A 113,389-nucleotide genomic window follows, 5' to 3' on the forward strand; every position below is an offset into this window, starting at 1 on the left:
ACGGTCCAGCGTCAGGTCATCGGCGAAATGCCGGTCACCGGTCGCGTCGGGCACGTACTTCACACAGACAACGATCCTCAAGCTCACGCCGGCTCTCCTGCCTACCTGGGTGTGGTCCCCTGCCGATCGGGCCCGGTCCCACCTGGGTGTGGTTTCTAAGGGTGACCTTATGGTACTCAGTACCCTCTGTAAAGGTACCCAGTGCCAAAATTCTCCTTCCGGTGCTACGTTTCGCCGCATGAGCGAGGCACGCGGACCCGAGAAGAAGACACCCATGCGGGAGGTGCTCGCCCAGGCTGCCTTCCAGCTCTTCCTGGAGCGGGGCTTCGAGCGGACGACGGTCGACGACATCGTGGCGCGGGCCGGGGTGGGGCGGCGCTCCTTCTTCCGGTACTTCCCCTCCAAGGAGGACGTGGTCTTCCCGGATCATGAGCGCTGTCTCGCCGAGATGACGGAGTTCCTCGCCGCCGTGGACGACGGCGATCCGGTGGGCGCGGTGTGCGACGCGGCGCGGATCGTTCTCCGGATGTACGCGGCCGACCCCGAATTCTCCGTACAGCGCTACCGGCTCACCCGGGAGGTGCCCGGACTGCGGACGTACGAACTCTCCGTGGTGCGCCGGTACGAACAGACGCTCGCCGGTCACCTCCGGGGCCGCTTCGGGGCGGACGGCGACGGGGAGCTGCGGGCCGAGGTGATCGCCGCCTCCGTGGTCGCCGCGCACAACAACGGGCTGCGGCTGTGGCTGCGTTCGGGCGGTGCGGGGGATCCCGAGGCGGCCGTGGATCATGCCCTCGACCTGGTACGGGATGTGTGGGAGCGGCCCGCCGAGCCCTCGCCCGCGCTGGAGAAACAGCTTGATGGGCAGCTGGAGAAACCGGTGCCGGCCGGCGGCATCACCGCCGGATCCGGCGACAACGAGGTCATCGTCATGGTGGCCGCCAAAGGCACCCCCATGTGGCGCGTCGTGCAGCAGATCGAGGCGGCCGTCGGCGAGAGCTGAGCGGCGCCGAAGGTGAGGGCTGAGCGGTCCCGCGGCGGCACCGGGCGACGCCCGCGGCAAGAACTCGGTAATAATCGGCACTCAGTGCCTTTACTCTCCGGCACTCAGTGCCATATGGTGCGGACGCGCCGTCAGCCAGGTGCGGCGCGTCCGAGTCGAGCGCAGGGGGTCGATCCGTGTCTCAGGCAGGAATGGGCACCGTCCAGAAGGCGCACGAGGAGTGCGGCCTCTCCTACAACCGCTGCCGCTGGTGCGGCACCGCCTCCTTCCGGCGGTTGCTCTGCCCGGTGTGCGCGTCCAGTGAACTGGAGCCGGAACGCACCACCGGCCACGGGGTGGTCGTACGGACCGCCGTGGTCCACCGCTACACCGAGGCGGCGCGCAACGAATCCCTGGTCCGCTTCCCCGAGGGTTTCGTCTTCCGCTGCCAGGTCGTCGGCGCCGCACCGCAGATGGTGACGGTCGGCGCCCGCGTGAAGCCCCTCGCGGGGGAGGACCCGGACTCGGGCGCCGTGGTCCTGGAGCTCTGCGAGCCGCCGGGGCAGCGGGACTGGTGACGCCCGCGCACACGTGGGCCGTACGAGCCTGACCGGCCGTACTGCGGGCCGGGGCGCGGGCGTCACGGAGGCGTCCCGGTCAGCCGATCCGCTTGAGCAGTTCCTCGGCCAGTGGTGTGGAGGAGGCCGGGTTCTGACCGGTCACCAGGTTCCGGTCGGTGATCACGAACGGCGCCCAGGGCTCGCCCTCCTGGAAGTCCGCGCCCAGCGCCACCAGCCGGTCCTGGAGCAGCCACTTCGCCTTGTCCGCGAAGCCCGCCTGGGTCTCCTCGGCGTTGGTGAAGCCGGTCAGCCGGTAGCCGGTGAACGCGTTGGTGCCGTCCGGGCCCGTGGCGGCCAGCAGCGCCGCCGGGGCGTGGCAGACGACGCCGAGCGGCTTGCCCGAGGCCAGGGTCTCGGTGAGCAGCCGACCGGAGGCCGGGTCCACCGCGAGGTCCTCCATCGGGCCGTGGCCGCCCGGGTAGAAGACGGCGTCGTACGCGTCCAGGTCCACGTTCTCCAGCGCGACCGGCCGCCGCAGCTCCTCGAACGCCTCAAGCCCCGCCGCCACCTTGTCGGCGCCCTCCTGGCCGCCGTTGACGTCGGGGGCCAGGCTGCCGCGGTCCACGGTCGGGACGACGCCGCCCGGGGTGGCGACGACCACCTCATGGCCGGCGCCGGTGAACACCTGGTACGGGGCCACGGCCTCCTCGGCCCAGAAGCCCGTCGGATGGGCCGTACCGTCCGCCAGGGTCCAGTGGTCCGCGCCGGTCACCACGAAAAGGATCTTTGCCATGTCGTACATCTCCGTTGGTCGGGGTGGCTGACCAGGCCGACGGTAGGCCCGGCCCGGCCAGGATCCGCGCCCCGCCGACGTGTGCCGGAAAGAGGCTTCCGACGGGTCGGCGGCGATCGGCCGTCCGGCGGATCGCCTGCCCCCGGCTGCCCGTCCGAATCATCCGGGGACGGCCGGCGCGCCCCGGCGCGCCCCTTCGCCAGGTCAGGACGTGGTGCGCCGGGCCTCCCAGTCGGCCACCAGCGCCTCGGTCTGCTCCACGAACCCGCTGAACAGGTCGGCGAGCGAGGCCAGCCGGTCCCGGGCCTCGCCGTGCGCCACCGGGATGCCCGAGCTCAGCGTCTCGGTGAACTTGCGCATATGGGCGTTGTTCACCAGCAGCAGGTGCTGGAGGTCGCCCACCGCCTCGTAATCGATCCGCCTGCTGCCGGGCCTGGTGGAGCGCCGCACCAGGGTCCAGGCCTCCAACTGGCGGGCGGCCACGCTGAGTCCGCTCTTGGCCTGGCCGAGCTCGCGGGTCATGGTGTCGAGGTCCACCGGCTTGTTGCGCAGCAGGAGGTAGCCGAAGAGGCGGCCGGTGGCCTGGGGGAGGCCCCAGCGCTCCATCAGCGAGCCCATCTCGCTGATGAAGGAGGCTTCCCCCGCGCTGAACCCCTCGGGTCCGGGGGCCGGGGACGATCCGGCGTCGGGCGTGCTGTCGTGGTCAGTCATGGTCTCGCTGGGTTTCTCAGGCCTTGAGGAAGGCGACGGTCAGCCGGTGGCCCGCCGAGCGGATGTTACGGGAAGGGCCGGGGATCCGGGAAAGGGCCGGGATCCGGGAAAGGGCCGGCCCGGCGCCTCCGGGGGAGACGCCGGGCCGCTCCGGGCGGGCGCGGACCTGCGGGTCAGGCGTTCTTGATGTCGCGCCGGTCCACCGCGTACGTCCCGGCGGCGACGACCACGGCCGAGACGGCCACCAGCAGCGCGACCCCGCCCCACGGGACGCCGTTGACCAGCGGATCGCTGCCCAGCGCCCACTCCCAGGGGGAGAGGTTCGCGAGCGGCTCCAGGGCGTCGGACATCGGCGCGATGCCGTGCAGCAGGTACCCCACGACGAGCACCCCCGCCGCCACGCCCAGCGCGGGACCACGCCCGAGGCCGAACCCGACGATGGCGTACGCGATCCCCGCGTGCAGCACGGCCAGCAGGGCGACGGTCAGCGTCACCGCGGCCACCCCGCCGGCGGAGACGTCCATGTCGTACGAGACCACCGAGCCGTACACCGACAGCCAGACCAGCACACTGGTGAGGACCAGGCCGAAGGCCACGCAGAGGAAGCGCACCAGGAAGACCTGGCGGCGGGCCACCGGCAGCGCGAGCAGCAGTTCGAGCCGCCCGGCCTCCTCGTCGCCGCCGGTCAGGGCGGCGGTGGCGGTGACGGCCATCAGGCCGAGGAGCAGCGGCAGCAGGACCGCGTACAGATTGCCCTTGAGATAGCCGCTGGCGCTGGCGATCTGGTCGACCCCGAGCGCGGCGGCCAGCTCCGGCGACAGACCGGTGGAGAAGTCCTCCAGGGCGCCGGAGCTCTCCATCGAGGGCCAGGCGCCGACGACGGAGAGTGCGAGCAGGACCAGCGCGGCCGACCAGGCGATCAGGGTGCGCTTCTGGATCTGTACTCCGCGCCGGAAGATCTCCGAGCTGGGCGATGACATGTGTTTCCCTTCCGGCCGGCCCGGGGGAGCGGCCTTGGTGACTGATGACCCGTGGCGGTGGCGGCCGGCGTCGCTACCGCACCGGATCGGCGGCCGGGGAGGGCTCCTCGGCGGTGGAGCTCCGGCTGCTGGGGACGTCCTGCTGGTAGTACTCCAGGAACGCCTCCTCCAGGTCCGGTTCGGGCGCGGTGAGCGTCGTGATCCGGTGGTCCGCCAGGAAGGTCAGCAGCGCGTCGGGCGAGCCCGCCCAGGCCAGCGAGACCTCCTGGCCCTCCGGCCGGCGCCGCTCCACACCCGATGCCCCGTCCAGGGCGGCCAGCGCGTCGAGCGGCACGTCCTGGCCCTCCGCGAAGGTGATGTGGAAGCGCTGCGCGGCCTGGCGGCGCAGCTCGCGCGTCGGCCCGGAGGCGGCGAGCTTGCCGCCCTGGAGTACGGCGACCAGGTCCGCGACCCGCTCGACCTCGGAGAGGATGTGCGAGGAGAGCAGCACGCTCTGCCCGTGCTCCCGGGCCTCCTCGACGGTGGTCAGGAAAACCTGCTGCATCAACGGGTCGAGCCCGTTGGTCGGTTCGTCGAGGATCAGCAGCTCCGGCCTGGCCATGAAGGCGCCGACGAGGCCGACCTTGCGGCGGTTGCCGGTGGAGAGCCCGCGCACCTGCCGGGACGGGTCGACGCCGAACCGCTGGACCAGCTCGTCGCGGTAGGAGGTGTCCGTCAGTCCTCGCAGCCGCCCCCAGGAGGTCAGCGTCTGCCCGATGGTCAGCCGCTCGTCCAGCCGCAGTTCGCCGGGGAGGTAGCCGATGCGCCGCCGGACCTCGGGGTCGGTCGGGTCCTGGCCGAACACTCTGACCTGGCCCGACGTGGGCCGGGAGAGGCCCATGAGCATACGGATGGTGGTGCTCTTGCCCGCTCCGTTGGGGCCCAGGTAGCCGTAGATCACGCCCAGGGGGACCGTCAGGTTCAGCCGGTTCAGCGCGGTGAAGTCACCGAACTTCTTGGTGACATCAGTACATTCGATGAGAGGGGTCACGTCTCTTCTGCTCTCTCCTCTTGCGTCTTGTCTTGCGTCTTGCGTCCACACGTACGGCTCGTTCACTGGTTACTGAATCTGATCAACAAGACTATCGGCGCAGCTCACCAGCTGCAACGGAATGCTCACCTCCCGTGGCCCGAAATGCTCCGGTCCGAAGGGCCCCGGCGGACCGTGCTTAGCTGGAGCCATGATCGATGACTTCCTGTACGGAACCGCCGGGCCCACCGGACCGCTCGCCGAGGTCGAGGCGGCCGTGCGCGCCGCGGCCGCGGCCGAGATCATGCCGCGCCACCGGAAGCTCGCCGCCCACGAGATCATCGAGAAGAGCGGCCCGCACGACCTGGTCACCGCCGCCGACCGGCTGGCCGAGGAGCACCTCACCGCCGCCCTCACCAAGCTGCTGCCCGGCTCGGTCGTCGTCGGCGAGGAGGCCGTCCACGCCGACCCGGCGGTCTACGACGCCCTCGGCGGCGACGCCCCGGTCTGGATCGTCGACCCGGTCGACGGCACCCGCCAGTTCGTCCGGGGCGAGGCCGGTTTCTGCACCCTGGTCGCCCTCGCCCTGCACGGCGAGGTCCACGCCTCGTGGACGTACGCGCCGGTTCTCGGCGAGATGGCTGTCGCCGTACGCGGCCGGGGCGCCACCCTGAACGGCACCCCAGTGCGCTCCGGCGCGCCCGCCCCCGGCGCCGTGCTGAACGTGGCGATGTCGCACCCCGACTACACCACCGAGGCGCAGAAGCGGGCCCTGCTCGGCCTGCGCACCGAAGGCATCGCCCCCCGCCCCTGCGGCTCGGCCGGGCTCGAATACCTGGCGGTCGCACGCGGTGCCCAGGATGCCGTCGCCTTCAACTGGGAGCTCGCCTGGGACCATGCGGCGGGCCTGCTCCTGGTCACCGAGGCGGGCGGTGCCCAGGCGACCCTGTCGGGTGCCCCGTACCGGATCGCGGGCGGCAACGACCTGCCGTTCACGGCGGCCCGCGACGAGGCCACCGCCCAGCGCGTCCTGGCCGCCCTGAGGGCGGGCGGCTGATCCACCCCGGGCGGCTGACCCATCCCGGGCGGCTGATCCACCCCGGGCGGCTGAACCATCCCGGGCGGTCCGGCCGACGGCTCCCCGGGCCGGGCCCCGGGGTCCCCGCGTCCGCGCTGTCGGTGCGCCCGAATACCCTGGGGTTCCGCCTGCCGGCCGACGAAGGAGTCCCAAGGTGCCGTCGATGCTCGATGCGGTCGTCGTGGGGGCCGGGCCCAACGGGCTGACCGCCGCCGCCGAACTGGCCCGCAGGGGCTTCGCCGTGGAGGTCCACGAGGCGCACGACACCGTCGGCGGAGGCGCCCGCACCGAGGAGCTGACGCTGCCGGGGTTCCGGCACGACCCCTGCTCCGCCGTGCACCCGCTCGGCATCGGCTCGCCCGCGTTCAGGGCGATGCCCCTGGGCCGGCACGGCCTTGAGTGGCTGCACCCCGAGGTCGACCTCGCCCACCCCTTCCCCGACGGCACCGCCGCCGCGCTCACCCGCTCCGTCGGCGAGAGCGCGATGACGCTCGGCCCCGCCGACGCGGGCGCCTACCGCCGCCTCGTCGCCCCCTTCACCGGCCGCTGGGACACCCTCGCCGCCGACTTCCTGCGCACCCCCTGGGACGGCCTGCCCCGCGATCCGTACCGGCTGGCCCGCTTCGGCCTGCTCGGCCTCCAGCCCGCCTCCTGGGTCTCCCGGCGCTTCCAGGGCGAGAAGGCCCGCGGCCTCTTCGCCGGGCTCGCCGCCCACGCCATAGCTCCCACCAGCGGCTTCGCCACCTCGGCCATCGCCCTCGTCTTCGCGCTCGCCGCCCACGAGAACGGCTGGCCGGTGCCGCGCGGCGGATCGCAGGCCATCTCGGAGGCCCTCGCCTCCTATCTCCGCGAACAGGGCGGGACCATCCGCACCGGCAGCGAGGTCAAGCGGCTCGACGAACTCCCGCCCGCCCGCGCCTACATCTTCGACACGTCACCCTCCGCGCTCGCCCGCATCGCCGGCCTCGGCTCCGCCTACAGCCACTACCGCTACGGCGCCTCCGCCTTCAAGATCGACTACGCGCTCTCCGGCCCCGTCCCCTGGACCGCCGAGGCCGCCCGCCGCGCCGGCACCGTCCACATCGGCCCCGACGCCCGCACCATCGACACCGCGCTCAGGGCCGCAGTCGACGGCCGCGACCCCTCCGTCCCCTTCCTCATCACCGCCCAGCCCAGCCTCACCGACCCCTCCCGCGCCCCCGAAGGACGCCACGTCTTCTGGGTGTACGGGCATGTCCCGGCCGACTGGGAGGGCGACGCCACCGACGTCATCGAACGCCAACTGGAGCGCTTCGCCCCCGGGTTCCGCGACCTGGTCCTCGCCCGGGCCGTCTCCGGACCGCCCCAACTCGCCGCCCGCAACGCCAACTACGTCGGCGGCGACATCGCCTGCGGAGCCTTCTCCGGCCTCCAGACCCTGCTCCGCCCCAAGCTCGCCCGCGTCCCGTACGCCACCGCGCACCCGGCGGTCTTCCTCTGCTCCTCGGCCACCCCGCCCGGACCCGGTGTGCACGGCATGTCCGGCCACCACGCTGCCAAGGCCGTATGGCGCCGGCTGCGCGCCGCCTGAAATCCGCCGCCGGGAGCAGGGCGGTGCCGTCCCGCGGGCCCGGTCCGTGGGAGCGGGCGGCACGGGCGCGTCGAGCGCGGCATGATGTCCGCATGAGCACCTCCGTCACCCCCGCGGTCCGCCTGGTCCGCGGTGACATCACCGACCAGTCCGTCGACGTCATCGTCAACGCCGCGAACTCCTCGCTCCTCGGCGGCGGCGGGGTCGACGGGGCCATCCACCGGCGCGGCGGCCCCGAGATCCTCGCCGCCTGCCGGGAGCTGCGCGCCTCGCAGTACGGCAAGGGCCTGGCCACCGGCCGGGCCGTCGCCACCACGGCCGGACGCCTGGCCGCGCGCTGGGTGGTCCACACGGTCGGCCCGGTCTTCTCCGGCGCCCAGGACCGCTCCGCACTGCTCGCCTCCTGTTACCGCGAATCCCTGCACCTGGCCGCCGAACTGGGCGCCAGGACCGTCGCGTTCCCGGCGATCTCGACGGGCATCTACGGCTGGCCGATGGACGACGGGGCGCGGATCGCCGTGCGCACGGTGCTCGCGGAGACAGTCGCCCCGGTCGAGGAGGTGCGGTTCGTGCTCTTCGACGCGCACGCGTACGTGGAGTTCGAGGAAGTCCTCGCGATGCGCGGCTGACACCCGGGGGAACGGCGGCGGCTCCACGGGCCACAGTCTGCGGGCCCCGAGGCCCATGTCGGATTTCCGCCAGCCAGGCCCCTGACCGGTGACCCATCCTGGAACCATGCACACCGACACCGAGCGCTGCGTGCGGGCCGTCCAGTCCAAGGACGCCCGCTTCGACGGCTGGTTCTTCACCGCGGTCCTCACCACCCGGATCTACTGCCGCCCCAGCTGCCCCGTCGTGCCGCCCAAGGTCCGGAACATGACCTTCTACCCGAGCGCCGCCGCCTGCCAGCAGGCCGGATTCCGGGCCTGCAAGCGGTGCCGCCCCGACACCAGCCCCGGTTCCCCCGAGTGGAACGCGCGCGCCGACTCGGTGGCCCGCGCCATGCGCCTCATCCGGGACGGGGTCGTCGACCGCGAGGGCGTGCCGGGCCTGGCCGCCCGGCTCGGCTACTCCGCCCGCCAGATCGAACGCCAGCTCCTCGCCGAGCTGGGCGCCGGACCGCTGGCCCTGGCCCGCGCGCAGCGGGCCCAGACCGCCCGTGTCCTCATCGAGACCACCACCCTGCCCCTGGCGGAGGTGGCGTTCGCCGCCGGGTTCTCCTCGATCCGCACCTTCAACGAGACCGTCCGCGAGGTCTTCGCCCTGGCCCCCGGCGAACTGCGCACCCGCGCCGCCCGCGGCCCCCTCGCCCCCGCCACCCCCGGCGTGATCGCGCTCCGCCTCCCGTACCGGGCCCCGCTCAACCCCAGCAACCTCTTCGGCCACCTCGCCGCGACCGCCGTCCCCGGCGTCGAGGAGTGGCGGGACGGCGCCTACCGCCGCACGCTGACCCTCCCGTACGGCCACGGCACCGTCGCCCTCACCCCGCAGCCCGGCCACATCGCCGCCCGGCTCTCCCTCACCGACCCCCGCGACCTCACCCAGGCGATCAGCCGGTGCCGCTGGCTCCTGGACCTGGACGCGGACCCGGTCGCCGTCGACGACCGGCTGCGCACCGACCCGCTGCTCGCCCCGCTGGTGGAGGCGGGACCCGGCCGCCGGGTGCCGCGTACGGTGGACGGTGCCGAGTTCGCCGTACGCGCGGTCCTCGGCCAGCAGGTCTCCACCGCCGCCGCCCGCACCCATGCGGCCCGCCTGGTCACCGCGCACGGGGTGCCCGTCGACGACCCCGAGGGCGGGCTCACCCACCTCTTCCCGACCCCGGAGGCGCTGGCCGGACTCGACCCGGAGACCCTGGCGCTGCCCCGCACCCGCCGCACCACGCTCACCACCCTGGTCGCCGCACTCGCCGACGGAACGCTCCGCCTGGGCACCGACACCGACTGGGAACGAGCGCGCACCGAACTCTCCGCGCTTCCCGGATTCGGCCCCTGGACGGTCGAGGCGATCGCCATGCGGGCGCTCGGCGACCCCGACGCCTTCCTCCCCACCGACCTCGGCATCCGCCGCGCGGCCGAACGCCTCGGCCTCCCGGCCACCCCCGCCGCCCTCACCGCACGGGCCGCCGACTGGCGCCCCTGGCGCGCGTACGCCGTCCAGTACCTCTGGACCGTGGACGACCACCCCATCAACCACCTGCCCGCCTGACGCCTGACGGAGGAAGCCCCGCCATGACCACCCTCGTGTCCCCGCCCACTGTGTCCCCGCCCACCAAGCAGCACACGGTCGTCGACAGCCCCTACGGCCCGCTGACGCTCGTCGCCACCGACGGCGTCCTCTCCGCCCTCTACATGACCGACCAGCGCCACCGCCCGCCCGAGGAGACCTTCGGCGTCCCGGACCCGGAACCCTTCCCCGAGGTGATCCGCCAGCTCACGGCGTACTTCGCCGGCGAGCTCACCACCTTCGACCTCCCGCTCGACCTGCACGGCACCCCGTTCCAGCGGAGCGTCTGGGCGGAGCTGAGCAAGATCCCGTACGGGGAGACGCGTACGTACGGCGAACTGGCCGAGGAGCTCGGCAAGCCGGGCGCGTCGAGAGCGGTCGGCCTGGCCAACGGCAAGAACCCGGTCGGCATCATCGTGCCGTGCCACCGGGTCATCGGAGCCTCGGGCGGCCTCACTGGCTACGGCGGCGGCCTGGACCGCAAGCAGCGGCTGCTCGCTTTCGAGAGCGGCGGCCGGCGGAGCGACGGGGTGCAGGCGCTGTTCTGAGGTGGAAAGGGCGGAAAAGGCGGAAAGGCTGGGGGCGCACCGGCATCGGTACGCCCCCGAAAGGCTTCACCGCCGTCAGCCGGTGAAGATCTCCACAGCCGTCCAGATCGCCAGGCCCAGCATGCAGATCCCGCCGATGCGCTGCACGGTCTTCAGCGGTACGCGCTTGGCGATGAACTTGCCCGCGAGCAGCGCCAGGGCCGAGACGGACATCAGGGCGGCGGCCGACCCGATCGCGGTGGACCAGGTGCCGTTGCTCGCGGCCAGGTTGGCGGTGGTGATCTGGGTCAGGTCGCCCCACTCGCTGATGAAGACCGCCATGAACGCGGTCGAGTAGACCGGCCAGAAGCCGGTCACGGTCTTCACCTCGGCGTCGTCATCGTCGTCCCCGCCGCTGCCGCGCAGCAGGATGAACGCGCCGAACGCGAAGAGCGAGGCCGAGACGAGCTTGACGGTCCAGTCGGGCAGCAGCCCGATCAGGCTGCCCGCGCCCACGGCGATGGCGACATGCACGATGAACGCGGAAGACGTGCCGAACCACACGTAGAGCGGGCGCATCCGCGTGCCCATGGCCAGCGACGCGAACATCGTCTTGTCGGGGAGCTCCGCGAGGAAGATCAGCCCGAAGGCGGTGATGATCGCCAGGGGGTCGAGGTGCATTCCGGGTGGCTTTCTGTGCGAGCCGGGCCCCGGATCTTCGCGAAGCGCGCTCGGGCTGTTCGGAGGACCACTCGGCCCGGCATGACGGCAGCGCCCACAGGGCGTGGACGTGTCATACAGGACCGAAGGTCTCGCCCGCCCGTGTCAGATGATCCCCTCAAGGATCCACGAGCCCGGCCACCGGGAACCCGGAGGTTCCAGTGTGTCGACGACCGGTTTGCGGGGCTACTCCCCTTCGCAGCCATCCACACTACCCCACCTGGCCCGGTGGGAGGGCAGGTGTTCGAAGCGGGGCGGCCTCGGTAGAGTCGCCGTGATCACCCGCACCGGTGGTGGTCGCCGTCCCGCTCCCCCTCACCGACCGGAAGTGCCCGCATGAGCCGCCGCCCCCGCAAGGACGTGCCCGCCCAGAGCGTTCCCCGGCCCACCGTGAGCGTCTGCCGGGGCTGCTGCTGCGGCACGGAGAAGATCCCGGGCGTCGACCACGCCGCCCAGCTGGCCCGGCTCCGCTCCGGCCTGGAGGGCGCCGCCACCGTGCGGGCCGTCGAGTGCCTGGACGCCTGCGAGCAGGGCAACGTGATCGTCGTCCAGCCCTCCGCCGAGGGACGCCGAGCGGGGGGCCGCCCGGTCTGGCTGGGCCTGGTCAACGACGAGCACGCGGAGCAGGACGTCATCACCTGGGCGACGGCCGGCGGCCCCGGCCTCGTGGACGCCCCCGACATCCTCGACCTGTACGTCTTCCAGCCCTCGCGCCGGGTCCGGGCGGGGCTGGACGGCTGAGCCGCTCGGGCCCCGATGGCCGGGGATGCCGGAGTCCGTGGAGACACCGGGAACGCACCCGCGAGCGCGTTCCTCAGGGGTACAGTCCGGCCATGGCCAAGGTGAGCGTCAGTCTGGACGCCGAACTCGTCGTCGAAGTCATGGTCCTCGCGGGCGTGGGCAGCCCGCAGGACGCGGTGGAACTCGTGGTGCGCGACTACATCGCCCGCGGCCACCGCACCGAGGCCCTGGTCGCCGAGCGCGAGGAGTCGGTGCGGGACGTGGAGCCCAAGCCGCAGGCTCAGCAGGGCTGACGCCGCCCGCCCGAGCCACGCGCCCACCAGGGCCGGCGCCTCCGTCGCCCTCCCCACCCCTAAGCCACCGGCTTCCCGTCCTCCAGCTCCACCGTGCCCGCACCGGACTCCAGCACTTCCAGGGCCGCCCGCACCCGCCCCTCCAGTCGGCCGAGCAGGTGGACGGGCAGGTCGTCCCGGGCGACCAGCTTCCAGGAGAGCAGCTCCTCCTCCTGGAGACGGATCGCCGCGAGCTGCTCCGGGGTGAGCACCCCGCCGTCGTACAGGTACGCCACGATCGGCGGCCGGTCAGGGCCCCGCACCCAGTCGACGGCGAGCAGCCGGCCCGGTGCGATGTCGAGCCCGATCTCCTCCACCGTCTCGCGCCGGGCGCCCTGCCGGGGGCCTTCGCCCGCCTCCGACTCGACCGTCCCGCCGGGCAGCGCCCAGCCCTCGCGGTAGTTCGGCTCGACGAGCAGGACCCGTCCCTCCGCGTCGCGGAAGAGGCACGCGGCTCCGGCCAGGACCTTGGGCAGCCCGGCGATGTACGTGGCGTAGTGCGGATCGGTAGTCGTCACGGGCGACAGCGTAGTGGGGGAGCGTGGAGGGGCGGTTGCGGACGGCCATGGGCAGATCAGGGGGCGTGCGGATAGGGTCGGGGCGGCGCGACTCTGTTCGAAGGCAAGGGATGCAAGGTGACGGACGGAGCAGATGTGGAGACCGCCCGCGTGCTCGTCGCGGCGGACAAGTTCAAGGGCTCGCTCACGGCCGTACAGGTCGCGGAGCGGGTGACGGCCGGGCTGCGGCGCGTCGCTCCCGGCGTACGGGTGGAGACCCTGCCCGTCGCGGACGGCGGCGACGGCACGGTCGCGGCGGCGGTGGCCGCCGGGTTCGAGCGCCGCGAGGCGCGGGTGACCGGACCCCTCGGGGACCCGGTGACGGCGGCGTACGCGCTGCGCGGGTCCACCGCCGTGGTGGAGATGGCCGAGGCCTCGGGCCTCCAGCACCTGCCCGACGGGGTGTTCGCCCCGCTCACGGCCACCACGTACGGCTCCGGCGAACTGCTGAGGGCCGCCCTGGAGGCCGGGGCGACGACCATCGTGTTCGGGGTCGGCGGCAGCGCCACCACGGACGGCGGCGCGGGCATGCTCGCCGCGCTCGGGGCCCGCTTCCTGGACGCGGACGGCAAGCCCGTCGGCCCCGGCGGCGGGGGGCTCGCCGAGCTCGCGGAGGCCGACCTCTCCGGGCTCGACCCGCGCCTGAAGGACATCGACCTGATCCTGGCCAGCGATGTGGACAACCCGCTGACCGGGCCCAAGGGCGCCCCCGAGGTGTACGGGCGGCAGAAGGGCGCGAGCGAGGAGGACATCGCGGTCCTCGACGCGGCCCTGGATCACTACGCCTCCGTCCTGGGACCGGAGACTGCCGCCCTGCCCGGTGCAGGCGCGGCCGGAGGTATCGGCTACGGGGCGCTCGTCGCCCTCGGCGCCCGCTTCCGGCCCGGCATCGAGGTCATGCTCGACGTCCTCGGCTTCGCCCCGGCGCTCGCCCGCGCCACCCTCGTCATCACCGGCGAGGGCTCGCTGGACGAGCAGACCCTGCACGGCAAGGCCCCGGCCGGGGTCGCCGCGGCCGCCCGGGAGGCCGGGATCGAGGTCGTCGCGGTCTGCGGCCGGCTCGCCCTGTCGCAGGAGGCCCTGAGCGGGGCGGGCATCGCGCGCGCCTACGCCCTGGCCGAGCTGGAACCGGACCCGGCCGTCTCGATGGCCCAGGCCGGGCCCCTGCTGGAGCGGGCGGCCGAGTCGATCGCGCGGGACTTCCTGAGCTGACGACGGAACGGGCCGGTCGTACGGGAACGTACGGCCGGTCCTTTTCCGTGTCCTCCCGCCCGCTGCCGGTACGGAGGCGGGCGGGAGGACCCCCGACGCAAGGCCTCGACGGCTCACCCCCGCCCGGCCGCCCACCGCAGCGCCTCCAGCGCCAGCACCGTCTCGACCAGCTCGCACGGGTGCGACAGCGACCGTGAGGTCAGCCGCTCCAGGCGGCGCAGCCGGTTGAACACCGTGTTCCGGTGGCACCGGAGCCGCACCGCCGCCCGCCCCACCGAGCCCCCGCACTCCAGCCACGCCTCCAACGTCCCCACCAACAGAGCCCGTTCCGCCGGGGACAGGGCCAACAGTGGGCCGAACACCTCCGCGATCAGCCGCGCGGACAGTTGCGGCGCACCCGCCACCAGGACCGCCGGCCACCGCTCGTCCGGCGCCAAGGCCTCCCGCGCACCCAGGACCTCAGCTCCCGGGCTCCCGGCGTGTGAGCCCCCGGCGTTCCCGGCGTGCGGGCCCCCGGCCCCCGTCTCCCCTCGCATCTCCGCCTCCGTCCGCCGGACCGACGACCGGCGCCCCTCGCCCGCCGCCGGGGCAGCCGGCGGGACACCGCCGCGGAGCGGCCACCAGGGCCGGTCTCCCCGGTGACCGACGAGGATGCCACCGGCCGCGCGGGCGGGAGCCCGCCCGTCACCGCCTCTGTGCGCGTGCACAACGAGGCCCTTCGCTCGCTGGTCACCCGCATCGAGTCCGCCCCGCCCCGTGGACGCGCGCTCCGGCCGGTGCTGGTCTGTGGCACCACACGAAGCCACATCCACACAGATGAGCACGGTCCACGAGCACCCACGAGCACCACCCATGAGCACGACACGAGAAGGCGGAAGGAGGAGGACGCATGGCAACGCTGGAGATCCGCGCACTGTCCGTCGGCTACGGCCCGGTCCGCGCCCTGCGCGACATCTCGGTCGATGTCCCGGACGGCGCGATCACCGCCGTACTCGGCGGCAACGGCGCGGGCAAGACCACGCTGCTGCGGGCCGTATCGCGGACCCTCGGCTTCCACCGCGGTACGGGCACCGGCACCATCCGCTTCGACGGCCGTCCCCTGGAGGGGCTGCGGCCCGCCCAGGTGGTGGCCGCCGGAGTGGTCCAGGTACCGGAGGGCCGACAGGTCTTCGCCCGGATGACGGTGGCCGACAACCTGCGCGCGGGCGCCCTCGGGGCGCGCGGCGGGCGCAAGCGGACGAGCGCCGCCCTGGCCCGCGTCCACGAACTGTTCCCGGTCCTCTCCGACCGCGCGCACCAGCGGGCCGGGCTCCTCTCCGGCGGCGAGCAGCAGATGCTGGCGATGGGCCGCGCCCTGATGGCGGGGCCCCGGCTGCTCCTGCTGGACGAGCCATCCCTCGGCCTCGCCCCGCTGATGGCGGCCCGGATCGCGGAGACCGTGCAGGAGATCAACGCGAGCGGCACCTCCGTCATGCTCGTCGAGCAGAACGCGGCCATCGCGCTGCGCCTCGCCTCGACGGCGTACGTCCTGGACGTCGGCGAGGTCGCCCTGCACGGGCCCGCCGATGAGCTCGCCGCCTCCGACGAGGTGCGCCGCCGCTATCTCGGCGTGGTCGACGAGGAGGCCGCCGCCGACGCCGACGTGGCGTCCCGCGACCGGCGCACCCTGAGCAGGTGGTCCGCGTGAGCACCGCACCGGCACCCGAGACCGGCACCACCACGGCCGCTCTCACCGTCTCCGACGTGACCGTACGGTTCGCCGGGCTCACCGCCCTCGACAGCGTCTCCTTCACCGTGGAACCCGGCAGCGTGCACGCCGTGATCGGCCCCAACGGCGCCGGCAAGTCCACCTGCTTCAACGTCCTCTCCGGCGTCTACCGCGCCTCCGCGGGCACCGTCCACCTCGGCACCACCGAGCTCACCGGACTCCCGCCGCACGCCATCGCCGCCCTCGGCGTCGCCCGCACCTTCCAGAACATCGCGCTCCCGCCGCACGCCACCGTCGCCGACAGCCTGCTGCTCGGCCGCCACCGGCTCACCCGCTCCGGCTTCCTCGCCACGGGCCTGCGGCTGCCGTCCGCCGCCCGCGAGGAGCGGCGCCACCTGGACCGGGTCCGCGAGATCGCCGCGTTCATCGGCCTGGAGGCCGCGTTGGAACGCCCGGCGGGCTCACTGCCGTACGGGCAGCAGAAGCTCGTCGAGCTCGGCCGCGCCCTGTGCATGGAGCCCCGGGTCCTGCTGCTGGACGAGCCGATCGCGGGGATGACCGCCGACGAACGCCGCCGTACCGCGGCCGTCGTCGCCGACGTCCGCGACAGCCTCGGCATCTCCATCGTGCTGGTCGAGCACGACATGGGCGTGGTGATGCGGCTGGCGGACGAGGTGACCGTACTCGACTTCGGACGCAGGATCGCGGGCGGCACCCCCGCCGAGGTCCAGAACGACCCGGCCGTCGTCCAGGCCTACTTGGGAGCACCGGAATGACCACGTTCATCGAACTCCTCCTCGGCGGCCTGTCGATCGGTTCGGTCTACGCACTGATCGCCCTCGGCTTCGTCGTCATCTTCAAGGCCACCGAAGTCGTCAACTTCGCCCACGCCTCACTGCTGTTGGCGGGCGGCTACGTCACCGCCGTCCTCCACGACGACATCGGGTTCTGGCCCGCGCTGCTCGTCGGGATCGCCGGGGCCGCGACCGTCGGGGCGGCCATCGAGTTCTTCGTGATGCGCCGCTACCGGGGCAGCGACCACAGCGTCCTGGCCATCGTCACCATCGGCGTCGACATCCTCCTCATCACCGAACTCACCCGCCGTATGGGCACGGACGTCCTCGCGCTCGGCGACCCGTGGGGCAACGAGGTGGTGAACATCGGCGGGATCACCCTCGCCCAGACCAGGATCGCCGCGTTCCTCGCCGCCGGGCTCCTCATCACCGTGTTCCTGCTGGCCTTCCGCTACACCTCGTGGGGCGTCTCGATGCGGGCCGCCGCCGAGAACCCGCAGACCGCCGCCCTGATGGGCATCAAGCTGGGCAGGGTCTCGCTCGCCGCCTGGGCCGTCGCCGGAGCCCTCGCCGCCGTCGCCGCCCTCTTCCTCACCGTCTTCCCGACCCCTGGTCTGGAGCGCGCCACCTCGCTCGCCGCGCTCAAGGCGTTCCCCGCCGCGATCCTCGGCGGACTCGACTCCACGACCGGGGCGCTGGCAGGCGGGCTCATCGTCGGTGTCACCGAGTCGCTCGCCACCGGCTACCAGAGCGACCTCTCCTTCCTCGGCCGGGGCATCGGCGATCTGGCGCCCTATCTGGTGATGGTCGCGGTCCTGCTCATCCGGCCGGCCGGACTCTTCGGCACGAAGGAGCTGGCCCGTGTCTGACACCACCGCCGCAGCGGCCCCCCTGGTGACCACCGCCCCCGCACCCGGTGGCGCGGCGGCCTTCACCGACCGGCTGCGCCGACCCCGTACGTACGCCGTCCTCGTCGCCTCCGTCCTGCTCCTGGCCCTCCCGTTCTACCTGGACCGCTTCTGGCTCCAGGCCGGGCTGTTCGCGATGGCGGCGGCGATCGGTGCCATCGGGCTCAACATGCTCACCGGCGCCACCGGCCAACTCTCCATGGGCCACGCCTTCTTCCTCGCCGTCGGCGCGTACAGCTACTGCATCCTGGCGGGGGAGTCCAGCACCGAGAACGGCCACACCCTGACCGGCCTCGGGCTGCCCACCTGGCTGGCCGCGATCCTCGCCGTCCTGCTCGCGGGAGCCGCCGGTGGGGTGTTCAGCCCGATCGCCGGACGGCTGCGCGGCGCCTACCTCGGTATCGCGACTCTCGCGCTGATCTTCATCGGACAGCACGTCCTGTTCAACGCGGGCTCCCTGACCGGTGGTTACAACGGGCGGGCCGTACCGCCGCTCTCCCTCTTCGGGTTCACCTTCGACGACACCGAAGTCGTCGTCGCTGCCGTCCCGTTCGGCTCCTCGGAGAAGCTCTGGTACGTGGGCCTGGCCGCCCTGCTCCTCAGCGCCCTGTTCGCCCGCGGCATCCTGCGGGGCAGGCCGGGACGGGCGATGAACGCCATCCGTGACCACCGGATCGCGGCGGGGGTCATGGGCGTACCGGTGGCGCGCTACCGGGCCGGGGTCTTCGTCCTGTCCTCCATGTACGCGGGCCTCGCGGGCGTCCTGCTCGCGCTGGTCTTCCAGCGGACCGTGCCCGAGTACTTCGGCATGATCCTCTCCCTCGAATACCTCGCCATGATCGTCATCGGCGGGCTCGGCAGCGTCGCGGGGGCCGTCGTCGGCGCCTTCTTCGTCTCCCTGCTCCCGCAGGTGCTCACGCACTACAGCGACTCCCTCCCGCTGGTCTCCGCCCCCGGTACGGGCGGACTGGCACCCGGTGAGGCGTCCCGCTATCTGTACGGCGCCGCGGTGGTCGCGGTGGTCCTGTTCCTGCCCGGCGGCCTCGCCCGCCTCGGCATCGCACTCCCGCGCGTCAACCGTCCGAAGAAGTCAGGGGAGAAGAAATGAAACTCAGAGCGCTCACGGCCGTGGTCGCGGCCCTCACCGTCACCCTCGTCGGGTGCAGCGGCAAGGCGACCGAGGGGAAGGGCGACGAGCAGGACAAGGCCGGGATCAAGACGGGCCCCGGCGTCACCTCCTCGACGATCTCGCTCGGCGTCCTCACCGACATGACCGGCGTCTACGCCTCGCTCGGCAAGAGCGTCACTCAGGCCCAGCAGCTGTGGGCGAAGCAGATCAACGCCAAGGGCGGCATCTGCGACCGGAAGATCGAGCTGACCGTACGGGACCACGGCTACGACCCGCAGAAGGCCATCGCCGGCTACACCGAGCTGGAGCCGAAGGTGCTCGGCTTCGCCCAGTTCATCGGCTCCCCGTTCGTCGCCGCCGTCGAACAGCGCATCGAGGGCAAGGACAAGGGGCTGGTGCTGCCGCAGGCCTGGTCGGCGAACCTGCTCGGCTCCCCGTACATCCGCGTCGTCGGCGCCACGTACGACGTCGAGACCATCAACCTGATCGACCACCTGCTCAAGGAGAAGCGGATCGCCAAGGGCGACAAGATCGGCCACGTGTACTTCGAGGGCGACTACGGCGAGAATGCGCTCACCGGCTCCAAGCACGCGGCCAAGGAGGCCGGGCTCACGGTCGTCGAGCAGAAGATCAAGCCGACCGACAACGACATGACGGCCCAGGTCGCCGCCCTCAAGCAGGCCGGCGTGAAGGCCGTCGTCGTCAGCGCGGGCCCGCGTCAGGCGGCCTCGCTGGTCGGCGTCGCGGCGGCCACCGGCTTCAACGTCCCCGTCGTCGGCAACAACTCGGCCTACGCGCCCCAGCTGTTGAAGACCCAGGCGGGCCCGGCCCTGCTGAAGGACTACTACATCGCCTCCTCCACCCTGCCGATCGGCGACCCCGGCGACGGCCCGTCGCTGCTGGCGAAGGAGTACGCGTCGCAGTACCCGAACGACGTCCTCGACAACGGCGTCGTGGCGGGCTGGACGGCGGCCTCCATCTTCGGCGAGGCGCTGGACAAGGCGTGCGACAACAAGGACCTCACCCGCGAGGGCGTCGACAAGGCGCTGCTGACGATCAAGGGGTACGGAACCGAGTTCGGGGTCACTCACGACTTCTCCGACCCGGCGGCGCCGTCCACCCGGGAGAGCGTCATCATGAAGCCGGACGCCACGGCCCCCGGCGGGCTGAAGGTCATCAGCCCGGCGTCGGTCTCCGATGCGGCGAAGTCGTTCACGGTGAAGTGACGGGCTGAGCAACGAGGTCGGGCCCGGCCGCGCGTAACTGCGACCGGGCCCGACCTCGTACGGCTGATCAGCTCGTGTACGCCTCCACCTCCGAGAGCTGCGCGGCCGGCCAGCCGGTGTTGCCGGTGAACGTCAGCCGCAGATAGCGGGCCGAGGTCCCGGGCAGGGTGACCGTCGCCGTGTTGCCGCTCGACGGGTTGAAGGTGTGAGCCGCCGACGCCTTCAGGGTGTTGTACGTGGAGTTGTCGGTGGATCCCAGCACGCTCAGGGTCTGGGTGCGCGTGGCCCAGGCCACCTGCGGGGGCAGCTTCAGCACCACCCGCTTGACCGCCTTCGCCGAGCCCAGGTCCACGGTGAGGGACTGCGGGAAGGCGTTGTTACGGCTCTCCCAGTACGTGTTCGGGTTCCCGTCCACCGCGTTGCCCGCGCCGTACACGTCGACGTGGCTGCTCGCCGTCACCGCACGCCCCTGCGCGAGGTTGCCGGTCTCCTCCGGCGGGTCCGTGGGCCCGGGCGGGTCCGTCGGTCCCGGCGGGTCGGTCGGGCCGCCGGGACCGCCTCCCGGAACGCCGCCGTTGGTCCACACCGGGTCCGGCCAGACGCCGGTGCAGGCGGGCGGATCGGCGTACCAGCCGGAGTTGCCGGAGCCCCGGGTGATCTGGAAGCCCGCACCGACGCAGTTGTGGATCGGGTTGGACTGGGCGATGTTCGTGGCGACGACATCGGTGAACCTGGCCTGGCCCGGCGACTGGATCTGGAGCGCGTAGGTCCCCGCCCCGTCGATCTTCACCCGGCTGAAGTTGAGCCCGTTGCTCGCCCCCTCGATGAGGTGGATCGCGGCGTACGAGCTGTCCAGGATCTCGGTGTCGGTGACGTTGATCGTCGCGCCCTGGATCGGTTCGTTGAGACCGCTGAACCAGACCGCGCCGACCCCGAACTTCCAGTTGTAGTCGTTGTTCCCGGTCCGGATGAGGGTGTTGCGGGCGGCGGTGTGCGTTCCCGAAACAGCCGTTCCACGGCCGGAGTTGACCCCGGGGTAGCGGTTGGCGATGTGCAGGCCGCCGCCGTTGGTGATGCTGTCCGCCATGACGTTGTCGGAGATCGTGATGTCCTTGCCGCCGTACGTCACGATGTTGTTCGCCAGGATCGGCAGGATGACGGTGTTGAACGTGAACTTGTTGTTGACGTTCGGGATGTTCTCCGCCCACATGGCGAGGCCGTCGTCACCGCTGTTGCGGACGAAGGTGTTGGTGACGGTGGAGTTGGTGACGCCGTAGTGGAAGTTCACCCCGTCGGCCGTCTGGTCCAGGATCCGGGTGTTCTTCATGGTGAAGTTGTTCATCGGGCCGGTCAGCCAGGCACCGCACTTGGTGTGCTGGAGCCAGAGGTTGTCGACGACCGAGTCGGAGAGTGAACCGCCGATGGCGTTCACCTGGTCGTCGTCGATCCGCTCGCGGATGTCGCCGATGATCGCGAAGTCCCGCAGCGTCACGTTCGAACTGCCGCCCTGGGAGGCGTACTTGCCATAGACGCCGACGGCCTTGTTGCGCTCCGTGGGGTGCCGGCCGGTCAGCACGCTGTACCAGGGGCCCGCCCCGCGCAGCGTCACCTTGTCGACGATGATGTGGTCCTGGACCTTGAACGTGCCCTGCGGGATGTACACCTCCCGGCCCTGGGTGCGGCCGGCATCCACCGCCGCCTGGATCTTCGCCGTGGAGTCCGCCGCGCCCGTCGGGTCGGCGCCGAAGTCGCTCACCACGTCCAGCGCCCCGGAGGGCTTGCCGATGGGCGCGGCGACCTGCTCGAAGTCGGCCAGGTCGATGGTGAAGGTGGGGGACTGGGCGGTGGAGGAGACCTGGAGGCGGACCTTGGTGCCGGTCGGCAGGGTGGAGCCGAACATGGTCCGGGTCTCGTCGTAGAAGTGGTGCGGGTTGGTGTCGCCGGGGTTGTTGTTGAACGGATAACCCCCGTAGTACCAGCCGTACTTCGAGGTCACGGGCACGCTCTTGAGCTGCGCCCCGTTGACCCGCACGTCGATCGAGGCGTCCCGGCCCGTCCCGGTGGCGTTGTCCGGCAGCGAGTAGCGGAAGGTCATCGCGTTGGCCGGTGCGGTGAGCGTGAACTCCACGTACTCGCCGACCGCGTCGAGCGTGACGGCCTGGCGGCCCGAGGCCTCCGAGGGCAGCGAGCCGTAGAGCCGGTTCGGGCCGATGAGCGTGCCGTTGGTCGCGGCGTACTCGGCCTCCTGCTCCTTGAACGGGACGGTCGCCCCGCGTCCGGGGACGTTCAGCGGGGAGGGTGCGGGGACGGCGGCGGCAGCGGCGGGCGGTGCGCCGGCCACGACCAGTGAGGTGGCGGCGGCGAGCGCGGTGAGGGCCAGCGCCAGGGAGGCGGACAGGGAGCGCCGCAGGATGCGGCCGGGGCGTGGGGGTGGTGGGGGAGGGGTCACGGGAGGTCCGTCCTTGCGGCTCGGGGGCTCTGCGGACGCCCTGAGGCTAGGAGAGACCCCGCAAGGAAGTCTATGCCGATGCGCAAAATATTGCCCTGGGCGCTCAAATTAGCGACTCCGGGTGGGATGTGACGGCCTTTCACGCCGGACGGGCCCTCAACAGGCCTCCGGGGCGGCCGACTTGATCAGACCTCCCGGCCGTCCATCCCGATGTACCGGAAACGCCCCCGCTCCACGCGGTAGATGAAGACCCCGGTGCCCGTGTACATCCCGTTGGCGGGCTCGAACGCATAGCTCTTGGACACGCCCTTGTACCGCGTCGACCGCAGCACGGGCAGCATGTCCTGCCGCGTCACGCTCTCCCGGCCCAGCCCCTCCGCGCAGGCCGCGATCAGCCCGACCGCGTCGTACGCCTCGGCGGCCAGCAGCGGAGGCGCGCTGTCGAAGCGCTTGCGGTACGCGGCGGCGAAGGGGTGCACGGAGGGTACGGAGGCGGGGTCGGCGGCCGTCGACACGACCAGCCACCCCGCCGCGTCCTCGCCCGCCTCCGCCAGGAACCGGGGATCGTGCACGGCCTGGGTGCCGATCTTCGGCCCGAGGAACCCCGCCTTCGTCAGCGCCCGCGCGAACCGCCCCGCGTCCCGCCACCCGCCGCCGTACACCACCGCCCCCGGCTTCCTCGCGACGATCCGCTCCGCCTCCGCGTCCAGGTCACGGGTGCCCTCCCGCACCGTCTCCGCGAGGACCGTCCGGCCGTTGCCCCGCAGCCCCGCGTCCAGGAACCGCGTGGTCTGGCGGCCGTACTCGGTCCCGTCGTCCACCAGCGCCACGGTGTCGATCTCGTACGCGCCCAAGAACTGCGCCACCGGCAGCATCTGCATGTCGTTGCGCGGCCGGGCGCAGAGGAAGATCCGGTTCAGGTTCCTGGTGTCCCCGTCCACCACGCTGAGCAGCGGCAGCGCCGCCTCGTCGTACGCCACCAGCGCCTCGCGCGCCGCGTCCGCGCCGGTCGCCCCGATCGCCGCCACCAGCAGCGGGTCCTCGGCGAACCGCCGCACCGCCGCCGTCGCCCGCGCCTCCACTCCGCCGTCGTCGGCCGGGACCAGGCGCAGCGTGAACGGCGCGTCCTTGCTGGCGTTGTGCTCCTCGACCGCCAGGAGCGCCGCCCGCTCCTGGCCCTTGCCGATCGCCGCCGACGGGCCGCTGAGGTCGGCCTGCAACCCGATGTGCAGCTCCGGCCGGGCGGCCGCCGCCTTGTCGCCGTCCCCCTTGCCGTTCCCGTCCGGGTCCTTCTCGTCCCCGAACGCCGTGGCCAGCCAGGCGGTGGTCCCGCCCGCCGCCGCGAGGACCGCGCCGCCCGTGACGTACGCGAGGAAGCGCCGGCGGCCGGGGGAGGCCGGGACGGCGGTGGTATCCCGGCTCCCGGCGCCGGTCGCGCCGGTCGCGCCCGTCTCCACCGTGGAACCGGCGTCCAGGCTCGTCGCCTCGATGTCGGGCAGGGCGAGCATCCGCGCCGAGCGCTCGGCGATCAGGTGGGTCACCGGACCGGGCAGCCAGCTGCCGCCCGAGGTGTCCTCGGCGAACGCCCGCCGGATGTCCCCGGCGGTCGGCCGCCCCTCCGGCTCCTTCGACAGGCACCCCTCCACCACGGGCCGCAGCCCCGGCGGCAGCGCACCCAGGTCCGCCGGGTCGTGCACCGTACGGAAGAGCATCGCCTCGACCGGGCCGCTGCCGAACGGCCGCCCGCCGGTCGCCGCGTACACCAGGACACAGCCCAGCGAGAAGATGTCGCTCGGCGGGCCGATCCGCCGCCCCTGCGCCTGCTCCGGCGAGAGGAAGCCGGGCGATCCGACGATCGCGTCCGTCGCCGTCAGGACCGTGTCGTCCAGCGCCCGCGCGATCCCGAAGTCGATCAGCCGGGGCCCGTCCAGACCCAGCAGCACGTTCCCGGGCTTCACGTCCCGGTGGACGAGCCCCGCCCCGTGGACGGCCTCCAGCGCCTCCGCCAGCATGGAACCGAGCGCCCGCACACTGCGCTCGGGCAGCGGCGCCCCGCCCCCCACCGCCTCGCTCAGCGGCGGCCCCGGCACGAACTCGGTGGCCAGCCACGGCGCCGCCGCCTCGGTGTCGGCGTCGACCACCGGCACCGCCCACCGGTTGCGCACCTGCCGGGCGATCGCCACCTCACGCCGGAACCGGGTGCGGAACCCGGTGTCGTCCGCGTACTCGGCCCGGATCAGCTTGATGGCCACCAGCGCGCCGCCGGGCGACCGGCCCAGCAGCACCACGCCCATGCCCCCGGCGCCGAGCCGGCCGAGGATGCGGTACCCGGCGATCCGTGCCGGGTCCGTGGAACGGAGCGGTTCCATCAGCGCTCAGGGCCTTTCGTTCAGGACCGGTCTCGCGGTCACTTCAGTTCCAGCTCGACGCGGTAGAGCACCTTGGCGCCGCCCTCGGCGGCGATCCGCAGCAGGTCGGAGTTCTGGTAGCCCTTCGCGCCCTTGACCGAGACGGCCGTCGTGACCGGACCGATCCGGGACTTGGACCAGACGTAGTCCTGGGTCCCGCCCGAACCGGGCCCGGTGTACTTGCCCGCCTCGAACAGCGAGGCGTCCGCGTTGCGCACGTCCTTCTGGTCGAACTGCAACGACATCAGCCCGCTCAGCCGCTGTCCGCCGCCCAACTCCTGCGCCGGGCACCGGAAGCTCTCCTGGACCGTGTCCTTGATCTCCCGGTCGGCACCTTCGACGGTCTTGTGCACCGTCACGGTCACCGACCCCTTCACCCGCCCCTTGCCGTCCTGGGCCGGGACGTCGAGCCGCCGGGTGAACGAGTCGAGCACTCCGTCGGGCAGCGCGCTCCGGCTCCAGACACAGGAATCGGCCAGCACGGTCCACGTCCCGGCGGTCTCGTACGGCGTCCCGCGCACCATCCCCGCCGTCCAGTCGTTCTCCCCGAGCGCTGCGTTACGGGTCAGCCTGCGGGCCTCCGCCGCCGTCCTCGGCACCCGTGCCGGGTCCGGAGTGAACTCGTACGCGCTCGGCAGCGCACCCGGCTCCTTGGTCTCCCCGGGCTTCTTCGGATCGGGCGTTCCTGACGGATCCACCGACTCCCCGGCCTGCCGCACGGAGTTCGACGGCTTCGGATCCTCCCCGGTCTTCGCCCCCGAACTCCCGCAGCCCGCCAGCAGGACCCCCGCCGCCGCGACCGCCACCACACGTGCCGCGTTGCGTCTGTGCTTCGTCATCATCGGACCCCCGTCGTCCCCCCTGCCCCGCGCCCCGCCCGAGACGTCGGGGCGTCGGGTGCGAGGCGATTCTAGAAGCCCGGCGCGCCGGGTTGACGGGAACCCGGTACTCATCCCCCTGCCGGAACTTCTCAGCCACCGGGAGGGGTTGGCCTCTGGTGCGGGGGAGTAGGGCGTGGTATGCGCCGCCGCCCCCACACCCCGGTGGCTGAAATCAGGCCATGGCGGGCGGGCGGAACTCCCGTACGGCAGGGGCGGCAGCGGGCGCTCGGGCGCCGCGTAACCACCCTGTACGGGTTCCGTGTTCGGCGGAAAATTGGTCTGGACCACCTGAGGGGTCGGTGGTTAGCTCGACTCCGGACCCGGGGCCGCCGGGCTGCGGGCCGTTCCGTTCCGGTCCGTGTTTCCGTCGCTTGCCCGCGTCCTGCTGAGGGGATCCATCCCGTGATCGACATCGTGGCCGTGCTCAGGGCCGAGGACGCCGTACTGGACTTCCTCTCCGTGCTCACCGCCCCCGAGCCCCGCCACCGCCAGGACGGGGGCCATGAGGTCCATGAGGTCCATGTCCTGCTCGGCGACACCGCGGAGCACCTGGTCCTCCCGGCGGGCCTGCCTCCCACCGAACGCCTCGCCGCCGTCGCCCGGCACATCCGGCCCGTCGACGAGAGCGCCGCCTCGCCGGGAACGGAGGCGCTGGCCGGCCTGATCGAGGCCGCGGCCCGGGGCGCGGAGGCCCGGCTCTGGACCCACTCGCCCGCCGACACCCGCCGCAGCAGAGGCCGCCTCGGCCGGGACGCCGCCGCTGCCGTCGCCCCGGGCGGGCCGCCCGTCCTGCACGCCGTCGGCCACTCCCCGTATCTCCAGTTCATCAGCGACCTCGACCGGTCGCTGGACCGCGCCGGGGTCGAGGCCAAGCTCGCCTTCGTCAACCGGCACTGCGGCCACCTGCTGCGCACCGACTCCGCCGAGTACGTGATCCAGACCGGCCGGGTCCATGCCACCGAGCGGTTCTTCGAGGCCGGTCCCGCGGAGGAGCGCGAGCGGCTGTTCGCCCTCCTGGCCAGCCTCGACGAGGACGCGGCCACCGTGCCCGACCCGTGGGAGTTCGCCACCTCCGCGTACGAGGCGGAGCGGCTGGACCGCACCGTCGCCTGGATCGCCGAGCACTGTCCGCCCGGCAGCGGTCCCCTCATCGAGGTCGGCGCCTGCGAAGGGGCGCTCACCACCCGGCTCGCGGAGAAGGGCTTCACCGTCCACGCGACCGAACCCAACCCCGCCTTCCGCCGGCGGCTGACCGACGCCGTCGGTGACACCGCCCGGGTCCACCCCGCCTCCCTGGAGGAGCTGGCCGCCCGGCCGGAGCTCCCCGGGGCGGCCTACCTCCTGATCGAGATGCTCTACTACGGCCAGGATCTCGCCCTGCTCGACCGGCTCCCGGCCGACCTGGTCTTCGTCGCCCTGGAACCCGAGACGCTCGCCACCCGGCTGACCCCCTGGCTGGAGAGCGCCCCGCACTGGGAGAAGGCCGGCGAGACCCCGCTGGTAGCCCCGGCGCTGGAGACGGTCTGCGGCGGCCGCGCCTACCTCAGCAAACGCGGCAGCATCGGCGTCCTGCTGCGCCGCACCGGCCCCTGACGGAGTCGGCCATGTACGACGTCTGCGTCGGGCTCGGCTACCACTGCGAGTCCACCTACCAGCTCCGCCGCATCACCGGCCAGGACCGGGCCCACTTCTTCGACTGGCTCGACCTCGACCTCGTCGCCGTACGGGAGATCATCGCGGCCGACTTCGCCAACGTGCTGCGCCCCGGACTGAGCGAACCCTTCAGCAACGGCCTGTGCGTACGGGACCGGGGCTCGAACATTCGCTTCTTCCACGACTTCAACGCTCCGAAGGGCACTCCGCTGACCCCTGACATCGTTGCCGAGCAGTATCCGGGGGTCCGGGAGAAGTTCGCGTACCTCGCCGACCGCTGGCGGGCCCTGACGGCCTCCCGCTCCCGCGTCCTGTACGTCCACCACGACGCGTTCGACGAGAGCGGCCCCGGCGACCTGGCGGCCCTGCACGGCCTCCTGCGCTCCCGCTACCCGGACCACGCCTTTGATCTCCTCTGGCTGCGCCGAACGCCCCCGGAGGACGCCGCCGCCCTCCCGCCCGGGGTCACCTGGTCCACCGTCGCCGCCCAGCCCGGCCGCTGGGAGGGCAGCGACGCGGCCTGGGACGCCGCCCTGGCCGCCCTGGACATCCCCAGGGCCCCCGCAGCATCCTGACCCGCTTCTTTCCGGAGGAACCGTGCCCGTACCGCCCCCCTGGCGCACCCTCGTCGTCTCCCCGCACTTCGACGACGCCGCGCTCTCCCTCGCCGGGCTCCTGCCCACCCTGCCCGGCCCCCTCGCCGTCGTCACCGTCCACGGCGGGCCCCCGCCGCCCGGGTCCCCCGTCTCCTGGTGGGACAGCGTCTGCGGCTTCACCACCGCCGCCGAGGCCCACCGGGTCCGCAGCGCCGAGGACGCCCGCGCCTGCGAGCTGCTCGGCGCCGAGCAGGTCCTCATCGACCACCCCGACGGCCCGTACGTCACCGAGGGCGAGGGCCCGGACGCTCTGGACGCCCTCCTGAGCGGCCTCGCGCCCACCACCCAGGTCCTCGTCCCGCTCGGCACCAACCAGCCCGACCACGAGGCCGTACGGATCCGCGCCGAACGCGCCCTCGCCGCGGCCTGCGCCCCCGCCCCCTGGGTCTACGCCGACCTGCCCTACACCGGGCACCTGCCCGAGTGGGGCACGCCCGAGGCGTCCGGGGCGCTGGCCGCCAGCCAGAAGTGGGGGACCGCCTACCAGGAGCTCACCCGCCGCCACCGGGTCACCGTCGAGCGCGAGCTGGTGCTCTCCGACGAGCAGTGGGCGGCCAAGCGCGCGGCGGTCCTCAGCCACGCCTCCCAGCTCGCCGCCCTCGCCCCCGACCACGGCACCTTCCTCGCCCGCACCGGCCCCCTGCGCGCCGAGCTGATCTGGAGCCTGGAGCCGAAGGGCTGAGCGTCCGGGAACGCACGAAGGCCCGGATGCCGGGGAGCATCCGGGCCTTCGCCCTGTACTGCATGCGTACCGCAGTGCCCGTACCGCTACGGCAGCTGCGCCGCCCGTGCCTCGCGCCGGTTGTCACGGAACGTGTTGACCCGTCGCGCCGTGGCGAAGAGCGGGATCACCGCACCGAGGACGACCTGGAGCGCACAGCCGGTCTGGAGCAGCAGCTGACCGCCCGGCGCGTCGAACGCCCACGCGGCGAGCAGCCCCATCGCGCCGACGATCCAGCTGAGCATCGCCACCGCGAGGATGCCCCGCGGCTTGGGGTACTCGACCCGGCTCACCATCAGCCACGCCACCCCGATGATCGCGAGCAGCGTCGGGACGAAGGGCAGCTCCAGGAGCACGATCGAGACGACCGTCAGCGCTCCGAAGGGGCTCGGCATGCCCTGGAACATGCCGTCCTTCAAGGTCACACAGGAGAATCTGGCCAGCCTGAGCACCACCGCCAGCAGCACGACGATCGCCGCCAGCGCCGACACCCGCTGATGGGCGTCGTCCGCGACCATCCCGTACACGAGCACGAAGTAGGCCGGGGCGAGCCCGAAGCTGATGAGGTCGGAGAGGTTGTCCAGCTCGGCCCCCATCGGCGAGGAGCGCAGCTTGCGTGCCACGAGCCCGTCGAAGAGGTCGAAGATCGCCGCCATCAGCATGAGGATCACGGCGGTGGCCGCCGAGTGGCGGGCCATGCCCGTCTCCTCGCTGCCCGTGAGGTGCGGGATGAGGATCCCGGTGGTGGTGAAGTACACCGCCATGAATCCGCACGTGGCGTTACCGAGAGTGAGCGTGTCCGCTATCGACAGCCGCATCGAGAGCGGCATGTCCTCCGCGTCCGTGTCGCTCGCCTCACCGGCCTCCGGAACCCAGTCGGCCTGGGTATCGGGATCAACTACGGTCAATTCGAGTCACCCCCGCGGTAGTGGCCTGGCCGACCTCGACCGCGACATCGATACCTTCCGGAAGGTAGATGTCGACGCGCGAACCGAAGCGGATCAGGCCGATGCGCTCGCCCTGCTCCACCTTCGTGCCCTGCGGGAGGTACGGCACGATCCGACGGGCGACCGCTCCCGCGATCTGCACCATCTCGATGTCGCCGAGCTCGGTGTCGAAGTGCCAGACAACGCGCTCGTTGTTCTCGCTCTCCTTGTTGAACGCCGGAACGAACCCGCCCGGGATGTGCTCGACCGACGTCACGGTGCCCGCCAGCGGCGCGCGGTTGACGTGGACGTTGAGCGGGCTCATGAAGATCGCGACCCGGGTGCGCCCGTCCTTCCACGGCATGATGCTCTGCACCACACCGTCGGCCGGCGAGATGATCCGGCCTTCGGCGATCTCGCGCTCGGGGTCACGGAAGAACCACAGCATGCCCGCCGCGAGCGCGGTGGTGGGCACGGCCGCTGCTGCCCAGCGCCCGGACTTGCGGGCGCGGACCAGGCTGAGGGCCGCGGTGGCGACGGTCGGGAGGAGCCACGGCGATGCTCCGCGGGCGATGCGGACCCCGCCGCGGTTTGCGGAGGTAGGGCTGTCGGGCATGAATGACCTTCGTAGCGGATGATGCCGCGCTGGCAACGGGGGACGGCGGCTTTCCGAAGATGCTATCGGTTGCCGGGCGCAACTGGGCAAGCCAGCAGCCGAGTCGGACTGTCGAACGCCGCCCGCCGAGGGTGACCCGGTGTGATGTTCTTCGCCACCAAATCACCCTGAATCGGACAATCAGCCCTGGAATCGGTACTCCTCCAGGAGTCGCCGGCCAATGATCATTTTCTGGATCTCGGCGGTACCTTCACCGATCAGCAGCATCGGCGCCTCGCGGTAGAGGCGCTCGATCTCGTACTCCTTGGAGAAGCCGTAACCGCCGTGGATACGGAAGGCGTCCTCGACGACTTCCTTGCAGTACTCGGAGGCGAGGTACTTCGCCATCCCTGCCTCCAGGTCGTTACGCTCCCCGGAGTCCTTTTTGCGTGCTGCATTCACCATCATCGCATGGGCGGCTTCGACCTTGGTGGCCATTTCGGCCAATTTGAACTGGATCGCCTGGTGCTGAGCGATCGGCTTGCCGAAGGTGTGGCGCTGCTGGGCGTACGAAACACCCAGCTCGAATGCACGCTGAGCGACGCCGCAACCACGCGCGGCGACATTCACCCGGCCGACCTCGACACCGTCCATCATTTGGTAAAACCCTCGACCGGTCGTGCCCCCGAGCACGCGATTGGCCGGAATGCGCAGGTCGTCCATGATGAGCTCGGTCGTGTCGACGCCCTTGTAGCCCATCTTGTCGATCTTCCCGGGGATGGTCAGACCGGGCCGGACCTCTCCGAAGCCGGGCTCCTTCTCGATGAGGAAGGTCGTCATCGACTTGTGGGGCGCGGTGCCCTCGGGGTGGCCTTCGTCACTTCGGCAGAGAACGGCCACCAGCGTGGAGGTTCCGCCGTTCGTCAGCCACATCTTCTGGCCGTTGAGGACGTACTCGTCGCCTTCCCTGACGCCCTTCGACGTGATCGCCGAGACGTCCGAGCCGAGCGCCGGCTCCGACATCGAGAAGGCGCCCCGCACCTCGCCCAGCGCCATCCTCGGCAGGAACGTGTCCTTCTGTTCCTGGGTGCCGTGCTGCTTGAGCATGTAGGCCACGATGAAATGCGTGTTGATGATGCCGGACACGCTCATCCAGCCGCGGGCGATCTCCTCCACGCACAGCGCGTAGGTGAGCAGCGACTCTCCCAGACCCCCGTACTCCTCGGGGATCATCAGCCCGAACAGGCCGAGTTCCTTGAGCCCCTCCACGATTTCCGTGGGGTACTCGTCGCGGTGCTCCAGCTGGGTCGCGACCGGAATGATCTCCTTGTCGACGAAATCCCGGACCGTGGAAAGGATTTCCCGCTGGATGTCGTTCAGACCGGCGGTCTGGGCGAGTCGCGTCATGGCTGCTTCTCCTGTGGCTTCACGCGGATGGCCTTAAGGCTTCACACAGTTACTTGGCGGGCGTCGGGCGGCCGGGCTGCTCTCCGCCGCGCTCCTTGATGTACGTCTCGGTGGGGACCATCACCTTGCGCCGGAACACGCAGACCACGGTGCCGTCCTGCTTGTAGCCCTTGGTCTCCACGTACACGATCCCGCGGTCGTTCTTGGACTTCGACGGGGTCTTGTCCAGCACGGTCGTCTCGCCGTAGATCGTGTCGCCGTGGAAGGTCGGCGCGATGTGCTTGAGCGATTCGACCTCCAGGTTGGCGATGGCCTTTCCGGAGACGTCCGGCACCGACATGCCGAGCAGAAGCGAGTAGATGTAGTTCCCGACGACGACGTTCTTCCCGAAGTCGGTCGTCTTCTCCGCGTAGTTGCTGTCCATGTGGAGCGGGTGGTGATTCATGGTCAGCAGGCAGAAGAGGTGGTCGTCGTATTCCGTGACCGTCTTTCCGGGCCAGTGCTTGTAGACGGCACCGACCTCGAACTCCTCAAAAGTGCGTCCGAACTGCATGATCAGGCCTCCGGGGCTTCGAACTTGGAGGTGCGCTGCATTCCGGCGGCCCGGCCCTTGCCCGCGACGACCAGGGCCATCTTGCGGCTGGCCTCGTCGATCATCTCGTCGCCGAGCATCGCCGAGCCCTTCTTGCCGCCCTCCTCGGAGGTGCACCAGTCGTAGGCGTCGAGGATCAGCTCGGCGTGGTCGTAGTCCTCCTGCGAGGGCGAGAACACCTCGTTGGCCGCGTCGACCTGGCCCGGGTGCAGCACCCACTTGCCGTCGAACCCGAGGGCGGCGGCACGGCCGGCCACCTCGCGGTAGGCGTCCACGTCACGGATCTGGAGGAACGGGCCGTCGATCGCCTGGAGATCGTGCGTACGGGCCGCCATCAGGATGCGCATCAGGATGTAGTGGTACGCGTCCGCCGGGTAGCCGGGCGGCTGCTGGCCGACGACCAGGGTCTTCATGTTGATCGACGCCATGAAGTCGGCCGGGCCGAAGATCAGCGTCTCCAGACGGGGCGAGGCGGCGGCGATCTCGTCGATGTTCACCAGGCCCTTGGCGTTCTCGATCTGCGCCTCGATGCCGATCTTCCCGACCTCGAAGCCCATCGTCTTCTCGATCTGGGTCAGCAGCAGGTCCAGCGCCACGACCTGCTGGGCGTCCTGGACCTTCGGCAGCATGATGCAGTCGAGGTTGGGGCCGGCGCCCTCGACGACCGTGATGACGTCCCGGTACGTCCAGTGCGTCGTCCAGTCGTTGACCCGCACGACCCGGGTCTTGCCGCTCCAGTCACCGTTGTTCAGCGCGTCCACGATGTGGTGGCGGGCGCCCTCCTTGGCGAGCGGCGCGCAGGCGTCCTCCAGGTCCAGGAAGACCTGGTCCGCCGGGAGGCCCTGGGCCTTCTCCAGGAAGCGCGGGTTGGAACCCGGCACGGCCAGACACGAACGCCGGGGGCGCAGCCGGTTCACGGGGGTGGTGGGCGTGGTCATGCGGAGACCTCCAGAGGGTCGAGCTTGTTCGCTTTCCGGATCTCGTCGACGATACGGCCGATGATCTCCGTGATGCCGAAGTCCTTCGGGGTGAAGACGGCGGCCACACCGGCTTCGATGAGCGCCGCGGCGTCGGCCGGCGGGATGATGCCGCCCGCGATCACCGGGATGTCCGGCGCCCCGGCCTCGCGCAGCCGGTGCAGGACGTCGGGGACCAGCTCCGCGTGCGAGCCGGAGAGGATGGAGAGCCCCACGCAGTGCACGTCCTCGGCGAGCGCCGCGTCGGTGATCTGCTCGGGGGTCAGCCGGATCCCCTGGTAGACCACCTCGAACCCGGCGTCCCGGGCCCGTACGGCGATCTGCTCGGCCCCGTTGGAGTGCCCGTCCAGACCCGGCTTGCCGACCAGCAGGCGCAGCCGTCCCACGCCCAGGTCGGCGGCGGTACGGGTGACCTTCTCGCGGACCAGCGCGAGCGTGCTGCCCGGCTCGGCGGTGACCGCGACCGGGGCCGAGGAGACCCCGGTGGGCGCGCGGAACTCGCCGAAGACGTCCCGCAGCGCCCAGGACCACTCGCCGGTGGTGACGCCCGCGCGGGCGCACTCGACGGTGGCTTCCATCATGTTCTCGGTGCCCGCCGCGGCCTTCTTCAGCGCGGCCAGGGCCTCCGTCGCCCGGGCCTCGTCGCGGTTGTCCCGCCACTCGTGCAGGGCGGCGACGACCCGGGCCTCGTTCTCGGGGTCGACGGTCATGATCGCGCCGTCGAGGTCGGAGGTGAGCGGGTTGGGTTCGGTCGTCTCGTAGATGTTGACGCCGACGATCTTCTCCTCGCCGCCCTCGATCCGGGCCCGCCGCGCCGCGTGCGAGGAGACCAGCTCCGACTTGAGGTAACCGGACTCGACGGCCGCCATCGCGCCGCCCATCTGCTGGATCCGGTCGATCTCCGCCAGCGACTCCTCGACCAGGGACTCCACCTTGGCCTCGATGACGTGCGAACCGGCGAAGATGTCCTCGTACTCCAGCAGATCGCTCTCGTGCGCCAGCACCTGCTGGATACGGAGTGACCACTGCTGGTCCCAGGGCCGAGGCAGCCCCAGCGCCTCGTTCCAGGCCGGGAGCTGCACCGCGCGGGCGCGGGCGTCCTTGGAGAGGGTGACGGCCAGCATCTCCAGGACGATGCGCTGGACGTTGTTCTCCGGCTGGGCCTCGGTCAGGCCGAGGGAGTTGACCTGGACGCCGTAGCGGAAGCGGCGCTGCTTGGGGTCGGTGATGCCGTACCGCTCACGGGTGACGCGGTCCCAGATGCGGCCGAAGGCGCGCATCTTGCACATCTCCTCGATGAAGCGGACGCCCGCGTTCACGAAGAACGAGATCCGGGCGACCACATCACCGAACTTCTCCTCGGGCACCTGGCCCGAGTCGCGGACCGCGTCGAGCACCGCGATGGCGGTCGACATGGCGTACGCGATCTCCTGGACCGGGGTGGCCCCCGCCTCCTGGAGGTGGTAGCTGCAGATGTTGATCGGGTTCCACTTGGGGATGCGGTTGACCGTGTACGTGATCATGTCCGTGGTCAGCCGCAGCGAGGGCACCGGCGGGAAGACGTGCGTCCCGCGCGAGAGGTACTCCTTCACGATGTCGTTCTGCGTGGTCCCCTGGAGCTTGGTGGGGTCGGCCCCCTGCTCCTCCGCGACCACCTGGTAGAGCGCCAGCAGCCACATGGCGGTCGCGTTGATCGTCATCGAGGTGTTCATCTGCTCCAGGGGGATGTCCTGGAACAGCCGGCGCATGTCTCCGAGGTGCGAGACGGGAACACCGACGCGGCCCACCTCGCCGCGGGCGAGAATGTGGTCCGGGTCGTATCCGGTCTGCGTCGGCAGATCGAAGGCGACCGAGAGACCCGTCTGGCCCTTGGCGAGGTTGCGGCGGTACAGCTCGTTGGACGCCTCGGCGGTCGAGTGACCGGCGTACGTCCGCATGAGCCAGGGCCGGTCCTTCTGACGTTCGGTCATGGGAGAACCTCAGACGTTGCGGAAGCGGTTGATGGCGTCGATGTGCTGCTCGCGCATTTCCTGGTCGCGCACGCCCAGACCCTCGCGGGGTGCCAGGGCCAGGACGCCGACCTTGCCCTGGTGGGCGTTGCGGTGGACGTCGTGGGCGGCCTGGCCCGTCTCTTCCAGGGTGTACGTCTTGGAGAGCGTCGGGTGGATCTTGCCCTTGGCGATGAGGCGGTTGGCCTCCCAGGCCTCGCGGTAGTTGGCGAAGTGGGAGCCGATGATCCGCTTGAGGGACATCCACAGGTAGCGGTTGTCGTACTCGTGCATGTAGCCCGAGGTGGAGGCGCAGGTGGTGATGGTGCCGCCCTTGCGGGTGACGTAGACCGAGGCGCCGAAAGTCTCGCGGCCGGGGTGCTCGAAGACGATGTCGATGTCCTCGCCGCCGGTGTACTCGCGGATGCGCTTGCCGAAGCGCTTCCACTCCTTGGGGTCCTGGGTGCGCTCGTCCTTCCAGAACTTGTAGCCCTCGGCGTTGCGGTCGATGACCGCCTCGGCGCCCATCGACCGGCAGATGTCGGCCTTCTCGGGGCTGGAGACCACACAGATCGGGTTGGCGCCGCCGGCCAGCGCGAACTGGGTGGCGTAGGAGCCGAGGCCGCCGCTGGCGCCCCAGATCAGCACGTTGTCGCCCTGCTTCATGCCCGCGCCGTTGCGCGAGACGAGCTGGCGGTACGCGGTGGAGTTGACCAGGCCCGGAGCCGCCGCCTCCTCCCAGCTGAGGTGCTGGGGCTTGGGCATCAGCTGGTTGGACTTGACGAGCGCGATCTCCGCCAGGCCGCCGAAGTTGGTCTCGAAGCCCCAGATGCGCTGCTCGGGGTCGAGCATCGTGTCGTTGTGCCCGTCGGAGGACTCCAGCTCGACGGAGAGGCAGTGCGCGACGACCTCGTCACCCGGGTTCCAGGCGTTCACGCCGGGACCGGTGCGCAGGACGACGCCCGCCAGGTCCGAGCCGATGACGTGGTACGGCAGGTCGTGGCGCTTGGTGAGCTCGCTGAGCTTCCCGTACCGCTCCAGGAAGCTGAACGTCGACACCGGCTCGAAGATCGAGGTCCACACGGAGTTGTAGTTCACCGAACTGGCCATCACGGCGACGAGGGCCTCGCCGGGGCCGAGTTCGGGGACCGGGACCTCGTCCAGGTGGAGCGACTTGCGGGGGTCCTTGTCGCGGGATTCGAGCCCCGCGAACATCTCCGCCTCGTCCTTGTGCACGGTGATCGCGCGGTAGGACTCGGGGAGGGACAGGGCCGCGAAGTCCGCGGCCGTGCTGTCCTGCGACTGAATCGCGTCCAGGATTTCCTTCACGGTGTTGCCTCCGGTGATGCGGCGTCGAGGGAACGCTTGAGGGGCCCTGCTGGCAGGGGTGCGGTGCGGTGTGGAGGTGTTTGCCGTCGGTTCGGCGGGTGGAGCTTCGGCTTTGCTCGGGTGGAGCAGAAGGGTGCCTGTGACGCAGGCGTCCGGGCGCGCAGCACGGTGGTTGCGGGGACAGCCGGCGTACGTGAGATCCCAGCACGCCGGCCGCCCGGACACCTTCAACGTATGGCACTCCGTGACACCTGACAAGGCACCCAGTGCCAACAATTTCTCTCACTTGTCATCTCGTAGGCACGCATGAGCAACACGATGGGCGTTACGAGACGTTCTGTCCTGCTGGCGTGCGGTCAGCGAGCGGGTCGGTACACATACGGCGTCGTCGTCCCCAGCTCCGTGAAGCCGAGCCGGCGCAGGATCGGGGCGGACATGTCGGTCGCGTCGACCTGGAGGTGGCGGTAGCCGCGCTCGGCGGCGATCCGGGCCCGGTGGGCGACCAGGGCCCGGTAGATGCCCTTCCCGCGCCAGGCGGCCACCGTCCCGCCGCCCCAGAGCCCGGCGAAGCCCGTGCCCGGGTACAGCTCCATCCGCCCCGAGCAGACCGGCTCCCCCTCGGCGTCCACGGCCATCACCGCCACGAACTCCTCGGGGGCCTCCTCCAGCCGCTTCACCACCTGGTGGAGGAGACGGGCCCCGTCGGTCCCGAACGCCCGCTCATGGGCCCGGGCCATCAGCTCCGCCCCCGCCTCGTCGGTCACCGGCCGAAGGGCCACCCCCTCGGGCAACTCCACCGGCCCGGCCAGCAGTCCGGCCGGCGCCACCAGCAGCGTTTCCGGCTCCTCCGGCTCGAACCCGGCGGCCCGCAGCCGGTCGCCCAGGTCGGCGGGGCGGTCGTGCGCGTACAGCTTCCACTCGAAATCCGGCAGGCCGAGCGCCGTACAGTGCTCGATCTGCGCGGCGATGGCGGCATCGGCCCCGGCCGCGTCCAGCCCTGGGTCCGACCACACCACCCCGTTCCAGTCGTCAGGCCCGCCCACCTGGCGTACGACGGGGCCGGCGCGCTCGACGCGTACGCCGGGTCCGTCCGGGCGGGCGTGCTGCCGCATCTCACGGTCGAACAGGGCACGGGTCTCGATGACGTTCTCAGGTGATCGCATCCGCGCACCTCAGCACAGCGGTGATCGGCGGACCAGCGGTTTTCGGCCCTCACGCGCGTCGAAAGAGCGGCGCGGGGCAGATGTGCGGAACCAAGTGATCTTGAAGTGGTCCGGAAGGCAGGGGTGGGACAGCGATGGCGATACCGATCCGCAGAGGGAGCATCCACCGGCGCCGGGGCCCCTTCGACCTCCGCCGCACCACCTTCGGCTTCGCTCTCATCGCGCTGATCCTCGCGGGCGGCGGGATGGCCCTGCGGGCCGCCTGGCGGAGCGCCGGACGCCATCCGGTCGCCGCCGTGCTCGTGATCGCCCTGCTCCTCGTCGCGGCCCTTCTGGTGTTGCGCCGCCGCCGACGGGCCCGGCGGATCGCGGAGACCGTCACGGAGGCCGCCTACGGGATCGTCGACGCGGGCCTCGCGGAGCTGGACGCCGCCGAGGCCGCGCGCGCGGAGCAGCGCCCCGAGCCCCCGGAGGTGGTCGCCCATCCGGTCGACTACGCCCAGCTGGACCCGTACGCCTTCGAGGAGGCCGTGGCCGAACTCTGCCGGCGCGACGGCTGCGCGGACGCCGAGGTGGTGGGCGGCGCCGGAGACCTGGGCGCCGACGTCGTGGCCACCACCCCGGACGGCCGCCGCCTGGTCGTCCAGTGCAAGCGGTACGGGCCGGAGAACCGGGCCGGATCGCAGGACCTCCAGCGCTTCGGCGGCACCTGCTACGCCGTCCACGAGGCGGACATCGCGCTCGTGGTCTCCACCGGCGGCTTCACCGAACCCGCCTTGGACTACGCCGAGCAGTGCGCCATCCTCTGCTACGGCCCGGAGGAGCTGGCCGCCTGGAGCGAGGGCGGCGCGCCGCCGCCGTGGGTCGCGGCCGAGGAGTCGGCCGCCGGGGTCAGCGCTCCTTGAGCGCCTGCTGGATCGTCCGCATGACCTCGTCCAGCGGGGCGTCCGTACGCGCCACCGCGACGAGCACCTCGCCCTCCGTGGCCACCGTCGCCGCCGGGGTCTTGGCGGGCTCGGACTGCGCGGTCCGGCCCGCCCCGATGCCGGTGCCGAAGGTGTCGCGCACGATGGCGAAGGCCCGGTCGAGCTGGGCCTCCACATCGCCCTGGCCGTCCGCCCGGAGCCAGCGGCGCAGCACATGGTTGTGCGCGGTGACCACGGCGGACGCGGCCACCTCCGCCAGCAGCGGGTCGTCGTTGCCCACGTGGTGGTCGCGTTCGTCGAAGTGGCCCAGCAGATAACGGGTGAACAGCCGCTCGTAGCGGGCCACCGACGCGATCTCGGCCTCGCGGAGGGTCGGCACCTCGCGGGTGAGCTTGTAACGGGCCACGGAGACGGCGGGCTTGGCCGCGTACATCTTCATGACTTCCTTGATGCCGCGGCAGACCGTGTCGAGGGGGTGCTCGTGCGCGGGCGCGGCGTTCAGGACGGCCTCGGCCCTGACGAGGGTGTCGTCATGGTCGGGGAAGATGGCCTCTTCCTTGGAGCGGAAGTGCCGGAAGAAGGTCCGCCGGGCGACACCCGCGGCGCCCGCGATCTCGTCGACGGTCGTCGCCTCGTACCCCTTCGTGGCGAAGAGCTCCATCGCGGCTGCGGCCAGTTCGCGGCGCATCTTGAGCCGTTGGGCCGCGGCGCGCGTTCCCGCGGGGGTCTCCGGGGCGTCGGACGCGGCGGTGGCACGGGGTGACTTGGCGGGCTGGGACATGGCATGAACGTAACGCATCCGTGCAGGAGAGCGCGCCTTCGGGGGCGGGGAGCCGGAGGGTCCCAGCAGCCCGCCCCACCCGGCCCCCGGATCAGCGACGGGCATATTCGCGGAAGCCCCGGCCCGTCTTGCGGCCGAGGCAGCCCGCGGCCACCAGGTGCTCCAGCAGCGGCGCCGGAGCGAGCCCCGGGTCGCGGAACTCCTTGTGCAGCACCTTCTCGATGGCGAGCGAGACGTCCAGCCCGACCACGTCCAGCAGTTCGAACGGGCCCATCGGGTAGCCGCCGCCCAGCTTCATCGCCGCGTCGATGTCGTCGAGGGAGGCGTAGTGCTCCTCGACCATCTTGATCGCGTTGTTGAGGTAAGGGAAGAGCAGCGCGTTCACGATGAACCCGGCCCGGTCCCCGCAGTCCACCGGGTGCTTGCGGATCTTCGTGCAGACCGCGCGGACCGTGGCGTGCACATCGTCGGCGGTCAGGACCGTACGGACGACCTCGACCAGCTTCATCGCGGGCGCCGGGTTGAAGAAGTGCATCCCGATGACGTCCTCGGGCCGACCGGTGGCCCGCGCGATGGCGATGACCGGCAGCGAGGAGGTGGTGGTGGCGAGGACCGCGCCGGGGCGGCACACCTTGTCCAGGGTGGCGAAGAGCTGCTGCTTGATCTCCAGGTCCTCGGCGACCGCCTCCACGGCGAGGTCGACCTCCGCGAAGGCGTCCAGCGACCCGGCGGCCGTGATCCGCGCCAGCGTCTCGTCCCGCGCCTCGGCGGTGAGCCGCCCCTTGCTGACCGACCGCTCCAGCGACTTGGCGATCCGGGCCTTGGCGAGGTCGGCCTTCTCCTGGCCGCGTGCCGCCAGGACCACGGTGTACCCGGCCTTGGCGAAGACCTCGGCGATGCCGGAGGCCATGGTTCCGGAGCCCGCGACCCCGACGGAGGCGATGGAGCGCCCGTCACCGGCCGCCGCCTCCGGGGACGGGGTCAGGGCGTCGGGCACGACCTCCTGGCCGCCCGGTCCGTCGTACGTGTAGAAGCCGCGTCCGGCCTTGCGCCCGGTCAGGCCCGCGCTGCTGAGCTGCCCGAGGACGGGGGCCGGGGCGTGCAGCCGGTCGCGGGACTCGGCGTACATGGCCTCCAGGACCGTGCGGGCGGTGTCGATGCCGATCAGGTCCAGCAGGGCGAGAGGACCCATGGGCAGCCCGCAGCCCAGCTTCATCGCGGCGTCGATGTCCTCGCGGGACGCGTAGTTCGCCTCGTACATCGCGGCGGCCTGGTTGAGATAGCCGAAGAGCAGCCCGTCCGCGACGAACCCGGGCCGGTCGCCGACCGCGACGGGCTCCTTGCCCAGCTCCCGGGCCAGCTTGGTGACGGCCTCGACGGCCGGCGGCGCGGTCAGCACCGAGGAGACGACCTCGACCAGCTTCATCGCGGGCGCCGGGTTGAAGAAGTGCAGGCCGAGCACGCGCTCGGGGTGGAGCGACTCGGCGGCGAGACGGGTCACCGACAGGGCGTTCGTGCCGGTGGCGAGGATCGCGGTGGGGGAGACGACGCCGTCCAGCTCCCGGAACACCTGCTGCTTGATCTCGTATGTCTCCGGCACGACCTCGATGACCAGCTCCGCCTCGGTGGCGGCCTGGAGGGTGTCGTACGTACGGAACCGGGCGAGCGCGTCGGTCCGCTCCTGCTCGGTGATCCGCCCGCGCCCGACGGCCCGTGCGGTGGAGGCTTCGAGGGAGGTGACGGCCTGCCGGGCGGCCGCCTCGCTGATGTCGATACCGATGACCTCGCGGCCCGCGAGAGCCAGGACCTCGGCGATGCCGGTGCCCATGGTGCCGAGGCCGACGACGGCAATGGTGGAGAGCGGGGTGTCCATCACGGGACTCCAGGGTGAGTGACGACTGTGGGAGCAGGCGCGCGCGGCGATGAGGGAGCGGCGCGAGGGCATGCGCGGATGCGTGTCGTGAAGCGCGGTGGCGGGGCGCGGGAAGCGCGCCCGGCCAGGAAGGGTGACGGACTCTGTCCCGGAGTCGCGTCGCACTGGAACTGCCGAACCGACAAGCACTCCGGGTGGCTGCGTCACCAGGCCACCGGAGTCGCGGGGAGTGTGTTCCCGCTCAGATGAGATTAACCGGCCAGTAACGAGCGCGCCACCCCTGAGTCTTTGTGCGCTGGACCACATCGCCTTTCCCGGCCCGCCCCCCACGCAGCGTGTTCATCGATACGCTGAGCGTCATGGATGAGGAACTCCGTTCGCTCCTGGACCGGTTACGGGACGAGGCGGCCGGGTCCGCCGCGTACGACCTGCTGGCGGCGACCGACGACAACGAGATGCTCGCCCGCGTCCTGGTGGAGCCCGGGCGCCCCCTGTGGGCCCGGGAGATCGCCGCGTTCCGGCTCGGCTGCGCGGGCGACCGGCGGGCATTCGAGGCGCTGGTGCTCCTGCTCAACCACCGCGACCCCGAGCGCTGCGTCTCCGCCGCCCACGCCCTGGCCGAGCTGAACGACCCCCGCACGCCCCGGGCCGCCGCCGCGCTCGCCACCAACACCCTGCGCACCGCGTACGCCCTGCACCCGGTCCGCCTGCTCACCACCCTGCGGGCCCCGGAGGCCGTCCCCGCCCTGGTCGGCACCCTCCGCCGGCTGCTGGCCCCGGGGGAGCCGCACTGGCGGGTGGCGCTGGCCTGCGTCGAGGGGCTCGGCCGGCTCGGCGACGGCCGCGCTCGCCCGGTCCTCACGGCGGCGCTCCCGCATCCACGGCTGGGGGCGGCGGCGGAGGAGGCGCTCAGCCGGCTGCCGGGGGCCTGAGCGGGCGTACGTAGCGCACCTCGGTCACCAGGACCCCGCCCGCCCGGAACCGGTCCTCGGCCCCGTCCGGCCCGAACCCGGCCCGCTCGTAGAACCGGCGCGCCGCCGCGTTCTCCCGCAGCACCCACAGCGCCATCTGCGGGTGGCCCGCGGCGACGGCCCGGGCCGTCAGTTCGGCCAGCAGCGCGCGGCCGGTCCCGGTCCCGATGTGCTCGGGCAGCACGTAGATCGCGTACAGCTCGCGTCCGGGGAGCGGGCGGCCCTCGGCGCGGTGCGGGCCGGTGCAGGCCCAGCCGGTCACCGTGCCGTCCGGCCGCTGGGCCACCACGTTGACGGTCTCGCCGCGCTCCTCGAAGTACCTGCGCCGCAGCCCGGTCTCCTCGGCGATGTCCATCCCGTCCAGATACGGCTGCGGCAGCAGGCCGCGGTAGGCGTGCTGCCAGCCGCGCACCCGGATCGTGGCGACCGCCGCGCAGTCCTCGATCCGCATGTCACGGATCGTGGTGCCGGGCGGGGGCGGGGGGAGCGGGGGAGTGGTGGAGTGCCTCATGCCGGGCCATCCTCGCCCACCCCCTCGCCCGCCGCCCGTGGATTTCTTCTGTGGCGGCCCGCTCCTAGTGGCGCGGCCCCAGCAGCCCGTGCAGGCGGCTGCCCGCGCTGTTGTCCACCGACTGGGCCGCCGCCTTCGCCGCCGGCAGCGGCTTCGGGTCCGGGAGGGCCGCGCAGACCGCGTCCGCCTCGCCCTCGCCCCGGCCGCGCGGGACGGTCCCGTCGGTCAGATAGGCCGTCAGGTGCTTGTCCAGGCAGGCGTTGCCGCTGAGCGTGATGCCGTGGTTGCCGCCGCCCTCCTCCACCACGAAGCTGGACCCCTTCAGCTTGCGGTGCATGGAGACCGCGCCCGCGTACGGGGTCGCCGCGTCGCCCGTCGCCTGGAGGATCAAGGTCGCCGGGAGGCGGTCGTTGGTCACCTGGACCGGGGAGAGCGGCGCCACCGGCCAGTCGGCGCACGGGGCGTTGTACCAGGTGTTGTTCCAGGCCATGAAGGGCGCCTTGTCGTGGATCCGGCGCGTGTCGTTGCGCCAGGTGCTCCAGTGCCGGGGCCAGCCGGCGTCGCGGCACTGGACGGCGGTGTAGACGGAGTAGCTGTTGTCGCCGCCGGTGCCGGTCGCGCCGAAGTTCTCGTACGCCTCGACCAGCGCCTCGGTGTCCTGGTCGTTCACATACGCGGCGAACGCCTCGGCGAGGTAGGGCCAGTAGCCGTTGTAGTACCCGCCGGGCAGGAAGGTGTCCTCCAGTTCGCTCGCCCCGACCTTGCCGCCGACCGGATCCGCCGCGACGGCCGCGCGCATCCGGTACCAGGCGGCCTCGACCCCGGCCGGGTCGGTGCCGAGCCCGTACGTGGCATCGTGCTTCGCCACCCAGGCCGCGAACGCCTTGTGGCGGTCGTCGAAGGCGTAGTCCTGGTTGAGGTTGCCTTGGTACCAGACGTCGTCGGGCCCGACCACCGAGTCCAGGACCAGGCGCCGCACCCGCTCCGGGTGCAGCTTCGCGTAGACCGCGCCGAGGTAGGTGCCGTACGAGTAGCCGAAGTAGTTGATCTGCTGCGCACCCAGCGCCCGGCGGATCACATCGAGATCCTTCGCGGCGCTGACGGTGTCCATGTACGGCAGCACATCGCCGTGCTTCTCGCCGCAGGCGCGGGCGAAGGCGGCGGCCCGGTCGCGGTTGACCCGCTCGTCCCGCAAGGAGGCGGGCACCGAGTCCGGGCGCACCGGGTCGGAGTGGCCGGGCAGGCAGTTCAGCTTCGGGGTGCTCTTCCCGACGCCGCGCGGGTCGAAGCCGATCACGTCGTACTGGGACGCCACCTTCTTCGGCAGCGCCGAGGCCACGAACCCGGCCATCGACAGGCCGCTGCCGCCCGGCCCGCCCGGGTTGACCAGCAGCGGGCCCTGGAAGGTCTTCGCGGTGTGCGGGATGCGGGACAGGGCGAGGGTGACCCGGCGGCCCGAGGGGTCGGCGTGGTCCAGCGGGGCGTCGACCTTGGCGCACTGGAGCGTCGGATGGTTCTCCGTCGGACAGTCGGTCCACGCGAGCTTCGGAGCGGGCGGCGCGCTCGCTCCCGAGGCGGCGGCCGGGGCCGGAGCGGCGGCCAGCAGACCGGCGACCGTCGCACCGGCGGCGACCAGAATTCCTGCACGTTTCGTCATGGGGCCTCCCGAGGTGGAGGGGACGCGGCGGCGGTCGGCCGGTCCCCGCCGCATGGTCCCCGAGATCCACGGGCCGGGGGCCGATTCCGCGCGGAGTTGACCCGTACGGTCACGCGATCGGGTCTGCGGGAGGGGCGGGGGGCGTCTTCTACGGCGTCAGAGCAGGGTGAGGGGCGTGTTCCACGGCGTCAGAGCAGGGTGAGCTGCGTCGGTCCCGGTTCCGGCTCCTCCGGCGTCCGTACCGGGGTGATCCGGCGGGCTTCGCCCCGGTGGGCCGGGCCGATCCCGAACTCGTCCGCCAGCTCGTGCACCTGACGGGTGATCCGGCGCTGATACCAGGTGGGGGCGTACGCCCCGTCCGCGTACATCCGCTCGTACCTCGGCACCAGATGCGGATGGTGGAGCCCGAGCCACCGCAGGTACCACTCGCGCGCGCCGGGGCGCAGATGCAGGACCAGCGGGGTCACCGAGGTCGCCCCGGCCGCCGCGATGGCGGAGACGGTGGCGCGCAGCTGCTCCGGGCTGTCACCGAGGAACGGGATGACCGGGGCCATCAGGACCGAGCAGCCGATCCCGCTCTCGGTGAGGGCGTGGACGACGTCGAGGCGGCGGCCGGGGGAGGGGGTGCCGGGTTCGACCGTGCGCCAGAGCTCGCGGTCGGTGAAGCCGACCGAGACCGAGACGCCGACCTCGGTCACCTCGGCGGCCTGCCGCAGCAGCTCCAGGTCCCGCAGGACCAGCGTGCCCTTCGTCAGGATCGAGAAGGGGTTCGCGCGGTCGCGCAGGGCGGCGATGATGCCCGGCATGAGCCGGTACCGGCCCTCCGCCCGCTGGTAGCAGTCGACATTGGTGCCCATCGCGATGTGCTCGCCCTGCCAGTGCCGGGAGGCCAGTTCCCGCTGGAGCAGCTCGGCGGCGTTGATCTTGACGACGATCTGGGAGTCGAACCCGATGCCGGTGTCCAGGTCCAGATAGCTGTGCGTCTTGCGGGCGAAGCAGTACACGCAGGCGTGCGAGCAGCCCCGGTAGGGGTTCACCGTCCATTCGAACGGCATCCGTGAGGCCCCGGGCACCCGGTTCAGGATCGAACGGGCCCGGATCTCGTGGAACGTGATGCCCCGGAATTCGGGGGTGTCGAAGGTGCGCGTGGTCACCGCGTCCGCGGCGAAGAGCGCGCTGTTGCCGGTCATGGGGCTGTTTTCGACCAGATTGTCCCAGCGCATGGACGCCTCCTCGGTAGCACTGGCCACAGAATAGAACACTTGTTCCCTTGATCGTGCGGACCGGTCCGCCGGCCTCGATTTTGAACGGCGCACCCGAGGTGGTTGGCTCAGCTCACCCCCCGGAATTACGGACTGCTGGAGGAACAGCCATGGCGCAGGTCGAGGCCACCACGGAGCGGATCATCGCGGCGGACGCAGAGGCGGTGTTCGACGCGCTGGCCGACTACAAGGACGTCCGCGGCAAGGTGCTGACCGCGCACTTCAGTGAGTACGAGGTCCGGGAGGGCGGCGACGGCGAGGGCACCCTCGTCCACTGGAAGCTCCAGGCGACCAGCAAGCGCGTCCGCGACTGCCTGCTGGAGGTCACCGAGCCGACCGACGGCCAGCTCGTCGAGAAGGACCGCAACTCCTCCATGGTCACCACCTGGGTCGTCACTCCCGCCGGTGAGGGCAAGTCCAAGGCCGTCGTCACCACGGTCTGGGACGGCGCGGGCGGCATCGGCGGCTTTTTCGAGCGCACCTTCGCCCCCAAGGGCCTCGGCCGGATCTACGACGAGCTGCTCCAGAACCTCGCCACCGAGGTCGAGAAGTAGGTCCCGCGCGGACGCCGGGCCCTCGAACGGCCCGGCTCCCGCCGGTCGGCCGGCCTCACCGGAACGGGTGGTTTTCCGGGGCGGCCGGTTGTGCGCCGTAGCGGCTCCGACCGGGGCATAAGCCCTTCGTACGCGCCCTGCGCCCCCCTCATCCCGTTTGCCCCGCCTTGCCACGCGATGCGAGAAAGGGCGGCGCAGGTGCGACGAAGGGGAGCGTTACGTGGTGGGCGGTATCACGCTGGTGAAGGACGAGCCGGACGGTGCGGCAGCTCCCGTGGGGGAGCCGCCGCCACCACCGGCCGACGCCGTCCCGCACCCGGCGGCCGAGGAGATCAGCCCCCGCCAGGTGCGCATGGTCTTCCTCGGGCTCATGCTCACCCTGCTGCTCGCGGCGCTCGACCAGATGATCGTCGCCACAGCCCTGCCCAGAATCGTCGGTGAGCTGCACGGCCTGGAGAAGATGTCCTGGGCGGTCACCGCCTACCTCCTCGCCTCCACGATCGTCCTGCCGCTCTACGGAAAGCTCGGCGACCTCTTCGGCCGCAAGGGCGTCTTCCAGTTCGCGATCGTCGTCTTCGTCATCGGCTCCGCGCTGGCCGGCTGGTCGCGGACCATGGACGAGCTGATCGCCTTCCGCGCGCTCCAGGGCATCGGCGGCGGCGGTCTCATGATCGGCGTCCAGGCGATCATCGCGGACATCGTCCCGCCCCGGGAGCGCGGCCGCTACATGGGCCTCATCGGCGCGGTCTTCGGCCTCGCCTCGGTGGCCGGTCCGCTGCTCGGCGGCTTCTTCACCGACCACGCCTCCTGGCGCTGGTGCTTCTACATCAACGTGCCGTTCGGACTGGTCACGTTCGCCGTGATCGCGGTCGTGCTGAAGCTCCCCAAGCCCGCCGTACGCCCCCGACTCGACGTCCTGGGAGCCGTGTTGCTGGCCGCCGCCTCCACCTGCCTGGTCCTGGTGACCAGTTGGGGCGGAACGGAGTACGCCTGGGGCTCGCGCACCATCCTGGCCCTGTCGGCGGGGGCCGTCGTCACGACGCTGCTCTTCGTCGCCGTCGAGCACCGCGCGGCCGAACCCATCATCCCCTTGCGGCTGTTCCGCGACTCGATCTTCAACATCACGGGTCTCGTCGGCGCGGTCATCGGCATCGCACTCTTCGGCGCGGCCAGCTATCTGCCCACCTATCTCCAGATGGTGGACGGGGCCAGCGCCACCGAGTCCGGACTACTGATGCTCCCGATGATGCTCGGCATCGTCGGCGGCTCCATCGTCTCCGGCCAGCTCATCACCCGTACCGGCCGCTACCGCGTCTACCCCATCGTCGGCAGCGCCGTCTCCGTCGTCGGCATGTGGCTGCTCTCGGGTCTTGAGCGGGGCACCTCCCGGCTGGAGTACAGCCTCTGGCAGGCCGTCCTCGGCACCGGCATCGGCCTGGTCATGTCGGTCCTCGTGCTCGCCGTGCAGAACTCCGTACGCCCCGCCGACCTCGGCACCGCCACCAGCGCCAACAACTACTTCCGGCAGATCGGCGGCAGCGTCGGCGCCGCCATCTTCGGCACGCTGTTCGCCGGGCGGCTCTCCGACGCCCTCGACCTCCGGCTGCCCACGGGCGCCACGCTGCCCGCGCCCGAGTCGATCACCCCGCAGATCGTCCACGCGATGGAGCCCGCGCTGCGCGACGCCTACATCCAGGCGTACGTCGACGCGATGCCGCGCATCTTCCTCTACCTCGTGCCGGTGCTCGTCCTCGGCCTGATCCTCGCCTTCTTCCTCAAGGAGAAACCGCTGGTGTCCCACCACAGCCCCGAAGCGGCCACCGAGCCCTCACCGATCCCCGCCGCTCGCACCCAACCTTCCAGGCTCACCGGCGTGCCCGTGCGCGGCAGCGTCCAGCACCCGGACGGTACGAAGGTGGCGCGGGCCGCCCTCACGCTCATCGACGTCCAGGGGCGGCAGGTCGGGCGCGGGGCCAGCGGAGAGGACGGGGGTTACGCGCTGAGCGTCCCGGGCGCGGGAGGGTACGTCCTCATCGCCGCGGCGGGCGGCCACCAACCGCAGGCCGTCAGCGTCACCGTGGGCGACCGCCCCGTAGAGCTGGACGTGGTCCTCGGCGGCGCCGGACGGCTCGCCGGGTCCGTCCTGACCGCCGACGGGGTGCCCGTGCGGGACGCGGCCGTCACCCTCACCGACGTACGCGGCGAGGTCGTCGCCTCCACCCGCACCGGGCGCGAGGGCGGCTACGTCATCACCGAGCTGGTCGCCGGTGAGTACACCCTCGCCGCCAGCGCCCCCGCCTACCGCCCCGCCGCCCTCCCGGTCAGCGTCCAGGCGGCCCGCGAGACCCGGCAGGACATCGAGCTGGCGGGCGGGGCCGTGCTGCGCGGCGTCGTCCGGGCCACCGGCGGCCGGCCGGTCGAGGACGCCCGGGTCACCCTGCTGGACGCGGCGGGCAACGTGGTGGACACCCTCACCACCGGGCCCGACGGGTCGTTCCGGTTCGTGGACCTGTCGTCCGGGGAGTACACGGTGATCGCCGCCGGGTACCCGCCGGTCGCGACGGTGCTCCAGGTGGCGGGCGGCGGCCGCACGGAACGGGACCTCCAACTGGGCCACGAGGACTGAGGCGTACGGGGATGGGCTGAGCCCACGAGTTCTGTACGGGCTCCTGACCGGCTCAGCCCACCCCCGCCTCCCGTACCGCGTCCTCCCGCACCAGCCGCATCAGCGCCCGCGCCCCCGGGCTCAGGCTCCGCGCCGCCGGAAGCACCACCACGCTCTCGTACACCGCCTGCCGCCCACCCGCCGGCGCCACCTCCACCGCGGTCAGCCGGGCCGCCTCCGGCTTACGGGAGAAGTGGTGCGGCACCACCGCGATCCCCAGCCCCTCCTGCACCAGCTCCAGCAGGCTGTGCACGTCGTTCACCTCCAGGCCCACCGTCCGCCGGACCCCCGCCGCCGCGAACGCCTCGTCCGCCGCACGCCGCGGCCCCCAGTCCGGGTGGAAGTCGATGAACGACTCACCCGGCAGCTCCTCCCACTCCACCCGGGCCCGGCCCGCGAACCGGTGGCCCGCCGCGCACAGCACCACCATCTCCTCCCGGGCCAGCGGCATCAGCTCCCCGCGCCACTCCGCCGGGCTGACCGTGGCGGCGAACGCCAGGTCCAGGCGCCCCCCGGCCACCCCGTCCAGCAGACTGCTCGTCCCCTCCTGGCGCAGCCGCAGCTCCATCTGCGGGTGCTCCCGGTGGAACGCGGCCAGCAGCCGGGCCGGGCTCACCCCCGCCACGCACTGTTCGACGCCCAGGGTCAGAGTCCCGCGCAGCAAGCCCCGTACGGCATCGACCGCGTCCCGCGCCGCCCGCGCCCCCGCCAGCGTGCGCTCCGCCTCCACCAGCAGCGCCCGCCCCGCCTCGGTGAGCCGGACCGTCCGCGTGGTGCGGGAGAACAGCGGGGTGCGCAGCTCCTGCTCCAGGGCCCGTACGGAGGCGGAGAGCCCGGACTGGGAGACGGCGAGGCGCTCGGCGGCGCGGGTGAAGTGCTGCTCCTCGGCGACGGCTACGAAGTGCTCCAGCTGACGCAGTTCCATGATTGAGGACTCTAGGTGATAAATCCGAGCGGAATCTCCTGTTGGACTGCTGGATCGATCTGCGGAACCCTGAGGTCCGTCCCCCGGCCCTCTCCCCGCGGAGCCCTCGTATGTACCTGCCGTCCGCCGACCGCTACTCCGCCATGCCCTACCGGCGCACCGGCCGCAGCGGCCTGCTGCTGCCCGCGCTCTCCCTCGGGCTCTGGCACAACTTCGGCGGGGACCGTACCCCCGACGAGCAGGGCCGCATCCTGCGCCGCGCCTTCGACCTCGGCATCACCCACTTCGACCTGGCCAACAACTACGGCCCGCCGCCCGGCTCCGCCGAACTCACCCTGGGCCGCGCGCTCGCCGGTGACTTCGCGAAGCTGCGCGACGAGCTCGTCATCTCCACCAAGGCCGGCTACCACATGTGGGACGGCCCGTACGGGGAGTGGGGCTCGCGGAAGTACCTGCGCTCCTCGCTGGACCAGAGCCTCAAGCGCCTGGGCGTCGAGTACGTCGACATCTTCTACTCCCACCGCCCCGACCCCGACACCCCGCTGGAAGAGACGATGGGTGCGCTCGACACCGCCGTACGCCAGGGCAAGGCCCTCTACGTCGGCCTCTCCAACTACTCCGCCGAGGAGACCCGCCGGGCGGCCGCGATCCTCAAGGACCTCGGCACGCCCCTGCTCATCCACCAGCCCCGCTACTCGATGCTGGACCGCCGCCCCGAGGACGGGCTGCTCACCGCGCTGGACGAGCTGGGCGTAGGCTCCATCGCCTACTCCCCGCTGGAGCAGGGCATCCTCACCGACCGCTACCTGAACGGCATCCCGGCCGGTTCCCGGGCGGCGGGCGACAGCCCGTTCCTGACGTCCGACGCCCTGACGCCCCAGCTGGTGGAGCGGCTGCGGGCCCTGGACGCCGTGGCGAAGGAGCGCGGGCAGTCCCTCGCCCAGCTGGCCCTGGCATGGGTGCTGCGCGGCGGCCGCCTCACCTCGGCCGTGGTCGGCGCGAGCAGCGTCACCCAGCTGGAGAACAGCGTGGAGGCCGTGCGGAACCTGGAGTTCACCGAGGAGGAGCTGGCCCGGATCGAGGAGCTGCTGGCCGAGGCCGGGACGGGCTGACGTCCTCGGGCCGAGGCCACGGCACGCGCGCATCACGCGCGTCGCGTGCATGGCGACAGCCGCTTGCCCGCCGGGATCGCCGGCGGGCAAGCGGCTGCTCGGGTGGTGCCGTCGTGTGTCTAGCGCGTGGCGCTGGGCTCGGTGGTCACGGTGGTCCGGAAGACGACCTGGTCGGCCTGGAAAGCGCTGACCAGGACGCGGGAACGGCCCTGGGCGTCGGGCTCGACGGGCTCGGCCGTGAGGACGCAGGGCCGGTCGAACTCGACGTAGCGGTGGAAGGTGGTGTCGAAGGCCACCGGGATCGCGGCCTGCGGCTGGGCCTCGGCGCGTGCGATCTGGTCGGCCGCCTCCAGCAGCACCATGCCGGGGACGTGGTCGTGCGGGTGGTCGAACAGCACGGTGTGCGTGGTGTCGACCCGCAGCTGCCATTGATGGGCGGTGCTCGTCGGGGACAGCACCACATCCCGCACACTGCTGCGCCCCACATGGGCGGGCGGCACCGGCGGTGTGAGGGGGAGCGCCTGGGCGAAGGCCTGTCGGGCGTCCGCGTAGCGCCCTCGCAGACGGTTGTAGATGGCGGGCGGATGCGTGGTGTAGTGCAGCTCGGCCTCTCCCAGGGCGACGCCGTCGCGGGTGGCCTCGACCTGGGAGGCCAGATGGACGGAGCCGCCGGGGCGCCGCTTCACCTTCGTGTGGGTGATGGTGAGTTCCACGGACGGGGACGTCGGACCGGCCCAGAGGGCCTCGGGGTCGACGGTGGAGCGTATGTGCTCCCAGCCCAGCCGGTGGCTGAGCGGGATGTCGTGCACCGTGTGGGTCAGCACGGCCAGCGCCTGGCGCAGGCTCTCGATGACCAACAGGGGGCTGTAGCGCGTAGATACTGTGTAGAAACTGTGCTGCTGGGGCCACTGTACGGTGACCGTCTGAGTAGTGTCGGAGCTTCTCCGCCACGAGGTGACGAGAGCCTCCGTGGAGACCGTCTTGCGCGCCAACCCCTGGTCGAACCCCCCGGTCGGTGCGCCGGTCGTGCTGTGTCTCTCGGTGACTGTGCAGAGTGCCATGACGAGTTCTCTCCCCCGGAACTTCGTGGTGACTGCAGGAGGTGCGGCCGCATCACCTGAGAGCTATAAAGTAGAGAATACTTTTTTTCTTGTCGAGGCCGACTTTGAGGGAGCGGGCATAAGTGACGCGGACCGTGAAGCAGGACAGAGCGGTGCGTACCCGTGCAGCCCTCATTCGCGCGGGTGCGGAGGTTTTCGGAGAGTGCGGGTTCGCCGGAGCCAGCGTCACGAAGATCGCCGACCGGGCCGGACTGACCCTGGGCGCCGTGTACTTCCACTTCAAGTCCAAGGAGGAGCTGGCCCGGCTGATCGTCGCCGAGCAGCCGAAGCTCGTCGTTCCGCCGCAGCCCTCGCAGGGTTTGCAGCACGCCGTCGATGTGACCCTGACCTGGGCCTACCAGCTGCTGGACGACCCGGTGCTGATCGCCGGAGCGCGGCTGGTGATGGACCAGGACCAGTTCGTCCCGCCGGAGGAGAACTCCCACCAGCAGTGGACGCAGATACTGCTCAGGGACTTCCAGGTCGCCGAGCGCAGGCGTGAACTGCGGGCCGGAGCCGACATCCAGGCGATCGCCCGTCTCATCGTCAGTACCTGTACGGGCGCGCAGATGCACGCCCACATGGAGTCGGGACGCGCGGACCTTCCGCACCGCGTCGAGGAGATGTGGCAGGTTCTGCTCCCCGGCATCGCCGTGCCGAGCGCCGCGAAGAAGCTGGAGTTCGGCGAGGACCGGGGGAGAGGCCGCTGACGCCGTACGCCGGTACGGTCCGCAGCCGGTGGTGACCGGCCGGCCCGTCATACGGCACGGCTACGGTGTCCCACGTATGTCCTGATCAACTACGTGATCGGGGGGTTGATGGAGAACGAGGGGGCGTCAATGGGGGATACGCGGGACCTGCTCCACGGCAGGACTGTCATGGTCACGGGGGCTTCGAGCGGCATAGGTGCGGCAGCCGCCCGGCTTTTCGCCGCCGAGGGTGCGGCGGTGGTGCTGATGGCGCGCCGCAAGGACAAGCTGCTGGCACTCGCCGAGGAGATCGAGGCCGGTGGCGGCCGGGCGCTGGTGGCGGCCGGTGACGTCACGGCGGGCGGTGACGTCGAGCGGGCCGTCGCCGACGCGGTGGACGCCTTCGGCCGGCTCGACGGGGCCTTCAACAACGCCGGATGGGGCTCGATCGGCACCTCGCTGCACGAGACGGATGACGCGGTCTTCGACCGCGTCATGGAGACGAACGTCCGCGGTGTGTGGAACTGCCTCAAGCACCAGATACCGGTGATGCTGGGGCAGGAGGACGGCGGTGCGATCGTGAACACGTCGAGCATCGCTGGCCTGTTCGCCACCGGTGCGATCGCTCCCTACGTCGCGGCCAAGCACGCCGTCCTGGGCCTGACCCGGGCCGCGGCGGCGGAGTACGGGGAGCGCGGCATCAGGGTGAACGCCCTCATGGTGGGGAGCACGCGCACCGAGCTGATGGAGACGGCGATGCGGGAGGTGCCCCAGCTGGAGCAGGCGGCCGCGGCGCGCGCCATCCAGCACCGGCTGGCCGACCCCGCCGAAGTCGCCCAGGCGGCCGCCTTCCTCCTCAGTGCCCGCGCCTCCTTCATCACCGGCAGCGCCATGGCCGTCGACGGAGGCTGCAGCGCCATCTGAGCCTCACGGAAGACGTGTTGTGCCGCCGTCACGCGACGGCGGCACAACACGTGCCGGCGGCTTGCCGCGCTCAGCCGTGCCCGCCCGCGGACCGGCACGGCACACCGTCACCGGTCCCCGCGCCGTCCGGCGCGGCCGCGCCGGACAGGGACAACTCCCATACCCGCGAGAGCTGTCGGACCGGGCTGTGTCCGGCCTCGGGAGCGGCCGCGTGCCGCCGCATGTCCGCCTCCGTGCCCAGCACCAGCAGGGTGGCGAGGGTCGAGAACGCCGCGGGGTCGGAGCCCTCCGCGCCCGGCCCGTGCAGCCAGTCGCTGATCGTCGGAGCCCACGCGCTGTCCCAGTCCGCGGCGGCCCCCGGCCGCTCCTGCGTCAGACGTGCGGCAGCCCGTACCACCGCCTCGTCCTGCAACAGCCTGGCCAGCGCCAGAGTCAGCTGCACCACGGCTTGCGCGGGGGCGGCCTCGGTGGCGGACACCTCGTGCACCACCGCGGTGGTGGCGTAGTGCCCCCGGCTCCTGACGGTCGCCGCCAGCTCCTCCTTCGACGAGAAGTGGAACGTCAGCGCGCCCATGGAGATGCCGGCCGCCTTGCTGATCTGGGCGAGCGAGGACCCCGCGTACCCGTGACGGTCGAACTCCCCGGCCGCCGCCTCGATCAGAGCCTGGCGCGTCCGCGCGCTCCTTGCCTGTTTCACAGTTCCCCTTTGCGGCAGTTGAGCCTCACCAAAAAACAAAAAAACCACTATTATTAACTGTAGTGGGGGGCCAGGGGAGTGCACCAGCGCCGTGGGGAACGGCGTGCACTGCCGTACGCCCTGACAGTCATTCACAGGGGGCGTAATGGACATCAAGGTGCTGGGGATCCTGTCCGTGGAAGAGGGAGGCATACCGATCACACCGATGGAGGCGCAGGTCCGGCAGGTCCTCGCGCTGCTGGCGGCCCAGGTCGACCACACGGTCCCGACGGTCGTCCTCGTCGAGGAGCTCTGGCCCGTCGACCCGCCCCAGCACGCCACCGACATCGTGGAACGCCACATCCGCCGGCTGCGGGACCTCATCTCCGCCGCCCTCTCCCGCGCCGCGCTGGAGGCGCCCCACGGCTCCACCCACCGCGAACCGCGCAGCGCCGACACCGTGCTGGCCTCCCGGTCGGGCGGCTACCGCCTCGACAGCGGCGGCGGTACGAGCGACGCCTGGACGTTCGCCCGGGCGGCGGGCGCCGGCTACCGGGCCATGGAGACCGAGGACTTCGAGACCGCGGCCGGCCGGCTGCGCGACGCGCTGGGCCTGTGGACCGCCGAGCCGTACGCCGGTGTCCTGCACGGACCGCACCTGCGCGCCCACGCCGAGCAGCTCGAACAGTCCTGGCAGCGCGCCCTCGACCAGTGGATCGCCACCGAGATGCAGCTCGGCCGGCACCTCACCCTGCACGCCGACCTGTCACTGCTCCTGTCCCGGTTCCGCGCCCGTCAGCCGCTGTACGAAGGGCTCATGGCGGAACTGCGCCGCACGGGCGACCCCTTCCGCGTGCTCCAGGCCTACAAGCGGCTGCGCCGGGGCACGCCGCAGCCGCGTGTGCCCCGCCCGGCGGCGGCACCCGTCCGTATGCCGCAGTCGTTCGGGCTGAGCGCCAGCCCCGTCTGACGACTTCGGCCCGGCACATGTCAGGACGTCCGGACGCCTCGGCGTCCGGACGTCCTGTCGCTGGGGCATGCCCCTCACCCCCACCACACACCCACCGCGGCCGGGTACCGCCTCCAGCCACCTTTCGGCCTCCCGCCGTGGTGGCCCGGCCACCACCCGACGCCATCACCGCCGGTAACCGATTGACTGGCAGTTCATCGGCGAACTAGTTTCGGCCAGGTAAGGGGACTGGGGCCACCGGGGGGATCGGCACGTGACGACGAATACGCGGACCGGCGGAGCGGATCTGCTCACCGTCCTGGAACTCCTCGCCCAGGAGGCTCCCCCCAGCCGGTTCGAGGAGCTTCTGCAGAGCGCGCGCCGGGCCGGCCAAGCGCCGGACGACATCGCCCGCCTCGAACGCGCCGTCTCGCTGGCCCGCGGCGTCCACGCCTTACAGGGCCGGCGCCGCCAGCGCGAGGACGGCCTCGCCGACCTGGTCGACACCGCCCGGGATCTGACCTTCCCCTACGAACTCGACTCGCTGCTGCGGGTCATCACCCGGAGGGTCAAGCGGCTCCTCAACTTCGACATGACCTGCGTCGCGCTGACGGACGCGGACGGCACGCTGTACGCCCGTACGTCGGAAGGGTCGACCACCGCCCTCGCGAACGAGTTCCGCATCGGCCCCGGTCGCGGTCTCGGCCACCGGGCCCTGACCACCGGCGCCCCCGTGTGGACGGCCGACTATCCCGGCGGCGAAGGCATCGAGGCCTGCGAGGAGACCGATGTCGTGCGCGCCGAGGGGCTGCACGCCCTCATGGCCGTCCCGCTGCTGAACGGGAACAGCCCCGTCGGTGTGCTGTACGGCGCCACCCGCGCGGTACGCCACTTCAGCCCCGACGAGATCGGGCTGGTCTGCTCGCTGGCCATGCTCGCCGCCGTGGCCATCGAACGGGCCGAGCGGCTCGAACAGGCCCGGGGCGAGGTCGACGAACTCGAACTGGACGGTCTGCGCACCCGCACCAGCCTGGTCAGACTCCAGCAGCTCAACGAGGCCCACAGCCGCACCATGAGCCTGCTGCTCGCCGGAGCCGACCTCACCACCGTGGCCAAGGCGGCCGGGGACGCGCTGGACGGCACCCTCCAGCTGCGCGATCCCGCCGGCCGCCTCCTGGCCGGCGGCGGGGAGATACCGGACCTCGACGAGGAAGCCGTGGCCAGGACCGCTCTGGACGCCCATACCCGGCGCACCGCGGTGGCCGCCTCCGGCAACATCTGGGTCGCCCCGGTCATCGCCGGCGCGGAGGACCTGGGCTTCCTCATCCTGCGCCCCGCCACGGCACTGGTCGGGGAGGACGAACGCCTGCTGCACCTCACGGCGCAGGCCTTCGCGATCCAGCTCCTCCTCCAGCACAGCACGGCACTGGCCGAAGGGCCCGTACGCGACGAACTCTTCGACGACCTGCTCGCCACGTCCAGCCGCTCCGCGCACCGTCTGCGGCACCTGGCGAAGCGCGCCCACCGGATCGGCCTCGACCTCGACGCGCCCCATGTCCTGGTGGTCGGGCGCCCGGAGGGCGGGGAGCACGGCCGCGCCCTGGTCTGGGCTTCCTCCTACGTCCACCGGATGTCCGGTCTCAAGACCGCGCACGACGGCTGCATCCTGCTGCTCCTGCCCGGCGACGACGCCTCCGCCGCGGCCCGGGCGGTCGCCGACGAACTCTCCCCGCTGCTCGGCCACCCCGTGTCGGTCGGCGCCGCGGGCCCCGGCCGAGGTCCGGCGGAGATCCGCCGGATGCACCAGGAGGCCGTGCGCTGCCTGGACGTGCTGACCGCTCTGAACGGCGCGGGCAGTGTGGCCTCCGTGCGGGACCTGGGCTTCCTCGGCCTGCTCCTCTCCGACGACCACGACGTGGACAGCTTCATCGAGTCGGCCATCGGCCCGGTCCTCGGCCATGACCAGGACCGCCAGACGGACCTCATCGCCACCCTGGAGGCGTTCTTCGCGGCGGGCAGCAGCCCGACCAACGCGGCCGAGGCCCTGCATGTGCACCCCAACACCGTCTCGCGCCGGCTGGAGCGGATCTCCGAACTCCTCGGCCCCGAGTGGGCGCAGCCGGACCGCACCCTCGAAGTCCAGCTCGCCCTGCGGGTGCTGCGGGCCCGGAACGTACTCCAGCAGCAGCCGAACACCGAGGCCGGTCAGGCGGACGCGGGGCCGGCCGCGCGGTCCACCGGGTAGTCCCCGGCCGTCAGCGCCACCGCCGCATGGGCCGCGGAGGCGAGGGTGATGTGGCGGTGCCACCCCCGGAAGGACCTGCCGACGAAATCGCGCAGCCCCGCCGGAACACCGATCCGGGCGAAATCCTGATCGACCCGGCGGGTCAGCTTGGTGGTGCGCAGCAGTTGGGCGGTGGACAGGTGCGTCATGTCGGTGAGCCACAACTGGGCGGGCGGACGGGCCGGGTCCTGCCACTCCCCGACCAGCAGCATGGGCCGTGGACGGACACCCGCGCGGACGGGGAACGAGACCGGGACTGCCGTGGCGAGCGAGGTCCGCCCGGCCCACTGCCCGGCGGTGTCCAGCCAGCGGACCGGCCGGCGCATCCCCGTGACCATCTCGACGATCCGCTGGGCCGGCAGGGGACCGGCCCCGTAGCCGGGCAGCGCCCGGTTGGCCACGCTCACCCGGGCGGAGGCGCTCACGCGCGCCAGGACGGGCGCCCCCGCCGCGAAGAGACGGCCCATCGCCTCCTGCGGATTGCCGCGCCGCAGGTCGAGCAGGACGGGCCGGCGCGGGCCGGCCCCGTACCGCGCGCTGTCCAGCGCGACGGCGACGGCGCACTCCTCCGCACTCTCGGCCGGTGCGGCCTCCGGCACTTCCGCGCGGTCACGACGCGCGGGGTCGCTGGCCCACTGGTGCGGCAGCAGCAGCCGCCAGTCGACCGGGGCGCTGACCTCCTCGGAGGCGAACCACACGCCGAACGCCTGCTGTCCACGGAACATATGGCCCAGCTCCGGGGCGAACAGCCGGTCCACCCCCACCGAGTGCTCGCCCGCCTTCGGTATGTCCATCGAGCGCACCACCAGGGCCTGGGGGGAGGCGGTCCGCTCGAGGTAGGAGGCGAGTGCCCGCCGCATCGGCCGCCAGTCCCAGGTGGAACTGGAGATGAAGTGGTGCAGGCTCTGCTCCGCGGCCTGGCCACCCACCTGCGCGGCGATGTTGCGGATCGACTTACGGCCCTGCGCGGTGAGCAGCCCCCGTAGGTACTGCTCGGCTCTGAGCCGTTGGTCCTTGCGGTGGAAGGCCGAGAACAGCGACTCACACAGTTCCCGTACGACATCGTCGGACAGCGCGGCACCGGACGGCAGGTGGGCCCGCTCACCGAACGGGGCCGTGACAAAGGTGTCTCGTTCCTTGATGACAGACGTGTTCACAACGCTCCAGCCATGGTCGGGCAGCTATCTGGCTACCCGCACACCATCGCTGTCCGACCGGGCTCCGCAGGAGGTGCACAGGCCACCCGTCGGGACGTGTGGATGCGCCTGCGAGCACCGTCCCGGCCGCGTCGCGGTGCCGTCCGGCCGGCCGTCCGGGCGGCCCGTCCCACAGGTGGCCGGAGCACCTGGCGGCCGGGCCCGGACGGTGACGTGACCCCGGGTCCGGCCGGCCTCAGCGTGACCGGACGAATTCCTGCTCCCCGTGCAGCCAGGACACCTTGTCGTACAGCTCGTCCTGGGAGAGCGAGGAGAGCATGGTGTTGCGCGCGGCGGCGGCGTCGCCCGCCGGGTGGTAGAGCTGCGTGCCCATCTCCCGGGCGACCAGCTGGGCCCGGCCGGTCCGCTCGCGGCGTTCGGCGTTGAACTTCTCCAGGCGTTGCACGATGTCGTCACCGTCTCCGTCGCCGAGCAGATCGCCCAGCACCACGGCGTCCTCAAGGGCCTGGCACGCCCCCTGGGCCGCGTACTGGAGCATCGGGTGGGCGGCATCGCCCGTCAGCGCGACCCGGCCGTCGGTCCAGTCGTCGACCGGATCGCGGTCGCACAGCACCCACTCGCGCCAGCCCTCGCCGAGCTCCAGAAGGCGGCGGGCCGTGCTGCCGAGGCCGGGGAACCGGCCCAGCACATGGTCGCGTTCGGCGGGGCGGCCCGCCACGGCCTCGCGGGCACCGTCGTCCCGGGTGACGGCGAGGTTGAGGTACTTGCCGTCACCGATGATGTAGTGCACGAAGTGCCACTTGGGGCCGGCCCACAGGGTCACGGTGTTCCAGCGGAGCTCCTCGGGCACCCGCTCGATCGGGATGACCGAGCGGTAGATGGTGTGGCCCGAGACGCGCGGTTCGCCGTCGCCGAGCATCTGCGCGCGCACCGTGGAGCGGATGCCGTCGGCGCCGATCAGTGCCGCACCCGTGAAGGTCCGTCCGTCGGTGGTGTGCACGGTGACGGCCGAGGCGTCCTGCTCGTACCGGGCGACCGAGGCGCCGGCGACCAGCTCGACGTTCTCCAGCGCCTGGCAGCCGGCCAGCAGCGGCTGGTACAGATCGCCCCGGTGCACCACCGCGTACGGGTTGCCGAACCGCTCGCGGTAGGCGTCGGTGAGCGACATGGCGGCGATCTTCCGGTCCGTCGTGCCGTCCATGAACCGCAGCTCGTCGATGAAGACCGCACGGTCGCGTACGCCGTCGGCCACGCCCAGCCGGCCCAGGGCGTGGAAGGCGTTCGGGCCGAGCTGGATGCCCGCGCCGATCTCGGCGAAGGTGTCACTGCGCTCCAGCACCGTCACCCGGTGTCCTCGCCCGGCCAGTGACAGAGCCGTGGCGAGCCCTCCGATGCCGCCACCGGCGACCACTATCTGAGCCATGTCGCTCATCTGTCCTCTCTCTTCTCGTACGGGTGGTGACGCCCGCTCATCCGGCGGCCGGGCCCGCGGTCGCTGCCGGGCCGTGCTGCGGGAAGAGCCGGTGCAATTCCTGGTGGAAGCCGGGGAAGGTCTTGGCGACGCAGCCGGGGTCGTCGAGGGTGATGCCCTCGCTCCGCAGGCCCAGGACGGAGAACGCCATGGCGATGCGGTGGTCCCGGTGGCAGGCGATACGGGCGGGCGCCGGGGCTCCGGGGTGGACGGTGATCCAGTCGCGGCCCACCTCGGTGCGGATGCCGAGCGCCCGCAGGTTTCCCGCGACCGCGGCGATCCGGTCCGACTCCTTCAGCCGGGCGTGCCCGATGCCCCGGATACTGATGGGGCCGTCGGCGAGCGGTGCGATCGCCGCCAGGGTCATGAAGGTGTCCGAGATCTCGCCCATGTCCACGCCGAAGCCGCCGGACAGGCTGCCGGTGCCCGTGACCGTGGTCGCGTCCTCGGTGGTCTCCACCCGGGCCCCGAGCCGCCCCAGCACCCGTGCGAAGCGCAGATCGCCCTGGAGGCTGCCGCTGCCGAGGCCGGGAACGGTCACGCTCCGGCCGGTGACCGCCGCGGCCGCGAAGAAGTACGAGGCGGTGGAGGCGTCTGGCTCGATGCGCAGGTCCGCTCCCCGGTAGCCGCCCGGACGCACGGTGAAGACACCCGTGGCGTCCTCGGTGACGCGCGCCCCGAAATGCCGCATCAGAGCCAGCGTCATATCGATGTAGGGGCGGCTGACCAGATCCCGGACGGTGACCACCAAGGGCCCGCGCATCAGTGGCCCCGCCATCAGCAGGCCGGTGAGGAACTGGCTGCTCAGGGTCCCGTCGACATCGAGCACACCGCCGTCCAGGCCGCGCGAGCGGACCCGCAGGGGCAGTCGCCCGCCCGCTCCGGTCTCCACCTCCGCTCCCAGCCGGCGCAGGGCGTCGGCAAGGGGAGCGACGGGCCGTGCGGTGAGCTGGTCGCTCCCCTCGAAGAGGAACTCACCGTGCCCCGTCGCGGCGTACGGCGGCAGGAAACGTGCCGCCGTACCCGCGTCGGCACACCAGACCCGCTCCGAGCCGGCCGGGCCGCGCTCCGGACCCGTCACGGTCCAGGCCGCGTCGTCCGCCGACACGTCGACACGTACGCCGAGTCCGGCCAGCGCGAGGCGGAAGGCGACGGTGTCGTCGCTCACCAGCGGGGCGGTGAGCGTACTGGGCGTACCGGCCGCTGCCGCCAGCAGCAGAGCCCGGTTGGTGAGCGATTTGGAGCCCGGCACGCGGGCCTCGACCGGTTCGGTACGCGGTCGGCTGATGGCAGTGGTCATCTCTGTCCTCCGTCGGATACGACCGGTCCGGCCTCTCGGCGGGTCAGCCCGGGGCCTGGTCGAGGGCCAGGCCCCGTCCGGCCAGGGCGGCGAGCGTGAAGGCGCCCTCCGCGGTGGCCTCCACGTCGAAGGCGTGGCGCTCGGTGGGCGGATAGCCGATGAGCTCGGCGGCCCGGGACGGCAGCGGCCGGGACGCGGCCTCGGCCGACTCCCACAGCAGCACCGCACCCCAGCGCCCGGTGTCCGCGTCCGAGATCCAGAACTTCAGCCGCAGGCCGGGGATCTTCGAGAACCTCTCCACCGCCTCGTCCCGGAGGAAGTGGCGCAGCGACTCGATGGTCTGCCCGGACGCCGCCAGGTCCCACCACACGATCACCGCACGCATGACGCCGCCAGGGATTCGAGCAGGGTGCCGAAGATCCGCAGACCGTTCTGGGTCAGCACGGATTCGGCGTGGAACTGCATGGACGCGAAGCGTTCGGCGCGCAGGGCGTGCACCTCACCGGTCGCGCTGCTGCGGCTGACCTCGATGCGCCCGTGCACCGGATGCTCGAAGCTGTCCTGTTCGGCGCGGGCGGCGTAGGCGTTGTAGAAGCCCACCCGCTCACGCCGGCCGAACAGGTCGATCTCGTGCTGGGCCCCCTGGTTCGGGACCAGCCGCCGCACCAGCGGCAGACCGAGCAGGGTGCTCAGCACCTGGTGGCTCAGGCACACGGCGAGGAACGGCCGCCCCTCGTCCAGCACCTGGGCGACCGCCGCCCGCAGATGCGCGATCTTCGGATGGCTGGTCTCCCGCGGATCTCCCGGCCCCGGCCCCATGATGAGGAGGTCGTAGCCGTCGACGTCGTACGGCTCGTCGAAGCGGCGTACCGTCACCTCGCAGCCCAGCGAGCGGACCTGGTGGGCGATCATCGAGGTGAAGGTGTCCTCGGCGTCGATCACCAGCACGCTGCGCCCGGCCAGGGCGCTCGTCACCCGGTCCCGGTCCACGGCGTCCTTGAGCCAGAAGTCGGCGATGGTGCCGTTGCGCTCGCCGAGGGCTTCGAGCACGGCCGGGTGCGCCCCGAACCGGCTGGACTCCTGCTCACCCAGGGCGGCCAGCAGCCCGGCCGCCTTGGCGCGGGTCTCGTGCACTTCGGAGACCGGGTCGGAGTGGCGTACCAGCGTCGCGCCGACGCCGATCTTCATCTGCCCGGCACCGTCGATCTCGGCGGTCCGGATCAGGATCGAGGAGTCCAGGGTGCGCCCGCCCGAGGCATCGCGCCCGATCAGCGCCACGACCCCGCTGTAGTAGCCCCGGCCGGTGGGCTCGTAACGGCTGATCACCTTGGCCGCGCTCTCCAGCGGCGAGCCGGTCACGGTCGGCGCGAAGAGCGTTTCGCGCAGGATCTCGCGCACGTCCCTCTCCGTACGGCCCTCGATGAAGTACTCCGTGTGGGCCAGGTGTGCCATTTCCTTGAGGTACGGGCCCGCCACCCGGCCCCCCGCGGGGCAGAGCCGGCCCATCATCTTCAGTTCCTCGTCGACGACCATGTACAGCTCGTCGGCTTCCTTCTGGTCGTCCAGGAACTTCAGTACGCCGTCGAGCGTCGGCCCGTTCGCGGGATAGCGGTAGGTCCCGCTGATCGGATTCATCACCGCCGTACCGTCGTGGAGGCTGATGTGCCGCTCCGGGGTGGCGCCGATGAACGTCCGGTCGCCGGTATGGACGAGGAAGGTCCAGTACGCCCCGGCCTCCCGCTCCAGAAGCCGGCGGAAGAACGACAGCGCCGCGCGCGGACCGAAACCGGGCAGCTGCGCGGTGAAGGAGCGCTTGATGACGAAGTTGGCGCCCTCACCGGTGCCGATCTCGTCCGCGATCACCCGTCGCACGATGTCGGCATAGGCGTCGTCACCCACGTCGAAATGGCCGTCGGCAAGCTTGACCGGATCATTGGGCAGCAACGGCAGGGTCTCGCCGAGCGGCAGGACGGTCTGCTCACGCACCCTCATCGCCAGCAGGGGCGCGTCGTCGGTGTGCGCGGCGTAACCCCGCTCGGTGATCTGCTGGTACGGGATGAGGGCGAGCAACTCCTGACCAGGTGCCGAGTCCTCGTCCAGAGGCAGGTCGGCGAGGCGTGCGGCCCGTTCCACATCCCCCCGGAGCAGCTCCAGGACGTCGGGTCCGGCCGACTCGGGCCGGTGCAGAAGGGCGAACGCGCCCGCGGAGCCGTCGAGGATCCGCGACAGGACATCGGACACGGTGTCCGGACTGGCCATGGGGGTTCCTTTCACCGAGGCCGTACTCAACGTGCTGACTCGTTCGTATCGAGTTCGACCAGGACGGACTTGGTGGTGACGACCCGGGCGGCGCGCTGCGCCGCGTAGTCGAGGGCGAGGCGGTGGTAGTCCGCCGAGAAGTCGGCGACCGCGTCGGCCACCAGGAACGGCTGGATGTCGTTCGTGAACGCGTCGACCGCGGTCATCAGCACACCGACGTGGGCGTAGACGCCGGAGATGATGAGCTGGTCACGGCCGTGGGACCGCATGCGCTCCAGCAGATCGGACTTGAAGAAGGCGCTGTAGCGCCACTTGGTGAAGACCCAGTCGCCCTCGGCGGGCTCCAGGGGGGCCACGACCCGCTTGTGCTCGGGGGTGGGACGCATCCCGGGCCCCCAGAAGTCCTTCAGCAGGCCGCGCTCCTGCGGGGTCATCCCGCCGGGCTGCGCGGTGTAGGCGACCGGGACGCCCAGCGCGGCACACCGCTCGCGCAGCAGCACGGCGTTGTCCACCAGCGTGGCCCCCGGCGCGGCGGTGCGCGGGAACGGCCGGAGGAAGAACTCCTGCATGTCGTGCAGCAGCAGCACCGCCCGCCCGGGGTCCACCTGCCAGTCCACCGTGTTGACCGGCAGATCCGCGGCTTCGGGCATGGGGTAGGGGTCGACAGGGGGTATGCCGGGCATGGGGCTGGGGGTCCTTTCGTGGTCAGACACCGAGGGTGGCTCCGCCGTCCACGGTCATGTCGTGCATGGTGATGTGGCCCGCCTGGTCGGACAGGAGGAACAGCACGGCCTGCGCCACGTCCTCGGGACGGGCGACCTTGCCCAGCGGAATGCCGACCCGGTAGGCGTCGGGATTGCCCGCGACGGAGGCCTTGGCCGCGGTCTGCGCGGTGTGCATCCCGCGCAGCATGGGTGTGTCGGTCGATCCGGGAGCGACCAGGTTGCAGCGGATGTTGTACTGGGCGACCTCGAGACCGAGGCACTTGGTGAAGGCGGTCGCCGCCGCCTTGGACGCCGCGTAGGCGGCCATCTCCGTACGCGCGGTGCCCGCCGCGTTCGAGGCGACGGTCACGATGGCGCCGCGCCGGCGGGGAATCATGCGGTTGACGAGGGCGCGGGAGGTGAAGAAGACGCCGTTGGTGTTCACCGCCAGGGTGGCCGTCCAGTCCTGGTCGGTGAGGTCCCGTGCCGCGCCCAGGCGGAGCACGCCCGCGGCGTTGACGAGATAGTCCACCGGGCCCAGGTCGCGTTCGACCCGCTCCACCAGGGCCTCCACCTCGGCGCTGGAGGTGACATCGGCCGGGAAGCCCGTCACGTCCAGCCCGTCGGCCCGCAGCTTGTCCACGGACTCCGCCAGCCGTTCGGGGACCAGGTCCACGGCGGCGACCTTCACCCCGCGGTCCGCCAGCAGCCGGACGACCGCCTCGCCGATGCCGCCGGCCGCCCCGGTGACCAGGGCAACTCTGCCTTCCACGTGCGTACCTCCTACAAGTGATGGATGCGTGTCGCCGGACAGGTCCGGACTCAGCCCCGCCACGCCGAGACGACCTCGATGGCCTGCTGGGGATTGAGACGGGGATCGCAGAAGCTGAGGTACTTGTCGCCGACCCGGCGGAGCTCGGAGGCGTCCAGGACGCACTCGGTGACCTTCTCCGGGGTGGTCTCCAGGTGGAGACCGGCGGCGACACCGCCGTTCGCGCACACGGCGTTCTGGAAGTTCTCGACCTCCCGCACCACCGTCGACACCATGCGGGTCTTGAGACCGTCGGGGCTGGTGACGGTGTTGCCGTGCATCGGGTCCGACAGCCAGAGCACCGGGTGGCCGGCCTCGTGGACCGCACGGACCAGGGCGGGCAGCCTCTCGGCCACGTTGTCGGCGCCCATCCGCGCGATGAGCGTGAGCCGGCCGGGGTGCCGCCGGGCGTCGAGACGGTCGCACAGGGCGAGCAGCGTCTCCGGCGTCATGGACGGCCCGACCTTGACCGCGACGGGGTTGGAGACGGCGGCGAGCAGCGCGATGTGGGCGCCGTCCAGCTGCCGGGTGCGCTCGCCGACCCACGGCCAGTGGGTCGAGGTCAGCAGCAGGGAGCCGTCGGGTTCGCGGCGCAGCAGCGGCAGTTCGTAGTCGAGCAGCAGTGCCTCATGGCTGGTCCAGACGGGGACGTCGAGCACCGAGCGGCTCGCGGTGCCGCGCCAGCCGAGGTAGTGCATGATGTCGCTGGCGGCCCGGTAGCCGGTCAGCAGATGCCGAGGATCGGGGCGGCGCAGCTCCGCGTCGGGCTCCGGACGGTTGACCATGTGGCCGCGGTAGACCGGCAGTTCGACGCCGTCCACCAGCTCGGTCGGGGACGATCGGGGCTTGCCGAACTGGCCGGCCAGCCGCCCCACCCGTACGACCGAGTTCCCCGAGGCGAGCTTCATCGCCCCGGCCAGGAGGTCCAGCAGCGCGCTCTTGCGCGTGACGTCCTCGGGGGTGGCCTCGGCCGGGTCCTCGGCGCAGTCACCGGTCTGGATCACCTGGAGATGACCCGCGGCGGCCTCCGCGAGCAGGGAGCGCAGACGGCGTACCGCCTCGGCATCCACCAGGGCCGGCATCCGTTCGAGGTCTGCCTGTACGTCCCCGAGACGTGGATGGGCGCTCCAGTCGGGCTGCTGCAGCGCGGGTATGGATCGGATGGAGGACTGAATGTCAATCATCGGTTCCCTCAGCAGGGCGTGCCGGAACGGGGTCCGGCGGCGGGCGGGCGCGGTGAGGCGTGATGCGAGGCGATGAGCACGGTCGGTGCGTCTGGTGTGCAGGGCACGGAAAGGGGCGTACAGCAGGAGCCCGCGGGCCCTCCCGGTCGCCGCCGGCGGCGGGGACGATCAGGAAGGCCCGCCGGACGGGGCGGCCGGCCGGAGCGTTACAGCTCGACCGTCACGTCGTAGTCGCTGACCCAGGTGTTGAACTCGACCAGGCGCTCCAGGACGGCGCGGGCGCTCCAGGGGCCCCCGACGGCGTAGGCCCCCTCGGGGCGGTCGAGCAGCCTGCGGATGTCCGCCTCGCCGACCAGGCCGAGGACGGGGGCGCCCTCGGTGATGATGGCCTCGACGCGCTTGCGCAGCTCCAGCTCGTAGGTGAGGTCCTGGGTGGAGGGGTACGGGTTCTTCTTGCGGTCCAGGACCGAGTCGGGCAGGACGCCCCGCATGGCGGCCCGCAGCAGGCTCTTCTCGCGGCCGTCGAAGTTCTTCATCGCCCACGGGGTGTTGTAGACGTACTCCACCAGCCGGTGGTCGGTGAAGGGGACGCGCACCTCCAGGCTCGCGGCCATGCTGATGCGGTCCTTGCGGTCCAGCAGGAAGTTCTCCCAGCGGGTGAGGTTCAGGAAGGTCAGCTCACGCATCCGGGCCTCGTGCCCCGTCTCCCCGGCCAGCCGGGGAACCTGCTGGAGGGCCTCGGTGTAGCGCTGCTTGATGTACTCGGTCAGCCCGAGCCGGTCCCACAGGCCGATGTCGTGCAGCGCGCCGATGCCGCCGGCCTTCTCGAACGGGTGGTGCCAGGGGAAGCTGTCGAGCGAGACGGCCTCCTCGTCGTGGAACCAGGTGTACCCGCCGAAGAGTTCGTCGGCGGCCTCGCCGGACAGGGCGACCGTCATACGCTCCTTCAGCGCGCGGCACAGCAGCAGCAGCGAATACTCCATGTCACCGGTGGACACCGGGAGGTCCTGGGCGCGCAGCACCTGCTGACGTACCTCGTCGTTGAGGACGTCGTTGCTGTCGAGCTCGACGATGATGTGTTCGGCCCCGACGTGCTCGGCGACCTCGATGGCGTACGGGGTGTCCGGGTCGGCCCACTGGACGTTCGCCTCGAACCGCTCCTCGTGGCCGGTGAAGTTGACGGAGAAGGCCCGGATCGGCTCGGTGACGCCCTTCTCCGCCAGCGCCTTGGCGGCGATCGCCGTGATGGCGCTGGAGTCGAGGCCGCCGGAGAGCAGGGTGCCGACCGTGACGTCCGCGATCAGCTGGCGGTCCACGATGTCTTCGAGCAGCTCGCGGACCGTGTCGATGGTCGTGTCGAGGTCGTCGGTGTGCTCCCGGGCCGTCAGTTCCCAGTAACGGTGGGAGGAGGAGCCGTCCTTGGTGAACCGCATGACGGTGGCGGGCAGGACCTCGTACATGCCCTTGAGCACCCCGTGTCCGGGCGTCTTGACGATCGAGAAGATCTCCCGGAGGCCCTCGCCGTCGATGACCGCCTCGACGTCCTCGTGGGCGAGGATCGCCTTGAGCTCGGAGCCGAAGATCACCCCGTCCTCGGTGGGGTGGTAGTAGAGCGGCTTGACGCCCATCCGGTCGCGGACCAGCAGCAGTTCCTCGGAGCGCGGGTCCCAGATGGCGAAGGCGTAGATGCCGTTGAGCCGTTCGGCGAAGCCGGCACCCCACTGGAGGTAGGCGCGCAGGACGACCTCGGTATCGCTCGACGTGCGGAACTCGTGTCCCAGCCCGCGCAGTTCCTCCCGGAGTTCCTGGAAGTTGTACACCTCGCCGGTGTACGTGATGACGGGCAGGTCGTCGGAGCCCTCGGCGACGGCCATCGGCTGCCGGCCGCCCTCCAGATCGATGATCGAGAGGCGGCGGTGGCCGAGAACGGCGTGCTGCGAGCTCCACAGGCCGCCGGCGTCCGGGCCACGGCACACCATGGTTTCCGTCATGGTCGACGCGGTCCGGGTGTATTCCCGGAGGTCACGCCCGTAACTCACCCATCCGGCCAGGCCGCACATAAAGGGGTTTCCTCTCGCTGAGAACGCGTAATGTCGAGACGTCTGTGACTATCCGTCCCGGGGGACGGATGCGGCAATGCCGCTCAGGGGAATACGTCAGGTTCCGTTTATCGCGCCGTGGACGATGGGCAGCAGCGAGCTGGAGAACGTCTTCGAGATGTGCGGCAGGAACTCCGGATCCTTCTGCCCCTTGAGCTGGCCGTCGCCGGTCAAGGTCAACCGCAGCGTGAACGTCGGCCGGCCGTCGCCGTCCGTGCCGATCTCATTGACGATTTCCGCGACATCGGGATCGTTGTGCGTCTGGAACGTCATCCGTGTGGGCGGCTCGTAGACGACGCGCTCGCTGACCTTCCTGCCATCCGCGTAGGTGATTTCCCGGAGCAGGCCGTCCGCGTACTCCTCAAGGACTTCGCAGCCTGTGATGTACGGCACGTACTTCGCGGGGTCCTGCGCTTTATGGACCATGGCGTGCCACAGTTCCTCGTTGTTCACCTGTATTCCCGACGGGGTTTCCGGCAGGTACATCGGAACGGTCCAGCTGAGTGTGGTCATGGTGATTTCCTCAAGGTCGGAGAAAGGGGGAAGGCCCGGTGCTCGCGCGCAGCGCCGGCACCGGGCCTTCCCGGGATGCGAGGGTCGAGCGGCCGGCGCCGTCAGACGGGCAGTTCGATCGACTGCGAGTGCCGGAAGATGTTCTTCGGGTCGTACTTGGCCTTGATCTGCCGCAGACGCGGGTAGTTGGCCTTGTAGTAGAGCGTCGACCAGGCCACCCCGGACTGGTTCACCTGCGGGTTGCGGATGTCGGCGTCCGGGTAGTTGATGTAGCAGCCGTCGGTCTGCGCCCCCGGCACCGGGTAGCCGCCGGTCGAGGAGAAGACGGTGGTGTAGATGTCACGGCACCAGCCGATGTGCTTGGCGTCCTCCGCGGCGTCCGACCAGAACGTCTCGAAGAGCACCTTGAAGGCGGAGTCGCGCTGCGCCGAGGCGGTGGCGTCCGGCGCGACGGCGTTGATCTGCCCGCCGTAGGACAGCAGCACCATGAGCGCCTGGTCGTTGACGTAGTCCGTGCGCGTCAGGTGCGTCCACATGGAGCCGACCTGTGCGTCCGTGAAGTTCTTCTTCATGTACGCCGACTTGTACTCGCCGCGCAGGGTCGGGTTGGTCAGAGTCGGGTTGCTCGTGCCCAGCAGCCGGACCGCGGTGAACCACGGCAGCCGTACGGGGTGGAAGAGGTCCGGCATGGCGCTGTGCTCGCCGATGGGCTCGGTCACCGGCCGGGCCGTGGCACCGACGCCTGCGGTGATGGCCGCCAGATAGTCCTGGAGCATCTTCTCGGCGTTCGGCTCCGTGCCGTCGACGACGGTGAGCAGACCGATGTTCCCGTTGACCTTGTGGTTGGCCAGCAGGAAGCTGCACAGGCCCTTGTTGGGCGAGGTGGGCGACATGTTCGCCTCGTGCCAGGCGCCGTAGTTCTTGATCAGCCGGGTGAAGCCGGCCTTGTCGAGCTGGCTCCAGGGGATCGACACCGCGTTGACCAGGACCGTCTTCGGCGGCTTGGGCAGCACCGCCAGGCGGCTGTTGGTCGGCTTCGGGTCGCGGAACCAGTAGCGGGTGACGACGCCGAAGTTGCCGCCTCCGCCGCCGGTGTGGGCCCACCACAGGTCGCGGTTGGGGTCGCTGTCGGCGCGCGTCGCGATCACGGCCTGGGCCTTGCCGGCGGCGTTCACGGTGACGACCTCGACCGCGTGCAGGTAGTCGATGATCGTACCGAGCTTGCGGGACAGCAGGCCGTAGCCGCCGCCGCTCACATGGCCGCCCACGCCGACGGAGAAGCACATGCCACCGGGAACGGTGACCCCGTAGACCTTGAACAGCGTCTCGTAGAGCTCGGTGAGCGTGGCGCCGGCCTCCACGGCGTACGCGTTGCGCGCCGTGTCGAAATAGACCTCGCTCATCTCCGTCATGTTGATGACGACCTTGACTTCGGGATTGTGCACGAAGTCCGTGTAGCAGTGGCCGCCGCCCTGGATCGATATCCGCTTCCCCGCGTCCACCGCCTCCTGAACCGCGGCGACCACCTGCTCGGTGGTGGAAACGACCCGAATGTAGTCGGGGGCGCTGACCCAGCGCTGGTTCATTCCGCTGGTAAGTTCCGGATACTGGATGTCGGCCGGCTTGATGGTCACCGCGTTGAAGGTGGCGGCGGCGGACGCCGCGGCGGCGTTCGGTGCCCGGGTGATACCGGTCGCCGCCGCAATTCCCGCTCCGGCCGCGACGGTTGCGGCACTGGAAAGAACGACACGTCGCTTGACAGACTTCATGCTGATCCTTTGAGAAAGAGCGGTTTCGTGCACGAGCGCAGTCTGTTAAGTGGGGGGGCGACGGGCCGTGAACTCTCCGTTCTCCGGGTGAGAACGCACGCTCATATTGCAGCCGCCCCCGAAGGGGCGGCCAACCTCGACCGGATACTTAGTCAAGTCGTCGAAATCGACGGGGTGCCGCTCTCCTAAACCGTTCCGAACCAGCGCAGCAGCGCGGTTTCGAGGTCCCGCGCATCAGCAGTCCCGCCCTGAGCGCTCCACGCCGCGTAACCGTCCGGCCGCAGCAGCACCGCCTCCGCGGGAAGCTCCTCGCCCTCGGCGGCGGCGGAGACCACATCCACCCGCTCCGCCCACGGACGCGCCACCTCACGCAGATCCGGACGCCCCGCCGTGTCGAGCAGGAGGCCGCGCCCCGTGTGCAGCAGCGAGGCCAGGGGGACCGGGCCCCGCTCGGTCTTGAGGCGCAGGTCATGGACGAACCGGCCGGCCATCGGGTCGTCGGGCCGCCCCACGCCGTAGACGGTCCGGGTACCGCTCACCATCCCGGCGAGGTACGCGTTGACCTCCTTCATCCCCATGAGCTCGCCGAAGAGCTGCCTCAGCGCGTCGGCCGAGGGGTCCGGGTTCATCAGCGCCACCTGGGCCCGCACGTTGTACAGCACCTCGGCAGCGACCGGGTGCCGCTCGCTGTGATACGTGTCCAGCAGCCCTGCGGGCGCCCAGCCGTTCACCTCGGCGGCCAGCTTCCAGCCGAGGTTGACCGCGTCCTGCAGACCCGTGTTCAGCCCCTGGCCCCCGGCGGGGAAATGCACATGCGCGGCGTCCCCGGCCACCAGGATCCGGCCCCGGCGGTACTCCTCCGCCTGGAGCGCCGCATCGCTGAACCGCGTCAGCCACTTCGGGTCGGACATCGCCACGCGCTCGCCGGTGATCCGCTCCGCCTCCCCCCGCAACTCCTCCAGCGTGACCGGGGAGTGCCGGTCGGGGTGCGGGCCGCGGAAGTCGTACGTCCCGATCCGGCTGCGCCCGTACGGGTTGACCCAGAAGATGGTCCAGCCGCGTTCCGTACGCTGCCAGCCGGCCGGTACCCGGTGCGGCTCCGCCAGCTCCACCTCGCCCATCAGGCAGGAGATCGTCGGCAGCGTCCCGGAGAACGGGATGCCCGCCTGTTTCCGTACGGTGCTGCGCACCCCGTCGCAGCCCACCACCCAGCCCGCGCGCAGCACCGACTCGCCGTCAACGCCGCGCACCGTCAGCCTGACCTCGTCGCCCGTGTCCTCGACGGCCGTGACGTCCTGGCCCCGCCGGATCTCCGCGCCGAGCTGCTGCGCGCGCCGGGCGAAGACGTTCTCCGCGTACGCCTGCGGGCTGCCCAGCATGGCGGGGAACTCCTCCACCACCGGGGCGAGGTCCAGGCCGAAGATGCCTCCGAAGTGGAAGGGCACCTGCCGGTGGGGGTGGGCCGACGCCCGGTGCGGGCCGGGCTGGACGGCCTCCAGCAGGCCGCGCCGGTTCAGCGTCTGCGCGGTACGGGCGTGCAGGGTTCCGGCCTTCGACTCACCGGTCGGTGCGGGCAGCCGCTCCAGCACCGTGGTGCGTACCCCGTGCAGGGCCAGCTCCGCCGCGAGCAGCATGCCCACGGGGCCTCCGCCCACCACCGCGACATCGGTGTCCCGGACCATCTTCGTTCCCCTTTCGACGGGCGTCGCTGACGCCGGACGCGCGTGGTGTGACGGACCGCCGGTCATCGGGACCGCGGGAGGTGCCGGCTGCTTCTTCCCCGGCGCCGGCTCACGCACGGTCGGCGGGAAGGTCGTGCCTGCTCTGCCCGCGCAGGAGCAGCACGGCCGCCAGTGCGGAGACCGCGAAGACGACGCCCGCGGTGGTGAAGGCGAAGGCGTAGCCCGATGCCTCCGCCGCGGTACGGGCGGTGGCCCCGCCGGTGAGGCCGGCGGTGTGCGAGGCGGCCAGTGAGGCCAGTACGGCGAGGCCGATCGTCGGTCCGGTCTCCAGCGCGGTGTTGACGACACCCCCGGCCAGACCCGACTGCTCCGGCGGTACGTCGTTGAGCATGGTGATGGTGGCGGCGGAGAAGACCAGGGCGATGCCGGCCGGCAGCAGCAGCAGTCCGGCGAGCACCGGGCCCGCGTACGGGCTGTGGTCGGTGAGGCGGCCGAGCAGCAGGAGACCGGCGGCGGCCAGCAGCAGCCCGGCGGCGATGACCGTCCGGGAGCCGAACCGGGCGACCAGGCGGCCGCCGAGCGGTCCGACGGCCAGCAGGACCACGGTGAACGGCAGGAACGCCGCCGATGTGCGCAGCGGGGAGAGGTCCGCCACCTGCTGGAAGTAGAGGGAGAGCAGGAAGAACATGGTCGCCGTGCCGGCCGAGGCGATGAGCACCGCCCACAGCGCGGTCGCCCGGCGCCGCGACACGAGGAAGCCCGGGGGGAGCAGCGGGTCGGCGGCCCGCCGTTCGACGAGCGCGAAGGCGGCGAGCAGGACGACGCCGAGCACGCTCGGGACCGTCACGGCGGCCGAGGTCCAGGCGGTCTCGGCCGCGTGGACCAGGCCGTAACTGAGCAGGGAGAGCCCGGCCGTGGCCAGGACGGCGCCGAGGACGTCGACCTTGCCGCCGACCGGTGCGCCGGCGTCGCGGGGCAGCACCCGGGGCGCCAGCAGTACGGCGACCACCGCGACCAGGGTGGGGACGAGGAAGGTCCAGCGCCAGGAGAACCACACGATCGCGGCCCCGGAGACGAGCGTGCCGACCGCGGCGCCCAGGGGCGCGAGCGCACCCCAGATGCCCATGGCCCGGGCGCGGGCCCGCGGTGCCTGGTGGAGCGAGACGGCGAGTGCCATCGCGGCGGGGGCGGCGAAGGCGGCGCCGGCGCCCTGGACGAGGCGGGCCGTCAGCAGGGTCGTCACGTCCGGGGCGAAACCGCCGACGGCGGAGGCCAGGCCGAACAGCGCGGTGCCGGCGACGAAGACGCGGCGGCGTCCGTACAGGTCGGCGATGCGGCCGCCGAGGAGCAGCAGACCGCCGAAGGACAGCCCGTAGGCCGCGCTGATCAGCGTCAGCTGGGCGACGGAGAGGCCCAGTTCGGTCCTGATCGTGGGCAGGGCCACCGACAGCATGGTGATCGCCAGCACCAGGACCACCTGGACGGCGGCCAGCAGCACGAACGCCTCTTGCGAACGGCCCGGTGAGGGAGGCGGGGCAACCGTGCTGGTGGCGGAGAGGGAATCGTCTGCGACAGGCATCGAACGCCTTGCTCTGAGGGGGCGGTGTGGTTACCGGCCCGTCGGTCGGGTGGACACGGCCGTCCCGGCCCGCCAGGAACGGCGGGCCGGGACGGTGTACGGCGTCGAGGCGGCCACGGGACGGAGCCGGCCTCAGCTGCGGAGCAGGGGCGGGCGGAGCCGTACGGCTCAGGCGCTGGCCCCGCCGTCGGTCACCAGGTCGTGGCCGACGACGAAGCTGGACTCGTCCGAGGCCAGCCAGAGCACGGAGGCGACGATCTCGTCGGTCTCGGCGATGCGGCCGAGCGGGATGGTGCCGTTCAGCCGGGCCGCGCGGTCGGCCTCGCTCTCGCCGGGCATGAAGGTCATCGGGGTGTTGGAGGCGCCGGGGCTGACCGCGTTGATGCGGATGCCGTCCTTGATGTGGTCGAGCGCGGCGGCCCGGGTGAGGGTCGACACGGCGGCCTTGGAGGCCGCGTACGCGCCGGTGCCGGGGTAGCGCAGGTGGTAGCCGATGTTGGAGGCGGCGTTCACGATGACGCCGCCGCCGTGCTCGCGCATGTGCTGGATCTCGTACTTCATGGACAGCATGACGCCGGTGAGGTTGACGGCGAGCTGGGTGTGCCACTGCTTCTCGTCGATGTCGCCGGCGGGGCCGAGCGCGGCGAAGATGCCGGCGTTGTTGTGGGCGATGTGCAGGCCGCCGTGGCGGGCGACCGTGGCGTCGACCGCCGCGCGCACGGAGTCGGCGTCGGTCACGTCGACCGTGACGGCGCTCGCGGTGCCACCCTCCTGCTCGATCAGCTTGACGGTGTGCGCGGCGTTCTCGGCGTTGAGGTCGGCGACGACGACCGTGGCGCCGCGCTCGGCGAAGGCACGGGCGCTGCGGCGGCCGATGCCGGAGCCGGCTCCGGTGACGAGCGCGACCTTGCCGTGGAACGTTGCGGACATGCGAAGTCTCCTGACGCAAAAGGGGAGGGCGGAGCACCGATGTTTCTGTGCCGCCTGACACATAAATAATGCACGGGCCTCTTCGGCAGGTCAAGGGATATATTTGATGCACGACACAGAAAGGTGGCCGGGCATGGCAGGCAGAGGCAGACCACGCGCCTTCGACCGCGACGAAGCACTGCGCAAGGCGCTCGGGGTGTTCTGGGAACGCGGCTACCAGGCCACCTCGATGAGCGATCTGACCGCCGCCATGGGCATCAACTCGCCCAGCATCTACGCGGCCTACGGATCCAAGGAGAAGCTGTTCAAGGAGGCCGTCACCCTCTACACGGCGACCGAGGGCCGGTACACCCGCCGCGCCCTCGACGAGCAGTCCACCGCCCGCGAGGCCGTGACCGTGATGCTCCAGGAGAACGCCGCCGCCTACGCCGACCCGGCCACCCCGGCGGGCTGCCTCACGGTGCTCGCCGCCCCCATACCCGTACGGGAGAACTCCTCGGTCGCCGTGCACCTCGCCCGGATGCGCGCGGAGGTCCGGGACCTGATCCGTCAGCGGGTGGACCGGGGCATCAAGGACGGTGACGTACGGCCCGACGCGGACGCACCGGCCATCGCGCTGTTCTACAGCGCCGTGCTCAACGGTCTGTCCATCCAGTCCCGCGACGGCGTCGCCCTGCCCGGACTCCAGCAGACGGTGGCCGGCGCGATGGCCGCCTGGGACGCCCTGGCCGCTCCCTCCGCCTCCGTCGCAGAGCCCACCGGAGGGACCTTCGGCGAACCGGAGGGGTGACAAGGGCACCCGCTCTCGCCCGGCGCGCCGCCGGGGCGTACGGTGTGGCGGCATGAAGATCCTCATCAGCGCCGACATGGAGGGCGCCACCGGAGTGACCTGGCCGGCCGACGTGCTGCCGGGCACCCCGCAGTGGGAGCGCTGCCGGCCGATGTTCACCTCCGACGTGAACGCGGCCGCCCTCGGCTTCCACGACGGCGGCGCCGACGAGGTCCTCATCAACGAGGCCCACTGGTCGATGCGGAACCTGCTCCTGGAGCAGCTGGACGACCGCGTCCAGATGCTCACCGGCCGGCACAAGTCGCTCTCCATGGTGGAGGGCATCCAGCACGGGGACGTGGACGCGGTCGCCTTCGTCGGCTACCACACGGGAGCCGGTACGGAAGGGGTCCTCGCCCACACCTACCTCGCCAACTCCATCACCGGCGTCTGGCTCAACGGGGCCCGCGCGAGCGAGGGACTGCTCAACGCGCACGTCGCCGCCGAGTACGGCGTCCCCGTCGTCCTGGTCACCGGCGACGACCTCACCTGCGTGGACGCCGAGGGCTACGCCCCCGAGGCCCGCAAGGTCGCCGTCAAGGACTACGTATCGCGGTACGCGGCGGTGTGCCGCACCCCCGCCCGTACGGCGGCGGACATCCGCACCGCCGCGCGGGAGGCCACCGCGCTCGCCGGCCGTCAGGCCCCCGTCACCGGCGGGACGTACACCGTGGAGCTGGAGTTCGACGCCGAGCATCTGGCGGCCGCGGCGACCGTGGTGCCCGGCGTGGCGCCGAGCGGTGAGAGGCGCGTCGCCTACACCAGCGCGACGATGTACGAAGGTATTCGCACGTTCAAGGCGGTGACGACGATCGTGTCGGCCGCTGTGGAGGAACAATATGGCTGACGCCCCCGGCCCGCTCGGCCCCGTGGACGAGCAGGCCCTCGACGAAGTGGTCACGTTCACGTCCGAACTGATCCGGATCGACACCACCAACCGGGGCGGCGGCGACTGCCGGGAGCGCCCGGCCGCCGAGTACACCGCCGAGCGGCTGGCCGCGGCCGGTCTCGAACCGGTGATGCTGGAGCGCACCCCCGGCCGGACCAACGTGGTCGCCCGGATCCCCGGCACCGACCCGTCCGCCGACGCGCTGCTCGTCCACGGTCACCTGGACGTGGTGCCCGCCGAGCCCGCCGACTGGACCGTGCACCCCTTCTCGGGCGAGGTCCGGGACGGGGTGGTGTGGGGGCGCGGGGCCGTCGACATGAAGAACATGGACGCGATGATCCTCGCCGTCGTACGGGGCTGGGCCCGCGAAGGGTTCCGGCCCCCGCGCGACATCGTCATCGCCTACACCGCCGACGAGGAGGACAGCGCCGTCGACGGCTCCGGCTTCCTCGCCGACCGGCACCCGGAGCTCTTCGAGGGGTGTACGGAAGGGATCAGCGAGTCCGGGGCGTTCACCTTCCACGCCGGGCAGGGCCTGTCGCTCTACCCGATCGCGGCGGGCGAGCGCGGCACCGGCTGGCTGAAGCTGACCGCCGAGGGCCGGGCCGGACACGGCTCCAAGGTCAACCGGGAGAACGCGGTGACCGCCGTCGCCGCCGCCGTCGCCCGGATCGGCGAGCACGAGTGGCCCGTCCGCCTCACCCCGACCGTCCACGCCGCCATCACCGAGATCGCAGCTCTGCACGGCATCTCCGTCGACCTGGACGACCCCGGCTTCGACGTCCCGCAGCTCCTCGCCAAGCTCGGCCCGGCCGCCACGCTCGTCCAGAACACCATCCGCAACAGCAGCAACCCGACGATGCTGGGCGCCGGTTACAAGGTCAACGTCATCCCGGGCCACGCCACCGCCTTCATCGACGGACGCTTCGTCCCCGGCGGCGAGGACGAGTTCCACGAGACCCTGGACCGCCTCACCGGCCCTCTCGTCTCCTGGGAGTTCTACCACCGCGAGCAGTCCCTCCAGGCCCCGGTCGACTCACCCACGTACGCCAAACTCCGCGCCGCCGTCGAGACGTTCGACCCGGGCGCGCACACCGTCCCGTACTGCATGTCGGGCGGCACCGACGCCAAGCAGTTCGCCAAGCTCGGCATCACCGGCTACGGCTTCTCGCCGCTCAAGCTGCCCCCGGGCTTCGACTACCAGGCGCTCTTCCACGGCGTCGACGAGCGCGTCCCCGTCGACGCCCTCCACTTCGGCGTCCGCGTCCTCGACCACTACCTGCGCACCGCCTGACCAGCAGTGTCCTGACCCGTAACGTTCGACCGGACCCTGGGGGGACCTCCACCGTGAACACCGTGCCCGAAGCCCCGTACGGCTCCTGGCCGTCGCCGATCGACGCGGCCCTCGCCGCCTCGCACGACGGCCGCCCCGACCACCTCTCCACCGTCGGCGACGAGGTGTGGTGGACCGAGCCGCGCCCGGCCGAGGGCGGCCGCCGCGCCCTGGTGCGCCGCCGCCCGGACGGCACCACGGAGCCCGTGCTGCCCGCCCCGTGGAACCCGCGCAGCCGGGTGATCGAGTACGGCGGACAGCCCTGGGCCGGTGCGGTGCGCGAGGAGGGCGGGCCGCTCGTCGTCTTCGTCCACTTCCCGGACCAGCGGCTGTACGCCTACGCCCCCGACGGGCCGGACGCGCCCCGGCCGCTCACCCCGCTCTCGGACGTCGGCGGCGGGCTGCGCTGGGTGGACCCGCAGGTCCACCTGGACCGGGGCGAGCAGGGCGAAGTGTGGTGCGTGCTGGAGGAGTTCACCGGACCCGGGCCCACCGACGTACGCCGGGTGATCGCCGCCGTACCGCTGGACGGCTCCGCCGCCGAGGACCGCTCCGCCGTACGGGAACTCTCCGACGGCAGCCACCGGTTCGTCACCGGCCCCCGTGTCTCGCACGACGGGCGGCGGGCCGCCTGGATCGCCTGGGACCACCCCCGGATGCCGTGGGACGGCACGGTGGTGATGCTGGCGGAGATCACCGAGGCCGGTGAATTCACCGGTGTACGGCCCCTGGTGGGCGATGTCGACGAGTCGGTGTGCCAGATCGAGTGGGACCGCGACGGCAGCCTCCTGTTCGTCTCCGACCTCGCCGGCTGGTGGGAGCTCCAGCGCATCCGCCCCGACGCCGTCGCCGGGGGAGCGGTGCCCAGCAGCCGGCTTCTGCCGCCCCGGGGCGAGGAGTTCGGCGGGCCGCTGTGGAAGATCGGGCTGCGGTGGTTCCACCCGCTGGAGAACGGGCTCGTCGCCGTCCTGCACGGGCGGGGCTCCCAGCGGCTCGGCATCCTCGACCCGGAGACCGGCGAACTCGCCGACGTCCCCGGGCACTGGACCACCTGGGCCGACACCCTCGCCGTGCACGGCAGCCGGGTCGTCGGCGTCGCGGCGAGCCCCCGCACCGGCTACGAGGTCGTGGAGCTGGACACGGCGACCGGACGCACCCGCGTCATCGGATCGGCCCACCACGACGCCGTCGACCCGGCCTACCTCCCCGCACCCCAGGACCGGACGTTCACGGGCCCCGACGGCCGCGAGATCCACGCCCACATCTACCCGCCGCACAGCCCCGAACGCACCGGGCCCGAGGGCGAACTGCCCCCGTACCTCGTCACGGCGCACGGCGGGCCCACCGGCCACGCACCGCTCGTCCTCGACCTGGAGCTCGCCTACTTCACCTCACGCGGCATCGGGGTCGCCGTCGTCAACTACGGCGGCTCCACCGGCTACGGCCGCCGCTACCGCGAACGGCTCCGCGAACAGTGGGGAGTCGTCGACGTCGCGGACTGCGCGGCCGTCGCCGACGCCCTGGTCGCCGAGGGCGCGGCCGACCCCCGCCGGCTCGCGGTCCGGGGCGGCAGCGCGGGCGGCTGGACCACTGCGGCCTCGCTCGTCTCCACCGACCGCTACGCCTGCGGCACGATCCTCTACCCGGTCCTGGACCTGGAGGGCTGGTCGACGGAGGGAACGCACGACTTCGAGTCGCAGTATCTGGAGTCCCTGATCGGACCCGCCGCCGAGGTGCCCGAGCGCTACCGCGAACGCGCGCCGATCAACGGCACCGACCGGCTCACCGCGCCGTTCCTGCTGCTCCAGGGGCTGGACGACCAGGTCTGCCCTCCCGCCCAGTCCGAACGGTTCCTGGCGGCCGTCGCGGGGCGGGGCGTGCCGCACGCGTACATCTCCTTCGAGGGGGAGGGGCACGGGTTCCGGCGGGCGGAGACCCTGATCCGGGCGCTGGAGGCCGAACTCTCCCTCTACGTACAGACATTCGGTATCGACCGGAGCGATGTGGAGCCGCTGGAGCTGAAGAAGTGACCGTGGTTCCTTCGCAGATGGCCGCCTTGGCCCGTCCGTCCCGGCTGCGCCCGGGCGCGCGGGTCGCCGTCGTCGCTCCCAGCGGCCCCGTCCCCGCCGACCGGCTGGAGGCGGGGCTCGGGGTGCTGCGCGGCTGGGGCCTGCAACCCCTCGTGTTCCCCCATGTCCTCGACGTCCACCCGGAGTTGGATTACCTGGCGGGGACCGACGCGGACCGGGCGGCCGATCTCCAGGCGGCCTGGTGCGATCCGTCCGTGGACGCCGTGTTCTGTGCCCGGGGCGGGTACGGCGCGCACCGGATGGTGGACCTGCTCGACTGGGCGGCGATCCGGGCGGCCGGGCCCAAGGCGTTCGTCGGCTACAGCGACATCACCGTGCTGCACGAGGCGTTCGCCCTGCGGGCCGGATGCGCCACCCTGCACGGCCCGATGGTCGCCACCGAGGCGTTCCTGAAGGACGCGGCCACCCGGGAACACCTGCGCGCCACCCTCTTCGAGCCGGAGACGGTCCTGACCATCGGCCTGGACACGGCCGCCGCCCTGGTGCCCGGGCAGGCCCGGGGCATCCTGTACGGGGGCTGTGTCAGCCTGCTCGCCGCCACCGTAGGCACCCCGCACGCCCGGACCGGCGCCCGGGACGGCCTGCTCGTCATCGAGGACACCGGGGAGGAGCCCTACCGCCTCGACAGCATCCTCACCCGGCTGCTGCGCTCCGGCGCCCTGGAGGGACTGTCCGGGGTGGTCTGCGGCTCCTGGCAGGAGTGCGGACCGTACGAGAAGATCCGCGCGGTGCTGGCCGACCGGTTCGGCCCGCTGGGGATACCCGTGATCGAGGAGCTGGGGTTCGGTCACGGACCGACCGCGCTGACGGTCCCGCTGGGGGTGCCCGCGGTGCTCGACGCCCCTGCGGACGGCGGCCGTTGCACGCTGACCGTCCAGACCCCCGCGCTCCTCTAAGCCCGGGCACGTCAGGTCCTCTCCCCGGGCATCCTTATGTGAAGGTCCGTCAACAACCGCTGTCCTGAGCGTTGACACGGCTATGACACGTGTCACAGCATGAGCGCGGCCCAATACTTACCGGTCGGTAAGGTGTCCTCGGTGTGGAGGTCTTCGTGTCAGGTGCTGTTCTCCGCTTGCGCCACCCGCTCGTCGCGGTCGCGGGCGCTGCCCTCGCCGCCCCCCTCGTGCTCTCCGGCCCGGCCCACGCCGAAGCCGCCCCGTACACCGTCACCCCGCTGAAGTTCACCGTCCAGGCGGGCGGCCGCTCCTGCGTGGTCGACGCCGATCTCTACCGCCCCGCCGGTGTCGACGCGGAGAGCCCCGCCCCCGCCGTCCTCGCCACCAACGGCTTCGGCGGCTCCAAGTCCGACGGGTCCACCGACGCCATCGGCAAGGCCGTCGCCGCCCGGGGCTATGTCGGCCTCGTCTACTCCGGCCTCGGCTTCGGCAGGTCCGGCTGCCTGATCACCCTGGACGACCCCGCCATCGACGGAAAGGCCGCGAGCGGGCTCCTCGACTTCCTCGGCGGCGCCCGGGCGGCCGACGACGGCACCCGCGCGGACTACGTCGTCCAGGACGGCGAGGGCGACCCGCGCGTCGGCATGATCGGCGGCTCCTACGGCGGCGCCATCCAGCTCGCCACCGCCTCCACCGACCCCCGCGTCGACGCCCTCGTCCCCCTCATCACCTGGAACGACCTCTCCTACGCGCTCGCCCCCACCAACACCGGGGCACGCAGCGGCGTCACCTCCGACACCCCCGGAGTCTTCAAGTGGCAGTGGACCAACGGGTTCTACCTGATCGGCGAGGGCCAGCCGCTCCTCAACCCGAGCCTGGACCCCTCCCGCTTCAACCGGCTGGACTGCCTGCACTTCGCCGCCCAGGCCTGCGAGACCATCCGCCTCCTCAACTCCGGCCGCTACCCCGCCGACAAGACCGAGGCGATGCTCGCCTACGCGCGCAGCGTCTCGCCCGTCTCCTACCTCGACCGGGTCAAGGCCCCCACCCTGATCGTCCAGGGCCAGGCCGACAGCCTCTTCAACCTCAACGAAGCCACCGCCACCTACAAGACCCTCAAGGCGCAGGGCACCACTGCCAAGATGATCTGGCAGTCCTGGGGCCACAGCGGCGGGCAGGTCCCCGGCGAACTCGACCTGAGCCAAGGCAATCTGGAGACCAGCTACGTCGGCCGGCGGGTGCTCGCCTGGTTCGACCGGTACCTCCAGAAGAAGACGGACACCGACACCGGACCCGAGTTCGCCTACTACCGCTCCTGGCAGGACGGCTACGGCACGGCGGCCGAACTGCCCGCCCTGTCGCAGAAGATGTACCTCTCCGGCGACGGCAAGCTCGTCGACAACCGCTCCAAGGTGGCCCGCGGCAGCCGCCAGTACACCAACTGGCTCGTGCCGACGAGCCATTCGGAGAGCTCGATCGCCCCGCTGATCGGACTGCCCGACCCGAAGCCGTACGACACCAAGGGCACCTACCTCGGCTGGCGCAGCGCCCCGCTCACCGCACCCCTCGATGTGGTCGGCGCCCCGAAGGCCACCCTGAAGGTCGTGTCGCCGAAGGCGGAGCGGGTCCAGAACAGCGGGGACGCCTCCGACAAGCTGGTCCTCTTCGCCAAGGTGTACGACGTGGCCCCCGACGGCACCAGGAAGCTGGTGAACCGCCTCGTCTCGCCGGTCAGGGTCCCCGATGTCACGCGGCCCTTCACGGTGGAGCTGCCCGGCATCGTCCACCGGTACGAGAAGGGGCACCGCCTGGAGTTCCTGATCGCCGCCAGCGACACCGCGTACTTCGGCAACCGGGGCATCAAGCCCGTCACCGTGGTCAGCGCCCCCGAGGACACGGGCGTGCTGGAGCTCCCGGTGGTCCCGGCCGGCTGACGGCCGCCCTTCCCGCGTTCACCCGAACGGCCGAACATCACCGCCCTCCGGGCCCGGCGACGCTCCATGCTGGGAACCCCGGGGGGCGGAGGCGGAAGGACCGGACCATGAGTCCCAAGGACGTGACGAGCGACGGCAGGCGTGGCGCCGGGCTGTGGACCCCGGGGCGCATCGCCGTCGCGGTGCTGGTCGCCCTGGTCATCGTGTTCGTCTGCGTGAACACCCAGAAGGTCACCATCCGGGTGATCGTCCCCGAAGTGACCATGCCGCTGTGGCTGGCCCTGCTCGCGATGTTCCTGATCGGGCTGGTCTGCGGCGGCTACCTGTTCCGCCGCAAGGGCAAGTGACGCCCGGGGGCCGACGGGAGCGTCCCTCCGCCGGCCGCCCGTACCCGTCGTACGCTGGGACGATGCCCGATCCGAATGGTCACCCGACCCCGACCGCCCCGTACCTCGCCGAAGGCCCGCGAACGGCCCTGCGCCGCTTCACCGAGGCCGACGCGGCGGAGTTCACGGCCCGCGCCCGGGAGAGCCGCGCCCACCACCGCCCCTGGCTGTTCCCGCCGGAGCGGACCGACACCTACGCCGCGTACGCCGACACCCTCGCCCGGGACCCGGCCCGGGAGGGGTTCCTCGTCTGCGAGCGCGGCGAGGTGGGTGAGGTGGGCGAGGGGCGTCCGGACGGGGCGGTCGCCGGGGCTATCGCCGGGTTCATCAACATCAACAACATCGTCCTCGGCGGCTTCCGCTGCGGCGCCCTCGGTTACGGCGCCTTCGCCCACGCGGCCGGGCGCGGCCTGATGGGCGAGGCGCTCGGTCTCGTCATGGACCTGGCCTTCGGACCGCTCGGCCTGCACCGCCTGGAGGCCAACATCCAGCCCGGCAACGCGGCCTCCATCGCCCTGGTCCGGCGGGCCGGATTCCGACTGGAGGGGTTCTCGCCCGACTTCCTCCACATCGACGGCGCCTGGCGCGACCACGAACGCTGGGCGATCACGGCACCGGCCGCCCCAGCCGCGTAACCCCCTTGAGGGCGTGCGGAACGGCGGCGAGGATGGACCGCATGCGTACCATCGTGGTCCTCGACGCCCCCTCCAACCTGGGCCTGCGGCCCCCCGCCCCCGGCACCGTCCCCGGCTGCTACAAGCTGGCAGGAGCCCTGCGCGAGCAGCGGATCGTGCAGCGCATCGGCGCGCTGGAAGGCGGGGTCGTGGTCCCGCCCCGCTACGACCGAGGCGACTGGCAGGCGGGCGACGGGGTCTTCAACGCCGCCGCCATCGCCCGGTACACCCGCACCCTCGCCGACCGCATCGAAGGACACGTACGGGCGGGGGAGTTCGCCCTGGTCCTCGGCGGAGACTGCTCCATCCAGCTCGGCGCCGCCCTCGCCCTGCGCCGCCTCGGCCGGTACGGGCTCGCCGCAGTCGACGGGTCCGCCGACTTCCGGTACCTGGGCAACAGCGACCACGTCGGGGCCGCGGGCGGCGAGGAACTGGCCATCGCCACCGGGCGCGGCCAGGCGGACCTCAGCGACCTCGAAGGGCTCCGGCCCTACCTCAAGGACGAGGACGTCCGCCTCTTCGGCATGCGGGACGAGGACGAGGACCAGGCCGAACTGGCCGCGCTGAAGATCCCTCACGCGACCGTCGGCCAGATCCGCGAGTGGGGCGCCGCCGAGCTGGCCCGGGCCACCGTGGAGAGCCTGGAGACCCCCGCACTCGACGGCTACTGGGTCCACCTGGACGCCGACGTCCTCGACCCGAGCGTCATGCCCGCCGTCGACAGTCCCGACGACGGCGGGCTGCTGCCCGACGAACTCGCGCCGCTGCTGCGGACGTTGGTCTCATCGCCGCGCTGCGTCGGGCTCAACGTCACCATCTACGACCCCGACCTCGACCCCGACGGCACCGCGGGCGCCCTGCTCGCCGACCTGGTCGTCGGAGCGCTGGCCCCGGCCTGAAGCCCCGGCCTGAGGCCCCGGCCTGACGCACCGGCCTGAGGCGGTTGCCCCGGGCCGGTAGGTCAGACCGCCACGTTCCGGTCCACGTACTCGAAGACCGAGCCGTCCGGGTGCAGCGCGATCAGATTGCGGCCCGCCGGGGTCGGCACCGGCCCCGCCACGATCCGGGCGCCCGCCCGGGTCAGCGCCGCGTTCGCCTCGTCGACGTCCTTCACGGCGATGGTCGCACTCACCTTCCGCAGCACCTCCAGCTCCGACTCGGGCCCGCTCATCAGCAGGAAGCAGCCGATCGCGGCGACCGACACCCCGCCGCGCTCGAAGCGCTGGGCCGGGGTGCCGGTCAGCCCCTGGTAGAAGGCGACCGAGGACTCCAGGTCGTCGACGCAGATACGCAGCGTGGTTCCGAGGATCTCCATGCGTACGAGGGTAGTTGGCGCCCGCCGCGCGTGTGATCGATTCGGGTCCGATCCGGCCCGCCGCAGTCCGCCGGAATCCGGCTCACCCCCGGCAGAGCACCTCGCCGTGCGGCACCATGAACCAGCCGTCGGCCTCCTCGCCCCAGCCGCGCCACGTGGCCGCGATGGCCGTCAGCTGGTCGGTGCTCGCATGGCCGCCCCGGACCGCCAGTTCGGCGTAGACCGAGGCCGTCGTACGGTCCGCCCACAGCCCGCTCCACCAGGCGCGGGTCTCCGGGGTGGCGAAACACCAGGCGGCGGCGGTCGGGGTGATGTCGGTGAACCCGGCCTGCCGCGCCCAGGAGACCAGCATCCGCCCGGCGTCCGGCTCGCCGCCGTTGGCGCGGGCCACCCGGCGGTACACCTCCTGCCACTCCGCGAGCCCCGGTGTCTCGGGGTACCAGGCCATCGCCGCGTAGTCGCTGTCGCGCGCCGCGACCACCCCGCCGGGCCGGCAGACGCGCCGCATCTCGCGCAGCGCCTGGACCGGGTCGCCCACATGCTGGAGGACCTGGTGGGCATGGACGACGTCGAAGGAGTCGTCGGGGAAGTCCAGGGCGTGGACATCGGCAACCGCGAACTCCACGTTGTCCAGCCCGCGTTCGGCCGCCACCGCGGCCGCCTGCTCCAGGATGCCGGGGCCGGTGTCGACGGCGGTCACCCGCCCCGGCGCGACCAGCGCGGCCACGTCCGCGGTGATGGTGCCCGGACCGCATCCGACATCCAGGACCGCCATGCCGGGCCGGAGTTCACCGAGCAGGTAGCCCGCCGAGTTGGCTGCGGTCCGCCAGCGGTGCGAGCGCAGCACCGACTCATGGTGGCCGTGGGTGTATACGGCGGTCTCTTTCGGCATGACGGCGTCCTCTCTCGGTACGGCGGTTGCGCGCTGCGACCACCGTACGCCGCCATGTCGGATGCTGAGATGGGTGTCTTGAGATGCGGACAGGGGGTAGGAGCGGCGGGCGCGGTCGCTACACGGACATCGGGCAGTAGACCGTCAGTGCCTCCGGCAGCTTGTCGATCAGCAACTCGGTTCCGGAGTGGGCCACTTCACCGTCGTACGCGTACGGAGTCCCCGGCGCCAGCCCGGCGATCCGCACCCGGCGACGCCGCACCGCCGCGTGCGCGGGGGAGCGGGTCAGGGGTCCGGCCACCGCCGCCGCCAGCATCCGCAGACCCGGACCCCGGCCGCCGTGCACCACCCGCACGTCCAGCAGTCCGTCCGCCAGGTTGTGGCGCCGCCCGGGCGCCGGGCCGACCCGCTGGAAGAGGCCGTTGCCGACGAAGAGCAGCCACAACGGGCGCCTGCGGCCCTGGAGTTCGGCTTCCAGAGGGCGCTGGCCGCGCAGTACGTGGAGGGCGGCGAGCACCCCGGCCGGCCAGCCGCCGATCCGGGGCGACCAGTGCTCCCGGGTCCGTACGAGCTCCGGATAGGCGCCCATGCTGAAGGCGTTGAGGAAGTAGCCGTCCGCCCCCTCGGGCCCGTTCGGGCCGGGGCGGAACCTGCCCAGGTCGACCCGTATGGCATCGCCCGCCGTGAGCGCCGCCGCCGCTTCCTGGACCGTCTCGATGCCCAGGTCGTAGGCGAAGTGGTTGAGGGTCCCGCCAGGGAAGACGGCCAGCGGCATCCCGTGCGTCGCCGCGACGGAGGCCGCCAGGTTCACCGTGCCGTCGCCGCCGCAGACCCCCAGGGCCTGGCCCCGGCCCGCCGCCTTCTCCATGGCGCCGGACAGGTCGGCGGGCGCGCACTCGACGACCTCCGCCTGCGGCAGCGCCTCGCGCACCATCGCCGCGGTCGCCGTGGCCGTACCGGATGCCTGGTTCACCACCACCACGAGCCCTTTGCCGCCGGGCAGCGCGGGCGCCTCCCCGGGCGGGCGGCCGGGTGCCGGGAGCTGTCCCCGGGTGGGGACGACCCCGCGCAGGGCGAACGCGGCTCCTACGCCGAGGGCGGCCCCGGCCAGGACATCGCTCGGATAGTGGACCCCCGTGTAGACGCGTGAGGCGGCCACCGCCACCGCCACGGGAGCGACGACCGCGCCCCAGCCCTTCGACTCCAGGGCGACCCCGGTGGCGAAGGCCGCGGCGGAGGCCGCGTGGCCGGAGGGGAAGGACGTGGTGATCGGCTGCCGCTTCAGCTGCCGCATGACCGGCACCTGATCGAGTATCGGCCGCTGCCGCCGGACCGCGCCCTTGCCGACGGTGTTGATCGCCGCCGAGGCCACGGCCAGCGACGCGACCCCCCGCAGCGCGGCCCGGCGGGACCGGGCGCTGGTGCCGAGGGCCGCGATACCGACCGCCGTCCCGAACCAGAGCAGCCCGTGGTTGGCGCTCCGGCTCAGCTGGGGCAGCAGGGGGTCGGCGCCCGGCCAGTGCCGGCCCGCCACGCTGTGGAAGACGGCGAGATCCCGTCCTTGCAGCCAGTTCCGCATACGGCCGACGGCAGGGGAGGCGGATGATCTGTTCGGTGACGACATGGGCGACATGGCTCAGCGAATACCCGGCCTTTCGCCGATGAACCAGCAGGCGCGCTGAGAGCCTCACCACGCGGCGCCGGCCACCGGCACAACGGCCCAAGGCTCGCCCGGCTGCGCAATTGGACGGGCGGCCCGCCCCGAACCTCCGTATAAAGGGCCCAGAGAGTGCCCCGGAGCTGGAGAAAGCGGCGGTGGCACCGGAGTCGTAGGAGCAGCGGAGGAGGCCGGCATGCACGAGGACCACGGGCCCGTCCGCTACGGGCCGCCCGCCCCCGACCCCGGCCTCCCGGTCCTCCCCGAACTGGCCGCCGTCCTCGCCGCAGCGGCCGACCGCACCCGCCCCGAGCCGCCCGGCGGCGGCCGCACCCTGCGCGAGGCGGCCTGCGCCTACTGGGCCCGGCGCGGGCTGCACGGCGGGCCGGAGAACATCGTGGCCGCCCCCGGCGACCAGCCGCTCCTCCTCGCCCTGATCGCCGCTCACGGGGGCGACGTCCTCATGCCCCGCCCCAGCCCGGCCACCTGGATGCCGCAGGCCCGGCTGCTCGGCCGGCCCGCCTACCAGGTGCCGACGCCCGCCGAGTGCGGGGGAGTCCCCGACCCGTACGCCCTGCTGGAGACCGTGCGCCGGGTACGGGCCGAGGGCGGCCGGCCGAAACTGCTCGTGCTCTCCGTCGCCGACGACCCCACCGCCACCGTCGCCCCGCCCGAGCTGGTGCGGGAGGCCTGTGAGGCGGCGGTCGGCGAGGGCATGCACATCATCAGCGACGAGACCTGGCGCGACACCGTGCACCGGCCCCGCGACACCGTCCTGCTCAGCCCCGCCGAGATGTGCCCCGACGACGTCACCGTCATCAGCGACCTCTGCGGCGCCTTCACCCCCGCCGCCTGGCCGGTCGCCGTCGCCCGCTTCCCGGAGACCGCGCGAGGGGCCGTACGCCGGGCGCGCACGCTGGACATCCTGACCGCGCTGGGCGCCCTGGTCGCCGGCCCGCTCGCGCCCGCCGCCGCCCACGCCCTCGGTGAGCCGGAGGCCGTACGGGAGCGGATCCGGCAGGCCGCCGGGCTCCAGGCCCAGGTGGCCGCCGCCGCCCACCGGGCGGTCCTCTCCTCCGGCGCCCTGGCCCGGCCCCCGCAGGCGGGCCGCCACCTCTACGCCGACCTCGGCCCGCTCCGCTCCCGGCTGGCGGAGCTGGACGTCACGGACTCCATGGAGCTGGAGGAGTACCTCACCGACCGGCTCGGTGCCCCGACTCCGGGCGGCCACCGCTTCGGCGACGAGCTGGGAGCCCTGCGCGTACGGCTGGGAACCGGGCCGCTGCTGGGGGCGACGCCCGAGGAGCAGCGGGAGTCCCTCACGGCGGCGGAACCGCTGGCCCTGCCGCATGTGGAGCGGGCGCTGACCACGTTCGCGGCGGCCTTCGGCGAGCTGCGGTGAGGTGGGCCGCCGGGGCCGCAGACGTGCCCCTCAGCCCGTCGCGTCGCCCGTCCCGTGGCCGAACCGTGCGCGCAGCCTCCGCCACACCGCCGGAGCCCCGCTGATCACCACGGTCAGCGCCACCGCCGCCACCACGCCCTGCCACGGCTCCGGGAAGAGCGAACCGCCCAGGATCCCGATCAGCTGGTAGGTCGCCGCCCACGCCAGACACGCCGGCACATCGCCCCGGGCGAACGTCTTGAGCGGCATCTTCCCCAGCAGGCAGGCCAGCATCACCGGGATCCGCCCGGCCGGCACCAGCCGGGACAGGATCAGCACCGTCCCGCCGTGCTCCTCCAGCTTCTCCTGCGCCTGCGCGAGCCGCTCCGGCGCCGCCCGGCGGGTGAGCGCCTCCAGCCACTTCGACCCGTGCTCCGAGCGCACCCCCCGCTGCCCCAGCCAGTACAGGCAGACATCACCCAGGAACGCCGCCGCCGACGCCACCGCGAACACGAACAGCAGCGAGAACGGCGAGGACTGGTGGAACGCCACCACCGCCGCCGAACTCACCAGCGCCCCCGTAGGAATCACCGGCACCAACGACCCCAGCGCCACCAGGAGGAACAGCGTCGGATAGCCCACGGCCTGCTGGGTCGACTCGGTGGGCAGCGCCCCCACCACCGTTTCGAGCTCCGGGATCACCGGGCGGCCTCCGGCCGGACCCGCTCGCCGTGCGACAGCAGGTGCACCGCCACCTCGGGCGCCCGGATGCCCGCCTGCCGGACGAACTCGTCGCCCGGCCCGTGGAACTCGTGCGGCCGCACCCCGTCCAGCCCGATCGGCCAGTACGTGCCGAAGTGCACCGGCACCGCCGAGCGCGGCTCCAGCAGGGTCAGTGCCTCGGCGGCGCGGGACGGGTCGAGGTGGCCGTGCCCGAGGTACGGGCCCCAGCCGCCCACCGGCAGCAGCGCCACATCCACCGCGCCCACCGCCTCCGCCATCTCGTCGTAGAGCCCGGTGTCCCCGGCGAAGTACGTACGGGCCTCGCCCTCGACCACGTAACCGAGCGCGGGCACCTTGTGCGGCCCGACCGGCAGCCGCCGCCCGTCGTGGAGCGCCGGCACCGCCCGGACCCGCACCTCGCCGATCCGGACCGTCTCGCCCGCCCGCACCTCGGTGACGGTCAGCCGCCGCCTCCGGAGCAGCGTGCGCAGCCCGGGCACGGCCGCGACCGCGCCGCTCGGCACGACCAGCCGGGTGCCCTCGGCCAGCCGGGACAGCGACGGCAGATGCAGATGGTCGGAGTGCAGATGCGAGACCAGCACCACCTCGGCCAGCGCGGCCTGCGGCGGCGGCACCTCGCCCCGGCGGCGGCGCAGATGCGCGAAGCGCCGTACGAACAGGGGGTCGGTCAGCACCCGTACCCCGGAGTCCTCGATCGTGCAGGTGGCATGACCCCACCAGGTGACCTCCACCGGCACGTCCCGCCTCCTCGCTCGGCCGCCGCTCGGCCTCCGTGACCCGCTGCCCCGGAGCGGCCCGCCCACACCCGTACGGGCTGGGCGCCGCCGGTACGAGCCTATGCGCCCCGGGGCGCTCCCCACGACGGTCCCTGACCGGCCCGGACGCTGTGAAAGGCTGGGAGCGGGGCCCATGACGGACGGGGCCGCGGCACAGAAGGCGCGAGGTGGACCGGCGTGGACGAGCGGAGACGGCGTACGCCGGGGCGGCGTACGGCGCGATGGCGTACGGCGGGCGGCGCGCTGATGCGGGTCGTCGCGGTCTGGGCGGTCTCCACCCTCACCATGCTCGCGCTCGCCGGGATCCTGCCCGACTTCCAGCTCCAGTCCGACGACGGCGACACCATCACCCGTACCGCCTTCACGGCGGCCTGGGGCGCGGGCGCGTTCGGCCTGCTCTCCGCGCTGGTGTGGCCCGTCCTCGTCCGGGCCCTGCTCATCGTCCCCGCGCTCGTCATGGGCGCGCTGGTCTTCTTCCTCAACGGCTCGCTGCTGCTGATCGCGGTGCGCCTCATCCCGGACGGGCGCGGTGAGGCCGCCCCGGAGACCGCGGTCCTCGTCGCCGCCGTGATGTCCGCCGTCGCCTCCGCCACCTCCACCGCGCTCGCCGTCCGCGACGACGAGGCCTACCGCCGCAGGCTCTCCCGCCTCGCCGACCGGCGCCGCCGGCGCGGCTCCCCGGACATCGTGGGACCCGACCGCGACGCACCGCCCGGCACGCTCTTCCTCCAGCTCGACGGCGTCGGCCACGACGTCCTGGTGAAGGCGGCCGCCGACGGGCACATGCCGACCGTCGCCGGCTGGCTCGCCGACTCCTCCGGACACCGCCTCACCCCCTGGCGCACCGACTGGTCCAGCCAGACCGGCGCCAGCCAGCTCGCCATCCTGCACGGCTCCAACCACGACATCCCCGCCTTCCGCTGGTACGAGAAGGAGACCGGCACCGTCATGGTCTCCAGCCGCCCCGCCAGCGCCCTGGAGATGCAGCGCCGCGCCATCGCCCGCACCCGGGACGGCGGCCTGCTCACCATCGACGGCGCGAGCCGCGGCAACCTCTTCAGCGGCGGCGCCGGACAGCTCGCCCTGGTCCTGTCCATGGCCGCCCGGCGCGGCAAGGGCCGCCGCTCCCGCTCCGGGTACTTCGCCTACTTCTCCGACCCGGCCAACGCCGTCCGCACCGCCCTCTCGTTCGCCGCCGAGGTCGGCCGCGAGATCGGCCAGTCGACCCGGGCCCGCGCCCGCAAGGACACCCCCCGGGTCAAGCGCGGCGGCCTCTACCCCTTCATCCGGGCTTTCGCCACCGTCGTCGAGCGCGATGTCGTCGTCTCCGCCGTCCTCGGCGACATGTTCGCCGGACGCACCGCCGTCTACGCCGACCTGGTCGCCTACGACGAGGTCGCCCACCACTCCGGACCGCACAGCCGCGACGCCGAGAAGGTCCTCCAGCGCCTCGACCGCTCGCTCGCCCTCATCGCGAAGATCGCCGACCACACCCCGCGTACGTACCGGATCGTGCTCCTCTCCGACCACGGCCAGAGCCCCGGCGAGACGTTCGCCGGGAGGTACGGGCTGACGCTCAAGGACCTGGTCCGGGCGGGCTGCGGGCTCCCCGTGCCACGCCGGGCGCGCGGCACGCACAGCGCGTCCGAGGCACGCGACGCGGTCCGGATCGCCCTGCACCGCCCGCCCGTCGCGGTGGAACCGGAGGCGGAGCAGGCGGCCAAGCGCTCCGAACCGATCGTGCTGGCCTCCGGCAACCTCGGCCTGATCTCCTTCCCCGACCTGGAGGGGCGCGCCTCGCGCGAGCAGATCGACCGCCGCAACCCGGCGCTGCTCTCCACGCTCGCCAACCATCCCGGGATCGGCTTCCTCCTCGTCCGCAGCGAGGAGCACGGCTCGGTGGTGATGGGGCCGGGCGGGACCGAGGTCCCCGTCGCCGAACTGGCCGACGGCGAGGGCCCGCTCGCCGTCTTCGGCACCGGCGCGGCCGCCGCCGTACGGCGCACCGACACCTTCCCGCACGTCGCCGACATCATGGTCAACTCCATGTACGACCCCGAGACCGGCACCGTGCACGCCTTCGAGGAGCAGATCGGCTCGCACGGCGGTCTCGGCGGCGAGCAGTCCCGGCCGTTCCTGCTCTGGCCGCGCGGCATGACGGACCCGCTGGACATCGTGGCCGCCGAGGCGGCGGAGGGCGCGCCGGCACCGCCGGGCGGCGGGCTGGTGGGCGCCGAGACGGTGCACCGGGTGCTGAACCGCTGGCTGCTGGAGTTCTCCGGGCCCCAGGTGCCGGTGAGCACGGAGGGCTTCACGGGGGCCGTGCGGGCGGACGAGCCGTTCCCGGCGGAAGGCCCGGTGGAGGGGGTTGCCGACGGTCAGGGGCGGGCCGCTGTCCCGGCTCCGGACGCGCGGACCGCGCCGGTGCTCCGCGAGATCCCGCTGCCGGAGACCCCGGGCTGAGCGGGCGGCCCTGGGCCGGGCGGGCGCCCTCGGGGTCAGGCCGACTGCCGCCGTACCAGGGTGGGCGGGAAGACCATGGAGGGCGACGGGCCGCCCGGGCCGCCGATCTGCTTCAGCAGCAGCCGGGCCATCTCCGCCGCCATCTCCTCCACCGGCTGCCGCACGGTGGTGAGCGGCGGATCGCAGGCGGCCGCCGCGCTGCTGTCGTCGAAACCGACCACCGCCACATCGGACGGCACGTCACGCCCGGCCCGCTGCAACACCGGGAGCGCGCCCAGCGCCATCAGGTCCGAGGCGATGAACACCCCGTCCAGACCGGGCTGTTCCGCCAGCAGCCGACGCATCGCCGCCGCACCGCCCAGATGCGTGAAGTCCCCCTCGGCGCAGGCCACATCCTCGATGCCGTGCGCGGCGAGGGCAGCCAGGAACCCGGCCAGGCGCACCTGCCCCGCCGGCCTGTCCTGCGGACCGGAGATGGTCCCGATACGGCGCCGCCCCAGCGCGGCCAGATGGTCGGCCGCGAGCCGCGCCCCGGCCTGCTGGTCGACCTCCACATAGGCCAGCGACGACGGACCCGGGGGACGGCCGGCGAGAACGGCGGGCAGCCGGGTCTCCTGGAGCAGATGGGGCAGCGGGTCGTCCGCGTGCGAGGTGACCAGGACGACGCCGTCGACATGGCCGTGGCGCAGGTAGGAGAGCAGCTGGGTCCGGGACGCCGCGTCGTCCGCCAGCATCAGCACCATCTGGATGCCCGCCGGACGCAGCACTTCGAGGAGACCGCTGACGACCCGGCCGAAGTAGGGGTCGGAGAACATCCGGCCGGCGAACGGCTCGGAGTCCGGCCGCCGTTCCCGCTCCGAGATTACTAGGGCCACTGAGTCGGTGCGCCGGGTCACCAGCGAGCGCGCCGCCCGGTTGGGCACGTACCCGGTCGTCGCCACCGCCTCCTCGACCACGGTGCGCAGGGCGGGGTCCACCGTGGTGGCTCCGTTGATCACCCGCGACACGGTGGCCCGTGAGACACCGGCCACGGCCGCCACGTCCTCCAAGGTCGGGCGTACGGGCGGCTCCACTTCGGCTGTCATGCAGCCCTTTATACCCGCAGCCCAGGGCGCCGGTCAGCCGAGGGCCCGGGTAGCTCCCGGGAGCGCTTCCAGCTCGGTGAGCGCGGCCTCGCGCGCGGTGACGAGGGCGGCGGCCAGCCGCTTCGCGTCGGCTCTGGCACCCGCGGTGATCTCGGACCGGGACACCTGGGCGGAGTGGCGCAGATGGTCGCGGATCCGGGTCAGGAAGAGCCGGTCGAACGCCGCCCCCTCGGCCGCTTTCGCCGCCGCGAGGTCGCTCCCGGTCACCATGCCGGGCATGGCGTGGCCCGCGTGCACATCGGTACGGGGAAGCCCCATCCGGGTCAGCAGGGGCCGCAAGCGGCCGAGTTCGGCTTCCTGGTCACTGCGCAGCCGGGTCGCGAAAGCCCGCACCCGGGGTTCGGTGGCCCGGTCGGCGGCGAGGGTGAGCAGGGCCACCGCTTTCTCGTTCATCGGGGTCATCAACTGGACCCAGGCGGCGTCGGTGGGGGTGCCCGAGGCGGAGGGGGCGGGGGCGGGCGCGGAGTTCCGTACGGCGGAGGGGCGGGGCGCGGGCTCCGTCGCGGTGGAGCAGCCGGCCGATGCGGTGAGGGCGAGCAGGGCCGGCACGGCCAGCAGGGCCGACAGGGCCGGCGCGGCGGGGGACCTGGAGGGGGTGGAACGCGTCATGGGGTGTCCTGGACCGGGCGGAGGGCGCCGCCCCGGAGCCTGGGCCCCGGGGCGGACACCGGTGGTGGGGGGGTGACGTCGGATCAGGGGGTGCCGTCGAAGCCGCACTTCACGATGGCGTTGATGCAGTCACGTACGCGCTGCGCCAGCTCCTCCTCCGGCCATACGTTGAAGAAGTCGCCGTGCATCGTGTAGCCGGGGCCCGACGCCAGCCGGAAGCGGGCCGGGTCGCCGCTGACCGGATAGCGCAGCACCTGGCGGAGCTTGGGCACCGGCACCGGGTGGGTCGACGGGCAGGCGCCGGCCACCGGGTAGGACATGTGGCTCTTGTGGTCGGCGGAGTCGAGGTCCTTGCCGTTCCAGCACTGCGGGAAGTCCAGGTAGGACTCCAGCATCGTGCCGGCCGGACAGTTCACGAAGTCCTGCGAGGGGTTGACGTGACCGGCGTGCAGGCACGACCAGCGGGCGATGGTGTTGTCCTGCGGTCCGGTCGCCTTCGCGTTGCCCGCCACGATGCGCAGGCCCTTGGGGAAGGGCTGGATCTGCCGGATGACGTCGTCGCGGACGCCTTCTCCCAGGTAGTAGAAGGTGGTCCCGGTGGGCTCCACCTCCCGGTCGCCGTCGTACAGGGTGGGCACCCAGTACGAGGAGAGGTCGGTGTCGGGCGAGCAGGTGGTCCGTCCCTTCTCCAGCGACGCCAGGTCCGAGTTGCCGTTGGTGGTGTCGTTGCCGAAGAAGCTGTGCATGTGGGAGGCGCCGGGCAGACCCGGGAAGACGATCGGGTCGTCGGGGGCCCGGTGGGTGTAGGGGCACTCGGCCAGGAACTCGGCCACCCGCACCACATCGGCGGCGGCCCGGGGAGCGACCTCGGCTGCGGCGCGGTCGGCCGCGGCGTTGCCGACGTTGGCCTGGACGAGGGAGACGGCGAGGGCCGCGGCGGCCAGCCCGGCGACTCGGTAGTGCCAGGACCGGGGGGAGCGTTGGCGGCGGTGTTCGCTGCTGTTTCGGTTACGGAAGAGCACGGCACTCCTGTTCGGAAGTGGGGGGAGATTCCTTGATCATGAGCTAGGGAGCGCTCTCTCGTGGGGGAACGTAAGAGTGCCACCTGTGCATGTCAAGAGATCGCACAAGCACTGCAACAAGCGCTGATACGAGGCTACTTGAAGGCTTCTGGGCGGGAGAGCGCTCTCCCTCGGATCCCTCGGAACCTGCCGCTCGCGCTGTCACGGGGAGGCGCTACCAAGGGCGTTGTCAGTGGTGGGCGGCAGGATGGTCACCATGACGAACTCAGCCGCTGTGCTCGCCGACGCCGCCGCCTACGCCGCCGCGGTCGAAGAGGCCTCCCAGGCCGCCGCCGCGTACTACGCCACGGGTGAGAGCACGCTCGACGACGACGCGTACGACCGGCTGGCACGGGGGATCGCCGCGTACGAGGCGGATCATCCCGACGAGATACACGAGTCATCACCGACCGGGAAGGTGGCGGGCGGAGCCGCCGTCGGGGACGTTCCGCACACGGTGCCGATGCTCTCGCTGGACAACGTGTTCTCCGCCGAGCAGTTCGCCACCTGGACCGCCTCGCTGGCGCGGCGGATCGGCAGACCGGTCGCCGCCTGGAGCGTGGAGCCGAAGCTCGACGGCCTCGCGGTCGCCGCCCGCTACCGGGAGGGCCGCCTGGAGCGGCTGATCACCCGGGGCGACGGCGCGGCGGGCGAGGACGTCTCGCACGCGGCCCCCGCGGTCGTCGGACTGCCCGAGCGGCTGGCCGCCCCGGTCACCATCGAGGTGCGCGGCGAGATACTCATGACGAACGAGCAGTTCGACCAGGGCAACGCGACCCGCACGGAGCACGGCGGCGCTCCCTTCGCCAACCCGCGCAACGGGGCGGCGGGCACCCTGCGCGCCAAGGACCGGGCGTACCGCGTGGAGACGACCTTCTTCGCCTACGGAGCCCTGCCGCTCGCCGGCTCCGGGGAGCTCGCCGAGGCCCTCACCGAGCTGCCCCACAGCGAGCTCCTCGCGTACGTCGCCGGGCTCGGCGTGCACACGGCCGCGGCCACGGAGGTGGCGCCGGTCCGGGTGACCACCGTGGAGGAGGTGCAGGCGCGCGTGGCCGAGATAGCCGCCCTGCGCGCCGAGTTGCCGTTCGGCATCGACGGCATCGTGATCAAGGCGGACCTCGCGGCCGACCGGCGTGAGGCCGGTTCCGGCAGCCGGGCGCCGCGCTGGGCCATCGCCCACAAGCTCCCCGCCGTCGAGAAGATCACCCGCCTGCTCTCCGTCGAGTGGAACGTGGGGCGCACCGGGATCATCGCGCCGCGCGCCGTCCTGGAGCCCGTCGAGATCGACGGATCCACCGTCGGCTACGCCACCCTGCACAACCCGGCCGACATCACCCGCCGCGATCTGCGCCTGGGCGACCGGGTCATGGTCTACAAGGCGGGCGACATCATCCCGCGCATCGAGGCCCCCGTGGCCCACCTGCGCACCGGCGAGGAGACGCCGATCGAGTTCCCGGCGAGCTGCCCGCAGTGCGGTTCCGAGATCGACACGAGCGAGCAGCGCTGGCGCTGCACCCGCGGCCGCAACTGCCGCCTGGTCGCCTCCGTGTCGTACGCCGCCGGCCGCGACCAGCTCGACATCGAGGGACTCGGAACCACCCGGGTCGTCCAGCTCGTCGACGCCGGCCTCGTCACGGACTTCGCCGACCTGTTCACCCTGGAGCGGGAGCAGCTGCTCGCCCTGGACCGGATGGGCGAGACCTCCACCGACAATCTCCTCGCCGCCATCGGGACCGCCCGCTCGCGCCCGCTGTCCCGGGTCTTCTGCGCCCTGGGTGTACGGGGAACGGGGCGCTCCATGTCCCGCAGGATCGCGCGGTACTTCGCGACCATGGACCACATCGTCGCCGCCGACACCGAGTCGCTCCAGCGCGTCGACGGCATCGGCAAGGAGAAGGCCGCGGCGGTCGTCGCCGAGCTGGTGGAGCTGGCCCCGCTGATCGAGAAGCTCGTCCGGGCCGGGGTGACGATGACGGAGCCGGGGGCCACCCCGCCGCCCGAGCCCGGTACGGAGGAGGAGGGCGGCGGCGGGACCGGAGCTGAGCTGCCGCTGGCGGGGATGAAGGTGGTGGTCACGGGGGCCATGACCGGGGCGCTGGAGAAGCTGTCGCGCAATCAGATGAACGAGCTGATCGAGCGGGCGGGCGGGAAGTCCTCCTCCAGCGTCTCCGCGCGCACCAGCCTGCTGGTCGCGGGGGAGAAGGCCGGATCGAAGCGGACCAAGGCGGAGGAGCTGGGCATCAGGATCGCGGCGCCGGAGGAGTTCGCGGAGCTGATCTCCGGCTTCCTGACGGGGGAGACGGGAGCGGTTCCGGAGGCCGGCGCGGCTGTGGAGATCGTTGCGGTGACCGGTGTGGAGACGGCGGCCGTGGCTGTCCTGGCGGGGGAGGGGAAGCCGACGGCGGCCGGGCCCCAAGCGGAAGTCGCTGACGCCGTGGAGGCGGTGGAGGCGGTGGAGGTCGCGGAGGTGGTCGAGGCCGTCAAGGTCTGAGTCCGGTCGGGGTGCCTTGAATCGGGGTGCCTTTGAATCGGTAGAGAAGTGGCTTTCCCTCACCCGGTATTGCATAGTGAGGGCTTGGTCAAGCCTCGCTATCAGCGGGCCGATGGGTGCGTGGACGGCTGTGGACGGCCGACCGGGGGTGAGGGGCGATGCGTTCTCCGTACGACGGACAGCGACGCGGTCGTTCCGTCCCGCCTCCGGGCCGTTCCGGCGAAGAGCGCGGGCCGCTCGGCGAGGTCCCCCGCCCCTTCGGCGAGGGTGCCGGACCGCTTCGTGACGGAAGCGGGGCCGAGGGGACCGGGACCGGGCGTGGGCCCGGGGCGCTCCGGGTGCGCCACGGATACCGCCGGCTCGGCGGCAGGACCGTGGCCGCCCGGGGACTCGCCCTGGACCTCGGCAGCTCCCGCACCCGGGCCTGGGTGCCCGGCCACGGCCTGGTCACCGACCCGTTCCTCGGCGGCGGCAACCTCCTCGACGGCCCCGGCCTCGCCCTCGACGGGGGCGCCGAGCGGCCCGTCCGGCGCGGACGCATCGTCGACCCCGAGTCCTGCGGGCGGCTCCTCGGCCGCATCGCCGACGCCGCCCTCGGCCCCGACCGCACGGACAGCGTCATCGTCCTCAGCCACCCCGTCCTCGCCGGCGCCGTCCACCGCAACGCCGCGCGGGAGCTCCTCGCCGGTCTCGGACCGACGCGCGTCCTCGTCCTCAGCAGCGCCCGGGCCGCCGCCGCGTACGCCGGACCGCGCGACGCAGGCCCGCTGCTCGTCGTCGACATGGGCGCCGAGCTCACCGAGGTCACCCTCCTCGTCGGCGGCCGGATCGCCGACGCCCGGCAGGCCGAGACCGGGCTCAGCGACCTGGACCCGGCGACGCTGCCCGTCACCCTGGTCGGTACGGTCCTCGACATGGTGAAGTCCATGTGGCGGCAGGACCGGCACGGCGCGATCCGCGGCGCCCTGCGCAAGGGCCCGGTGCTCGCCGGCGGTGGTGCGCTGCGGCCCGACGTCACCGACCGCCTCGCCCGGTGCCTCGGCACGCCCGTGCGGCTGGCCGAGGACCCTTCGACCACCGTCGTCCGCGGCGCCGGACAGATCCTCAGCTCCGTGCTCCGCCACGGGGCGTCCGCCTCCGCCCTGCCCGGCCGAGCCAGGTGACCCCGCACCCGGGGCCGCCCCGGGGGAACGCGCCCACGGTGCGGCCGGGAGCGGTTCGGCCGGCACCGGCGCACCGGACCCGGAGCGTGCTGGCCGCGCTGGTGCTCGCCGTTCTCACCCTGGTCGGCGGCGCCCCCGCCGGGGCCGCGCTGCCCGCCGGTGCCCTCAACAGCCTCGCGTCCACCGTCGCGTACACGCCGAAGGCCCCGGCGCCCGCCCCGCAGACCGACCGCACCGCCCACCCCGGCGGCCCCCACCACGACCTGCGGCGCACCCGCACGGCTCCCAGCCCCGCCGGTCCCGGGGCCGGTGGCCGCAACGCCCGCGACCAGCGGGCCGGCACCGGCCACCCCCACCACGTCCGCACCAGCCCCGCCCGGCCGCACGCCCAGAGCCTCCACGAGCGGTCACCGGCCGCCGATCCGACCCACCAGACCCCGCGCGCGGGCATCAGCCGCGCCCACCTCACCGGCCACGCGCCCCCGCCGTCCTACGAGGGGCTGCTGCCCTGCCCGCCCGGCCCGGTCGTGGAGCGCGGCCAGGCCGAGCGGGGCACCACGGCCTCCTTCGCCACGCCCTCCGGACGCCGGGGCGCGCTGCCCGGCGTCCGCGGTCCTCCGGACAGGAGCGCCGGTCACCCGACCGGCCACCGGCCCTGCTCTGCCGATCCGGCGTCACGTCCTCACTGAGGTGAGGGCGGCCGACGCCCCACCGGAGGAATTCCATGACTCGCGCCACCACGGTGCGAGCGGTTCTGGCTGCCGCCGTGCTGCTCGTCTCCGTCTTCATCACGCTGACCATGTCACCCAGACTCGGCCTCGACCTCCAGGGCGGCACCCGTATGGTGCTCCAGGCCAAGGACTCCGCCACCGTCGAGGCGGACCGGGAGACCACCGACCGCACCCTGGAGGTCCTGCGCCAGCGCATCGACTCCCTCGGGGTCGCCGAACCCGTCCTCACCCGCTCCGGCGAGGACCGCATCATCGTCGAACTGCCCGATGTCCAGGACCCGCGCCAGGCGGCCGCCGTCATCGGCCGCACGGCCCAGCTCAGCTTCCACGAGGTCCTCGGCGCCGCGCCCCCCGGCACGGATACCGCCCCCGAGACGGGGGAGAAGCGGCTGATCCTTCCCGACGAGCAGGGGACGCGGCTCGACCTCGGCCCCTCCCGCCTCTCCGGCGCGGGCGTCAAGGACGCCACCGCCTTCTTCGAGGCGCAGCAGGCGGCCGGTTGGACCGTGAAGCTGGACTTCCACAAGGACGCCGGCAAGGACTGGACGAAGCTGACCGGTGAGGCGGCCTGCCACCCCGCCGGGGACGAGCGGCGGCGCGTCGCCATCGTCCTGGACGAGAAGGTCATCTCCTCGCCCCAGGTCGACCCCTCGGTCGGCTGCCAGGCCGGACTGCCCTCCGGCGGTACCCAGATCACCGGTTCCTTCACCGCGAAGGAGGCCCGTGACCTGGCCCTGCTCATCAAGGGCGGCGCCCTGCCCGTCCCCGTCGAGATCGTCGAGCAGCGGACCGTCGGCCCGACGCTCGGTGCCGCCGCGATCGACGCCAGCGCCCAGGCGGCCCTGATCGGCGCCGCCGCCACCGCGCTCTTCATCACCTTCGTCTACCGCCTCTTCGGCGCCCTGGCCGCCGTCGCCCTCGCCGCGTACGGCGTGATCTCGTACGCCGCACTCGTCGGCCTCGGCGTCACCCTCACGCTCCCGGGACTCGCCGGGTTCGTCCTGGCGATCGGGATGGCGGTCGACGCGAACGTCCTGGTCTTCGAACGGGCCAGAGAGGAGTGCCAGGACCGGCCGACGCGCTCTCTCCGCTCGGTGCTGACCACCGGGTTCCAGAAGGCGTTCAGCGCCGTCGCCGACTCGAACATCACCACGCTCCTCGCGGCCGGGCTGCTCTTCTTCCTGGGCTCGGGCCCGGTCAAGGGCTTCGGCGTCACCCTCGCCATCGGGGTCGTCGCCTCGATGTTCTCCGCGCTGGTCATCGCCCGCGCGCTCACCGAGATCGCGGCGGGCTCCCGCTTCGTCAGCGACTACCGGGGCGTCAACGGCATCGCGCGCCCCGGCAGCGTACGGACCTGGCTGACCCGCAAGGACCCCCAGCTGTTCCGCAAGCCGGTCCAGTGGCTCGTCATCTCCACCGTCCTGGTCGCCGTCGCCGTCGCGGGGATCGTGGTGCGCGGGGTCGACCTCGGGGTGGAGTTCACCGGGGGACGGCTGGTCGAGTACTCCACCAGCCGGCCCGTCGACGTCGAGACCGCCCGCTCCACGCTCGCCGACGCCGGGTTCGGTGACGCCGAGATCACCACGGCGGGCGACGGCGACATCTCCGTACGCACCGGAAAGCTCGACAACGACGGGGAGCACGCCCTGCGGACCGCCCTGGCCACCGAGGGCGGCGAGACCACGAAGGTACGGGACGAGCTGATCGGCCCGAGCCTCGGCGACGAACTGCGACGCAACGCGCTGATCGCTCTGGGCGTCGCCGTCCTCGTGCAACTGGCCTATCTGGCGGTCCGGTTCCGCTGGACGTTCGCCGTGGGGTCGGTGATCGCCATGGTGCACGACGTGATCATCGTGGTGGGCGCCTTCGCCTGGCTCGGGCGGCCCGTGGACGGCATCTTCCTGGCCGCCCTGCTGACCGTCATCGGTTACTCGGTCAACGACTCGGTGGTGGTCTTCGACCGGGTACGGGAGCTGTGGGCCGGGAACCGGAAGACACCCCTGGCCACCATCGCCCGCCGGGCGGTGCTCCAGACCGTCCCCCGTACGGTGAACACCGGGATGGGCGCCCTGTTCATCCTGGTCGCCCTCGCGGTCCTGGGCGGCGACTCGCTGACCGACTTCGCGCTCGCCCTGCTCATCGGCATCGTCGTGGGCACCTGGTCGTCGGTGTTCACGGCCGTACCGGGCGCCCTGGTCCTGGAACGCACCACCACCGCACCCCCGCCCGTACCGGGCAAGAGCTCCCGGCGCGCCCGCGCACCCCGGCGCGACCTGCTCGACAACGGGGCCCGCGTCTGACCCCGTCCGCCCCTTGCCCCGGAGACCGGGGCAAGGGGCGGACGGTCAGTGCGGACGGTTACGGTTACGGAAGGCGCTCGCGCAGATAGGCCGCGGTCTCCCGGTCGGCGGGCAGGAACGTCTCGATGGCCAGCTCCGCCACGGTCACGTCCATCGGCGTGTTGAACGTCGCGATCGAGGCGATGAACGAGAGCACCTGGCCCCCGTGCTCGATCACCAGAGGCAGCGCGAACGACGGCGTACGCTCCCGGGCCCGGTCACCGGCGCCCCTGCCGCCGGCACCCCGGTCCGCCTGGTCCGCCCGGTCCGGTACGGGATAGGCCGCCACCTCCTCGTACAGCGTCCGCAGCTCCGGCGACCGTACGAGCGCGATCTGGCGCTCCATCTGCGCCAGCAGATCCGCCCGCCACTCCGCCAGGTTCCAGATGCGCGGCGCGAGCCCCGCCGGATGGAGCGTGATCCGCATGGCGTTGAGCGGCGGGGTGAGGAGTTCCTCGGCGACCCCCTCCATGAGCAGGGCGATGCCCCGGTTGACCGCCACCACGTCGTAACGGCCGTCGACGACGAGCGCCGGATACGGCTCGTACCCCGCGAGCAGCCGGTCCAGGCCGTCGCGCACCGAGGCCATCGCGGGGTCGTCGAGCGGGGTCTGCGCGTAGCGGGGCGCGTAACCGGCCATCACCAGCAGGGCGTTGCGTTCCCGGACGGGGATGTCCAGCTGCTCGGCCAGGCGCAGGACCATGTCCTCGCTGGGGCGCGAGCGGCCGGTCTCGATGAAGGAGATGTGACGGGCCGAGGAGTCGGCGCGCAGCGCCAGATCCAGCTGGCTGATCCGCCGCCGCTCCCGCCAGTCGCGCAGCAGTGGCCCCACCCCCGTGTCGGGGAAGACAGTCGTCATGGGAAGACCGTAACGTCGAGTGTCCGGTCGCACGCCGACATCCGAGACCCACGGGAGCCGTTCCATGTCCGCCGAACCGCTGTCGAAGACCGAGACCGAACACCGGCTGGAGTCCCTGCCCGGCTGGGCGCTGGAAGGGGACCGGATCACCCGGACCTACCGGCTGCCGTCGCACTTCGCCGCCGCCGCGCTGACCGTGCACATCGCGCAGATCCAGGAAGAGCTGAACCACCACTCCGATCTGACGCTCGGCTACAACACCGTGGCCCTGTCCGTCCATACGCACGACGCGGGCGGCAAGGTCACGGAGAAGGACCTGGAGCTGGCCACCCGGGTCACGGCCGCCGCACCGGGCCACGGCGCGGAGTAGCGGGTACGGCTGTACGACGGGGGGCGTCGAGAGGTGGCTCACCGGCCCCCGGCGCTCAGCTCACCAGCCCGAACCGCGGATTCCCGGCGAGCCACCGGGCGTAGACGGGGCTGCGTGACACGGCCTCCGCGTACGCCGCGCGGGTCTGCCCGGCCACCGCCACCGCCGCGGCGTCCGCCGCGGGGGAGTGCGGGTGCCAGCCCAGCAGGTGCCGCCAGCTGAGCGGCGCACCGGCGAGCGGCCGGGTCACCACGCCGGGGACCGGCGGGAACGTCGCCCGGCACAGCCCGATCGCCCGACCGACCTGCACCAGATGGACGACGGATGAGGTGTCCGTCTCGTACACCGACACCGGGGTGAAACCGGCGCGCGCGCAGGCCGTGGCGAAACAGTCGGCGAAACAGCCGTCCCCCGGAACGTCGGCCCAGCACTGGTCCGCCAGCGAGGCGAGGTCCAGCTCCTCCTCGTCGGCCAGCGGGTGGTCCTCGGGCAGCATCACGAAGACCGGGTCCACCCCCACCACCTCCCAGACCAGCCGCTCGGCCAGCGGCGGCGGGCTCTCGCCGCACGTGCCGATCAGCGCGAAGTCCAGGCGCCCGTCGATCGTCAGGGCGGCGATCTCGTCCACGGACCACGCGGTGTACGTGGAGACCGGGGCAGCCGGGTGCGCCGTGGCGATCCGGTCGACCAGACCGCCGAGCAGCGGGCCGTGCGTCCCGCCGAGCCGGAACCGCTCCAGCGGCCCGGTGGCGTTGGCGAACCGCACCGCCTCCGCCTGGAGTTCGCTCACCGCGGGCAGCACGACCCGGGCCCGCTCCAGCACCAGCTCGCCGAGCGGAGTGGCGCGGGCACCTGTGTGGTCACGCTCGAAGAGCGTGCCGCCCAGGGCCTTCTCGATCCGCCGCAGCTGGGCGCTGAGAGCGGGCTGGGCGAGGCCCAGCGTGGCGGCGGCCTTGGTGAGGCTGCCGGTGTCGGCGATGGCACGGACGGTTCTCAGATGGCGCAACTCCAGCTCCATAAAGGCAAGTTATGGCCCCCGGCCCGCCCGGGCAATACGTCGGTCACTCTTCGGTTCAGGCGATGTTTCCGGGCTGTACCTCCGGCGCGCGCGGCGCCGGAGGATCCCGCTCCAGTTCAGCCGGGCCGGCTTCCGGCCTCAGCCGGTTCAGGTTCCGGCCTCAGCCGTGCCAGGCGCCGCCCCGGGCCGTCTCGCGGGTGAAGGCGGTGAACTCCTTCGCCTCCCGGCCCAGCACCCGCTTCACATCGTCCGTGGTGGCGGAGTTGTGGCCGTCGAGCAGCGTCGCGAACAGCTCGGCCAGGAACCCCGCCTCGGGCCCGGACACCCCGAACCCCTCCAGCACCTCCGCGTACGCCGGAGCGCTCACGGGCACGTACCGCACCGGCCGCCCCGCCGCCCGGCCGAGCTCCTCCGCCGCCTCCTCGAACGTCAGGCTCCGGGGGCCCGTCAGCTCGTACACCGCGCCCGCGTGCCCGTCCCCGGTCAGCGCCGCCACCACCACATCGGCCAGGTCGTCGATGTCCAGGAAGGGCTCCGCCGTCGACCCGGCCGGGAAGACCAGCTCACCGCCGAGAACGCTGTCCAACAGGGCTCCCTCGCTGAAGTTCTGCGCGAAGAACGCCGACCGTACGACGGTGAGTTCGACCTCCCCGCACGCACCGCGCAGCGCCTCCTCGGCCACGGCCGCCTGCGGTTCGCCGCGCCCCGACAGCAGCACCACCCGGCGGAGCCCGCTCGCCGCCGCGACCCGCCCGAACGCCGCCATCGCCCCCGCGGCGCCGGGCACCGCCAGATCCGGGTAGTAGGCCACATAGGCGGCCTCCGTACCGTCCAGCGCGGCCGCCCACCCCGACTCGTCCTGCCAGTCGAACGGCACCTCGCCGGCCCGTGACCCGGCCCGCACCGGCACCCCCAGCGCCGTCAGCCGCTCCGCGACCCGGCGGCCGGTCTTCCCGGTGCCACTCGTCACCAGAACCGTGCCCATGACGCGCGTTCCTTTCCGCGCGGCGGAGTCGGCCGCGCCCTGCTTCGTATACGTCTTCTTCGTCTCGTCCGCCGTGTTCTTCGTCATGGCTCCAGGCTCCCGGGACCCGGTCGCGGGGAACATCGTCGAGAAGCTCAGCTCCCTCCGCCTGCGTCTACGCTGTCGGGCATGGACGCTCTCGCCGGACTCCTGGACGGGCCGCGGGCGCGGGGCGCCTTCCTCCTGCGCATGGTGATGGAGCCGCCCTGGGCGGTACGGGTCGCCGACCGCGCCCCGGTCTGCCTGATGTCGGTCACCCGGGGCGCGGCCTGGATCGTCCCGCCGGAGGGAGCCGAGCCGGTCCGCCTGGTGCCCGGCGGCATCGCGGTGGTCCGCGGCCCCCACCCGTACACCGTCGCCGACGCCCCCGGTACCGACCCGGGCGCCCTGGTCGGCCCCGGCGGCCTCTGCACCACCCTCCACGGGCAGCCGCTCTCCCAGGAGATGGTGCTGGGGGTACGGACCTGGGGCAACGCCGCCCACGGCGCCACGGCGGTCCTCGTCGGCACCTACCTGATGGACGGCGAGATCAGCCGCCGGCTGCTCGACGCCCTGCCCCCGCTGCTCCGGCTCCCCGCCGACGCCCGGACCGGGCCGCTGCTGCGGCTGCTCGACGCGGAGATCGCCCAGGACGAGCCGGGGCAGCACGTCGTCCTGGACCGGCTGCTCGACCTGCTGCTCATCGCCGTGCTGCGCGGCTGGTTCTCCCGGCCGGGAGCCGAGGCCCCCGCCTGGTACCGGGCCATGAGCGACCCCGTCGTCGGGCCGGCGCTCCGGTTCCTCCAGGACGACCCGGCGCACCCCTGGACCGTCGCCTCGCTCGCCGCCCGCGCCGGGGTGTCGCGGGCCGGGCTCGCCCGCCGCTTCACCGGACTCGTCGGCGAGCCCCCGATGGCGTACCTCACCGGCTGGCGGCTCGCGCTCGCCGCCGACCTGCTCCGGGAGAGCGACGCCACGGTGGAGGCGGTGGGCCGGAAGGTCGGCTACAGCGCCCCTTTCGCGTTCAGCACGGCGTTCAAGCGCGTCCGGGGAGTGAGCCCGCAGGAGTACCGCGGCAACTTGCCGGAGCGGCAACAGAACTTGCCCGAACGCTGACCTCCGGTGAGGGTGGCGCCATGAGCAGCCACGCCGGACACGGCCACCACGACGCGCACAACCACGCCCACACCCACCGCCACGGACCGGGCGCCGCAGGCGCGGGCACGGAGTTCGACTGGGACGTCATGGGCCCGATGCTGGAGCAGGAGGCCGAACTCAACAGCGGCCCGTACGAGGAGGCGGCCCGCTGGATCGCCGCCCTGCCGACCGCGCCGAAGGTGCGCCGGGTACTGGACATCGGCAGCGGCCCCGGCGTCGTCACCTGTCTGCTGGCCGAGGTCTTCCCCGAGGCGGAGGTCGTCGCCGTCGACCCCACGCCCGCCCTCCTGGAGCGGACGGAAGCCCGCGCCCGGCGCCTCGGCCTGAGCGACCGCGTAAGGACCCTGGAAGCCGGACTCCCGCAGGACGCAGACCGGTTGGGTGAGGCCGATCTCATCTGGGCCGGCAACTCCCTGCACCACATGGGCGACCAGCGCGCCGCCCTCGCCGGCTTCGCCGGTCTCCTGCGCCCCGGCGGGACCGTGGCGCTCCTGGAGGGCGGGCTCCCCACCCGGCGGCTGCCCCGGGACCTCGGCATCGGACGGCCCGGGCTCGAGGCCCGGATGGACGCGGCCTCCGCCGCCCGGTTCGACCGGATGCGGACCGAACTCCCGGACTCCAAGCGGGAGGCGGAGGACTGGAGCGCCCTGATCACGGCGGTCGGACTGACCCCGCAGGGCACGCGCAGCTTCCTGCTGGACCTGCCCGCCCCGCTCTCCGCGCCCGCCCGCGAGCATGTGATCACCAAGCTGACCCGGGAGTACGAGGTCTTCGGCGAACTGCTCGACGCCGAGGACCGCGCCGTACTGGAACGGCTGCTGGACCCCGAGGACCCGGCCGGGGTCCACCACCGGTCCGACGTCTACCTGCTCACCGCCCGCACGGTCCATCTCGGCCGCCGCGACTGACGCGCCCCCCGGTCGCCGTCAGGACGGCGACACCGGCTCCAACTGCCACCACTGGAAGGGGGAGTCGGTGTCCTCCCACTGCTGGACCGTCCCGCCCTCCTCGGTCGAACGGTCGGCGACCTCCATGGCGAGTCCGCTGATGAAGCTCACCAGCGTCACCGTCCCCGGCGCCTCCAGATGCTGCTCGATCAGCCACTCCTGGGCGCCGAAGTTGTTCGCCTTCCACTGCTGGATGCGGACACCGTTCTCCGTGTGGGCGTTCGCCACGTCCAGCCGCTTCCCGCTGTGCGCGTTGACCAGGTGGTAGAGGGCCGCGCCCTCGTGCACCGGGGACAGCTGCCACTGCTGGGCGGCCGTCCCGTCGTCGTTGCCCTGCTGCACCCGGGCGCCACTGCCCTTGGCCGCGCCGTACACCTCCAGCACCAGGCCGCTGCCCACATTGCGCAGGCGGTACGTGCCCGCCTCGACGACGGGCGCCGGATCGCTGCTCATCTTGCTCTCTCCCCCGGAACGTATGGCTGTCGAACGACCGACGGCGCCCCCACCGATGTGACGGTGGGGGCGCCGGACGAACCTGACGCTCAGGCGCCGAGGTTGAACTCCGCCGGGTCCGGACCGAGCCGCTTGCCCTCGTCCAGCGCCGCGAAGGCGGCGAGGTCGTCGGCGTCCAGCTCGAAGCCGAAGACATCGAGGTTCTCCTCGATCCGCGACGGGGTCACGGACTTCGGGATCACGATGTTGCCGGTCTGCAGGTGCCAGCGCAGGACGGCCTGGGCGGGGGTGCGGCCGTGCTTCTGGGCGATGGCCACGACCGTGGGCACCTCCAGGAGGCCCTTGCCCTGGCCCAGCGGCGACCAGGCCTCGGTGGCGATGCCGTGCTCGGCGTGGAAGGCGCGGGCCTCGGCCTGCTGGAGCTGGGGGTGCAGCTCGATCTGGTTGAGGACGGGGACCACGGAGGTCTCGGCCAGCAGCCGCTTCAGGTGCTCGGGGTGGAAGTTCGACACACCGATCGCCTTGGCGCGGCCGTCGGCGTAGATCTTCTCGAACGCCCGGTAGGTGTCGGTGTACGCGTCCTTGGCCGGGACCGGCCAGTGGATGAGATACAGGTCGACGTAGTCCAGGCCGAGCTTGTCCAGCGAGGCGTCGAAGGCGCGCAGGGTGCTGTCGTACCCCTGCTCGCTGTTCCACAGCTTCGTGGTGACGAAGAGCTCGTCACGGGGGACACCGGAGGCGGCGATGGCCCGGCCGGTGCCCTTCTCGTTCTTGTAGATCGCGGCGGTGTCGATGGACCGGTACCCGGACTCGATGGCCTTCGCGACCGCCTTCGCCGCCTCGTCGTCCGGCACCTGCCAGACACCGAAACCGAGCTGCGGCATTTCGAGGCCGTTGTTGAGGGTGATGGAGGGGACCTGGCTCACGAGCGGTCGATCCTTACGTTGTCGGTTGGTACTCCCGAGGACAACGAACGGGCACGCCCAGGCATTCCCGCCCCATGATCCAGAATCGGCGCATGCGGTCAGTGGTAGAGCGCGTCGACCTCGACCCCGTACGCCGTCTCGATCGCCTTGCGCTTCAGCTTCAGCGAGGGCGTCAGCAGCCCGTGCTCCTCGGTGAACGGGTGGGCCAGGATCCGGAACGTACGGATCGACTCGGCCTGTGACACCGCCGTGTTGGCGGCCACCACCGCCCGCCGGACCTCCATCTCCAGGTCCGGGTCGCGCACCAGGTCGGCGGGGGCGAGCGGCGTACGGCCCTGCATGGTGAGCCAGTGGTCGACGGACTCCTGGTCGACGGTGACCAGGGCTGCGATGTACGGGCGGTCGTTGCCGACGACGATGCACTGGGCGACCAGCGGGTGGGCCCGCACCCGCTCCTCCAGGCCGGCCGGCGAGACGCTCTTGCCGCCGGAGGTCACCAGGATCTCCTTCTTCCGCCCGGTGATCGTCAGATAGCCGTCCTCGTCCAGCGAACCGAGGTCCCCGGTGGCCAGCCAGCCGTCCTCAAGAGTGGCCCGGGTCGCCGCCGGATTGTTCAGATAGCCGGAGAAGACGTTGGGGCCGTGCACCCACACCTCGCCGTCGTCCGCGATGTGCACCGACGTCCCGGGGATGGGCAGCCCGACCGTGCCGTACCGGGTGCGCTCGGGCGGGTTGGCGGTCGCCGCCGCGGTGGACTCGGTCAGCCCGTACCCCTCGAAGACGGTCACCCCGGCGCCCGCGAAGAACAGGCCGAGCCGGCGGTTCATGCCCGAGCCGCCCGACATCGCGTGCCGCACCCGGCCGCCCATCGCGTCGCGGACCTTCTTGTAGACGACCTTGTCGAAGAACTGGTGCTGCATCCGCAGCCCGGCGGACGGCCCGGGCCCGAGGCCGAAGGCCTTCTGCTCCAGGGCCTCGGCGTGCTTGACCGCGATGTCCACGGCCTTGTCGAACGGCCCGGCCCTGCCCTCCGCCTCGGCCTTGCGCCGGGCGCCGTTGAAGACCTTCTCGAAGATGTACGGCACCGCCAGGATGAAGGTGGGCCGGAACGTCACCAGGTCCGGCATCAGCGCGTTCGCCGACAGCTCCGGCTGGTGGCCGAGTTTCACCCGTCCCCGTACCGCCGCGATCTCCACCATCCGGCCGAAGACGTGCGCCAGCGGGAGGAAGAGCAGGGTGGCCGCCTCGTCGCCGGGCTTGGAGTGGAACACCGGCTCCCAGCGGGCGACCATCGTGTCGCTCTCGAACATGAAGCTCGCGTGCGTGATGACACAGCCCTTGGGGCGGCCCGTCGTGCCCGAGGTGTAGATCACCGTCGCCACGGACTCGGGCGTCACCGCGCGTCGGTGCCGGTGCACCACCTCGTCGTCGACCATCCCGCCCGCACCGACCAGCTCGTCCACCGCACCGGCGTCCAGCTGCCAGAGCCGCTTGAGGTGCGGCAGCCGGTCTATCACCGAGCCGACGGTCATCGCGTGGTCCTCGTGCTCGACCATCACCGCCACCACCTCGGCGTCGTGCAGCATCCAGTGGACCTGCTCGGCGGAGGACGTCGGGTAGACGGGCACCGACTGGGCCCCGACCGACCAGATCGCGAAGTCGAAGAGCGTCCACTCGTACCGCGTACGGGACATCAGGGCGACCCGGTCCCCGAACCGGATCCCGTGCGCGATCAGCCCTTTCGCCAGGGCCAGCACCTCGTCGCGGAACGCCTCCGAGGTCATGTCCCGCCACTGCCCGCCCGCGTCCTTGCGGCCGAGCGCGACCCGCTGCGGATCGTCCTCCGCGTAGTCGAAGACCGCGTCGGCCAGACCGCCGACTTGAGGCGGCGCAGCCATGGGTGGGACAGTGAATTCACGCAATGACCTGCTCCTCGTGGCGCTCCGCACAGCGCCGCGACGCTACCCCAACCGGGGACCCGGCGGGAGGGTCCGAACCCCGCGTAAAGCAGGGCATTCACCGAGGTCAACCGTCGAAATCCGGCCAGATGGGCAAGGCTCGGGCGCACTTCTGACGGAGGCGTAAGCGGCTCGCGGCCAAATCTCCACCGAATCCGACCGAGGTGATCACTCCCGGTCTCTGGCGGTACGAGGGCATATGCGCGCCGCTACCGGTCGGTGCGGGGCGCCGGGTCACGCACCGCTACGGCCGGTGCGGGTCATCGGATGACGCGCCGCGGCCGGCCGGTGCGGGTCATCCTCCGCCACCCCGGTGCAGCCGGTCCCCGCCCGCCAGGATCGCCGCCGCCAGGGCGTCCGCCGCCTCCCGCACCGCGCCCCGCCGGTCCCCGTGCAGCAGGACGAAGTCGACGCCGCCCGGCTCCGGCAGCCCCGCCCGCGCCGGAACCGGCACAAGCCCCGGCGGGATCAGCCCCCGCGAGTGCACCATCACGCCCAGACCCGCCCGCGCCGCCGCGACCAGGGCGCTCAGGCTCGTACTCGTACAGGCGATCCGCCAGGCCCGCCCGTGTTCCTCCAGCACCTCCAGGGCGCGGGCCCGGGTGATGCCCGGCGGCGGGAAGACGATGAGCGGCACCGGGCGTTCCGGATCGATCCGCAGCTGCGGGGCGCCGATCCAGTCCAGCGCGTCCCGCCACACCAGCTCGCCGTGCGTGTCGCCCGTCCTCCGCTTGGCCAGCACCAGGTCCAGCCGGCCCGCCTCCAGCTGCCGGTGCAGGGTCCCGGACAGCTCCACGGTGAGTTCCAGTTCGACCTCCGGATGGTCGCGGCGGAAAGACTCCAGGATCTCCGGCAGCCGGGTCAGTACGAAGTCCTCGGACGCCCCGAAACGGAGCCGGCCGCGCAGCCGGGTGCCCGCGAAGAAGGCAGCCGCCCGTTCGTGTGCCGTGAGGATCGTCCGGGCGAAACCGAGCATGGCCTCGCCGTCCTCGGTCAGGTCGACCCGGTGGGTGTCCCGGGCGAACAGCTGCCGCCCGGTCGCCTCCTCCAGCCGCCGGACGTGCTGGCTGACCGTGGACTGCCGGATCCCGAGGCGCCGGGCTGCCTGGGTGAAGCTCAGCGTCTGGGCGACGGCGAGGAAGGTACGCAGCTGGGCCGGGTCGTAGGAGGTGTCCACGGCCCCACGTTAGGTTCTGCCGCCACCTGTCACGCCCGCGCCCGGCGGTCGGCGCGCGGCCCGGCAGATGGCCCACCGGCCGGCGGGACGGGGCCATGCATATGCGATCATGCGGGCGGCTCTTGATGAGCCGATGCCAGTCAACTGACGGGACGGCCGGGGGGATCGGGCCGTCGGACGTCGGCGAAGAACACGCCTACGCCCATACATGCATACGCGAGAAAACGGGAGTGCGCAGTGAACGGGGCCGGGGGACAGGGCGGGCAGGACGGGTCGTCCGTGTCCGACGAGGAGTGGGAGCGGTTCCTCCAGGAATCGGTGACGGGTGCGGCCGGGGCCCCGGTGGAGCCGTCGGCGCGTGCCCGTGAGGTGGAACGGCGGCTGCGGGAGAATCCCGGACCGGCCGAGGGCTGGCGTACGTACACACCGGCCCGGCACCGGCGCCGGACCGGGTGGTACGTGACCGGCATGGTGGCGGCCGCGGCCCTCCTGGTCGTGGCGCTCTTCCCGCAGCAGGTGGTCGGTTGGTTCGTCGGCGATGACAGCGCCCAGGACGGAACGCCGCTGGCGGCCGAGTCGGAACGCCCGGGGGAAGCGCCCGGCGCGGAGCCGGATCGACGCCCCACCCTCGCCGAACCCTTCCGGGGCTCGCCCGCCGCGCGCTGGGCGGACGGAGCGGCGGGGATCACGGTGCCGCCGGCCCGGGCGACCGGCTGGATGAAGGCCGCTGAGGTCGAGCGAGCGCTGCAACAGAGCCGGGACTTCCTGGTGGCCGCGGGGCTCGACCCGGGAGTGTTGCGCGGCGAGCGGCCCTCGGAGGCGATCGAGTTGCTGAACCCGCACCAGAAGGATGTCCAGGAGTATGTCCGTACCGCCCTTTCGTCGAAGACGCCCACG

The 113,389-nt window shown here is 72.3% G+C and carries 101 protein-coding genes and 1 pseudogene (1 of these 102 cut by a window edge); 46 read left to right on the plus strand and 56 right to left on the minus strand.

Features of this window, described 5'->3' with window-relative positions; genetic code table 11:
• Positions 1-87: pseudogene (locus IF17_RS1000000138740) on the minus strand (electron transfer flavoprotein subunit beta); the annotation flags it as partial.
• 187 nt (positions 88-274) lie between these two features.
• On the opposite strand from IF17_RS1000000138740, the gene IF17_RS0128755 reads away from it, so the two are divergent.
• Both IF17_RS0128755 and IF17_RS0128760 read left to right on the plus strand, forming a co-directional pair.
• Positions 275-1,003 carry a TetR family transcriptional regulator gene (locus IF17_RS0128755; protein WP_030571909.1) on the plus strand — a complete coding sequence of 243 codons (729 nt, stop codon included), beginning with the start codon at positions 275-277 and terminating at the stop codon, positions 1,001-1,003.
• 191 nt (positions 1,004-1,194) lie between these two features.
• Positions 1,195-1,560, plus strand: a complete 366-nt coding sequence (locus tag IF17_RS0128760) for a Zn-ribbon domain-containing OB-fold protein (protein WP_030571912.1) — start codon at positions 1,195-1,197, stop codon at positions 1,558-1,560.
• 79 nt (positions 1,561-1,639) lie between these two features.
• Here IF17_RS0128760 and IF17_RS0128765 read toward each other — a convergent pair whose 3' ends face one another.
• The 4 genes from IF17_RS0128765 to IF17_RS0128780 all read right to left on the minus strand — a co-directional run bounded on the left by IF17_RS0128765 (position 1,640) and on the right by IF17_RS0128780 (position 5,056).
• A complete protein-coding gene (locus IF17_RS0128765; RefSeq protein ID WP_026241731.1) occupies positions 1,640-2,335 on the minus strand; it encodes a type 1 glutamine amidotransferase domain-containing protein in 696 nt (231 codons plus the stop codon).
• A 204-nt stretch (positions 2,336-2,539) separates the two neighbouring features.
• Positions 2,540-3,046 (minus strand): GbsR/MarR family transcriptional regulator, encoded by a 507-nt coding sequence (locus tag IF17_RS0128770; RefSeq protein ID WP_030571915.1) that lies wholly within the window; start codon positions 3,044-3,046, stop codon positions 2,540-2,542.
• A 173-nt stretch (positions 3,047-3,219) separates the two neighbouring features.
• A complete protein-coding gene (locus IF17_RS0128775; RefSeq protein WP_030571918.1) occupies positions 3,220-4,026 on the minus strand; it encodes an ABC-2 transporter permease in 807 nt (268 codons plus the stop codon).
• A 73-nt stretch (positions 4,027-4,099) separates the two neighbouring features.
• A complete protein-coding gene (locus IF17_RS0128780) occupies positions 4,100-5,056 on the minus strand; it encodes an ABC transporter ATP-binding protein (RefSeq protein ID WP_030571921.1) in 957 nt (318 codons plus the stop codon).
• Between the two features lie 190 nt (positions 5,057-5,246).
• Here IF17_RS0128780 and IF17_RS0128785 point away from each other — a divergent pair, with 190 nt between their 5' ends.
• The 5 genes from IF17_RS0128785 to IF17_RS0128805 all read left to right on the plus strand — a co-directional run bounded on the left by IF17_RS0128785 (position 5,247) and on the right by IF17_RS0128805 (position 10,457).
• On the plus strand, positions 5,247-6,092 hold the full coding sequence (locus IF17_RS0128785) for an inositol monophosphatase family protein (protein ID WP_030571924.1): 846 nt from the start codon (positions 5,247-5,249) through the stop codon (positions 6,090-6,092).
• Between the two features lie 175 nt (positions 6,093-6,267).
• Complete coding sequence (locus IF17_RS0128790) at positions 6,268-7,683, plus strand: phytoene desaturase family protein (RefSeq protein ID WP_030571928.1); 1,416 nt, start codon at positions 6,268-6,270, stop codon at positions 7,681-7,683.
• A gap of 92 nt (positions 7,684-7,775) precedes the next feature.
• A complete protein-coding gene (locus IF17_RS0128795; RefSeq protein WP_018513514.1) occupies positions 7,776-8,312 on the plus strand; it encodes an O-acetyl-ADP-ribose deacetylase in 537 nt (178 codons plus the stop codon).
• 106 nt (positions 8,313-8,418) lie between these two features.
• Complete coding sequence (locus IF17_RS0128800; RefSeq protein ID WP_030571932.1) at positions 8,419-9,891, plus strand: AlkA N-terminal domain-containing protein; 1,473 nt, start codon at positions 8,419-8,421, stop codon at positions 9,889-9,891.
• A gap of 23 nt (positions 9,892-9,914) precedes the next feature.
• Positions 9,915-10,457, plus strand: coding sequence for a methylated-DNA--[protein]-cysteine S-methyltransferase (locus IF17_RS0128805; RefSeq protein ID WP_030571934.1), 543 nt, complete (start codon positions 9,915-9,917; stop codon positions 10,455-10,457).
• A gap of 75 nt (positions 10,458-10,532) precedes the next feature.
• Here IF17_RS0128805 and IF17_RS0128810 read toward each other — a convergent pair whose 3' ends face one another.
• Positions 10,533-11,117: a TMEM165/GDT1 family protein gene (locus IF17_RS0128810; protein ID WP_030571936.1), complete on the minus strand. Its 585-nt coding sequence runs from the start codon at positions 11,115-11,117 to the stop codon at positions 10,533-10,535.
• 375 nt (positions 11,118-11,492) lie between these two features.
• Between IF17_RS0128810 and IF17_RS0128815 the strand changes: the two genes are divergently transcribed.
• Together IF17_RS0128815 and IF17_RS0128820 are read left to right on the plus strand one after the other, a co-directional pair.
• On the plus strand, positions 11,493-11,897 hold the full coding sequence (locus tag IF17_RS0128815; RefSeq protein WP_030571938.1) for a (2Fe-2S) ferredoxin domain-containing protein: 405 nt from the start codon (positions 11,493-11,495) through the stop codon (positions 11,895-11,897).
• A gap of 92 nt (positions 11,898-11,989) precedes the next feature.
• Positions 11,990-12,190 carry a hypothetical protein gene (locus IF17_RS0128820; protein ID WP_018513508.1) on the plus strand — a complete coding sequence of 67 codons (201 nt, stop codon included), beginning with the start codon at positions 11,990-11,992 and terminating at the stop codon, positions 12,188-12,190.
• A gap of 59 nt (positions 12,191-12,249) precedes the next feature.
• Here IF17_RS0128820 and IF17_RS0128825 read toward each other — a convergent pair whose 3' ends face one another.
• On the minus strand, positions 12,250-12,747 hold the full coding sequence (locus tag IF17_RS0128825) for an NUDIX domain-containing protein (RefSeq protein WP_030571939.1): 498 nt from the start codon (positions 12,745-12,747) through the stop codon (positions 12,250-12,252).
• 135 nt (positions 12,748-12,882) lie between these two features.
• Here IF17_RS0128825 and IF17_RS0128830 point away from each other — a divergent pair, with 135 nt between their 5' ends.
• Entirely contained in the window at positions 12,883-13,998 is a 1,116-nt protein-coding gene (locus IF17_RS0128830) for a glycerate kinase (protein ID WP_030571941.1), read from the plus strand.
• 113 nt (positions 13,999-14,111) lie between these two features.
• Here the strand turns inward: IF17_RS0128830 and IF17_RS1000000139960 are convergent, their stop codons facing one another.
• Positions 14,112-14,435, minus strand: a complete 324-nt coding sequence (locus tag IF17_RS1000000139960) for a helix-turn-helix domain-containing protein (RefSeq protein WP_237667227.1) — start codon at positions 14,433-14,435, stop codon at positions 14,112-14,114.
• A gap of 452 nt (positions 14,436-14,887) precedes the next feature.
• Between IF17_RS1000000139960 and IF17_RS0128840 the strand changes: the two genes are divergently transcribed.
• The 5 genes from IF17_RS0128840 to IF17_RS0128860 are packed head-to-tail and all read left to right on the plus strand — an operon-like array spanning position 14,888 to position 19,763.
• Positions 14,888-15,685 carry an ABC transporter ATP-binding protein gene (locus IF17_RS0128840; protein ID WP_030571947.1) on the plus strand — a complete coding sequence of 266 codons (798 nt, stop codon included), beginning with the start codon at positions 14,888-14,890 and terminating at the stop codon, positions 15,683-15,685.
• The gene (locus IF17_RS0128845; RefSeq protein WP_373036928.1) at positions 15,673-16,482 is read left to right on the plus strand and encodes an ABC transporter ATP-binding protein; all 810 of its coding nucleotides are present in this window, start codon (positions 15,673-15,675) and stop codon (positions 16,480-16,482) included. Before IF17_RS0128840 ends, IF17_RS0128845 begins: the two co-directional genes overlap by 13 nt.
• On the plus strand, positions 16,479-17,369 hold the full coding sequence (locus tag IF17_RS0128850) for a branched-chain amino acid ABC transporter permease (RefSeq protein ID WP_018513502.1): 891 nt from the start codon (positions 16,479-16,481) through the stop codon (positions 17,367-17,369). Before IF17_RS0128845 ends, IF17_RS0128850 begins: the two co-directional genes overlap by 4 nt.
• Positions 17,362-18,516 carry a branched-chain amino acid ABC transporter permease gene (locus IF17_RS0128855; protein WP_030571953.1) on the plus strand — a complete coding sequence of 385 codons (1,155 nt, stop codon included), beginning with the start codon at positions 17,362-17,364 and terminating at the stop codon, positions 18,514-18,516. The genes IF17_RS0128850 and IF17_RS0128855 overlap by 8 nt, the downstream gene beginning before the upstream one ends.
• Positions 18,513-19,763: an ABC transporter substrate-binding protein gene (locus IF17_RS0128860; RefSeq protein WP_030571957.1), complete on the plus strand. Its 1,251-nt coding sequence runs from the start codon at positions 18,513-18,515 to the stop codon at positions 19,761-19,763. The genes IF17_RS0128855 and IF17_RS0128860 overlap by 4 nt, the downstream gene beginning before the upstream one ends.
• Positions 19,764-19,830: 67 nt before the next feature.
• Here IF17_RS0128860 and IF17_RS0128865 read toward each other — a convergent pair whose 3' ends face one another.
• The 3 genes from IF17_RS0128865 to IF17_RS0128875 form a co-directional block, all read right to left on the minus strand.
• Complete coding sequence (locus tag IF17_RS0128865) at positions 19,831-22,212, minus strand: discoidin domain-containing protein (RefSeq protein ID WP_030571960.1); 2,382 nt, start codon at positions 22,210-22,212, stop codon at positions 19,831-19,833.
• Positions 22,213-22,397: 185 nt separating this feature from the next.
• Positions 22,398-24,581, minus strand: a complete 2,184-nt coding sequence (locus tag IF17_RS0128870) for a bifunctional serine/threonine-protein kinase/ABC transporter substrate-binding protein (protein WP_030571963.1) — start codon at positions 24,579-24,581, stop codon at positions 22,398-22,400.
• A 38-nt stretch (positions 24,582-24,619) separates the two neighbouring features.
• Positions 24,620-25,462 carry a hypothetical protein gene (locus IF17_RS0128875; RefSeq protein ID WP_030571966.1) on the minus strand — a complete coding sequence of 281 codons (843 nt, stop codon included), beginning with the start codon at positions 25,460-25,462 and terminating at the stop codon, positions 24,620-24,622.
• Between the two features lie 441 nt (positions 25,463-25,903).
• On the opposite strand from IF17_RS0128875, the gene IF17_RS0128880 reads away from it, so the two are divergent.
• From IF17_RS0128880 to IF17_RS0128890, 3 genes are read left to right on the plus strand one after another with little or no spacing between them, the layout of a single operon-like run.
• Entirely contained in the window at positions 25,904-27,094 is a 1,191-nt protein-coding gene (locus tag IF17_RS0128880) for a class I SAM-dependent methyltransferase (protein ID WP_030571971.1), read from the plus strand.
• Between the two features lie 11 nt (positions 27,095-27,105).
• A complete protein-coding gene (locus IF17_RS0128885) occupies positions 27,106-27,729 on the plus strand; it encodes a DUF1796 family putative cysteine peptidase (protein ID WP_030571974.1) in 624 nt (207 codons plus the stop codon).
• Positions 27,730-27,751: 22 nt separating this feature from the next.
• Positions 27,752-28,492: a PIG-L family deacetylase gene (locus IF17_RS0128890; RefSeq protein ID WP_030571977.1), complete on the plus strand. Its 741-nt coding sequence runs from the start codon at positions 27,752-27,754 to the stop codon at positions 28,490-28,492.
• Positions 28,493-28,578: 86 nt separating this feature from the next.
• Here IF17_RS0128890 and pssA read toward each other — a convergent pair whose 3' ends face one another.
• The 8 genes from pssA to IF17_RS0128930 form a co-directional block, all read right to left on the minus strand.
• On the minus strand, positions 28,579-29,439 hold the full coding sequence (pssA, locus tag IF17_RS0128895) for a CDP-diacylglycerol--serine O-phosphatidyltransferase (protein WP_030571980.1): 861 nt from the start codon (positions 29,437-29,439) through the stop codon (positions 28,579-28,581).
• Positions 29,426-30,073: a phosphatidylserine decarboxylase gene (locus IF17_RS0128900; protein ID WP_030571983.1), complete on the minus strand. Its 648-nt coding sequence runs from the start codon at positions 30,071-30,073 to the stop codon at positions 29,426-29,428. The genes pssA and IF17_RS0128900 overlap by 14 nt, the downstream gene beginning before the upstream one ends.
• Positions 30,074-30,253: 180 nt before the next feature.
• A complete protein-coding gene (locus IF17_RS0128905; protein WP_030571985.1) occupies positions 30,254-31,459 on the minus strand; it encodes an acyl-CoA dehydrogenase family protein in 1,206 nt (401 codons plus the stop codon).
• 49 nt (positions 31,460-31,508) lie between these two features.
• Positions 31,509-32,012 carry a MaoC family dehydratase gene (locus IF17_RS0128910; protein WP_010058362.1) on the minus strand — a complete coding sequence of 168 codons (504 nt, stop codon included), beginning with the start codon at positions 32,010-32,012 and terminating at the stop codon, positions 31,509-31,511.
• Positions 32,013-32,014: 2 nt separating this feature from the next.
• Positions 32,015-32,989, minus strand: a complete 975-nt coding sequence (locus IF17_RS0128915) for an HpcH/HpaI aldolase/citrate lyase family protein (protein ID WP_030571988.1) — start codon at positions 32,987-32,989, stop codon at positions 32,015-32,017.
• The gene (locus IF17_RS0128920) at positions 32,986-34,998 is read right to left on the minus strand and encodes a protein meaA (RefSeq protein ID WP_030571991.1); all 2,013 of its coding nucleotides are present in this window, start codon (positions 34,996-34,998) and stop codon (positions 32,986-32,988) included. The genes IF17_RS0128915 and IF17_RS0128920 overlap by 4 nt, the downstream gene beginning before the upstream one ends.
• Before the next feature lie 9 nt (positions 34,999-35,007).
• A complete protein-coding gene (gene ccrA, locus IF17_RS0128925) occupies positions 35,008-36,345 on the minus strand; it encodes a crotonyl-CoA carboxylase/reductase (protein ID WP_030571994.1) in 1,338 nt (445 codons plus the stop codon).
• Positions 36,346-36,701: 356 nt separating this feature from the next.
• On the minus strand, positions 36,702-37,508 hold the full coding sequence (locus IF17_RS0128930) for a GNAT family N-acetyltransferase (protein WP_030571998.1): 807 nt from the start codon (positions 37,506-37,508) through the stop codon (positions 36,702-36,704).
• A 134-nt stretch (positions 37,509-37,642) separates the two neighbouring features.
• Between IF17_RS0128930 and IF17_RS0128935 the strand changes: the two genes are divergently transcribed.
• Entirely contained in the window at positions 37,643-38,413 is a 771-nt protein-coding gene (locus IF17_RS0128935; RefSeq protein ID WP_030572000.1) for a restriction endonuclease, read from the plus strand.
• Here the strand turns inward: IF17_RS0128935 and IF17_RS0128940 are convergent.
• Positions 38,400-39,215: a TetR family transcriptional regulator gene (locus tag IF17_RS0128940; RefSeq protein ID WP_030572003.1), complete on the minus strand. Its 816-nt coding sequence runs from the start codon at positions 39,213-39,215 to the stop codon at positions 38,400-38,402. The genes IF17_RS0128935 and IF17_RS0128940 overlap by 14 nt on opposite strands.
• Before the next feature lie 91 nt (positions 39,216-39,306).
• Positions 39,307-41,088, minus strand: coding sequence for a 3-hydroxyacyl-CoA dehydrogenase family protein (locus IF17_RS0128945; RefSeq protein ID WP_030572006.1), 1,782 nt, complete (start codon positions 41,086-41,088; stop codon positions 39,307-39,309).
• Between the two features lie 359 nt (positions 41,089-41,447).
• Here IF17_RS0128945 and IF17_RS0128950 point away from each other — a divergent pair, with 359 nt between their 5' ends.
• Positions 41,448-42,020, plus strand: coding sequence for an adenylosuccinate lyase (locus tag IF17_RS0128950; protein ID WP_209437786.1), 573 nt, complete (start codon positions 41,448-41,450; stop codon positions 42,018-42,020).
• Here the strand turns inward: IF17_RS0128950 and IF17_RS0128955 are convergent.
• The 3 genes from IF17_RS0128955 to IF17_RS0128965 all read right to left on the minus strand — a co-directional run bounded on the left by IF17_RS0128955 (position 41,998) and on the right by IF17_RS0128965 (position 45,450).
• Positions 41,998-42,570, minus strand: a complete 573-nt coding sequence (locus IF17_RS0128955; protein ID WP_030572013.1) for a GNAT family N-acetyltransferase — start codon at positions 42,568-42,570, stop codon at positions 41,998-42,000. The two genes, IF17_RS0128950 and IF17_RS0128955, sit on opposite strands and share 23 nt — an antisense overlap.
• A gap of 64 nt (positions 42,571-42,634) precedes the next feature.
• Entirely contained in the window at positions 42,635-44,227 is a 1,593-nt protein-coding gene (locus IF17_RS0128960; RefSeq protein WP_030572016.1) for an alpha/beta hydrolase, read from the minus strand.
• Positions 44,228-44,415: 188 nt separating this feature from the next.
• On the minus strand, positions 44,416-45,450 hold the full coding sequence (locus IF17_RS0128965; RefSeq protein WP_030572018.1) for an Rv2578c family radical SAM protein: 1,035 nt from the start codon (positions 45,448-45,450) through the stop codon (positions 44,416-44,418).
• Between the two features lie 149 nt (positions 45,451-45,599).
• On the opposite strand from IF17_RS0128965, the gene IF17_RS0128970 reads away from it, so the two are divergent.
• Together IF17_RS0128970 and IF17_RS0128975 are read left to right on the plus strand one after the other, a co-directional pair.
• Positions 45,600-46,043 (plus strand): SRPBCC family protein, encoded by a 444-nt coding sequence (locus tag IF17_RS0128970; RefSeq protein WP_030572020.1) that lies wholly within the window; start codon positions 45,600-45,602, stop codon positions 46,041-46,043.
• Positions 46,044-46,263: 220 nt separating this feature from the next.
• Positions 46,264-48,669, plus strand: a complete 2,406-nt coding sequence (locus IF17_RS0128975; RefSeq protein WP_030572023.1) for an MFS transporter — start codon at positions 46,264-46,266, stop codon at positions 48,667-48,669.
• Positions 48,670-48,721: 52 nt separating this feature from the next.
• On the opposite strand, the gene IF17_RS0128980 is transcribed toward IF17_RS0128975, so the two are convergent.
• Positions 48,722-49,633: a LysR family transcriptional regulator gene (locus tag IF17_RS0128980; RefSeq protein ID WP_030572025.1), complete on the minus strand. Its 912-nt coding sequence runs from the start codon at positions 49,631-49,633 to the stop codon at positions 48,722-48,724.
• A 110-nt stretch (positions 49,634-49,743) separates the two neighbouring features.
• On the opposite strand from IF17_RS0128980, the gene IF17_RS0128985 reads away from it, so the two are divergent.
• Positions 49,744-50,745, plus strand: coding sequence for an aldo/keto reductase (locus IF17_RS0128985; protein WP_030572028.1), 1,002 nt, complete (start codon positions 49,744-49,746; stop codon positions 50,743-50,745).
• Positions 50,746-50,864: 119 nt separating this feature from the next.
• Here the strand turns inward: IF17_RS0128985 and IF17_RS0128990 are convergent, their stop codons facing one another.
• On the minus strand, positions 50,865-51,806 hold the full coding sequence (locus tag IF17_RS0128990; RefSeq protein ID WP_237667228.1) for a ScbA/BarX family gamma-butyrolactone biosynthesis protein: 942 nt from the start codon (positions 51,804-51,806) through the stop codon (positions 50,865-50,867).
• 152 nt (positions 51,807-51,958) lie between these two features.
• On the opposite strand from IF17_RS0128990, the gene IF17_RS0128995 reads away from it, so the two are divergent.
• A complete protein-coding gene (locus IF17_RS0128995; protein ID WP_032772786.1) occupies positions 51,959-52,555 on the plus strand; it encodes a ScbR family autoregulator-binding transcription factor in 597 nt (198 codons plus the stop codon).
• Positions 52,556-52,723: 168 nt separating this feature from the next.
• Positions 52,724-53,458 carry an SDR family NAD(P)-dependent oxidoreductase gene (locus IF17_RS0129000; RefSeq protein WP_030572038.1) on the plus strand — a complete coding sequence of 245 codons (735 nt, stop codon included), beginning with the start codon at positions 52,724-52,726 and terminating at the stop codon, positions 53,456-53,458.
• A 70-nt stretch (positions 53,459-53,528) separates the two neighbouring features.
• Here the strand turns inward: IF17_RS0129000 and IF17_RS0129005 are convergent, their stop codons facing one another.
• Entirely contained in the window at positions 53,529-54,155 is a 627-nt protein-coding gene (locus IF17_RS0129005; protein ID WP_051884153.1) for a TetR/AcrR family transcriptional regulator, read from the minus strand.
• Positions 54,156-54,300: 145 nt separating this feature from the next.
• Between IF17_RS0129005 and IF17_RS0129010 the strand changes: the two genes are divergently transcribed.
• Positions 54,301-55,104 (plus strand): AfsR/SARP family transcriptional regulator, encoded by an 804-nt coding sequence (locus IF17_RS0129010; RefSeq protein ID WP_051884154.1) that lies wholly within the window; start codon positions 54,301-54,303, stop codon positions 55,102-55,104.
• Between the two features lie 253 nt (positions 55,105-55,357).
• A complete protein-coding gene (locus IF17_RS0129015) occupies positions 55,358-57,328 on the plus strand; it encodes a helix-turn-helix domain-containing protein (protein WP_030572043.1) in 1,971 nt (656 codons plus the stop codon).
• On the opposite strand, the gene IF17_RS0129020 is transcribed toward IF17_RS0129015, so the two are convergent.
• From IF17_RS0129020 to IF17_RS0129085, 14 genes are all read right to left on the minus strand, one after another.
• Entirely contained in the window at positions 57,289-58,524 is a 1,236-nt protein-coding gene (locus IF17_RS0129020) for an IS701 family transposase (RefSeq protein WP_030572045.1), read from the minus strand. The genes IF17_RS0129015 and IF17_RS0129020 overlap by 40 nt on opposite strands.
• Positions 58,525-58,759: 235 nt before the next feature.
• The gene (locus IF17_RS0129025) at positions 58,760-59,947 is read right to left on the minus strand and encodes a 3-hydroxybenzoate 6-monooxygenase (protein WP_030572047.1); all 1,188 of its coding nucleotides are present in this window, start codon (positions 59,945-59,947) and stop codon (positions 58,760-58,762) included.
• 46 nt (positions 59,948-59,993) lie between these two features.
• Positions 59,994-61,295 carry a 3-phosphoshikimate 1-carboxyvinyltransferase gene (gene aroA, locus IF17_RS0129030; protein WP_051884155.1) on the minus strand — a complete coding sequence of 434 codons (1,302 nt, stop codon included), beginning with the start codon at positions 61,293-61,295 and terminating at the stop codon, positions 59,994-59,996.
• A gap of 43 nt (positions 61,296-61,338) precedes the next feature.
• Positions 61,339-61,680 (minus strand): hypothetical protein, encoded by a 342-nt coding sequence (locus IF17_RS0129035; protein WP_030572053.1) that lies wholly within the window; start codon positions 61,678-61,680, stop codon positions 61,339-61,341.
• Positions 61,668-63,554 carry an anthranilate synthase family protein gene (locus tag IF17_RS0129040; protein WP_030572056.1) on the minus strand — a complete coding sequence of 629 codons (1,887 nt, stop codon included), beginning with the start codon at positions 63,552-63,554 and terminating at the stop codon, positions 61,668-61,670. The genes IF17_RS0129035 and IF17_RS0129040 overlap by 13 nt, the downstream gene beginning before the upstream one ends.
• A gap of 26 nt (positions 63,555-63,580) precedes the next feature.
• Positions 63,581-64,237 carry an isochorismatase family protein gene (locus IF17_RS0129045; protein ID WP_030572059.1) on the minus strand — a complete coding sequence of 219 codons (657 nt, stop codon included), beginning with the start codon at positions 64,235-64,237 and terminating at the stop codon, positions 63,581-63,583.
• Positions 64,238-64,259: 22 nt separating this feature from the next.
• Positions 64,260-65,030 carry a 2,3-dihydro-2,3-dihydroxybenzoate dehydrogenase gene (locus tag IF17_RS0129050; RefSeq protein ID WP_030572062.1) on the minus strand — a complete coding sequence of 257 codons (771 nt, stop codon included), beginning with the start codon at positions 65,028-65,030 and terminating at the stop codon, positions 64,260-64,262.
• Positions 65,031-65,080: 50 nt separating this feature from the next.
• Positions 65,081-66,253 (minus strand): 3-deoxy-7-phosphoheptulonate synthase, encoded by a 1,173-nt coding sequence (locus IF17_RS0129055; protein ID WP_030572065.1) that lies wholly within the window; start codon positions 66,251-66,253, stop codon positions 65,081-65,083.
• Positions 66,254-66,459: 206 nt separating this feature from the next.
• Complete coding sequence (asnB, locus tag IF17_RS0129060; protein ID WP_030572068.1) at positions 66,460-68,313, minus strand: asparagine synthase (glutamine-hydrolyzing); 1,854 nt, start codon at positions 68,311-68,313, stop codon at positions 66,460-66,462.
• Positions 68,314-68,409: 96 nt separating this feature from the next.
• A complete protein-coding gene (locus IF17_RS0129065; protein WP_051884156.1) occupies positions 68,410-68,865 on the minus strand; it encodes an AtaL-like protein in 456 nt (151 codons plus the stop codon).
• A gap of 101 nt (positions 68,866-68,966) precedes the next feature.
• Positions 68,967-70,634 (minus strand): FAD-binding oxidoreductase, encoded by a 1,668-nt coding sequence (locus IF17_RS0129070; RefSeq protein ID WP_030572074.1) that lies wholly within the window; start codon positions 70,632-70,634, stop codon positions 68,967-68,969.
• A 185-nt stretch (positions 70,635-70,819) separates the two neighbouring features.
• On the minus strand, positions 70,820-72,316 hold the full coding sequence (locus tag IF17_RS0129075; protein WP_030572078.1) for an FAD-dependent monooxygenase: 1,497 nt from the start codon (positions 72,314-72,316) through the stop codon (positions 70,820-70,822).
• A gap of 109 nt (positions 72,317-72,425) precedes the next feature.
• On the minus strand, positions 72,426-73,895 hold the full coding sequence (locus IF17_RS0129080) for an MFS transporter (RefSeq protein WP_244890557.1): 1,470 nt from the start codon (positions 73,893-73,895) through the stop codon (positions 72,426-72,428).
• Positions 73,896-74,063: 168 nt separating this feature from the next.
• On the minus strand, positions 74,064-74,825 hold the full coding sequence (locus IF17_RS0129085) for an SDR family NAD(P)-dependent oxidoreductase (RefSeq protein WP_030572084.1): 762 nt from the start codon (positions 74,823-74,825) through the stop codon (positions 74,064-74,066).
• A gap of 133 nt (positions 74,826-74,958) precedes the next feature.
• Here IF17_RS0129085 and IF17_RS0129090 point away from each other — a divergent pair, with 133 nt between their 5' ends.
• The 9 genes from IF17_RS0129090 to IF17_RS0129130 all read left to right on the plus strand — a co-directional run bounded on the left by IF17_RS0129090 (position 74,959) and on the right by IF17_RS0129130 (position 84,755).
• Positions 74,959-75,615, plus strand: coding sequence for a TetR/AcrR family transcriptional regulator (locus tag IF17_RS0129090; protein ID WP_030572087.1), 657 nt, complete (start codon positions 74,959-74,961; stop codon positions 75,613-75,615).
• Positions 75,616-75,667: 52 nt separating this feature from the next.
• The gene (locus IF17_RS0129095; RefSeq protein ID WP_030572090.1) at positions 75,668-76,501 is read left to right on the plus strand and encodes a M55 family metallopeptidase; all 834 of its coding nucleotides are present in this window, start codon (positions 75,668-75,670) and stop codon (positions 76,499-76,501) included.
• Positions 76,494-77,837, plus strand: coding sequence for a M20/M25/M40 family metallo-hydrolase (locus IF17_RS0129100; protein ID WP_030572093.1), 1,344 nt, complete (start codon positions 76,494-76,496; stop codon positions 77,835-77,837). Before IF17_RS0129095 ends, IF17_RS0129100 begins: the two co-directional genes overlap by 8 nt.
• A gap of 53 nt (positions 77,838-77,890) precedes the next feature.
• The gene (locus tag IF17_RS0129105; RefSeq protein ID WP_030572095.1) at positions 77,891-79,906 is read left to right on the plus strand and encodes a prolyl oligopeptidase family serine peptidase; all 2,016 of its coding nucleotides are present in this window, start codon (positions 77,891-77,893) and stop codon (positions 79,904-79,906) included.
• 17 nt (positions 79,907-79,923) lie between these two features.
• Entirely contained in the window at positions 79,924-80,862 is a 939-nt protein-coding gene (locus IF17_RS0129110) for a S66 peptidase family protein (RefSeq protein WP_030572097.1), read from the plus strand.
• Between the two features lie 176 nt (positions 80,863-81,038).
• On the plus strand, positions 81,039-82,796 hold the full coding sequence (locus tag IF17_RS0129115) for a CocE/NonD family hydrolase (protein ID WP_030572100.1): 1,758 nt from the start codon (positions 81,039-81,041) through the stop codon (positions 82,794-82,796).
• Between the two features lie 107 nt (positions 82,797-82,903).
• A complete protein-coding gene (locus IF17_RS0129120) occupies positions 82,904-83,143 on the plus strand; it encodes a LapA family protein (protein ID WP_030572103.1) in 240 nt (79 codons plus the stop codon).
• A gap of 62 nt (positions 83,144-83,205) precedes the next feature.
• Positions 83,206-83,817, plus strand: coding sequence for a GNAT family N-acetyltransferase (locus IF17_RS0129125; RefSeq protein ID WP_030572108.1), 612 nt, complete (start codon positions 83,206-83,208; stop codon positions 83,815-83,817).
• A gap of 41 nt (positions 83,818-83,858) precedes the next feature.
• On the plus strand, positions 83,859-84,755 hold the full coding sequence (locus IF17_RS0129130) for an arginase family protein (RefSeq protein WP_030572111.1): 897 nt from the start codon (positions 83,859-83,861) through the stop codon (positions 84,753-84,755).
• 62 nt (positions 84,756-84,817) lie between these two features.
• Here the strand turns inward: IF17_RS0129130 and IF17_RS0129135 are convergent, their stop codons facing one another.
• The 3 genes from IF17_RS0129135 to IF17_RS0129145 form a co-directional block, all read right to left on the minus strand.
• Complete coding sequence (locus tag IF17_RS0129135; RefSeq protein ID WP_030572114.1) at positions 84,818-85,171, minus strand: VOC family protein; 354 nt, start codon at positions 85,169-85,171, stop codon at positions 84,818-84,820.
• A gap of 82 nt (positions 85,172-85,253) precedes the next feature.
• Positions 85,254-86,063, minus strand: coding sequence for a class I SAM-dependent methyltransferase (locus IF17_RS0129140; RefSeq protein ID WP_030572116.1), 810 nt, complete (start codon positions 86,061-86,063; stop codon positions 85,254-85,256).
• Positions 86,064-86,181: 118 nt separating this feature from the next.
• Complete coding sequence (locus IF17_RS0129145; protein ID WP_106980244.1) at positions 86,182-87,687, minus strand: bifunctional phosphatase PAP2/diacylglycerol kinase family protein; 1,506 nt, start codon at positions 87,685-87,687, stop codon at positions 86,182-86,184.
• A gap of 229 nt (positions 87,688-87,916) precedes the next feature.
• On the opposite strand from IF17_RS0129145, the gene IF17_RS0129150 reads away from it, so the two are divergent.
• Positions 87,917-89,122: an aminotransferase class I/II-fold pyridoxal phosphate-dependent enzyme gene (locus tag IF17_RS0129150; protein WP_030572122.1), complete on the plus strand. Its 1,206-nt coding sequence runs from the start codon at positions 87,917-87,919 to the stop codon at positions 89,120-89,122.
• Positions 89,123-89,152: 30 nt separating this feature from the next.
• Here IF17_RS0129150 and IF17_RS0129155 read toward each other — a convergent pair whose 3' ends face one another.
• Together IF17_RS0129155 and IF17_RS0129160 are read right to left on the minus strand one after the other, a co-directional pair.
• The gene (locus tag IF17_RS0129155) at positions 89,153-89,803 is read right to left on the minus strand and encodes a DedA family protein (protein WP_030572126.1); all 651 of its coding nucleotides are present in this window, start codon (positions 89,801-89,803) and stop codon (positions 89,153-89,155) included.
• Positions 89,800-90,582 (minus strand): MBL fold metallo-hydrolase, encoded by a 783-nt coding sequence (locus IF17_RS0129160; RefSeq protein ID WP_030572129.1) that lies wholly within the window; start codon positions 90,580-90,582, stop codon positions 89,800-89,802. Before IF17_RS0129160 ends, IF17_RS0129155 begins: the two co-directional genes overlap by 4 nt.
• A gap of 285 nt (positions 90,583-90,867) precedes the next feature.
• Between IF17_RS0129160 and IF17_RS0129165 the strand changes: the two genes are divergently transcribed.
• The gene (locus IF17_RS0129165) at positions 90,868-93,084 is read left to right on the plus strand and encodes a phage holin family protein (protein WP_032772769.1); all 2,217 of its coding nucleotides are present in this window, start codon (positions 90,868-90,870) and stop codon (positions 93,082-93,084) included.
• Between the two features lie 35 nt (positions 93,085-93,119).
• Here the strand turns inward: IF17_RS0129165 and IF17_RS0129170 are convergent, their stop codons facing one another.
• The 3 genes from IF17_RS0129170 to IF17_RS0129180 all read right to left on the minus strand — a co-directional run bounded on the left by IF17_RS0129170 (position 93,120) and on the right by IF17_RS0129180 (position 95,860).
• Positions 93,120-94,169, minus strand: a complete 1,050-nt coding sequence (locus tag IF17_RS0129170; protein ID WP_030572135.1) for a LacI family DNA-binding transcriptional regulator — start codon at positions 94,167-94,169, stop codon at positions 93,120-93,122.
• Between the two features lie 33 nt (positions 94,170-94,202).
• Complete coding sequence (locus IF17_RS0129175; RefSeq protein ID WP_030572138.1) at positions 94,203-94,838, minus strand: DUF305 domain-containing protein; 636 nt, start codon at positions 94,836-94,838, stop codon at positions 94,203-94,205.
• 83 nt (positions 94,839-94,921) lie between these two features.
• Positions 94,922-95,860 carry a DUF1996 domain-containing protein gene (locus IF17_RS0129180; protein ID WP_030572141.1) on the minus strand — a complete coding sequence of 313 codons (939 nt, stop codon included), beginning with the start codon at positions 95,858-95,860 and terminating at the stop codon, positions 94,922-94,924.
• 256 nt (positions 95,861-96,116) lie between these two features.
• On the opposite strand from IF17_RS0129180, the gene ligA reads away from it, so the two are divergent.
• The 4 genes from ligA to secD all read left to right on the plus strand — a co-directional run bounded on the left by ligA (position 96,117) and on the right by secD (position 102,584).
• The gene (gene ligA, locus IF17_RS0129185; RefSeq protein WP_032772772.1) at positions 96,117-98,390 is read left to right on the plus strand and encodes an NAD-dependent DNA ligase LigA; all 2,274 of its coding nucleotides are present in this window, start codon (positions 96,117-96,119) and stop codon (positions 98,388-98,390) included.
• Between the two features lie 428 nt (positions 98,391-98,818).
• Entirely contained in the window at positions 98,819-99,553 is a 735-nt protein-coding gene (locus tag IF17_RS0129190) for a rod shape-determining protein (RefSeq protein WP_076966807.1), read from the plus strand.
• Positions 99,554-99,639: 86 nt separating this feature from the next.
• The gene (locus tag IF17_RS0129195; RefSeq protein WP_030572150.1) at positions 99,640-100,242 is read left to right on the plus strand and encodes a hypothetical protein; all 603 of its coding nucleotides are present in this window, start codon (positions 99,640-99,642) and stop codon (positions 100,240-100,242) included.
• A 35-nt stretch (positions 100,243-100,277) separates the two neighbouring features.
• Positions 100,278-102,584: a protein translocase subunit SecD gene (gene secD, locus IF17_RS0129200; RefSeq protein ID WP_030572153.1), complete on the plus strand. Its 2,307-nt coding sequence runs from the start codon at positions 100,278-100,280 to the stop codon at positions 102,582-102,584.
• Positions 102,585-102,648: 64 nt separating this feature from the next.
• Here secD and IF17_RS0129205 read toward each other — a convergent pair whose 3' ends face one another.
• Positions 102,649-103,482, minus strand: coding sequence for a helix-turn-helix domain-containing protein (locus IF17_RS0129205; RefSeq protein WP_030572156.1), 834 nt, complete (start codon positions 103,480-103,482; stop codon positions 102,649-102,651).
• 64 nt (positions 103,483-103,546) lie between these two features.
• On the opposite strand from IF17_RS0129205, the gene IF17_RS0129210 reads away from it, so the two are divergent.
• Entirely contained in the window at positions 103,547-103,852 is a 306-nt protein-coding gene (locus IF17_RS0129210) for a 4a-hydroxytetrahydrobiopterin dehydratase (RefSeq protein WP_030572159.1), read from the plus strand.
• A 55-nt stretch (positions 103,853-103,907) separates the two neighbouring features.
• On the opposite strand, the gene IF17_RS0129215 is transcribed toward IF17_RS0129210, so the two are convergent.
• Both IF17_RS0129215 and IF17_RS0129220 read right to left on the minus strand, forming a co-directional pair.
• Entirely contained in the window at positions 103,908-104,870 is a 963-nt protein-coding gene (locus IF17_RS0129215; protein WP_030572161.1) for a LysR family transcriptional regulator, read from the minus strand.
• Positions 104,871-105,030: 160 nt separating this feature from the next.
• The gene (locus IF17_RS0129220; protein ID WP_030572164.1) at positions 105,031-105,942 is read right to left on the minus strand and encodes a Rossmann-fold NAD(P)-binding domain-containing protein; all 912 of its coding nucleotides are present in this window, start codon (positions 105,940-105,942) and stop codon (positions 105,031-105,033) included.
• Positions 105,943-106,023: 81 nt separating this feature from the next.
• On the opposite strand from IF17_RS0129220, the gene IF17_RS0129225 reads away from it, so the two are divergent.
• Positions 106,024-106,989 (plus strand): AraC family transcriptional regulator, encoded by a 966-nt coding sequence (locus IF17_RS0129225; protein ID WP_030572167.1) that lies wholly within the window; start codon positions 106,024-106,026, stop codon positions 106,987-106,989.
• Positions 106,990-107,009: 20 nt separating this feature from the next.
• Complete coding sequence (locus IF17_RS0129230; RefSeq protein WP_030572170.1) at positions 107,010-107,939, plus strand: class I SAM-dependent methyltransferase; 930 nt, start codon at positions 107,010-107,012, stop codon at positions 107,937-107,939.
• Positions 107,940-107,957: 18 nt separating this feature from the next.
• On the opposite strand, the gene IF17_RS0129235 is transcribed toward IF17_RS0129230, so the two are convergent.
• From IF17_RS0129235 to IF17_RS0129250, 4 genes are all read right to left on the minus strand, one after another.
• Complete coding sequence (locus tag IF17_RS0129235) at positions 107,958-108,431, minus strand: RICIN domain-containing protein (protein WP_030572173.1); 474 nt, start codon at positions 108,429-108,431, stop codon at positions 107,958-107,960.
• Between the two features lie 89 nt (positions 108,432-108,520).
• Entirely contained in the window at positions 108,521-109,357 is an 837-nt protein-coding gene (locus IF17_RS0129240; protein ID WP_030572176.1) for an aldo/keto reductase, read from the minus strand.
• Positions 109,358-109,455: 98 nt separating this feature from the next.
• A complete protein-coding gene (locus IF17_RS0129245; protein ID WP_030572179.1) occupies positions 109,456-111,255 on the minus strand; it encodes an AMP-dependent synthetase/ligase in 1,800 nt (599 codons plus the stop codon).
• A 355-nt stretch (positions 111,256-111,610) separates the two neighbouring features.
• Positions 111,611-112,492, minus strand: coding sequence for a LysR substrate-binding domain-containing protein (locus IF17_RS0129250; protein WP_030572181.1), 882 nt, complete (start codon positions 112,490-112,492; stop codon positions 111,611-111,613).
• 279 nt (positions 112,493-112,771) lie between these two features.
• Between IF17_RS0129250 and IF17_RS0129255 the strand changes: the two genes are divergently transcribed.
• Positions 112,772-113,389: the 5' portion of a hypothetical protein gene (locus tag IF17_RS0129255; RefSeq protein WP_051884159.1), read on the plus strand. The gene runs 474 nt beyond the window's last position; only the first 618 of its 1,092 coding nucleotides appear in the window; its start codon is at positions 112,772-112,774; the stop codon falls past the right edge of the window.

It is taken from the genome of Streptomyces cyaneofuscatus (assembly GCF_000718135.1).
GTDB lineage: Bacteria > Actinomycetota > Actinomycetes > Streptomycetales > Streptomycetaceae > Streptomyces > Streptomyces cyaneofuscatus.

Excerpts from the sequence above, each read along its gene's own strand:
- IF17_RS0128755 (WP_030571909.1), top strand. The coding sequence starts at position 275 with ATGCGGGAGGTGCTCGCCCAGGCTGCCTTCCAGCTCTTCCTGGAGCGG.
- IF17_RS0128760 (WP_030571912.1), top strand. The coding sequence starts at position 1,195 with ATGGGCACCGTCCAGAAGGCGCACGAGGAGTGCGGCCTCTCCTACAAC.
- IF17_RS0128765 (WP_026241731.1), bottom strand. The coding sequence starts at position 2,335 with ATGGCAAAGATCCTTTTCGTGGTGACCGGCGCGGACCACTGGACCCTG.
- IF17_RS0128770 (WP_030571915.1), bottom strand. The coding sequence starts at position 3,046 with ATGACTGACCACGACAGCACGCCCGACGCCGGATCGTCCCCGGCCCCC.
- IF17_RS0128775 (WP_030571918.1), bottom strand. The coding sequence starts at position 4,026 with ATGTCATCGCCCAGCTCGGAGATCTTCCGGCGCGGAGTACAGATCCAG.
- IF17_RS0128785 (WP_030571924.1), top strand. The coding sequence starts at position 5,247 with ATGATCGATGACTTCCTGTACGGAACCGCCGGGCCCACCGGACCGCTC.
- IF17_RS0128795 (WP_018513514.1), top strand. The coding sequence starts at position 7,776 with ATGAGCACCTCCGTCACCCCCGCGGTCCGCCTGGTCCGCGGTGACATC.
- IF17_RS0128800 (WP_030571932.1), top strand. The coding sequence starts at position 8,419 with ATGCACACCGACACCGAGCGCTGCGTGCGGGCCGTCCAGTCCAAGGAC.
- IF17_RS0128805 (WP_030571934.1), top strand. The coding sequence starts at position 9,915 with ATGACCACCCTCGTGTCCCCGCCCACTGTGTCCCCGCCCACCAAGCAG.
- IF17_RS0128810 (WP_030571936.1), bottom strand. The coding sequence starts at position 11,117 with ATGCACCTCGACCCCCTGGCGATCATCACCGCCTTCGGGCTGATCTTC.
- IF17_RS0128815 (WP_030571938.1), top strand. The coding sequence starts at position 11,493 with ATGAGCCGCCGCCCCCGCAAGGACGTGCCCGCCCAGAGCGTTCCCCGG.
- IF17_RS0128820 (WP_018513508.1), top strand. The coding sequence starts at position 11,990 with ATGGCCAAGGTGAGCGTCAGTCTGGACGCCGAACTCGTCGTCGAAGTC.
- IF17_RS0128840 (WP_030571947.1), top strand. The coding sequence starts at position 14,888 with ATGGCAACGCTGGAGATCCGCGCACTGTCCGTCGGCTACGGCCCGGTC.
- IF17_RS0128850 (WP_018513502.1), top strand. The coding sequence starts at position 16,479 with ATGACCACGTTCATCGAACTCCTCCTCGGCGGCCTGTCGATCGGTTCG.
- IF17_RS0128860 (WP_030571957.1), top strand. The coding sequence starts at position 18,513 with ATGAAACTCAGAGCGCTCACGGCCGTGGTCGCGGCCCTCACCGTCACC.
- IF17_RS0128870 (WP_030571963.1), bottom strand. The coding sequence starts at position 24,581 with ATGGAACCGCTCCGTTCCACGGACCCGGCACGGATCGCCGGGTACCGC.
- IF17_RS0128875 (WP_030571966.1), bottom strand. The coding sequence starts at position 25,462 with ATGATGACGAAGCACAGACGCAACGCGGCACGTGTGGTGGCGGTCGCG.
- IF17_RS0128885 (WP_030571974.1), top strand. The coding sequence starts at position 27,106 with ATGTACGACGTCTGCGTCGGGCTCGGCTACCACTGCGAGTCCACCTAC.
- IF17_RS0128900 (WP_030571983.1), bottom strand. The coding sequence starts at position 30,073 with ATGCCCGACAGCCCTACCTCCGCAAACCGCGGCGGGGTCCGCATCGCC.
- IF17_RS0128905 (WP_030571985.1), bottom strand. The coding sequence starts at position 31,459 with ATGACGCGACTCGCCCAGACCGCCGGTCTGAACGACATCCAGCGGGAA.
- IF17_RS0128910 (WP_010058362.1), bottom strand. The coding sequence starts at position 32,012 with ATGCAGTTCGGACGCACTTTTGAGGAGTTCGAGGTCGGTGCCGTCTAC.
- IF17_RS0128915 (WP_030571988.1), bottom strand. The coding sequence starts at position 32,989 with ATGACCACGCCCACCACCCCCGTGAACCGGCTGCGCCCCCGGCGTTCG.
- IF17_RS0128920 (WP_030571991.1), bottom strand. The coding sequence starts at position 34,998 with ATGACCGAACGTCAGAAGGACCGGCCCTGGCTCATGCGGACGTACGCC.
- IF17_RS0128930 (WP_030571998.1), bottom strand. The coding sequence starts at position 37,508 with ATGCGATCACCTGAGAACGTCATCGAGACCCGTGCCCTGTTCGACCGT.
- IF17_RS0128935 (WP_030572000.1), top strand. The coding sequence starts at position 37,643 with ATGGCGATACCGATCCGCAGAGGGAGCATCCACCGGCGCCGGGGCCCC.
- IF17_RS0128940 (WP_030572003.1), bottom strand. The coding sequence starts at position 39,215 with ATGTCCCAGCCCGCCAAGTCACCCCGTGCCACCGCCGCGTCCGACGCC.
- IF17_RS0128945 (WP_030572006.1), bottom strand. The coding sequence starts at position 41,088 with ATGGACACCCCGCTCTCCACCATTGCCGTCGTCGGCCTCGGCACCATG.
- IF17_RS0128950 (WP_209437786.1), top strand. The coding sequence starts at position 41,448 with ATGGATGAGGAACTCCGTTCGCTCCTGGACCGGTTACGGGACGAGGCG.
- IF17_RS0128955 (WP_030572013.1), bottom strand. The coding sequence starts at position 42,570 with ATGAGGCACTCCACCACTCCCCCGCTCCCCCCGCCCCCGCCCGGCACC.
- IF17_RS0128960 (WP_030572016.1), bottom strand. The coding sequence starts at position 44,227 with ATGACGAAACGTGCAGGAATTCTGGTCGCCGCCGGTGCGACGGTCGCC.
- IF17_RS0128965 (WP_030572018.1), bottom strand. The coding sequence starts at position 45,450 with ATGCGCTGGGACAATCTGGTCGAAAACAGCCCCATGACCGGCAACAGC.
- IF17_RS0128970 (WP_030572020.1), top strand. The coding sequence starts at position 45,600 with ATGGCGCAGGTCGAGGCCACCACGGAGCGGATCATCGCGGCGGACGCA.
- IF17_RS0128980 (WP_030572025.1), bottom strand. The coding sequence starts at position 49,633 with ATGGAACTGCGTCAGCTGGAGCACTTCGTAGCCGTCGCCGAGGAGCAG.
- IF17_RS0128985 (WP_030572028.1), top strand. The coding sequence starts at position 49,744 with ATGTACCTGCCGTCCGCCGACCGCTACTCCGCCATGCCCTACCGGCGC.
- IF17_RS0128990 (WP_237667228.1), bottom strand. The coding sequence starts at position 51,806 with ATGGCACTCTGCACAGTCACCGAGAGACACAGCACGACCGGCGCACCG.
- IF17_RS0129000 (WP_030572038.1), top strand. The coding sequence starts at position 52,724 with ATGGTCACGGGGGCTTCGAGCGGCATAGGTGCGGCAGCCGCCCGGCTT.
- IF17_RS0129010 (WP_051884154.1), top strand. The coding sequence starts at position 54,301 with ATGGACATCAAGGTGCTGGGGATCCTGTCCGTGGAAGAGGGAGGCATA.
- IF17_RS0129025 (WP_030572047.1), bottom strand. The coding sequence starts at position 59,947 with ATGGCTCAGATAGTGGTCGCCGGTGGCGGCATCGGAGGGCTCGCCACG.
- aroA (WP_051884155.1), bottom strand. The coding sequence starts at position 61,295 with ATGACCACTGCCATCAGCCGACCGCGTACCGAACCGGTCGAGGCCCGC.
- IF17_RS0129035 (WP_030572053.1), bottom strand. The coding sequence starts at position 61,680 with ATGCGTGCGGTGATCGTGTGGTGGGACCTGGCGGCGTCCGGGCAGACC.
- IF17_RS0129040 (WP_030572056.1), bottom strand. The coding sequence starts at position 63,554 with ATGGCCAGTCCGGACACCGTGTCCGATGTCCTGTCGCGGATCCTCGAC.
- IF17_RS0129045 (WP_030572059.1), bottom strand. The coding sequence starts at position 64,237 with ATGCCCGGCATACCCCCTGTCGACCCCTACCCCATGCCCGAAGCCGCG.
- IF17_RS0129055 (WP_030572065.1), bottom strand. The coding sequence starts at position 66,253 with ATGATTGACATTCAGTCCTCCATCCGATCCATACCCGCGCTGCAGCAG.
- asnB (WP_030572068.1), bottom strand. The coding sequence starts at position 68,313 with ATGTGCGGCCTGGCCGGATGGGTGAGTTACGGGCGTGACCTCCGGGAA.
- IF17_RS0129065 (WP_051884156.1), bottom strand. The coding sequence starts at position 68,865 with ATGACCACACTCAGCTGGACCGTTCCGATGTACCTGCCGGAAACCCCG.
- IF17_RS0129070 (WP_030572074.1), bottom strand. The coding sequence starts at position 70,634 with ATGAAGTCTGTCAAGCGACGTGTCGTTCTTTCCAGTGCCGCAACCGTC.
- IF17_RS0129075 (WP_030572078.1), bottom strand. The coding sequence starts at position 72,316 with ATGGTCCGGGACACCGATGTCGCGGTGGTGGGCGGAGGCCCCGTGGGC.
- IF17_RS0129080 (WP_244890557.1), bottom strand. The coding sequence starts at position 73,895 with ATGCCTGTCGCAGACGATTCCCTCTCCGCCACCAGCACGGTTGCCCCG.
- IF17_RS0129085 (WP_030572084.1), bottom strand. The coding sequence starts at position 74,825 with ATGTCCGCAACGTTCCACGGCAAGGTCGCGCTCGTCACCGGAGCCGGC.
- IF17_RS0129090 (WP_030572087.1), top strand. The coding sequence starts at position 74,959 with ATGGCAGGCAGAGGCAGACCACGCGCCTTCGACCGCGACGAAGCACTG.
- IF17_RS0129095 (WP_030572090.1), top strand. The coding sequence starts at position 75,668 with ATGAAGATCCTCATCAGCGCCGACATGGAGGGCGCCACCGGAGTGACC.
- IF17_RS0129100 (WP_030572093.1), top strand. The coding sequence starts at position 76,494 with ATGGCTGACGCCCCCGGCCCGCTCGGCCCCGTGGACGAGCAGGCCCTC.
- IF17_RS0129110 (WP_030572097.1), top strand. The coding sequence starts at position 79,924 with ATGGCCGCCTTGGCCCGTCCGTCCCGGCTGCGCCCGGGCGCGCGGGTC.
- IF17_RS0129120 (WP_030572103.1), top strand. The coding sequence starts at position 82,904 with ATGAGTCCCAAGGACGTGACGAGCGACGGCAGGCGTGGCGCCGGGCTG.
- IF17_RS0129125 (WP_030572108.1), top strand. The coding sequence starts at position 83,206 with ATGCCCGATCCGAATGGTCACCCGACCCCGACCGCCCCGTACCTCGCC.
- IF17_RS0129130 (WP_030572111.1), top strand. The coding sequence starts at position 83,859 with ATGCGTACCATCGTGGTCCTCGACGCCCCCTCCAACCTGGGCCTGCGG.
- IF17_RS0129135 (WP_030572114.1), bottom strand. The coding sequence starts at position 85,171 with ATGGAGATCCTCGGAACCACGCTGCGTATCTGCGTCGACGACCTGGAG.
- IF17_RS0129140 (WP_030572116.1), bottom strand. The coding sequence starts at position 86,063 with ATGCCGAAAGAGACCGCCGTATACACCCACGGCCACCATGAGTCGGTG.
- IF17_RS0129145 (WP_106980244.1), bottom strand. The coding sequence starts at position 87,687 with ATGTCGTCACCGAACAGATCATCCGCCTCCCCTGCCGTCGGCCGTATG.
- IF17_RS0129150 (WP_030572122.1), top strand. The coding sequence starts at position 87,917 with ATGCACGAGGACCACGGGCCCGTCCGCTACGGGCCGCCCGCCCCCGAC.
- IF17_RS0129165 (WP_032772769.1), top strand. The coding sequence starts at position 90,868 with ATGCGGGTCGTCGCGGTCTGGGCGGTCTCCACCCTCACCATGCTCGCG.
- IF17_RS0129170 (WP_030572135.1), bottom strand. The coding sequence starts at position 94,169 with ATGACAGCCGAAGTGGAGCCGCCCGTACGCCCGACCTTGGAGGACGTG.
- IF17_RS0129175 (WP_030572138.1), bottom strand. The coding sequence starts at position 94,838 with ATGACGCGTTCCACCCCCTCCAGGTCCCCCGCCGCGCCGGCCCTGTCG.
- ligA (WP_032772772.1), top strand. The coding sequence starts at position 96,117 with ATGACGAACTCAGCCGCTGTGCTCGCCGACGCCGCCGCCTACGCCGCC.
- secD (WP_030572153.1), top strand. The coding sequence starts at position 100,278 with ATGACTCGCGCCACCACGGTGCGAGCGGTTCTGGCTGCCGCCGTGCTG.
- IF17_RS0129205 (WP_030572156.1), bottom strand. The coding sequence starts at position 103,482 with ATGACGACTGTCTTCCCCGACACGGGGGTGGGGCCACTGCTGCGCGAC.
- IF17_RS0129210 (WP_030572159.1), top strand. The coding sequence starts at position 103,547 with ATGTCCGCCGAACCGCTGTCGAAGACCGAGACCGAACACCGGCTGGAG.
- IF17_RS0129215 (WP_030572161.1), bottom strand. The coding sequence starts at position 104,870 with ATGGAGCTGGAGTTGCGCCATCTGAGAACCGTCCGTGCCATCGCCGAC.
- IF17_RS0129220 (WP_030572164.1), bottom strand. The coding sequence starts at position 105,942 with ATGACGAAGAACACGGCGGACGAGACGAAGAAGACGTATACGAAGCAG.
- IF17_RS0129225 (WP_030572167.1), top strand. The coding sequence starts at position 106,024 with ATGGACGCTCTCGCCGGACTCCTGGACGGGCCGCGGGCGCGGGGCGCC.
- IF17_RS0129230 (WP_030572170.1), top strand. The coding sequence starts at position 107,010 with ATGAGCAGCCACGCCGGACACGGCCACCACGACGCGCACAACCACGCC.
- IF17_RS0129235 (WP_030572173.1), bottom strand. The coding sequence starts at position 108,431 with ATGAGCAGCGATCCGGCGCCCGTCGTCGAGGCGGGCACGTACCGCCTG.
- IF17_RS0129245 (WP_030572179.1), bottom strand. The coding sequence starts at position 111,255 with ATGGCTGCGCCGCCTCAAGTCGGCGGTCTGGCCGACGCGGTCTTCGAC.